Origin of the sequence: Kitasatospora sp. MAP12-44 (genome assembly GCF_029892095.1) — a bacterium.
Classification (GTDB): Bacteria; Actinomycetota; Actinomycetes; order Streptomycetales; family Streptomycetaceae; genus Kitasatospora.
In genome coordinates this window covers 4,174,714-4,290,056 of sequence record NZ_JARZAE010000004.1, presented here as the reverse complement: position 1 = coordinate 4,290,056, position 115,343 = coordinate 4,174,714, and the positions used below count along the sequence as shown (strand labels likewise).

Sequence of the window (115,343 nt, the reverse complement as noted above, 5' to 3'; positions counted from 1 at the left end):
ACAGCCCGCCGCGCGAGATCATGGACAAGGTCCCCGGTCTGCGCCAGCAGGAGATGCACCGCCACAAGGAGCGCGGTTTCTGCTGCGGCGCCGGTGGCGCGCGGATGTGGATGGAGGAGCGGATCGGCAAGCGGATCAACACCGAGCGGGTGGACGAGGCGCTGTCGCTCAACCCCGACATCGTCTCCACCGCCTGCCCGTTCTGCCTGGTGATGCTCTCCGACTCGGTCAACGGCAAGAAGAACGAGGGCGCGGCCAAGGAGCACCTGAAGGTGGTCGACGTCGCGCAGCTGCTGCTGGACTCGGTGAAGGCCCTGCCGGAGGCGCCGGCCGAGTCGGCGGAGGTCGTGGAGGTCTAGACATCAACGTCGCAGCTGCGCCGCATGCGTGAATGTGCCCGCGGCTTGGACGCTCACATATGATGCCTGCCCCGGGCGATATCGCCCGGGGCAGGCTGCTTGCACCGATACGTCGCGTATACCGTGTCGGGATAAGCCTGTGATACCTGGGACCCGTGGCCACCAGTACGTGGCGGCAGATCAAGCACCGAAGCGATGGCCCTGGCACCACTCCACAGGCCGGGTCGCTGACCGGAACGCAAGGGGAGAAAGCACACCATGACCGAAGCGATCATGCTGGTCGGTGGCCAGGGCACACGGCTGCGCCCGCTCACCACCCACACCCCGAAGCCGATGCTGCCGGTCGCCGGCGTGCCGTTCATCGCGCACCAGCTCGCCCGGGCCGCGGCCGCCGGGGTCACCCGCGTGGTGCTGGCCACCTCCTACCTGGCCGAGGTCTTCGAGGAGCACTTCGCCGACGGCACCCCGTACGGCATCGAGCTGGTCTACCTCACCGAGGTCGAGCCGCTCGGGACCGGCGGCGCGATCCGCAACGCCGCGGCCGGTCTGACCTGCGGTCCCGACGAGCCGGTGCTGATCTTCAACGGCGACATCCTGTCCGGCCTCGACATCGCGGCGCTGCGCGACGGCCACGTGGCTGCCGGCGCCGACGTCACGCTGCACCTCACCCGGGTCGAGGACCCACGGGCGTTCGGCCTGGTGCCCACCGACGCGGCCGGCCGGGTGCTGGAGTTCCTGGAGAAGCCGGAGACCCCCGAGCAGATCGTCACTGACCAGATCAACGCCGGGTGTTACGTGTTCACTCGTTCGGTGATCGATCGCATCCCGGCCGGTCGCCCGGTGTCGGTGGAGCGCGAGACCTTCCCCGAGCTGCTGCAGACCGGCGCGCTGGTGCGCGGCGTGGTCGACAGCTCGTACTGGCTGGACCTCGGCACCCCGGCCGCGTTCGTCCGCGGCTCCGCCGATCTGGTGCTCGGCAAGGTCGACTCCCCGGCGGTGCCCGGCCCGACCGGAGACGCGCTGCTGCTGGACGGCGCGACCGTGGACCCGGCCGCGGTGCTCAGCTGCGGCACGGTCGTCGCGGCCGGCGCGGTGGTCAGGGCCGGCGCGATCGTCGAGGGCAGCGTCGTGCTGCCGGGCGCGGTGATCGACGCGGACGCCTACGTGAAGGACTCGATCGTCGGCGCGTACGCGACCGTCGGCGCCCGCACCTCGCTGGACGGCGCCGTGATCGGTGACGGCGCGACCGTCGAGTCCGACAACGAGCTGCCGAACGGGATCCGGATCGCCTGCGGCGTCCTGCTGCCGGTCGGCGCGGTGCGGACCACGGCGGGCCCCGGCGGCTGCCCGGCCGGCCAGACCACGGCCGCGGCGGTGCACGGCTCGGTGCTGCAGCAGTAGTCGGCCGACCACCGCCGCATCGGCCTGTGCGTCACAGGCGTGCTGCAAAGTCCGCGTATTGCCTGATCGACCGGGCTCCGGCCCGCCTTTCCGGGTACCTTCGGAGGGTGGCTGGCAACGGATATGACAACGGGTGGGGCGGCGGCGAGCCCGAGTACTTCGACGCACCGTCGCCGCACGACCCGTACCGCGGGGACGGCGGCTACGGCAGCGACAGCCCCGGCCACACCCGGGCCTTCCCGGTCGGCGACCAGGGGCAGGCCCCGTACCCGCCGTACGGCCCGCAGCCCGTCCTGCCGTACGGCTCGCAGTCCGTCCCGCCGTACGGCTCGCAGTCCGTCCCGCGGTCCGTCCCGCAGTCGGGGTACGGGCCCGAGCGCGGGCGCGACAACGTCGCCACCTACCGGGCCGGCGGTCGCACCTCGCCGCGGGCCGGCGGTCCGCGGCTGGCCTGGCGCCCGCTGCTGGCCGGCATCTACCGCTCGCCGTCCAGGACCTTCGACCAGATGCGCGACCACCAGGCCTGGCTGCCCGCCCTCACGGTCTCGCTCTGCTACGGCCTGCTGGCCGTGCTCGGCTTCGGCGACACCCACGACGAAGTGGTCAACTCGGCGTTCTCCATCGCCGCCTGGTCGCTCGCCGGCGCGGCGATCGGCTTCACGCTGGCCGGTCTGATGCTCGGCGCGGTGACGTACGCGCTGGCGAGGCAGTTGGGCGGCGACGGCCCCTGGCAGTCGACGATCGGCCTGGCGGTCCTGGTCGGCTGGACCACGGACGTGCCGCGCCTGCTGCTGGCGCTGGTGCTGCCGACCAGCAACGTCGTCGTGCAGGTCGTCGGCCTGGCCAGCTGGGTGCTCTGCGGGTTCCTGCTGACCAGCATGGTCCGCCGGATTCACGACCTGCCGTGGGGCAAGGCGCTCGGCGCGGCCTCGCTGCAGCTGCTGGCGCTGCTGGTGATGGTCAAGCTCCCGACCCTCGGCTGACCCTTTCCGCGTCCCCCTTTTTGCTGTTTTCCCCCTTCCCCCTTGCTGTTCTCCCCCTTGCATGGAGCCACCGAATGACCCTCCCCACCACCCAGGTCAGCTTCCCCGCCGGGGCGGTGACCGGCGAGTCGACCGTGCTCGCGGTCCACCCGCTTGCTGACGGCCGGTTCGGCGTCGTCACCGCCGCCACGCCCTTCCACCCGCTCGACCACACCTGGCCCGACCAGCCCGCCGACACCGGCACGCTGACCCTGGCCGGCGTCGAGCTGCCGGTGGTGGACTGCTTGACCGCCGCAGTGGGTCCGGAGAGCCCCGAGCTGCTCGTCGGCGCGGACATCCCGGTCCGTCGCGGTGACGAGGCGTGGTCGTGGCTGGTGCTGCACGTGCTGGCCGAGGCGCCCGGCGACGCGGCTCCCGGCCAGCCCGTCACGCTGGCGGTGGACGCCCACCGGCGGGCCGCCCTCAGCGCCGCGCACACCGGCTGCCACCTGCTGGCGCTGGCCCTGAACGCCGCGCTCGCACCGCGCTGGCGCAAGGACCCGGGGCGTTCCGACGCCTTCGGCAACCCCGACTTCGACAGCCTCGCGATGGCGTCCTCGGTGATGGACACCGAGGCCAGCACCGACGTCTACCGGCTCGGCAAGTCGCTGCGCAAGAAGGGCTTCACCGCCGAGGCCGCCGAGGAGCTCCCCTCACTGGCCGACGCGCTGCCCGCGATCGCCGCGGACGTCAACGCGCGGCTCGCGGCCTGGGTCGCGGCCGACGCGCCCGTCCGGATCGAGGTCCCGGGCCTGCAGCTGACCGCCCGGCGCCGCTGGCACTGCGAGCTCCCGGACGGCCCCGCCGAGATCGCCTGCGGCGGCACCCACCTGCACCGGCTGGGCCAGCTCGCCGAACTGCGAACGGAGTTGGCCCTCTCGCAGGACGGCAGCGAACTCACCGCCGTCACCCGCCCCAAGCGGGTCTGAGCCCGCTCTGAGCCTGCTCTGATCCTGCCCCGGCTCGTTACTTGACGTCGGTGCGGTGGAAGTTCAGGTACGAACGCGACGCTGTCGGCCCGCGCTGCCCCTGGTAGCGCGAGCCGTACCGCGCGGAACCGTACGGGTGCTCGGAGGGCGAGGACAGCCGGAACAGGCAGAGCTGCCCGATCTTCATCCCCGGGTACAGCTTGATCGGCAGCGTCGCGACATTCGACAGCTCCAGCGTCACGTGCCCGCTGAAGCCCGGGTCGATGAACCCGGCCGTCGAGTGCGTGAGCAGCCCGAGCCGCCCGAGGCTGGACTTGCCCTCCAGCCGGGACGCGACATCGTCGGGCAGGCTGATCACCTCGAGCGTCGAGGCCAGCACGAACTCGCCCGGATGCAGGATGAACGCCTCATCGCCCTCCGGCTCGACCAGCCGGGTGAGGTCCGGCTGCTCCTCGGAGGGGTCGATGTGCGGGTAGCGGTGGTTCTCGAACACCCGGAAGAAGCGGTCCAGCCGCACATCAATGCTGGACGGCTGAACCATGGAAGGGTCGAAGGGGTCGATAGCGACCCGACCCTTGTCGATCTCGGTACGAATGTCCTTATCAGAGAGCAGCACGCTTCGAGGTTACGTGCTGGTGAGCACGGACTCCCAATCGTGCCCACCCCCGCACCCGCGCCGCCGCCCCTCAGAACGACAGCTCAGCGGCCTCCAGCCGCAACGCCCGCTCCAACTGCGGCGCCGACAGCGTGCTCACATCAGCCGGCACCGAGCTGCGCATCCGTCCACATCTCGGACACCTGATCAACCGCCCGGGCCCGAGCCGCCCGGCCCCGAGATTCTGCAACGGCAACGAACCGGTACTGAACAGGTGCCCCTCGGCACAACGAACGACGGTGCGCTCCTCCATCGATCCCCTTCCCACGCCTTCCCCAACACCGCACCCCCGGCACAGCGGACCCCAACCGGCCACCGCCACCGCAGGCCACCGTCACATTAGGGGACCTTCCGGACACCCCCCACGACGGCTCGCCGCACCACCCCCACCTCTCCACAAGCGATGCCGGTTCCAGCCGCGGGATGGGGTAGCATGATGCATGATCGAGCGGTTACTGACGGCTCGTCACGCGGGCGTAGTTTAATGGTAGAACATGAGCTTCCCAAGCTTATAGCGCGAGTTCGATTCTCGTCGCCCGCTCAGCGCAAAGCCCCAGGCCAGTGGCCTGGGGCTTTCTTGTTGTCTTGACGTACCGGAAGGGGCCATCGAATCCGAGGCCGCGGTACATCTCCTCGAACGACTCCCAACAGGAAGAACGTCCCCGCGGCCGGCTCGGGCATCACCAACTCAGGTGTTATGACCAACGTGCAGAACCAGCCCGGCGCCACCAACTCCAGCCAGAGCCAGCAGATCGCTCCGGCGGACCCCCAGGCAGCCACAGCCATAGCCGATCAGCTGGGCCAGCTCCTGGAGCAGGAACGCGGCCGAATCTCCGCCATCGACCAGTGCGTCGGTTTTCTGGATGTAGCCGATCAGCAGAACCTGGACGAGCCGGACGGCCGCGTCCTCGCCAAGGGCATGCTGACCCGTATCGGGGAACTGTGCAGTGGCGCCCCCGCCGTCCTGCAACTGGTCACGTCAACACTCAACCTGATCGCCGCTCTCCACAAAGCCGTAGGTTGATCGGCCCCTCACAGGCGGGTTGCCGTCTCCCGTTCCACGGTGGCGCATGCCTTCAGCAGCAGTGCGTGGGAATTATCGACGCTGGTCGCATCGTCACCGTAGAGGTGATCTGCTTGCGCTGATCCCCGATGTCGGAGATCGCGCGATCCGATGGCGGTGTGCGAGCGAGGCTGGTGCCAGCTGGCCACGTTCTCGCCGCCCGACGCCGCTCAAGACCGATTCTCCAACGGCCCCGCACCGGTGTTACGTCTGCGCGTGGGCCTGAATGAGGCCGTACTTGCCGCTGGTGCGCCATGGCTCCCCTGTGGCGTCCAGCCTGGCGACCACCGGTCCGTTGAGGCCGACGATGACGTCTGACTTCAACGTACGCAGGGCAGCCACCGGGGACGGGAAGTGGTCGGCCCGCTCTGCGAACGGCGAAGTAGCGTCCCAGAGCTGGTCCCCGACGAGGCGGCGGTAGTTGAGGTCGCCCTTGACGATTGTCATCGTGGCACCGGAGAGCTCGGCCCTGAGGTCGGCGGGCATGTCGTGGAACGGCAGTGGCGCGCAGAAGAACTGGTGCGTGCGGACCACGAGCGTGCCGCTGTTCATCGCCTGCCAGAGCCGACGGCCGATCAGTTCCGCCTCCTGCTCGGGCGCGGTGCGAAGACGCTCGATGGTGGCGAGGACGTCGGCGGTGGTCGCGTCCGACACGTAGTAGGGGGAGGGCTTGACGTATAGGACGACCTCGGCGGCCAACCCGCTCGTGAGGAGGTGGTCGACCAGGACGAGGTCGGGCAGCAGCTCCCGCCCGGCGTTGTCTGCGATGACGCAGACCCTCGGGTTGCTCGCAGCGGCCAGGGTGGACCACAGGAGCGGGCTGTCGTCTGCGATCAGGGCGGAGGGCTGGGTGTCCCCGGCCGAGGTAGTGATCTGGAAGCTGAGGTCCGCCCGGTTGCCCCAGAGCGCTGATGAGAGCAGCACCTCGGCTCGCTTCTCGGTGGAAAGAGAGGACAGGTCGCTGAGAGCCGCCAGCTCGGAGTCGACGGCCGGGCCGGCCAGTTCGGCGTTCTTGAACGGCGCGAACGGGTCGATGCCCTGCCAGGCCCCGGGGCGGAAGTAGCCGGTGGCTTCGAGCAGCCTGCGGTAGAAGTAGCTCTCGGCCCACAGGAACGGCGCCTCGCCCCACGGCCGCCCGAACAGACCCTCGCCCCACCCCAACCACTGCTCGTGATCGTGGGCGCTCTCGTTGAGCGGCTCCAGTACGCCGCTGGTGCTCTCGGAGAGGAGCTGCTCGATCGCTGCCCGCTCGGTCGGCCCGTACGGCAGAGCGTCGAGCACCTGCTGGATGAGTTTCGGGTGCCGCTCGTAGAAGACACCCCAGGCGAAGGAACCGGGGGTGCCACTCAGGATCACGGGTGCGGTGGGCATGTTCAGGCTTGTCCTTCTCCTCGTCGGCCGTCGCCAGGATCCGCTAGCGGCACGGCATTGGCTTGGTCAACGGTGTGGCCGCCAGTGGCCGAGTGACCAGGGCCTGACCGTTCCATCGGCTGCTGCCGACATCAGACGATCAGGATCCTCGCAGAACGCCATCATGAGGACCCGCCCCGCGTGTCCGGCCAAATGTCCGATGAACTGCCCGATCTGGACGTCGCGGACGTGGATCTCTTCGGTGCCGAGTACCGGCCTGGGGCACCGCGACGCTCCACCTCAGGGGTTGGCCGGCTTCGGGCGCAGCGCGTAGTACGGAGCCGCCCGGGAGCCGTCCTCCACCAGGAAGGCCGAGGTCAGCGCCGTTGCCTCGGCCAGGGCTCGGCGCCAGTCCAGCTCGGCCAGCCGACCGGTCAGCAGGCAGCCGAACAGCACGTCGCCGGCTCCGACGGTGACCAGGCCGTGGCTGCCGACCGTGACCGCGGGCTGCCGGATCGGTTCGGTGCCGTCCGTGGCGACCAGGAGGGAGCCCTGGTGTCCCAGCGTCAGCAGGCAGTGTCCTCCGTCGGCCACCAGCTTGCCTGCCGCTGCGATCATCTGATCCTCGGTCAGTTCGCTTCCGGCCCAGCGGCAGAGTTCGCGCGCGTTGAGCGCGACGAAGTCGGCCGGCCGGCCCTGCGGCACCAGTTTGTGGACCTCGGTGGGGTCGGCCGACAGCAGCCAGAACGGCAGGCCGCGCTCCTGGGCGGCGGCGCAGAGCCAGCCCAGGGTGGCCGGGTGCGCGTCGGTGCCGGCGACCACGACCGAGGCCCGGTCCAGCAGCTCGCGATGCGCGGTGAGCAGCTCGGGCGTCAGCAGGTCGAGCGCCTCCTGCCCGACGAAGTGCTTGTCCACGACCGAGCCGTCCGCCAGCTCCGCCTCGAACACCGGCAGCGGCGCCTGGACGGGAAGGGGCAGCCATTCGACCCCGTGCTCCGCCAGGTGCGAGGCGACCGCTCGGCCCAGGTCACCGGTGTACTCGGCGGTGACGAAGAGCGGCCGGCCGCCGCGCGCCGCCGTCGCACAGGCGACGTTGTGGACCACGCCGCCCCAGCGCAGGATCGCGGGCGACACGGCCCGCCCGATCGCGCCCTCGTGCAGGTAGTCGAGGGTCACCGTGCCCACCAGCAGTGGTCGCCTGTCCTCGTCGGTCATCTGAGCCCCTCCCAGGGGAATGTCAATCGATGCCAGAGCGTGTCTCGTCATTCGCGGCGGCCAGCAGTTCCGCGAGGTGGACACCCTTCCGGCCGGTGAGCTGGTCGAGCTGCGTGCGGCAGGAGAACCCGTCGGTGAGCAGCGCGGTGTCCGGCCCGGCCGCTCGGACGGCCGGCAGCAGCGCGGTCTCGGCGACCAGGACGCTCGTCTCGTAGTGGCCGCGCTCCACCCCGAAGTTGCCCGCCAGCCCGCAGCAGCCTTCCACCGCGTGCACGGCCGCGCCGGCGCGGCCGAGCAGCTCGCGGTCGGCCGACCAGCCCATCACCGAGCGGTGGTGGCAGTGCGGCTGGGCCACGATCGGGGCCCCGCCGAGCGGTGGCGGTGTCCAGTCGGGCGTTTCGGTGAGCAGCTCGGCCAGCGTTCGGGCCGCCCCGGCCACTGACGTCACCTCGGGCGTGGCGCCCAGCAGTTCGGCGGCGTCGCCGCGGAACACCGCGGTGCAGGAGGGCTCCAGGCCGACGATCGGCAGGCCGGCCGCGGCGTGCGGGGCCAGGTCGGCGATGCTGCGCCGCAGCACCCGCCGGGCGGTGTCCAGTTGGCCGGTGGCGATCATGGTCAGCCCGCAGCAGAGCTTCCGGTCGGGGATCCGTACCGCGTAGCCGGCCTGCTCCAGCACCTGGACCGCGGCGACGCCCACCTGCGGGGTGAAGTGGTCGGTGAAGGTGTCCACCCAGAGCAGGACGGGCCGCCCGGCGGCCGGCGGGTGGCTTGCGAACCACTGGCGGAAGGTGCGCGGGGCGAACTGCGGCAGCTCCCGCCGCCGGTCCACGCCGGCCAGCAGCCTGCCGACCCGGCCCAGCGGTCCGGACAGCGCACGGTTGGCCAGCGCCGGGGCCGCCGAGGCGAGCCGGGCCCAGAACGGCAGCAGGCCCAGCGAGTAGTGGGTGACCGGGCGCAGCCGGCGCCGGTAGCGCTGGTAGAGGTACTCAGTCCGGTAGGCGGCCATGTCCACCCCGCTGGGGCAGTCCGAGGAGCACCCCTTGCAGCCCAGGCAGAGATCCAGCGCCTCGCCGACCTCCGGGGAGTGCCAGCCGTGCACCAGCGAGCCGTTGACCAGCTCCTGCAGCACCCGCGCCCGCCCCCGGGTGGAGTCCTTCTCGTCCCGGGTGGCCCGGTAGCTCGGGCACATCACGGTGTCCGGTGCAGGGGAGGGGGCACGGCAGGTGCCCACCCCCGTGCAGCGGTGCACGGCCCGGGTGAAGTCGCCGCCGTCCCGGTGGTGCCCGAGTCCGAGTCCGGAGCGCAGCGGCGCGGCGGCGGGCAGCCGCAGATCCGCGTCGAGCGGGCGGGGCCGCACCAATACCCCCGGATTGAGCAGATCGTCCGGATCGAAAACCGCCTTCACCGCGGCGAACGTCTCCAGCGCGGCGGCGGAGTACATGTACGGCAGCAGTTCGCCCCGGGCCCGTCCGTCGCCGTGCTCGCCGGACATCGATCCGCCGTGCCGGGCGACCAGCTGTGCCGCCTGTTGCAGGAAGCCGCGGAACAGCGCCGGGCCGCCGGGGCGTTCCAACGGGAAGTCGATCCGCACGTGCACGCAGCCGTCGCCGAAGTGGCCGTACGGGATGCCACTCAGGCCGTGCGAGGCCAGCAGCTTCTCGAACGCGCGCAGGTAGCCGCCGAGCCGCTCGGGCGGGACGGCGGCGTCCTCCCAACCTGGATGCGCGCGACCGGTGCGCGCCACCAGCGCCGCCCCGTCCTCGCGGATCCGCCACAGCGCCGCGGCCTCAGCGCTGTCGGTGATCACCCGGGCCTCCCGGGTGCCGGCCGCTGCCACGACGGCGGCCGCGCGGGCGCCGGACTCGGCCGCGCCGGCCCCCGGGGACCTCGACCAGCAGCCAGCCGCCGCCGCGCGGCAGTACCGGCAGCGCCGCCGAGCCGCGCAGGCCGCGCACGACGTCCACGATGCGCCGGTCCAGGCCCTCGACCGCGACCGGCTCGCAGGCCAGCAACGGCGGGACGTCGTCGGCGGCGCTCGCCATGTCCCGGTAGCCCAGCACCACCAGCGCAGTGCTGGCCGGAACTGCGGTGAGCCGCAGCCTGGCCCCGAGCAGCACCCCGAGCGTGCCCTCGGAGCCGGCCAGCGCGGCCGGCACGTCGAACCCCTTCTCCGGCAGCAGGTGTTCCAGCGAGTAGCCGGACACCTGCCGGCCGAACCGGCCCAGTTCGGTGCGGATCACCGCGAGGCGCCCGCGCACCACCGCGTCCAGCGCGGCCAGCGTCGGGGAGGTGGCGGGATCCGCGCCGCCGCGGGCGCGCAGGCGTTCCCCCGACCCGGTCACCAGATCCAGCTCGACCAGGTTGTCGGCGGTCCGCCCGTACCCGAGCGCGCGCGAGCCGCACGCGTTGTTCCCCACCATCCCGCCGATCGTGCACCGGCTGTGGGTGGACGGGTCCGGGCCGAACCGCAGGCCGTGGGCGGCGGCCGCCCGCTGCAGGTCGTCGAGGACCACCCCGGGATCCACCAGCGCGGTCCCGGTCTCCGGGTCGATCTCGTGTACCCGGTTCAGGTGGCGGGAGAAGTCCAGGACGACGCCGGGGCCGACCGCGTTGCCGGCGATCGACGTCCCGGCGCCCCGCGCGGTGAGCGGGACGCCGAGCCGGCGGCAGACCTCCAGTGTCGCCACCGCCTCGTCGGCCGTGCGCGGGAACACCACCGCTGCCGGGACCACCCGGTAGAGCGAGGCGTCGCTGGAGTACTCCGCTCGCCGGCGCACGGAGTCGTCCGCCTCGACCCCGGCTCGGCGCAGCGCGGCCGCCACCGGGGCACTCGAGCTGCCTGCCACAGCCGTCACCCGGTCTGCTGCGGTGCTACCGCCTGCTCGAGACCGATCCGGTCCAGCAGCTCGGGCACGGGCAGGGCGGCATGGAACTCCTTGACGGCCGTGGCCAGGTGCTTGTCCTGGCGGACCGCATCGGCCGGATCGGCCGTCCACAGCGCGGCGAGCGCCCGGTACACCTCGGCGGTGGCGCCCACCAGCTCCCCGCCGAGCGGCTCGGGCCGGGGCCAGGTGGCGCGGGGCGTGCCGTTGCGGACCAACTCCTGGACCAGGTCGCGCAGTCCCGGGTGCAGCAGCCGCAGCAGCTCCTTGCAGACCGGAGTGCCGCCGAAGTAGAAGCGGTTCTCGTCGGGGGTGCCGACATGGTCGATCAGCAGTGGCCTGCGGTCCTCGTCGAAGCCGTACTCGGCCTTGCCGTCCGCCAGCCGTAGCCCGATCCGACCCGCGTGCGCGGTCAGCACGCCGGCGACGGTGCGGGTCAGCTCGGCGATGCCCGCCAGGTCGGCGGCGCCGACGCGGCCGACCACGGCCGCCTCCTCGGCGGTGACGAAGCGGTCGGTCTCCTCGAACTTGCTGGTGAACTCCACCATCGGCGAGACCAGCCAGGGCGCCCCGGCCGCAGTGAACGGCGGCACCAGGGCCGGGTCCAACTGTCCGGCGGCGAGTCGGAGATGGACCGACGACTCGCGCGGCAGCGCGTTGCGGTACACCACCTGCAGCGGGATCATCCCGCCCGGACCGGTGGCGGCGGACCGACCCTCGAAGTCGATGTCCAGCAGCCGGATGCGCAGCGACCGTTCGGAGAGCTGCTCCACAAAGTGCGTCCGGATGCCGGCCTCGGCCAGCAGCCCGAAGGAGTGCACGGCCATCCGGCAGGAGGCCGCGCCCTTGCCGGGAATCTCGTCCGGCATCACGCCGAAGTCGTAGACCGAGTAGCGGTCGGTGAACGTCAGGATCCCGTCGCCGGGCCTGCCGTCGGCCGGCGGCCGCAGGATTTCCATGTCCTTGGTGGACCAGCGCTTCACAAGAACTCCAATCGGCCCGGGGTCGGCTCAGGCGGAGACGGGGGACAGGACGGAACGGCCGTCGAGTGCGACGGAGAACTGATCGGTCACGTGGGCCAGGGCGGCGGCGGTCTGCTCGGCGACCGCCACGGTGCCGTCCTCGTGCACGGTGATCTCCCGGTCGAGGGTGAACCAGCCCGGGGTGATCTGTGCCGCGCCCATGGAGGTGAGCACCGGGCGCAGCGCGTAGTCGATGGCCAGCACGTGCGCGGGGCTGCCGCCGGTGGCCAGCGGCAGCACCACCTTGCCCGCCAGGGCGTACTGCGGCAGCAGGTCGAGCAGCGACTTCAACAGGCCGGAGTAGGCGGCCTTGTAGATGGGCGTGCCGACCACGATCCCGTCGGCCTGCGCGAAGAGTGCCGCGGCGGCCACGATCGCCGGGTGCCGCGGGTCGGCGCCCAGCAGCGCCTCGGCCGGCATCGAGCGCACGTCCAGCGGCGTCACCCGGTGCCCCTGGGTGGTGAGCCGGGCGTCCAGGTGGCGCAGCAGCGCGGCGGTGCGGGAGGTCGCGGACGGACTTCCCGAGACGGACAGCACTTGGGCCATGGCAGGTCCCTTCGTCTGAGCGGCAGGTAGCGGCAGGTACGGCCGCCCGCGCGGCGGCCGCCTCACCCAGGACCCGTCAGGACACCGTGTCGCGCCAGTCCGTGTCGGCCGGGACCACGACCGCGGCCGACCGCACCTTGCCGTAGTCGGCCTCGGCGCCGAGACCCGACGGAGTACGGCCGCCCAGGTGGGCGTCGAGCGCGTCCAGCAGGAAGCGCCGGGCCCGGACGATGCCCCGGTCGCTCCTGCCCGGGTTCTCCAAGCTCCGGTCCACGATCGGCCCCATGCTCTCCTGGACGGCCACGTCCTGGAGGACCAGGCCGCGGATGCCGGAGAAGCTGCGGCCCTCGCGCATCGCGCTCCGGTCCTGGCCCCAGGCGTTCTCGCGGGTGTAGCCCTCGCGGATGTTGTCGGGGTTGAGCCGGTCGAGGTCGAGCCCGAACTGCTCGCTGAAGTACGCGGGGTCCACCGGCTTCTCGTCGTTCCACCACAGGTACCACATGATGGTCTGGTGGTCGTTGACCGGAACCCAGGCGTGCCACAGCCGGTCGCCGTTGGGCAGCTCGGGCACCACGGTGTACCAGGGCATGGCGAAGGGCTTGACCCGGACCAGGGTGTCGCCCGACGACAGCGAGCGCAGTGCCGCGTAGCGCAGCCCGTACGGCTGTTCGTCGATCTCGTCGCGGGGCGCGGTGTCGTCCAGCAGGTCGCGCAGCGGGCCGTTGCGGGCCTCGGTCTCGTGCAGCAGCGAGACGTGCGCCGAGTCGATGTCGGCCTCCAGCCCCTGCAGCCAGTTGCAGTCCACCAGCGCGATGGTGGCGAAGACGTTCTCGGCAGGCACCTTGGTGAACGGGAACTGCGGGAACGGGTTCGGCTCGCGGTCGGTGCCGCCCAGCCAGACCCAGATGATGCCGCCGGCCTCCACCACCGGGTGGTGCAGCAGCTTCACCCGGCTCGCGAACCGGCCGCCGTCCTCGGGTTCCGACGGTGTCGCGAGCACCTTGCCGGAGACGTCGAACTTCCAGCCGTGATAGATGCACCGCAGCGCGCAGTCCTCGTTCCTGGCCAGCGTCAGCGAGGCGCCCCGGTGCGGACAGGCCTCGGCGAAGCAGCCGAGCGAGCCGTCCTCCCCGCGAAAGAGCACGTACTTCTCCCCGAGCAGCTCCACCGGGACCGGGGAGCCGCCGCGCTCCGCGAGGCGCTCGCTGCGCATCACGGGGAGCCAGTACTCGCGGAGCAGACCGCCCATGGGCGTGCCCGGCCCAACCCGGGTCAGGGATTCGTTGACCTTCGGCGTGGCCACTGCCTGCCTCCGTTTCGCTGTGTCGGGACCGCGAGCGGTCCGGACGTTGAGGGACCCGATGAACGCCTTCCACCTGTGAAGACGAATCGGGGCCCGCGGATGTGACAGCGGGCCCGCGCAACAGTTGTTTGTAGAGCGACGATTGACGCTGCGTCGAAAACCGGTCCAAGATTGGTGCGCCGCGAGGGCCCGCAGTCGAGATCCGGGTGCCTCGTCCGAGCCGTGCCGCCTGCTGCCCTGTCGACGACCGGGGTTGAGCCGGGCAGTGTGCGCGTGCCCGGTCCACCCCGACCCTGGTTCCGCGAACGGACGCTGCCCGTGCGGCGAGCCCGATCCGCGACCTTGACCGTGACCGATGATCGACCAGAGGGGATTCCCATGGCATTCCACTCGTCCGACGGACCCAAGGCTGTCCGGGTGTCGGCGCCGGCCCGGCTGAGCTTCACCCTGATCAGCCTCGATGGCACCTCGATGCGCCGCAACGGCATCGCCGCCATGGCCGTGGACCGGCCCGGGCTGACCGCCGAAGTGCGCCGGGCCGAGGACGGGGTGGTCCGGGTGACCGGCGCCGCCGAGGAGACCGCCCGCGAGCTGACCGCCGCGCTGGGCACCCTGCGCGAGCTGTGGGGCGGCCCGCCCGCCCGGCTGGACGTGGTCGAAGCCCTGCCCCAGCACAGCGGTTTCGGCTCCAAGACCACCACGCTGCTGGCCGTCGGCCACGCGTACGCCCGGCTCTGCGGCGTACGGGTGGAGCTGCGGGAGCTGGCGCAGACCCTCGGGCGCGGCCGGACCTCGGGAGCGAGCACCGGGCTGGCCGAGCTCGGCGGCTTCCTGGTGGACGGCGGCCACGTCAACCCGCCGGACTTCGCTGCGGCGCCGCAGACCTATCTGCGCCCGAGCCGCTTCGCCCAGCAGGTCGCGCCGCCCCGGCCGGTGGTCCGGCTCGACTTCCCCGACTGGCCGATCCTGGTGCTGCTCACGCATGGGCGCCATCTGGGCGGCCAGGAGGAGCTGGCGTGGTTCCACTCGGTCACGCCGATTCCTCCGCAGGAGTCCTGGCGCACCTCCCACCTGGTCTTCATGGGGCTGGCTCCGGCCGTCCTGGAGGAGGACTTCGACGCGTTCTGCGCGGCCGTGAACGCGATCACTTTCACCGGCCACTTCAAGCAGGCGCAGATCGCCTTCCAGGGCGAGTCGGTGACCGGCGTGCTCGACGCAGGGCGCGCCGAGCCCTCGGTGGACGCGATCGCGCTCAGCGTCACCGGCCCGGCCTGCTTCGCCTTCACCCGGCGCCCGGCCGAAGCCGCGCTGTGGGCCGAGGAGTTGCGCGTCCGGGGGCTGATCCGGGACTTCTGGTTCACCAAGGCGAACAACCAGGGCATCAGCAGCACCGTCGTCTCCTGAAACGCGGCCGACGCCACCGGCGGTCGGCGGCCACCAACCGAAAGCAGGGCCATGAAGACGGACATCCCCGACGTCCTGGCAGCGCGCTACGCCTCGCCGGAACTGGTCGAGCTCTGGTCACTGAAGCACAAGATCATCCTGGAGCGCCGGCTCTGGCTGGCCGTGCTGAGCGCACAGCGCGAGCTCGGCATCGCCGTTCCGGACGGGGTCGTCGCCGACTACGAACGGGTCCTGGAGCAGATCGACCCGGACTCCATCGAGGCGCGGGAGCGGATCACCCGGCACGATGTGAAGGCCCGGATCGAGGAGTTCAACGCCCTCGCCGGGCACGAGCACATCCACAAGGGGATGACCTCCCGCGACCTGACGGAGAACGTCGAACAGCTCCAGATCCGGGAGAGCCTGGTCCTGGTGCGCGGGCGCTGCGTCGCCCTGCTGAGCCGGCTGGGCCGGCTGGCCGCCGAGCATGCCGAGCTGGTGATGGCCGGGCGCTCGCACAACGTCGTCGCCCAGGCCACCACGCTGGGCAAGCGCTTCGCGACGGTGGCGGACGAGGTGCTGGTGGCCGTCCAGCGCCTGGAGGAGCTGATCGAGCGCTACCCGATGCGCGGCGTCAAGGGCCCGATGGGGACGGCGCAGGACATGCTCGACCTGCTCGGCGGGGACCAGGGGCGGCTGACGGAGCTGGAGGACCGGATAGCCGGCCACCTCGGTTTCGCCCACCGCCTCACCAGCGTGGGCCAGGTCTACCCGCGCTCGCTGGACCACGAGGTGCTGAGCCTGTTGGTGCAGCTCGCCGCCGGTCCGTCGTCGCTGGCCAAGTCGATCCGGCTGATGGCCGGCGACGAACTGGTCACCGAGGGCTTCGCGGAGGGGCAGGTCGGCTCCTCGGCCATGCCGCACAAGATGAACTCCCGCTCCTGCGAGCGGATCAACGGCCTGATGATCGTCCTGCGCGGCTTCGCGTCGATGGCCGCCGAGCTCTCCGGAGACCAGTGGAACGAAGGCGACGTCTCCTGCTCGGTGGTGCGCCGGGTCGCGCTGCCGGACGCCTTCTTCACCTTCGACGGGATGGTGGAGACCCTATTGACCGTGCTGGACGAGTTCGGCGCGTTCCCCTCGATGATCGGCGCGGAGCTGGAGCGCTACCTGCCGTTCCTGGCCACCACCAAGATCCTCATGGCGGCGGTCCGCGCGGGGGTCGGCCGGGAGACCGCGCACGAGATCATCAAGGAGCACGCGGTCGCCTCGGCGCTGGCCATGCGCGCGCAGGGCGCGGACAACCAGCTGATCGACCGGCTCGCCGCCGACGACCGCCTGCCGCTCGACCGCGCGCAGCTCGACGGCCTGCTGGCCGACCGGATCGGCTTCACCGGCGCCGCCACTGAGCAGGTCGCGACTGTGCTGGCGCGGATCGAGAAGGTCACCGCCCGCTACCCCGAGTGCGTCGGCTACCGGCCCGCCCCACTCCTTTAGACCGACCCTTCAGCCCGACCCTTCTGCCTGCCCTCTGCACCCATCGAGAGATTGGACTGCCGTGCGACACGAGGAAACCGACTCCGTGGTGATCGGCTCCGGAGGTGCCGGACTGCTGGCGGCCTGCCGGGCCGCCGACGCCGGGCAACGCGTCACCGTCCTCGAACGCACCGGCGTCCTGGGCGGGACGACCGCCGTCTCCGGCGGCATGGTCTGGGTCCCCAACAGCGCGGTGATGCGCGAGCACGGCATGCCCGACTCCGCCGAGGACGCGCTGTGCTACCTGGAGCGCGTCACCGAGGGCCGGACCGAGCGGTGGCGACTGGAGCAGTACGTCGAGGTGGCGGCGGAGACGGTCGATTACCTGCACGCCGAGACCCCCGTGCGGCTCTTCCCGATCGACCGGCCCGACTACCACTCGGCCTGGCCGGGCGCCCGGGACGTCGGACGCACCCTGGACAACGTCCCGTTCCCGACCGCCGACCGCCCGGGGTTGCTGGAGCGGATCCGCCACGGCAGCCACTTCGACGCCGTCACCTACGACGAGCGCCACCGCTGGAGCCTGCCCGGGCTCTACGACCACGAGCTGGTCGCCCGCCGCAGGGCCGAGGGCGTGCTGACCGTCGGCGCCGCGCTGGTGGCCGCGCTGGTGGCGGCCTGCGACGAGCGCGGGGTCGTCTTCGCCACCGGCGTGCGGGCCGGCGGCCTGCTGATCGAGGACGGCCGGGTGGTCGGCGTCCGGGCCGAGAGCGCCGAGGGGCCGGTGGCCTACCGGGCGCGGGCCGGCGTGGTGCTCGCCAGCGGCGGCTACGAATGGGACGAGCGCCTCAAGCAGAGCCACCTCGGGCTGGCCGGGACCCGCCCGGTCAGCCCGCCCTGGAACCAGGGCGACGGCCTGCGGATGGCGATGGGCGCGGGGGCCGCGCTCGACGGCATGTCGCAGGCCTGGTGGGTCCCGGCGGTGTCCGTCCCGGGGGAGGAGTACGACGGCGCTCCGCTCTTCCGCCACCTGGTCGCCGAACGCTGCCTACCCGGTTCGATCATGGTCAACCGGCACGGCCGGCGCTTCGTCAACGAGGCCGTCAACTACAACGACATCACCAAGGCATTCCTGGACTTCGACCCCACCCGGCACGAGCGCCCGAACCTGCCCGGCTGGCTGGTCTTCGACGAGGCCTTCCGCCGCAGCTACCCGATCGCCGGCGCGCAGCCGGGCGGTGCGGCGCCGAGCTGGTACGCCAGCGCCGACACGCCCACCGAGCTGGCGCGGCTGATCGACGTGGACGAGGAGGGACTGGCCGCCACCCTCGCGACGTTCAACCGCGATGCGGAACAGGGGGTCGACACGGCCTTCGGCCGTGGCGGCACCAGCCACGACCGCTACTACGGCGACCCCCGGCGCGAGCCCAACCCCTGCCTCGGGCCGTTGACCCGGGCGCCGTTCCACGCGATCAGGGTCGAGCCGGGCATGCTCGGCACCAAGGGCGGTGTCGTCACCGACGCGCGCGGCCGAGTGCTGCGCCACGACGACACCCCGATCCCGGGGCTGTACGCCTGCGGCAACGTGGCGGCCACCGTGATGGGCCCCGGCTATCCCGGCTCCGGTGGCACGCTGGGCCCCGCGCTGGTGGGCGGCTACCTGTGCGGGACCGCGCTCGGCAAGGAGGAGGAGCGGTGATGCGGGTCGTCGTGGTCGGCGCCGGGGCGATCGGCAGCTGCGTGGCACTCTGCCTGGCCGAGCGGGGGGCGTCCGTCTTCCTGGTGGACGCGCAGCAGCCCGGCAGCGGGCTCTCCGCGCACGGCTTCGGCTGGGTGAACGCGGTGGACAACGGGTTCGACCCGTACTTCGCGCTCTCCGCCGAGGGTCTGCGGGCGCACGACCGGCTGGCCGCCCGGACCGAGGGCCCGCCCTGGTTCTTCCGGCACGGGAACCTGCACTGGGCCGACACCGCTGAGGGCGCCGCGCAGTTGGCCGCGACCGCCGACGGATACCGGGCCAAGGACTATCCGGTCCAGGAGGTCGACGCCGAGCGGGCGCAGCGGGAGCTCCAGCCGGGACTGTCACTGCGCGGCCTGTGCGGGCCGCTGGTGTACTACCCGGCGGACGCACACGTGGTCGCCGACCGCTTCGTGGCCGCGGTGCAGGAGCGCTGCCGCCGCTCGGGCGTGCTGGTGCGCACTGGTGACGCGGTCACCGGTCTGCTCGGCGCGGACCCGGTGCGCGGCGTCACGCTGGCCTCGGGGGAGCGGATCGAGGCGGACGCCGTGGTCAGCTGCGCCGGGCGCGGCACCAGGGAGCTGCTGGGCCGGGTGGGCGCCGACGTGCCGCTGGTGGAGCCGGGCGACCCGGCGGTGACCACCCTGGGGCTGCTGGTGCGCACCTCGCCGGTGCCGGTGCGGGTGGAGCGCATCCTGCACGCGCCGCACCTGAGCATTCGTCCGCACAGCGGCGGCCGGCTCGTCCTGCACTGCCACGATGTGGACGAGGAGCTGCTCCCCGATCAGCCGGACGCGGCCGAGCAGGCGCGCGCCGCCGGGCAGCGGGTGCTGCGGCGGCTGGCCGAGGTGCTGCCCGGTGCGGCGGCCGGGGAGGTCGTGGTGGAGGACGCCTACGTAGGGGTCCGCCCGATGCCGGCGGACGGCATGAGCGTGCTCGGCTGGGTGCCCGGGACCGGTGCGCTCTACGTGGTGGTCACCCACAGCGGACTCACCCTCGCACCGGTGCTCGGCGAGCTCGCCGCCCAGGAACTGCTGGGCGAACCCTCGGCGTTGGCGGCCGCGTTCCGGCCCGAACGCTTCGCTGCCGCGCCCTGAGCACGCAGTGCACGGTTGTCAGCACGACGCGACACGACACTTCACTTCACGATCCAACCGAAAGGCGACAGCGTGGGCACCTTGGCAGTCACGGGGGCAGGATGCCTGCTCTCGGGGGAGCTGTCGGCTCCCCTGATCGACGGCGCGGACACCGTCCTCTGCACGGACGGCGTCATCACGGCGGTCGGCCGGGCCGCGGACCTGGCCGACCGGATCGCCTCGGCTGACCAGGTCCTGGACGCCGCCGGGGCCACCGTGGCGCCCGGGCTGATCGACTCGCACGTGCACGTCACCTTCGGGGACTACTCCCCCCGCCAGAAGGCCGTGGACTACCTGGAGGGGTACCTGCACGGCGGTGTCACCCGGGTGATCTCCGCCGGGGAGGTGCACGTCCCCGGCCGGCCGCGCGACCGCGACGGCGTCAAGGCGCTGGCGGTGGCGGCCCGCGCCTCCTTCGACAACTTCCGGCCAGGCGGCATGCGGGTGCACGCCGGCAACGTACTGCTCGAACCCTCCTTGGAGGAGAGCGACTTCGACGATCTCGCGCGCTGCGGGGTGTGGCTGGCCAAGTTCGGCTTCGGCGCCTATGAGAAGGCGGCGGACGGCGTCGAGCAGATCCGCTGGGCCAAGGAGCGTGGCCTGGTGGTGATGTGCCATGCCGGCGGCGCCAGCGCGGCGGGGTCCGCCTCGCTGCGCGCGGACGACCTGCTGGCCCTGGACCCGCACGTCTGCGGGCACGCCAACGGCGGCCCCACCGCGCTGCCCGACGCCGATGTGGACCGGCTGCTGGCGGAGAGCGGGATGGCTCTGCAGATCGTCCAGGCCGGCAACCTCCGGGCGGCGCTGCGGATCGTGCGGCGGGCCGTGGAGAGCGACGCGCTGTCCCGGATCGTGCTGGGCTCCGACACTCCCTCGGGGTTCGGCGTGATCCCGCTGGCCGTGCTGAAGACGGCGGTGGAGCTGTCCGCGCTCTCTCCCGTCGGCCCGGCCCAGGCCTGGGCGCTGGCCACCGGCAACGTCGCGGACGTCTGGCGGCTGCCGGTGGGCCGGCTGCGGGTCGGCGACGAGGCGGACGTGGTGGTCCTGGACGCTCCCAGCGGCTCGGCGGCCTCGACCGCGCTGGAGGCCATGGAGATCGGCGACCTCCCCGGCATCTCCGCGGTCGTCACCCAGGGCGTCCCGCGCTTCCTGGCCAGCCGCAACACGCCCCGGGCCACCCGCCCGGCCGTACTGGTCAGATGACGAACCGTCAGTCGATAGGGTGGGCGGACCCGATGGAGCGAGGAGTGTTGAGCATGGGGAGCGCGGGCGTGACGGAGAGCCTCGGACTGGCTGAACTGCTGGGCCGGTACCAGCCGCAGGGACCGGTGGAGGCCGCGGACCACGCGCGGGTGCTCGGCCTGGTCGGGGCGGCGGACGCCTGGGACCGGAAGACGCCGCTGCACTTCACGGCCTCCGCCCTGATCGTCCACCCCACGACGCAGCGAGTGCTGCTGCGCTGGCACGTGCGCCAGCAGGCCTGGTTGCAGGTCGGTGGGCACGGCGACCCAGGTGAGACGCTGCCTCTTGAGATCGCCCTGCGCGAGGGCCGGGAGGAGACCGGCCTGCGGGACCTGGTGCCCTGGCCGGACGCCTCGCTGGTGCACCTCGCCGTGGTCCCGGTCCCGGGCTCTCCCAAGGAGCCGGCCCACGAGCACGCGGACCTGAGATTCCTGCTGGCCACCCAGTCCCCGGACCTGGCGCGGCCGGAGAACCCGGAGTCCCCGCTGGTCTGGCTGCCGCAGGCTGAGGCGCGGCAGCGGACGACCGAGGAGAACTTCCGGGAGACCCTTGACCGGGCCGGCCGACTGCTGGGCGCGGCCGGCTGACCTCCCGCCGGCTCTCAGCACGTTCAGCAGTCCAGCGCCGCCCGGTAGAGCGCGAGTTCGGCCTCCAGGCAGCGCACGACAGTGTCCTGCCGGCGGAAACCATGACGCTCCCCGTCGAAGAGCAGGTGGCTGTGCCGGATCCCGCCCCGGCGCAGCCGGTCCACCAGCAGGTCCGCCTGAGCCGGCGGGCAGATCGTGTCCAGCGCGCCCTGGAACAGCGCCACGGGCACCCGCAGCCGTTCCGCGTGCCGTACCGGGGACCGCTCCTCGTACCGCACGCGCTGCTCCGGCCACGGGCCGATCAGCGCGTCGGCGTAGCGCGCCTCGAAGTCGTGGGTCCCGCCGGCCCGCCAGGTGACCGGGTCGAGCACCGGGAAGTAGAGGCAGGCCGCCCGGTAGAGCTCCGGGTCCGCGAGGACCGCTGAGATCGCGGTCCACCCCCCGGCGCTGGCACCGCGGACGGCCAGCCGGGCGGGGTCGGCCAGACCCTCGGCGACCAGCGCGCGTACGACGGTGGCGCAGTCCTCCACGTCCACCTGCCCCCAGCGCCCGCGCAGCCGCTCCCGGTACGCGCGTCCGAAGCCGCTGGAGCCGCCGTACTGGACGTCCACCACTCCGAAGCCCCGGCTGGTGAAGTAGCTGATCTCCTGGCTGCGCACCGGCTGGCTGCGGCTGTTCGGTCCGCCGTGGACGAAGACCAGGAACGGGGGCAACTCGTCGGCGGGGCCGACCGTTTCGGGGTGATACGGCAAGTGCACGTAGGCGTGGACGGACCGGTCGGGACCGTGGAAGGTGCGGGGGAGCGGTCGGGAGGCGAACTCCGCGTGCGCCACGAGCGGCGCCCGGACCACCTCGATCGAGCCGGCGGCCGGGTCGACCAGCACCACGGCGCGTCCATGCTCCGGCCCGGCGGCCACGGCCACGATCCGCCGACCGTCGGTGGCCAGGGCGGACCACTCGGTGTACGGGCTGTCGAGGTCGGCCAGGGCGCCGTCCGGCGCGAGGATACCGAGCCTGCGCTGCCCAGTGCCGTGCACGGCGGCCAGGCTGCCGTCGCGCAGCGGCAGGCACCAGCGCAGACCGATCCGCCAGAGGGCCTCGCCGAACTCCTCCTCGCGCGGGCAGAGGTTGCGGGCGGTGCGGTCCGGCGCGATCTCGTGGACGTTCCACCACCCGTCGGGATCGCTGACCGCGTAGAGCCGACCTGAGCCGTCGGCTGCCCAGTCCGCCTGGACCACGGACTCGCGGGGCCCGCCCAGCAGCTGGACCGGCTTGTCCAGCGTGCCGTCCGGCAGGATCCCGGCGACCAGCAGCTCGGTGCCATCCCAGGGCATGTTCGGGTGGTCCCAGCCAAGCCAGCAGACCCGGCTGCCGTCGGGCGAGATCCGCGGGCCGGTCAGAAAGTGGTGACTCGACGTCAGTTCCCTTGCGGCCGACGGATCGGCGGCTGCCGTGCCGTCGAGCGGCAGGGCCACCAGGTGGCGGTCCACCAGGGTGCCCGCCTCGTCCAGCACCTGCTCGCGCAGGCACCAGACCTCGCCGCCGCGCACGGTGAAGTCGCAGTAGCGCAGCTGCGTCCCGTCCGGCGCGACCGGGCTCAGTGGCACCGGCTCGCGGCCGGGGGACCACAGGTGGACGCGGTGGTCCGCCCGGTGGCTGAACACCACGCCGTCCTCGGCCCGTTCGGACACGGCGGTCCACGGCCGGCCGCCGTACTCGATGACACCGCTGCGCACGTCCCACCCCGGGGGCAGGACCTGGGAGATCCGCCCGTCCGGTCCCCGGCGCATCAGCGCGTTGCGGCCGCCGTCCTCCGGGAGCGCCTCGGTCCAGCAGGGTTCGGCGCCCAGGAAGCCGGCCCATTCGAGCAGGACTCCGCTGCGGACGACGTCGGTCGCGGTGATGGGGGTGTGCCAGCTGCCGTAGCGGGAGGTCCGGACACGGTCATCCATGCGTTCTCCTCAAGGGGGCCTTCGGCCGGGCTACTTGGACCCTGGGTCCGTCGGTACGCGGCCGGGTCGTTGTCACGGCCCGCGTAGGTACCTCATCCTGCCAGATTCGGGTCGGGGGCAGCAGGGGGCGAGCCGATTGCCGCTGGTAGCAGCCGATTTCGGTCGACGAGCTGACCGGAACTCATCGGTTGACATGGTTGGGCATACGAATCATGCTGGTGGTGACCCGGAGAACAGAGCGCCTGGCGGTGCGTGTGTTCTCCCTGTGGTTTGAACCATGTTGAGACAAGGTCCGGGGTTTGCGGGGGTCTCTTCCGTGCGTGGCCGCGTGATCCGCGGTCCCCGAGGGCCTTTTGAACCATCACCTCGAAGAGTTCGGCAGGCCGTTCCAGCTGCCTCCAACCAGTCGCTGTCGCTCAATCTCTGATGATCCGTCGGGACCACAGCGCGCCCGGTACGTGCTCGGATCTGCTTCGGCTTTTATCCTGCAACTGTGGAGGGCCTGTGGCGAAGCGCCATGTTCTTTTCGTGAACCTGCGGAGGATTCCCCGGGAGGGCCTGGAGTCCCTGCTGGCTGCCCGCCGCCTCGGCTACGGGGTGGTCCTTCTCGGGCGTGCCGTCCCGGAGTTCGCCAAGCCGCTGGTGGACGAATTCCGGCAGGTCGACACCTACGACCGGGAGGCCTCGCTGGCCGCCGCCCGGGAGATCGCGAAGACCTACGACCTGGCCGGTGTCGCGAACTTCACCGAGGTCGACATCCAGCTGGTCGCGGCGATCGCGGCCGACCTCGGACTGCGCGGGATGTCCGACACCGCCGCCCTGCGGGCGCGCAACAAGTACGCCATGAAGGAGGCGCTGCGTCACCTCGGCGGTGTGCTCCCGCGCTACGCCCGGGTCACCGGCCTCGACGAGCTGAAGGCCGCGATCGGCGAGGTCGGGCTGCCCGCGGTCGTGAAGCCCACCGGCGCCTCGGGGTCCAAGGGCATCTTCGAGCTGCGCGACCCGCAGGACCTGGCGCCGGCGATGGAGAAGCTCGCGGCCATCGCCCGGCCGGACTTCGACCCGGTGTTCCGTCAGTTCGGTGCGGAGTTCATCGTCGAGGAGTTCCTGGAGGGCGACGAACTGAGCGTCGAGGGGTTCGTCTCGGCAGGGGAGACCCATGTCGTCACCATCACGGACAAGGTGACCAGCGTCCCCTACCACCTGGAGCTCTCGCACCGGGTGCCCAGCGCGCTGCCCGCCGAGGCCTGGGCCGAGATCACCGCCACCACCAAGGACATCCTGGCGGCGCTGGAGTTCGACAACTGCGCCTTCCACCTGGAGGCCAAGTGGGGTGCGCAGGGGCTGCGGTTCATCGAGATCGCCGCGCGGCCCGCAGGTGACTACATCGGGTCGCACCTGGTGCCGGCGGCGACCGGGGTGGACTACTTCGAGAACGTGATCCGGGTCGCCACCGGGGATCCGCTCCGGCTGGAGCACCGCCGGCAGGTCGCGGCGGGCCTGCGCTTCGTCCTGGCCGAGCAGGAGGGGCGGTTCGAGGAGGTCGGGGGCCTGGCGGGGATCTGCGAGGACCCGGGCTTCGACCACGTCTTCTACGAGGTCCCGGCCGGCGCCGAGTTGGCCCTGCCGCCGAAGAACTTCGGCCAGCAGCGGGTCGCCGCGGTGCTCGCCCGGCACGTCGAACGGGCCGGGCTGGATGCCCTGCTGGATCGGGTGACCGTCGAGGCGGTGGCCCGGGTGGTGCCGACCGCGGACCGCAGCGCGTAGGCGTGGCGAGCCGAGAGCGGGGGTGGCGTGCGTGAAGGCCACCCTGGTGGGCTGCGGACAGATGGGCCGCGCGGCTGCTTACGCGCTGGCCACCGACCCGGACACGACCGAGCTGACGCTGGTCGACCGGGACCACGAGCGGGCCGCCGAACTGGCCGGCTGGCTCGCCGAGCACAGCAGCTGCGCGCTGCGGACCACGTCGGGCCTGGACGGCAGTCTGGCCGGGCGGGACGCGGTCGCGACGGCGCTTCCCTGGGCGGCCACCCGCGCCGTGATCCGGGCGGCCGGCCCGGTTCCGGTGGCCGGCATCACCCGGCCGCCGACCGATGAACTGCATTGTCTGGACAGCGCGTTCAAGGATTCCGGGGCAACCGTCCTGCTGCCGCTCGGCCTCGAACCGGGCCTCACCGAGCTGCTCGCGGTGGACGTGGCCCAGCGGCTGGACCAGGTCGAGGCGCTGGAGATCTGCTGCGGCGGGGTGCCCGAGCAGCCGCGCGAGCCGCTGGGCTACTCCGCCTTCTTCGGCGGCGAGAACGACCACCATCTGCCGATCGCCCAGCGCGAGGCGCTCGCCCTGAGCAGCGGCCGGCCGGTGCGGCACGCCCGCTTCTCCGGGGTGGAGACGCGCGAGGTGGACGGGGTCGGCCGGTTGGAGGCCTACCACGACGGGATGGCTCCCTGGCTCGGCGAGCACCCTGTCCTGCGCGGCGTCGACTGCACCCAGAAGACCCTGCGCTGGCCCGGCTTCGCGCAGGCGGTGACCGACCTGGCCCGGCTCGGCCTGCTGGCCGAGGAGCTGGTGGATGTCGACGGCGTCCGGGTGCCGCCCAAGCGCGTGGTCGAACGGGTGCTGGCGCCGCAGGTGCGCGCTCGCCCCGGCGACCGGGACCTGGTGGTGCTGGAGGTGACCGCGCACGGCCGACTGGCCGGCCGCCCGGCGACCCTGCGCAGCACCGTGCTGGACATCGCGGACGAGACGACCGGCTTGTCGGCGATGGCCCGCACCACGGGATTCGCTCTGGCCGGGGCCACCCGGCTGCTGGGGGAGCGGGCCGTCACGGGGGTCGGCTGGCGCAAACCCCACGCCGCGCTGTCGCAGGCACTGTTCCAAGAGCTGATGAGAGCACTGATCGAGCGTGGCGTCGCCTGGACCCCGGCACACGAGATCAGGTGACAAACCGCGCGCCCTTATCGACAACGGGAGATAGTCATGAGTGAGATGCCGAAGACTTTCGATCTCGTGGGTGTTGGCATAGGTCCGTCGAACCTGAGTCTTGCGGCATTGACGTCACGGGAACCGAACCTGTCAGCCGTGTTCATCGACCACAAGGACGCGTTCGAGTGGCATCCCGGTCTGATGCTGCCGGACGCGCAGATGCAGGTCCACTTCCTGAAGGACCTGGTCACTCCGGTCGACCCGACCAATCCGTACTCGTTCCTCTCCTTCCTGGTGGACACCAAGCGGCTCTACCGCATGCTGGTGACCGGCCGCTCCAAGGTGCCGCGCCGGGAGTTCGAGCAGTACTGCCAGTGGGCGGTCGCCCGGATGGACAACCTCCGCTTCGGGACCCGGGTGGAGAACGTCGAGTGGGACGGCAGCGCCTTTGCGGTGCACACCGACCAGGGCATGCTGCGGGCCCGCAACGTCGTGGTCGGCACCGGTCTGGCGCCGCGGCTGCCGCAGAGCGTCTGGGGCCACGATCCCGAGCAGGTCTTCCACACCGACCAACTCCTGCGCCACAAACGTGACTTTGCCGGAAAGCGGGTGGCCGTCGTCGGCGGCGGGCAGAGCGGCGCCGAGGTTGTGCACTATCTGCTGAACTCCGGGACGCAGCGCCCGGCGCAGATCTTCTGGGGCACTCGGCGGAGCAACCTGCTCCCGTTGGACGACAGTCCGTTCATCGACGAGCTCTACCTGCCCGACTACAGCCACCACTTCTACGGCCGCCCGGAGCGCGAACGGGAGGACATCGTGCAGCGGCTGCGGCTCAGCAGCGACGGCATCTCCATCCCGCTGCTGGAGGAGCTCTACCAGCGGCTGTACGACCTGGAGCTCCTGGAGGGCGGGGGGCGCAGCTGCCGCATCCTGCTCAACCACTCGCTGCGCGACCTGACCCGCACGCCGGACGGCCTGGTCGTCTCCTGGCAGTCGGCGTATGGCGCGGAGCCGGTGCGGCAGACCGTGGACATCGTCATCTGCGCCACCGGCTACGAGCACAGCATGCCCGACCTGCTGCTGGGCCTGAAGGACCAGCTCGCCATCAGCGACGGAATGCCGGTGGTACGACCGGACTTCAGTCTCGAATGGGACGGCCCGGCCGGCCACCGGATCTTCGTCCAGAACGCTGCGCAGCGGGAGTACGGGGTGGCCGACCCCAACCTCAGCCTGCTCGCCTGGCGCAGCGCCGTGATCACCAACAGCCTGATCGGCCAGGAGCGTTACGACACCGGATCGGTGAGCACCGCGCTGGACTGGGACACCGCCGATCCGCAGCCGGCGGACGAGGTATCCGACGAACTGATCCTCAATACCCACCACTGATCGTCCCATCGGCATCACGAGAGGAGCAGGGGGTCCGCGCTCGGCGGATGGCAGGACAACCCCCGTACCCACGATGGACATTGAGACCATCTCACGCACTGTCGACGAACTCGCCCGGCCGGACTTCGTGAGAAGCGCGCAGCCGGCCTGGGCACAGGACTCCGAACTCCCCGTCAACGTCCGACGGGTCACCCTTCGGCCGGGCGAGACGACAGCCCCGCACAACCATCACGACGTCGAGGCTTGGGTGATCCTGGACGGTCAGGGCGAGGTCACCTCGGACGGCGCGAGGGCGCGGGTGGCGGCGGGCGACACGGTCCGCCTCCCGCCGCTGGGCGTGCACACTCTGCACAACCCCGCCGAGGACCGGCCGCTGACCTTCCTGACCTTCTGGTGGGAGGACCTGGCGGCGCTGGACGCGGAGCACGACCGGCGCGCCGGGGCGGCGCGCGGGTCCGAGCGCCCGGTCCTGCTGCTGCCCTCCTTCCCCACGCCCAACGGCGAGTTGCACCTGGGGCACCTGGCCGGCCCGTTCCTCAACGCGGACGTGGTCCGGCGCGGCCTGCTCGCGCGCGGCACTCCGGCCCGTCTGCTTCTGGGCACGGTCGGGCACCAGAGCCAGGTGGCGGCCGCAGCCATCGAGCAGGGGCTGAGCTTCTACCAGCTCGCGGAGCGCAACACCGACGCGATCCAGGAGGCGCTGCGGGCTGCGGACATCCAGTGGGACGTGTTCGTCCGGCCGTCCTCGCCGCGCTACCCGCAGGTGGCGCTGGAGGTCTTCGACCGGCTGCGCTCGAACGGCACCGTGATCACCAAGACTGTCCAGTCCAACTACTGTGTCCCGTGCGGTGGTTTCCGCTTCGAGGCCTTCGTGGCGGGGGCCTGCCCGCACTGCGGCTCGCACGACACCGCGGGCATCGAGTGCGAGGCGTGCGCGCTTCCGTTCGCCGACGAGGAGCTGCTCGAACCGAGCTGCCGGGTCTGTGGCACGCCCACCGAGCGGCGCGAACTGACGCGCTACTACCTGCCGCTGGAGCCGATGCGGGAGAAGCTCACGGGCTATCTGCGCACGGTCGCGATGAGCGCCCGGCTGCGCTCCTACGTGGACCGGGTGCTGGCTGCCCCGCTGCCCGACCTCCCGGTGAGCACGGTCGCGCCGGACGGCCTGCTGCTGCCGGTCGACCCGTCCGGTGCGACCGAGGGCCAGCGGATGTACTCGGCCTTCGAGCTGGCCGCCCGCTTCGTCACGGCGGTGGACGCGCTGGCGCAGGAACAGGGCCTGGCCGGCTGGGAGGACTACGCGGAGGCCGAACAGCCGCGCACTGTCCTGTTCTTCGGCTTCGACAACGCCTTCCTGCGCGCCGTCGTCTTCCCCGCCGTGCTCGGCTCCTTCACCGACAAGCTGGAGCCGGCCGACACCATGGTGTGCAACGAGTTCTACCTGCTGGACGGCAGGAAGTTCTCAACCGGCCGCAAGCACGCCATCTGGGGCCGGGACGCCTTCCGCGAGGAGACCCGCGACCAGCTGCGGCTCTACCTGGCGGCCACCAGCCCCGACATCCGGCGCCGGGACTTCGTCGTCGCCGACTACGAGCGCTTTGTGCGCACCGAGCTCGTCGGGCAGTGGCAGGACTGGCTCGCCTCGGTGGACGACCGGTTGCGCAAGTACTTCGACGGGCTGGCACCGGAGGCGGGCAGTTGGAACGCCGAGGCCGAGCAGTTCTACGGCCGGATCCGCACCTTCGCCTCCCGACTGAGCGGCGCGCTGGAGCCGGAGCGGTACTCGGCCCGGACCGCCGCCGAGCTGGTGAGCGGCTTCGTGGCCGAGGCCGGCCGGTTCGCCGAGGTCTGTGAGGACGTGCTGGCAGCGGGAGTCGCCACCGCTACGGCCCGAACCTGCATGGCCCTGGAGCTGATGGCCGTGCACACCCTGGCGACGGTGGCCGAGCCGCTGCTGCCGGTGCTGGCCGCCCGCCTGGCCGGGCAGCTGGGGGTGGCCGCCCCCGAGGCCGGTGAGAGCCCGATCCAGTGGGTCGCGCCGGGTACTCCCGTCGCTCTGGCCGGCCCGTACTTTCCGTCCGACGTATCGATCAAGAGCGCCGGCTGACAACGCGCGCGCCCCATACACCTCCCCCGGCCGTTGAGGCCTGTCACGAAGGAGCACCGGTGATCACGGAGAAGTCCGCCGAACTCTACGCCCGCGCAGTCCAGGTCATGCCGGGCGGCAACAGCCGCACCGCGGTCTACAGTGCCCCCTACCCCGTCTACGTCAAGTCGGGCAGCGGTGCCCGGGTCACCGACGTCGACGGCGTCGAGCGCATCGATTTCCTCAACAACAGCACCACGCTGATCCACGGCCACGCGCACCCCGAGATGGTCCGGGCGATCACCGAGGCGGTGTCGCGCGGGACCAGCTTCGGCATGCCGACGCCGGCGGAGGTGGAGTACGCCGAGGCGCTCTCGGCGCGCAACGACACCTTCGAGCACGTGCGCTTCACCAGCTCCGGCACCGAGGCCGTGATGATGGCGGTCCAGGCCGCCCGCGCCCACACCCGGCGTCCGAAGATCGCCAAGATCGCCGGCGCCTACCACGGCGCCTACGACGCGGTCGCGGTCAACAACGACGGCTCCGGCTCGCTCATCAGCCACGCCACCACCGGGAACCCGGAGGGCGTGGTCAACAACACCGTGATCATCCCGTTCAACGACCCCGAGGGGGCGCTGGCCGTCCTGCGCCGGCACGCGGACGAGCTGGCCTGTGTGCTGATCGACCCGGTCCCGTGGCGGATCGGCCTGGTTCCCGCCGACAAGCAGTACCTGGAGGCGCTGCGGGAGTTCTGCGACACGAGCGGGGCGCTGCTGATCTCCGACGAGGTGGGTTCTTACCGGGTCGGGTTCCACGGTGCCATGCCGCTGCTCGGCGTCGAGGCGGACCTCACCGTGCTGGGCAAGGTCATCGCCGCGGGGATGCCGATCGGCGCTGTCGCCGGGCGGGGCCGGTTCATGAGCGTGTTCGACCCCAGCAAGGGCGCGCCGGCCCTGCCGCACTCGGGCTCCTACAACGCCAACCCGGTCAGCATGAGCTCCGGCATCGCCTCGCTGCGCCTGCTGACGCCCGAGGCGCACGAGCGGATCGGCGTGCTCGGCGAGCAGGCCCGTCAGGCGATGCGCGCCACCGTCGCGTCCGCCGGGCTGGACTGGCAGGTCAACGGTCTCGGCTCACTGTTCCGGGTGGTCGCCACCAGCACCCCCGCGGGGTACGACAGCGCCGCGGCCGCGATGAAGCGCTTCTACTGGGCGCTGCTGGACAACGGTATCCACCTCGGGGACAGCGGCCTGGGCTGTGTCTCCACCCCCATGGGGGAGGCGGAGATCACCGAGTACGCCGCGGCCTTCGCCAAGAGCCTGGACCAGGTGCTGGCCGAGGGCCAGGCCTGAGGATACGAGTGAGTCTGCTTGCGGTGCGGGGTCGCGGACACGTCCGCGACCCCGCACCGGAACAGCCTTGGGAGGCAGTACCGTTGTTCGTCGCCGAGCAAGAACAGCAAGAGCAGGAAGAGCAGTTCGAGAGCCAGCGGCCGCGCCTGCTGGCGCTCGCCTACCGGTGGGTCGGATCCGCCGAGGAGGCCGAGGACATCGTCTCCGAGGCGTGGCTGCGCTGGGTCTCCACCAGCAATGTCGAGAACCACCGCGCCTTCCTGGCGACGGTGGTGACCCGGCTGTGCGTCGACCACCTGAAGTCCGCGCACAGTCGGCGGGTCTGCTACGTCGGCGCCTTGGTCCCGGAGGAGGCGCTGCCGGCCGGCGGCTACGTCGAGCCGTCCCAACGGGTCGGTGACGAGGACGAGTTGCGCTCCGCGGTGACCTGGATGCTGGAACGCCTGGGCCCGGCGGAGCGGGCCGTCCTGATGCTGCGCCGCGCCTTCGACTACAGCCACCGGGAGATCGCCGAGGTGCTCGGCATCAGTGAGGCCTACAGCCGCAAGCTGTACGGCCGGGCCTGCGACCGCCTGGCCGCCGACCGCTCCCGGTTCACCGCCGTCCCCACCGAACGCATCGAGCTGACCCGGCGGCTGCTGGCCGCCAGCCGGGGTGGAGAGCTCAAGCCGCTGGAGCACCTGCTCGCCGCGGCCATGGCCGCCTGACAGTCGATCAGCAGTCCCCCCGTACTACCGCCAACCTCACCCCTGCCGTAGGAGGCCTTGCCATGCGACCCACCGTGGTCCTGATCGGCGCCATGTACGCGTCCGAAGCCGAAGAACTGCTGGAGCAGCACGCCGACGTCCGCCGGGTGGACGACCAGGACCGGGCGGCCGTCCTCGCGGCGGTGGCCGACGCGCACGGCATCGTCGCCCGCTACCCCACCCGGATCGACGCCGAACTCCTGTCCGCCGCACCCCGATTGGTCGCCGTGCTCTCCAGCGGCCGCGGCGTGGACAACATCGACATCGACGCGGCCGGCGAGGCCGGGGTGGTGGTGGTCAACAACCCTGGGCTCGGCGGCAAGCCGGTCTCCGAGCACGCCCTGGGCCTGCTGTTGATGGCGACCCGCGGCCTGCAGGCCATCACCCGCGACGGCCTGGAGAAGGCCTGGGACGACCGGCTCAGCACCACCCGGGTGGAGCTCACCGGCAAGGTGCTGGGGATCGTCGGCCTGGGCAACGTCGGCGGCTGGATGGCCCGTCGGGCCCACGGCGGCTTCCTGATGCGCGTGCTGGCCTACGACCCGTACGTCTCGGCGGAGAAGATGGCCGAGGCGGGCGCCGTCAAGGTCGACTCGCTGGAGGACCTGCTGGCCCAGGCCGACTTCGTCACCTGCCACCCCGAGCTCAACGACGAGACGGAGGGCATGTTCAACGACAAGACCTTCGCGCAGATGAAGCCGGGCGCGTACTTCATGAACACCTCGCGCGGCCGGGTCGTCGACACCGCGTCGCTGGTGCGGGCGCTGCGCAGCGGCCACCTGGGCGGCGCGGCGCTCGACGTCTACGAGGACGAGCCACTGGCGGCCGACAGCCCGCTGCTGGAGATCGAGAACCTGGTGCTCAGCGCGCACATCGCCGACTTCACCGTTGAGACCAAGCGCGCGCTGGCGCTCTCCGCGGCGACCCAGCTGATCAGTGCGCTGGACGGCAGGCAGCCCCCGGCCGTGCTCAATCCGGACGTCTGGGGCCGGGCCGCCGCGCGCCGCCGCGAGCAGCTGGCCTGATCGGCGTCGAGGCGGAGGAGGTAGCTCGTGCTGAAGGCAATTGTCGGTCTCAACTGGGGCGACGAGGGCAAGGGAAGGATGGTCGACAATCTCTCCGCGGACGCGGACTTCACAGTCCGGTACCACGGAGGGAGCAACGCCGGTCACACCATCCACACGGACCAGGGCGTGTTCAAGCTGCACAGCCTGCCCAGCAGCGTGCTGCGCCCCGAGGTGGTCAGCGTGCTGGGCGTCGGCATGACGGTCGACCTCGACGGCTTCCTGGCGGAGTTCGCGGCGCTGCGGGACTACGGGGTGACGGCGCAGACGCTCCTGGTCTCCGACGGGGCGTCGGTCTGCTTCCCCTTCCACCGGGACTTGGACAGCGCCGAGGAGGAGCGGCTCTCGGACGGCCGCTACGGCTCGACCCGCCGGGGCATCTCGCCCGCTTACGGCGACCGGGTGATGAAGAAGACCTTGCTGGTGCGGGAGCTCTTCGACCGGGAGAACCTGCCTGCCCGCCTCGCCTCCGTCCTGGACTGGGCGAACGCGCGGATCGAGCGGATCTACGGCGGAGCCGCGCTCTCGCTCGACGAGGTGACGCGCTGGGCGGCGGACGTCGCCGAGCAGCTGGAGCCGCACGTGATCGACGCGACCGGCCTGCTGGCGAAGGCGCTGGACGACGGCGCCACCGTCATCGCCGAGGGCCAACTGGGGGCCCTGCGCGACCTGTACTACGGCATCTACCCCTTCACCACCTCGTCCACCTGCCTGGCCGGGCACGCGCCGGTCGGCATCGGTGTCCCGTGGGCGAAGGTGGACCGGACCGTCGGCGTCACCAAGGCGTTCTCCTCCTGCGTCGGCGCCGGCCCCTTCGTGACGGAGTTCGACGAGGAGCGCGCCGACCGGCTGCGGCGCCAGTGGGGGGAGTACGGCTCGACCACCAACCGGCCGCGCCGGCTCGGAGCCTTCGACGCGGTGGCGACCCGCTACGGCGTGCGCATCCAGGGCGCCGACGAGGTCGCCATCACCAACCTGGACCAGCTGACCGGCATCGGCGACCTCCAGCTGTGCGCGGCCTATGAGCGGGACGGCCGGACCGTGCGCGACTTCAGCCGCAGCCCGGCCGAACTGGCCCGCACCTCGCCGGTCCTGGAGACCCTGGCCGGCTGGGACGACGACATCTCGGGCATCACCGATTACGCACAACTCCCGGACGCCGCACGGGCGTACGTCGCGGCCATCGAGGAACTCCTCGGGGTGCCGGTGCGCTATGTGTCGGTCGGCTCGCACCGGGACGCGCTGATCGAGACCAAGTGACGCCGGGACCAAGTGACGCCGGGTCAGAGTGACACACACGAGGAAGGGAACCGCCGACATGCTGGCCGTACTCGCGGTGAGTGACAAGCGGAACATCGAGCCGTTGGCCGCAGGACTGCTCCGCCTCGGCTGGCAGGTCGCGGCCACCGAGGGCACGCACCGGCTGCTGCGCGACGCCGGCCACCAGGTGGAGCGGATCGCCGACCTCGCCGGCGTGCCGACGCTGCTGGGCGGCCGGGTCAAGACGCTGACCGTCTCGGTGATGGGCGGCATCCTGGCGCGCGAGACCGAGTCCGATCTGCGCGAGATGGCCGAGTACGGGATCCCGCGGATCGACCTGGTCTGCTGCAACTACTACCTGCTGCCGGAGCCGGGCCCGGATCCGGCGCAGTTCCGTGAGCGGGTGGACGTCGGCGGGCCCGCGATGCTGCGCGGCGCGGCGAAGAACTTCGAGCACGTCATCCCGCTCAGCGACCCTGACGACTACGACGAGGTGGTCGGGCTGCTGGAGCAGGGCGGCGGCCTGCCGTCCTCGGTGCCGACGGACCGCCGACTGGCCCTGGCTGGGAAGGCGTTCCGGATCAGCAGCGCCTACGACGCCCGCGTGGCGGAGCTCTTCGGGGCGCAGGGGGCCCGGGCATGACGGGCGGGACCGCCGCGCCGGGCATCCTGCTGGGCTACCAACTGCCCGAGGCGCTGCTCGGCGGGCCGACCGCCGAGCTCGTCACCGCGGCCGAGCGGGCCGAGGCAGCCGGGGTGCACCTGCTGCTCCTCGGCGACCGTCCGGCCGCCCCGCCGGACGCGGCCGGTCCGCCGGCTGCGATCCTCACCGCCTCGGTGCTCGCGGTGCGGACCCGGCGGATCGGCCTGGTGGTCGGTGCCGCGCCGGCCTACCACGAGCCGTACAACCTCGCCCGGATGGTCGCCTCGCTCGACCACATCAGCGCCGGCCGGGCGGGCTGGCTGGTGGTGACCGGCCCGGACCCGGCGGCGGACGCCAACCACCGTCGTGAGGGCGCCGATCCGGAGGTCGGCCGACAGGCCAGGGCCGCCGAGTTCGTCCCGCTGCTGCGCGACCTCTGGGACACCTGGGAAGACGGCGGCTTCGTGCACGAGAAGGAGACCGGGCGGTTCATCGACCCCGCGCGGGTCCATGTGCTCGACCATGTGGGCCCCGCGCTCCAGGTGCGCGGTCCGCTCAACCTGATCCGCCCGCCGCAGGGGCATCCGGTGGTCCTCGCCCCGGCCGCCGAACCGCTGGTCGCGGCCGAGGCGGACGTGCTGACGGTGGGGAGCCCGGACGGCGCGCGGGCGGCGCGGGCGGCGGCCGGCTCCCGGCCGCTGCTGGGTACCGTCACGCCGTTCGTCGCGCCGAGCGAGGAGGCGGCCCGCGACCTGCACGCGCGCGCCGGCGCCCCGGCCTCCGACCAGGAGCATGCGGTCCTGGTCGGGGACCCCGGGGCCGTCGCTCAGCGCCTCGTCGACTGGGTCGAGCGCGGCGCGGTCGACGGCTTCACCGTGCGGTTCCCGTCACCCGACGCGATGGCGGCCTTCACCGGCCTGGTGCTGCCGCACCTGCGCGGCGCCGGCCGGTTCCGCGGCGCGTACCGGGCCGCGACGCTGCGCGGAAACCTAGGGCTGGCCAGGCCCGCGAACCGGCTGGTCGAGCGGCTGGCACTCGCCGCAGACCGGGGAAGGAGTTGATCAGGCGTGTCCACTGAGCGAGAGCTGCACCTGGGGTTGATGTTCTGGGCGACCGGGACGCACGCCGCGGGGTGGCGCCACCCCGACGCGGTGGCCGATGCCGCCTACGACATCGGCCTCATCCAGGAGGTCAGCCGGACCGCCGAGCGGGCCAAGTTCGACTTCGTCTTCCTGGGCGACCGGCTGGCCACCGACCCGGCCCTGCAGCACAGCAACCCCGCGCAGATCTCCCGGCTGGAGCCCTACAGCACCGCCGCGGCGATCGCCGCCGCCACCTCGCACATCGGGGTGGTGGTCACCGCCAACCCCACCTACTCGGACCCGTACAGCATCGCCCGGTTGCTGGCCTCGCTGGACCGGGTGAGCGAGGGCCGCGCGGCCTGGAACCTGGTCACCGGCGCCGACGCGGCCGCCGCGTTCAACTTCGGCCGGGACGCCCACTGGGACACCGACAAGCGCTACGACTGGGCGGAGGAGACCCTCCAGGTGGTGCGCGACCTCTGGGACAGCGGCGCCGGTCCGGACGGGACGGGTGCCCGCCGGATCGTTCACCGCGGCCGGTACTTCTCGGTGGACGGACCACTGGACGTCGGCCGGCCGCCGCAGGGCCACGTCGTGGTGCTCAACGCCGGCACCTCGGACCGCTCGCGCGAACTCGGGGCCCGGGGCGCCGACATCGTCTTCGCCGGCCCGCAGCCGACCCTGCTGCGGCGCAAGGAGTACTACGCGGACATCAAGGCCCGGGCGGCCCGGTACGGCCGTGAGCAGCAGGTCGCCGTCATGCCGGGCCTCACCCCGATCGTCGCCGCCACGACCGAGGAGGCGGTGGCGCTGTACGACCGCCTCAACGCGCTCCTGGTGCTCGATCCCGACCAGGAGGTCGGGGAGCTGGTGCGCGCCGGCGGCATCGGCGAGGGGCACCGGCTCAACCTCGGCTCCGCGTCCAAGGTGTTCGGGGTGGACCTGCGGGGCTGCGACCTGGCGGCCGAGGTCCCGGCCGAGACCCTGGCCCGGGCCGGAACCTCCGAGGAGGGTGCCCGCCGGCTCGCCGAAATCACCCGGCTGACCCGGCGCACGGTCGACGGCCCGTGCCGGATCACCTACGCGGACCTGGTGCACATCACGCCCGCCCCCCTCTCGCACACCGTGGTCGGCAACCCGGAGGAGGTCGCTGACATGATCCAGGAGTGGTTCGAGGAGGGCGCGGCGGACGGGTTCAACATCTACCCGGCCTATGTGCCGGGAGCCGTCACGGCCTTCACGGAGCTGGTCGTGCCGGTGTTGCAGCGGCGCGGGCTGTACCGCAAGGAGTACGCGGGGCGGACGCTCCGCGAGCACCTGCGGCTGCCGGTCCCGCCGCGCGGCACAGCCGGCTGACGGAGCATCAGTGCGTGCCCGAGTCCGCCGTGTCGCGGGCCGCCGCGGCCACCGGGGTGCGGGCGGTGAGCCCTCGGTGGCCCAGGGCCAGGATCGCCAGCGTGACCAGGACGCCCGCGGTGCCGCAGGAGGCGGCCCAGTGCTCGTTGGTGTGCGCCAGCACGTTCCCGACGGCCGCGGCGCCCAGCGACGAGCCGCAGGCGAACAGCGTGACCAGCCAGGCGAACGCCTCGGCGGTGGTGCCCGGCGGCGCCAGCTCGCCCACCAGCACGAAGGTGACGGTGAGCAGCGGTGCCAGGAACATGCCGGTGAGCAGCATGATGACGGCCATGAACGCCGGCGACGGTACCAGGACCAGCAGCCCGTACCCGACCACCAGGCCGCAGGCGAACAGCAATCCGCGGGTGGCGAGGGTGCCCGGCCAGCTGCGCGAGCCGTAGACCAGTACGCCGCAGAGTGAGCCGAGGGCATTGAGGGCGAGCAGCGTGGGCGCACCGCCGGGCACGTGCCACCGCTCGGCGTACGAGATCACCAGGACGTTCAGCGTGCCGATCGCGAAGCCCACGCCGACCAGCGAGCCGAGCAGGGTGACCAGGCTGCGGCTGCGCAGCGGGCCCAGCCAGTCGCGCGAGCGGGCCTGGGCGCGCCAGTTGCGCGAGGGCGCGGCGGTGGCGACGACCGCGACCCCGAACAGGCCGAGCAGGGCCTGGACGTACAGGGCGAGCGTGGGGGAACCGATGGCGACGCTCAGGGTCACCACCAACGGCCCGGCCACGAAGACGAGTTCCTGGGCACTGGAGTCCAGCGCGTAGGCCGACTCCAGCCGATCCTCGGGGGCGATGGCGGGCCAGAGTACCCGTAGGCAGGGCTCCAGCGGCGGTGTCATCGAACCGGCGAGAACGGCGCCGACGACGACCAGGGCGTGGTGCCGCGGAGCCAGCGCGATGATGACGAAGCCGGCGGCGGCGAGCAGGGCGGTCGGCACCAGGATCCGGGTCTGTCCCCAGCGGTCGACCAGGCGGCCCAGCAGCGGGGAGCCGACCGCTGCGGCGATCGCATAGCAGCCGGCCGTGACGCCGACGAAGGCGTATCCGGCGCCCGCGTGCCGCAGCGCCAGCGGGATCGTCAGCGCCGCCATCGCGGACGGTAGCCGACCGACCCAACTGCCCAGCAGGAGCCGGGCGATGAAGGGGGAGCGGAGTAAGGTCAGAAAGCTCATGCGGACCACCTTAGGAGCTGCGAGGATCGTGTACGTGCCAATTTTCGGTGACGGGGCCGGAGGTACGGGTTCAGGGCGAGGGGTCTGTCCGCGCGGGTGCTGACCTCGATGTCCGCCGTGGCGGCCACCCGGTGGTGCGCCATGCCGGGCCGGCCGCTGGTCGAGGCATCGTCAGGGGGCCACCGGCAGGCGGGATCCCGGTCGGTCTGCGGAGCGGCGCTGCGGCGGGGAGCCGGCTGCGCTATGGACGGCTTTCCAGGATGGTTCGTATGAAGCGATCATGTCAAGCGCCCGCGCTCCAGGTCGACCTGGAACGCGGCGACCAGGTCGGCCGCCAGCGCGGGGATCTCCGCCGGGTCCAGCGAGGAGACGGTCAATCGCAACCCGGGCCCCGACTGCAATCGGAACCGCGCGCCGGGCGCGACGGCCCAGCCGCGCTGCAGCAGCGCCACCACGGCGGCGGTCTCGTCCCGCACCGGGATCCACACGTTGAAGCCGCTGCGCCCCTGCGCGGGGATGCCGGCCGCCCGCAGCGCGTGGATCAGCGCGGTGCGCAGTGCGGTGTAGTGGGCGCCCACCCCCGCGCGATCCAGCGACTCGTCCTCCAGGAGCCGGGCCACCGCCCGCTGGAGGAGGTGGCTGACCCAGCCGGCGCCCAGCCGCTGGCGGCCGCGCAGCCGGTCCATGGTGTCGGGGTCGCCGGTCAGCACGGCCAACCGCATGTCGGGGCCCAGGAGTTTGGTGACCGACCGGATCACCGTCCAGCGCGTGGTGACCGCCCTGCCGTCCTCGGCGCAGACCGGGTGGTACGGCGCGTCCCCGATGGCGTGGCCGAAGTCGTCCTCGATCAGCAGCACGTCGGGGCGCCCGGCGAGCACCGCCCGTAACTCGGCCGCGCGGCGCTGACCGACCGCCCCACCGGTGGGGTTCTGCGCGCGCGAGGTGACGACCAGGGCGGTGGCGCCGGCGGCCAGCGCGGCCGCGACGTCCTTCGCGAGGGGCCCCTCGTCGTCGATGCCGACGCCGGTCTTGCGCAGACCGAGCACCGGGAGCAGGTCGAACAGGCCGGCCCAGCCCGGGTCCTCCACGGCGACCAGGTCGCCGGGACGCAGCCAGGCCTGCAGCACCCGCTCGATGGCGTCCAGTGATCCGGAGGTGACGGCGATCGGCCCGACCGGCACCCCGTCGGCGGCGAACCCGCGCTGGGCGATGGCCATCAGTCGGGCGTCCACGGTCGGGCGGCCGTAGAGCACCGGATCGCTCTGCTGTTCGGCGGCCGCGTACCGCAGGGCGTCGGCCAACGGCGGCAGCAGCGCCGCGCAGGGATTACCATCCGTCAGATCCCGTGTATGGGCCGGGATTTCCAGTCGTCCGTGGTCGTCCGGGGTGTGCGACGGGCGTGGCAGCACCCGGGTGCCGCGCCGTCCGCCGGTCTCGATCACACCCCGGTCGCGCAGCAGCCGGTAGGCGGCCGCAGTCGTGTTGGGATTCACGCCCAACTCGGTGGCCAGGGCCCGCAGCGGGGGCAGTCTGCTGCCGGGAGCGAGGTGGCCGGCCGCCACGGCCTGCTCGATGTCGGCGGCGATCTCGGTGGCCCGGCGCCCGCGAATCCGGTGCTGCTCTGGCATGATGACCATTCTGCACTACTGCACCCCAGCGCGTTCCAAGTCCGGTAGCGCCAGAGCCGCGAGGCGGGGTCATCGGCTCATACCCGAGGTGATCAGATGCACAAGGACCAGATACTCATCTTCGACGCTGATGACACGCTCTGGGAGAACAACGTTCTCTTCGAGCGGGTCATCGACGGCTTTCTGGACTGGGTCTCCACGCCCGCCGAGCGGGCCGCGACCCGGGCCGCTCTGGATGCGATCGAGGCCGAGAACGCGGTGACCCTGGGGTACGGCGCCGAGATGTTCCGGCAGAGCCTCGGCGACTGCCTGCAGAGCCTGACCGGACGTGCCCCGGCGGCTGCGGAGAGTGCTCGAATCGAGGAGCTGCTGCGCCCACTGACGGATCGTCATATCGAGCTCATCGACGGGGTCGCCGATGCGCTCGCGGTGCTCGCCGAGCGCCATGAACTACTGCTGCTCACCAAGGGCAACCTGGTGGAGCAGCAACGCAAGGTGGACGCCTCCGGAATTGCCCACCGATTCCGCAGTATCCACATCGTCGCCGAGAAGACGGTGGACACCTATCGGCAGCTCAGCGCGGAGCTGGGGCTGGAAGCGGATCGGACATGGATGGTCGGAAACTCGCCCAAGTCCGACATGCATCCGGCGCGCGAAGCTGGACTGAAGACGGTTTTCATCCCGCACGAGCACACCTGGGTGCTGGAGTACGAGGAGCAGCGTTCAGAGGAACCGACTCTTAAACTCCTGTGCTTCAGTGAGTTGTTGGAGCACTTCTGATTGATGACCCCTTCCCAATCGGTCGTAGACTGCCTAGACTTGACGCACCGCCAATCGCCAAGTCCTGGCATCTTCGTGCCCGAACGCGTGAGAGGGTCAAGTGGCTTCAATAGACGCGGCTTCTGCGACGTCCCGGACTCCGGACATCGAGGGCCACAGCAAGCGGTTGTGGCATCTCGAATCAGACCTCTGCGTGATCGAGATGATCCCCTCGCTCCGCAGCTTCACCTATGACCGAGACGAACTCATCGACGGCACGGCCGAGTTGCGTCTCGACTTCTTCGAGTACGTCTCGGCCCGACTGGCCGAACGCGGTGTGCACACCGTCTTTCGTGAACGGGTCGGCCCAGCCAGCTACTTGGCGGACTATCGGCCGGCGCCGCCCTTCGAGGTCATCGTCAAGAACCGGGCCACGGGTTCGACGATGCGCAAGTACCCCGGACTCTTCACCGAGGGCCAGGTGTTCGACCGCCCGGTGGTGAAGTTCGACTACCGGATCGACCCGGAGGACCAGCCGATCGGCGAGGACTACCTCCGCCTGCTCGGTGTCGACGTCGAGCACTACCGCCGGGTCGCCCTGGACTGCAACACAGTCCTGCGCGAGCTCCTCGCCCCGCTCGACCTGTGGGACTTCTGTGTGGTGATTGCGCCGGACGAAGAGCACGGCCTGGTGGTCAACTCCGAGATCTCCCCCGACTGCATGCGCCTCAAGTCCGCCGACGGGCTGCCCTACGACAAGGACATGTTCCGCCAGGGCGCGAATCGCGAGCAGATCCTCGACCGCTGGACCGAGCTGATCACGATGGTCTCCGGTGGCTGAGCAGTAGCTGAGCAGGCCGGGTGGCCACTGGCTGCTCGGCTGCGAGCGAGGGGGGCGCACCGGCATTCGGACAGAGCGGATCAGTCGTCAACAGTCAAGGTCATGGGCAGGCGCCGCCACTTCGCCTCGCCGTGCTCAGGTGTCGCCCGTCCCGAGCGCTGCCTGACGGCCGGTTGGACGCCCCGCCGGCCGCACTAGAGAGGTGACCCCATTCACCAGGAAACGGCGCACGGTGTGGACAGTCCTGCCCGCACCGTTGCGACAACAGCCACGGAGTACGTGCCCCTCGGATTACTTCGGCCGGGGCATTCGCCCCGGCTCGCGGGCGAGGACGAGGCCCATGTCCGCCTGCTTGCGGAGTGCGGCGGGCAGCTGCCGCCGATTCTCGTGCAGCAGAGCACCATGCGGGTGGTCGACGGTATGCACCGGCTGCGTGCGGCCGAGTTCCGCGGCGATGCCGAGATCGAGGTGGCCTATGTCGAGGGCCCCGACGACGAGATCTTTGTTCGCGCGGTCCGGGAGAACATCGCACACGGCCTTCCGCTGTCGCTGAGCGACCGCAAGGCCGCCGCGGCCCGGATCCTGACGGTGCATCCGGAGTGGTCGGACCGGATGATCGCCAAGATCGTGGGGCTCTCCCCGAAGACAGCGGGCGCGGTGCGGCGGCGTGCAGCTGAGGAGATTCCCCAGTTGCACACTCGGATCGGCCAGGACGGGCGGAGCCATCCGCTGTGCTCGGCCGAGCACAGGCGCGCGGCGGTCGAGCTGATCACCAACCATCCCGAGACCTCACTGCGCGAGGTGGCCCGGCTGAGCGGCGTCTCGGTGGGGACGGCCCGCCGGGTGCGCCAGGAGGTGGCCGGCTCCCGGCAGTCGTCGCCGCCCGCGCGCGCATCCGCCCGGGACGAGCGGATGGTGATCCAGGCGCTGGCCAGCGATCCCTCCCTGAAGTTCTCCGAGGTCGGCCGGGGGCTGCTCCGCAGACTCTCCGCCAACGCGATCGAGCCCGCCGAATGGCAGGAGCTGCTGGCCGCGGTCCCCCCGCACTGCGTCGACCTGGTATTGGAAATCGCCATTTCCTACAGCCGCTCCTGGGACCAGTTCGCCAAGAGCCTGAAAAGTATCGCCGGGCAGTCGAGAATCGGTGCTTGATCCGGGGAACATCTGCCGGTCCGGTGCCGAGGTCGATAGATTATTCAAATCGACGAGGCGGGCGTCGGATCATCCGAACCGAGGGTGTTCTGTTCGTCTGCCATCTGTGAAATGGGGTGCAGGAAAATGGGTATCAAGCTCGCGATGGTCAAGGTCAAGGCTGCTCACGGCGTCAGCTGACGTTGTGCCGCACAGGGCGGGCGTGGTGGCTGGACTACCGCGCCCGCCGGTATGCCGGCATTGCGGAATTCTGCCTGGACAAGGAGGGCGCGAGATGACGACGAAATACCTTCCCCGATTCCCCGAAGAGCTCGATCGGGCGCGCGGGGCCGTTCTCTCCCTGGCCCGGGCGGAAGGGGTGACGGCAGCCTACATAGGCGGCGCGCTCGCAGCCGGACTCGGGACCCCGATGTCCGATGTGGACGTCTACTTCGTGGTCGCCGACGGCACGCCGTCCGCGGCCCGGCAGATATTCGTCGACGGGCGCCGGTACGATATCGGGTACCAGAGCGTCGGCTCGCTCCGGGCGCTGCTCGCCGAACTCTCCGACTATCGTGCGGACCGCGACGACCTCGGAATTCTCACGGCGGTCGGGCGGAAGTCGCTGGACCCCTTGGTGCGTTTCCTGCTGGGTGCGACCGTCGTGGACGACGGCTCCCTCAAGGCGTTGGAGGACCTCGCCGAGGAGTCGATCTCCGAGATCGTCAGGACCATGGTCGGCGTCATGTCCTTCGAGATCCACAACGCCCTGGAGGACGCGCACGGCTTCCACGCCGTCGGCGATCTGGATGCCGCGTCCTGGGCCGTGCGGGCCGCCTCGCTCTCCGCCGCCGAGGCCCTCCTGGCGTCGCGCGGGGACCTCTATCTCGGGCACAAGTGGGTCTGGGCCCGGTGGGCGCGGACCTTCGGGTCGCCGATTCCGCTGCCGTCCCCTGAGGCGGCGCCGGGCGACCCGGTGGTCTTCGGGGAGTCCCTCGCGGTCTGCCAGGACCTGCTGATCCAGGCGATCACCGGCGCGGCGTACCCGCTGCGGCGCAGCGTCGCCCCGGGCGCGCTGTCCCGTGAGCCGATAGCCTGCGCTGTCCCGCTGCGGGACTCCGTCCTGGTCTACGTCGGTGTCGGCGACGCGGCCGAGATCAGCCGGGAAGGCCTGCTGCTGCTCGGGCTGGCCCACGGCCGAACCCGCGCCGAGGCCGTCTCCCTGACGGTCGATCAGCTGCGCTCGGGCGGCGCGGAGGTCACCGAGGCCGAGGTGGCCGCCTATCTCGACGACTTCGTCGGGGCCGGCCTGCTCACGGTCAAGGCCTAGGCGACCCGGTGCCCCAGACGGCCACTCACGTCCGGCAGTCCGCGGCGGAGCAGCGCGCGGCCTTTCGGCCCCTGTGGATCGCGACCTTCGTCTCCGCGGTCGGCACGGGACTCGTCTACCCGGTCACCGCGATCCACATCGCGACGGACCTGCGGCTCGGGGTCCCGGCGGTGGCGCTCTTCTACGGGACGTTCGCCGTGGCCGCCGGCGTCTTCGGACCGCTCGGGGGCTCGCTGGCCAGCCGCTTCGGAGCGCGGCTGACGGCCGTGGTCGGCGGTTCCTGCCAGATCGCCGCCTGGACGACCATGGCGTGCGTCTGGGGCCTGCCCCAAGTCATGGTCGTCGCCGCGCTCTCCGGTCTCGGCAGCTCGCTCTTCTTCCCCGCGCTGTTCAGCACGATCCTGAGTGGCGTTCCGGAGGAGCTGCGCAAGCGCACCTTCGGGTTCCGGTACACCGTGATCAACCTCGGCATCGCCGCGGGGGCGGGCCTGTCGGGCCTACTGGTCGTGCGGGTGGCGCCGTCCATCCTCTTCCTGGCGAACGCGGTGAGCTTCGTCCCGGTGATCCTCTGGGTGTGGCGGCACGGCGACAGCGGGGAGGCCGCGGAGCCCTCGGCAGCCTCCGAGGAGAGCGCCGGACGGTCGTCCGTCTGGTCGCGTGCGTTCGGGATCGCACTGGCCGTGACGTTCCTGATGTCGGCCTTTGGCGCGGTGCAGTTGGAGTCCACCGTCCCGCTCATCCTGCGGCGGCTGGCTCACGAGAGCCTGTCCATGGTCACCGTCGTGACGGTGGTGAACGCCGTCGCGGTCGTCCTGCTGCAGCGCCTCCTGCGGGCGCGGGTGGACCGGTTCGGCAACGCCGGGGCGGTGGCGCTGGGCGCCGGGCTCTGGGTGGCCGCGTACGCGCTCGGTCTGCTGGCGACCGGCCTGTCCGACAGCCAGTTCTGGTGCAGCAAGGGCCTGTTGATGTGTTTCGCGGTGGTCTTCGCCGCAGGGGAGGTGGTGGTGGCCTCGTCCCTGACCCCGTTGATCGTCGGCCTGGTCGCACCGGGTGCGGCCGCGCGGGCGACCGGGACCTCCGGTTCGGCATGGAGTCTGGGAACGCTGGCCGGTCCGGCGGTCGGCAGTACGGCAGTGGCGCTGGCGGGGCCGATGGGCAGTTGGGGAGTCCTCGCGGCCGGCGGGGCCGGTGCGCTGCTGCTCGGGCTGTGGCTGCGCGCGCACGAGACCGGACGACGACGACACGAAGGGAAGCGGCATGGGTGTTGAGAGAGAGCGCAAGTTTCTGGTGCCCGGCGACGAGTGGCGGGCCGAGGTCGTCTCGGTGCACCGTATCCGCCAGGGTTTCCTGTCGAGGGACCTCGAGCGGGTGGTCCGGGTCCGCGTGGTCGACGACAGCGCCGGCTACCTGACGGTGAAGGGCGCCCGGCGCGGAATCTGCCGCGCGGAGTACGAGTACCCCGTCCCGGTGGCCGACGCGGTTGAGATGCTGGAGCAGCTCTGTCTGTCGGGCCGGATCGACAAGCTACGCCATGTCTGCGGATCCGAGCACTACCAGCTGATCGTCGACGAGTTCGGCGGCGACCACCAGGGGCTCGTCCTCGCGGAGGTCGAGTACCACGGCGAGTCCACCGAGGCCGACCTTCCCGGCTGGCTCGGCGCCGAGGTCACCGGCGACGACCGTTACGCCAACGCGGCGCTGGCCGCACGTCCGCAGCCGGCGTCCGCCGGAACCGACCAAGGGAGCAGGCCGTGAGGGAGCAGGCCGTGAGTGAGCAGCGCGTCGCCCTGGTGACCGGCACGAACCGCGGAGCGGGAAACGGCATCGCCCGGGCGCTCCATGCGGCGGGCTACCGCGTCATCTCGCTGAACCGCACACCCGGTGGTGCCCCGGAACTCGGCGAGATCATCTGTGATCTCTCCGACCCGGCCGCGCTCGTCGAGGCGCTGGCCGAGGTGCGCCGACGCACCGACCGGCTGGACGTGTGCATCTGGAACGCGGCGGTTCGCCGGCTGGGGACCATGGCGGAGCTGGACGAGGAGTCGTGGGCGGCCAGCGTGTCCACCAACCTCGTCTCCCCGGCGCTGCTGACCCGCGGCACGCTCCCGATGCTGCGCGAGTCCGGCGGCATGTACGTCTTCATCGGCAGCCACGCGGCGACCCGGTACTTCGAGGGCGGCGCCGCCTACAGCGCGACGAAGGCCGGCCTCAAGGCGCTGGTGGAGGTCCTGCTGCTGGAGGAGCGCGGGAACGGCGTGCGCGCCGTGCTCGTCTCGCCGGGGGCGATCGCCAACCGCTCGTGGGACGACTCGCCGACCAAGATCTCCACCGACTCGTTCGGCTCGCTCGTCGTCGGCCTGGTCGACCGGATGCCGGCCGATCTCGCGGTCGGCGAGATCGAGGTGCGGCCCGCCGTACTGGAGCAGGGGCAGGAGCACGGGATCGCTCGCCTGCAGCGGGTCTGACCGGGCAACACCGATGGGGTTGTTGCCGAAACGAAGGAGACAGAGATGATCACGGAACGCCGGTACGCGGCTCTGGACGGACACGACGGTTGCGGGAAGTCGACCCTGGCACGCGCGGTGGCCGACCGGGTCGGCGCGCAGGTCGTCAAGCCCTACCCCGACAGCCTGGGGGACCACATCGCGTGGCTGTGGGGCAGCAAGCGCTTCGAGGAAGCCGATGTGCTGGCCCGCTCCAGCATCGAACGCGTGCTGGAGCGGACCGACCCGGAGCACCCGGTGCTGTTCGACCGGTGCTGGAGCACGATGTTCACGGTGCTTCCCGAGAGCCACTGGCAGGCCTGGTACCCGCTGTGCCCGACCGTGCTCTGCCACGCCGACACCCGGGTGGTCATGGAGCGTCTCGCGGAGCGCGGCGAGGATCCGGGCGACTTCGAGGAGCACGAGTACTACCAGAAGCTGTACAGGTCCCATGTGGAGCTCTCGCCCGACACGCTCCTGCTCGACACGACCGATCGTCCGATGGCCGACTGCGTGACGGACATCCTGGACTTCCTGTCGTGGTAGCGGGCAGCATCGCCGTGACCGCGCCGGTGCACTGGGATCCCCGGGAACGCTCCCTCGTGGTGGGCGAGCCCTGCGACGAACATGCGGACGGCGTCGCCCTGCTGAGCTTCACAGGGCTGGTCTGGCTCACCTTCGACAGCGACGGGCGCCCCATGTCGGTCGATCTCCATGATGTGCCCGACGAGCTGGCGGTGGTCGTTCCCCGTGCCCTGCGCCCGCGTTTCTCGTGGAACAGCACGGAGCGCGACAACGGGAGCTCCTGGCTGCTCGACACCGACAGCGGCTGGGTCTGGATCCGGCTCACCTCGGGCATGGCCCACCGTCGGCTGATCGGGGCGGCGGATGTCCTGGTGTGGCTGCGGGACGGTGCCGTGGTGGCGCTGCGGCTGGCGCTCGACGATGACCCCGCCGCAGGAGGGGCGCCGTCGGCGACCCTGCGGCAAGGCTGACAGAACAGGCTCCGGAGGGCGGTGGCTTCGGCCGCCGCCCTCTCGCCACGAGCACTGAGCACCCTTGAGCTCTACGCGCGTGGATCCTAGGCTCTCGTCATGTCACTTACGAACTCAGCTGTGGGCACGTCGATTTCGTCGCAGATCCGTCGCGCACCGAAGGTGCTGCTGCACGACCATCTGGACGGCGGGCTGAGGCCGCTGACCGTGGTCGAACTGGCGCGGGAGTGCGGATACGGCGATTTGCCGACGACCGATGCCGAGGAGCTGGGTACCTGGTTCCAGGCCGCAGCCGACTCCGGGTCGCTGGAGCGCTACCTGGAGACCTTCCGGCACACGGTGGGCGTCACCCAGACCCGCGAGGCCCTGTTCCGGGTCGCGGCGGAGTGCGCCGAGGACTTGGCGGCCGACGGCGTCGTCTACGCCGAGGTCAGGTTCGCCCCGGAGCTGCACGTCGAGCACGGCCTGACCCTCGGTCAGGTGGTGGAGGCGGTGCTGGACGGGTTCCGCGAGGGGGAGCGCCGGGCCGCCGCCGCCGGGCACAGCATCCGGGTGGGCGCCCTGCTCGCCGCCATGCGGCACGCCGACCGCGCCCGGGAGGTCGCCGAACTGGTCGTGCTGAACCGGCACGCGGGCGTCGTCGGATTCGACATCGCGGGTGCCGAGGCCGGGTTCCGGCCGTCCCGGCAGCTCTCCTCGTTCGAGTACCTGAAGCGGGAGAACGCGCACTTCACCATCCACGCGGGCGAGGCGTTCGGCCTGCCATCCATCTGGGAGGCGCTGCAGCTGTGCGGCGCTGAGCGGCTCGGCCACGGTGTGCGCATCATCGACGACATCAAGGTGGCCGATGACGGCACCGCGACGCTCGGGGAGCTCGCCGCCTACGTGCGCGACCGGCGGATCCCGCTGGAGCTGTGCCCGACGTCCAACCTGCAGACCGGCGCGGCCCCCTCGTACGCCGAACACCCCGTCGGGGTGCTGCGCGAGCTCGGCTTCCGGGTGACCGTCAACACCGACAATCGGCTGATGAGCAGGACGAGCGTGAGCCGTGAGTTCGAGGAGCTGCACGCGGCCTTCGGTTACACCCTCGACGATGTGCAGTGGTTCACCATCAACGCGATGAAGTCCTCGTTCCTGCCGTTCGACGAGCGGCTGGCCATGATCAACGACGTGATCAAGCCGGGCTTCGCCGAGCTGAAGGCGCAGGCCGCGGCGGCCCAGGAGCAGCCGGCGCTGCCCGAGCCTGCCGACGATGTCCGGGGCGCCCCGGACATCGTCGGGCGCAGCAAGCGACTGTGGCGCCGGGACGACGGCACCTGCGAGATCGAGATCATCCCCAGCCTGCGCAGCTTCACCTACGACCGCGACGAGCTGATCCCGGCGACCGCCAAGCTGCGGCTGGACTTCTACCAGGCGGCGGCCGCCCGGCTGGCAGAGCGGGGGATCAGGACGGTCTTCCGGGAGCGCCTGAGCGACAACTCCTACCTCGCCGACTACGTGCCTGGGCCGCCGTTCGAGGTCATCGTCAAGAACATCGCGACCGGGTCCACCACCATCAAGTACCCCGGCCTGTTCGCCGAGGGGTACCGCTTCGAGCCGCCGGTGGTGAAGTTCGACTTCCGGGTGGACCCGGAGGACCAGCCGATCGGCGAGGACTACCTCAAGGCCCTGGGCGTCGACACCGACGCGTACCGTCGCACGGCGCTGGCCTGCAACGAGGCGCTGCGCGACTGGCTCGCCCCGCTCGACCTGTGGGACTTCTGCCTGGTCATCGGCGACGGCCAGGACGGGCAGCCGGTGATCAACTCGGAGATCTCCCCCGACTGCATGCGCCTGCGCGACCCCCAGGGCAGGCCACTGGACAAGGACTTGTTCCGCCAGGGTGCCTCCGCACACGAGATAGTGGCGGCCTGGACCGACCTGGTGCAAAGGATCACCGGATGACCTCATCCCGGTGACGCCACGTCGGCCTCCACAGTGACGAGGTGCTCGACCGTTCGGCCGAGCAGAGGGACGGGAGTGTTCGTGAACCTGGTTCAGCTCATCTGCACGGATCTGGACGGCACGCTGCTCGACTCCCGGGGCGAGCTGAGCCCAGGGAGTCTTGAGGCCATCGCGACGGCGCAGCGGTCGGGGATCGCCGTTGTCTGCGTCACCGGCCGACCGGTGCGCGACGCCCTGAAACTCACCCGCCGCTACGGACTGACCGGGCCCGTGGTGTGCAGCAACGGCGCCGTGGCCGTCGACGCCGAGACCGGCTCGCCGCTGCTGTGCCGGGGCTTCGACCCGGCGGAGTGCGCCTCGGTGGTCTCTGTGCTGCAGGCCGCGATGCCCGGCCTGGTCATGGGGGTCGAGTCGATCGGAGGCCTCTACCTGGAGAAGGAGTTCGCCGACCTCGTCCAGGACTGCTGGCCGCACCAACCGGTGAGCTCGGCGCGGGCGGCGATCCACCCCGACGATCCGGTGGTCAAGCTCCTGGCGATCCACGGCGAGCTGACGACGGAGGCGCTCGAACGCGCCATTGTCGACCTGGTCGGCGACCGGCTGGAGGTCACCCGCTCCACCGGTCGCTTCGTGGAGCTCTCCGCCCGGGGGGTGGACAAGGGGCAGGCCCTGCACTGGCTCACCGAGCACCTGTCCGTGCCCGTCGCCAGGACCGCCGCGGTGGGGGACATGCCCAATGACATACCGATGCTCCACGCGGCGGGGCTCGCCGCCGCTGTGGCCAACGCACATCCCCTGGTACGGGATGCCGCGCAGGTCGTGCTGCCGAGCAACGACGACGACGGGGTCGCCGCGCTGATCCGCCGCTCACTGCGCTGAGCGGACACACCGAAGGAGACCACCAGCCATGCCCTACCTCGCCCTCCTGGGCCGGCCTCATGTCGTCAGACTGCTCTCCAGCTCGCTGGTCGGACGGTTGCCCGGGGCGATGGCCGCCCTCGGCATCGCCCTGACGCTCCGCCATGCGGGGTACGGCTACCAGCTGGTGGGCCTGACCACCGGAGTGTTCGCCGCAGCGGGCGCGATCGGCGGCCCGATGCTGGGCCGGCTGGTGGACCGTACCGGGCAGCCCCGGACGCTGCTGTTCTCCTCCTGTCTGGCGGCGGCCGGGTTCGCCCTGCTGGCGGCCGCCCCCGGCACCCCGTGGGCGGCCGTGGCCGGGGCGGCGGTGGCCGGGGCTGCCGCACCGCCGCTGGAGCCCTGCCTGCGCACCCTGTGGCCCGAGCTGGTTGAGCCGGACGACGTCGAGTCGGCCTATGCCGTCGACGCCGGCGCGCAGGAACTGCTCTTCATCGCAGGCCCGTTGGTTGTCGCGGGGATCGTCGTACTCGCCCCGGCCCGGGACACCCTGTGGGCTGCCGCTGTCCTCGGCTTGGTCGGCTCCGCCGGGATGGCCACCGCCGCCCCCTCGCGCGCCTGGGCACCGGCCGCCAAGCCCGTCGCACCGCACTGGCTGGGCCCGCTGCGCAGCACCGGACTGCTGCTCCTGCTGGTGGCCCTGGTCGGCTCCGGAGTGGCCGTCGGGACCTTCAACGTCTTCACCGTGGCGTACGCCGAAAAGCACCACCTGGTGGGCGGCGCGGGCACCCTGCTGGCCCTGTCGGCTCTCGGGGCACTCGTCGGAGCGCTGACCTACGGCGCGGTCGGCACGAGCGGGTGGAAGGCGTCGGCCCCGAGCAAGGCTGTCCTTCTGGCGGCGGGCATGGCAGGGTCGTACTGGCTGGTGGCGCTGGTTCCCGGTCCGGCCGGCAACTGCCTGCTGGCCCTGCTGACCGGGGTCTTCTTCGCCCCACTGCTGACGGTGTCCTTCGGCCTCGTCGGCGAGTTGGCGCCGGCGGGGGCCGTCACCGAGGCCTTCGCCTGGCTGGTGACCTTCATCGGCGTCGGCATCGCGCTGGGCGCGGCCGTCGGCGGGGTCGTCCTCTCCGACGGGACGCTGCGCATCGCGGCGGCCTGCGGCGCCCTCGGCGCCACCCTCGGCGCGGCGACCCTGCTCGCCGCCAGGACCCGGCTGACCCCGGTGCACGCGGACGCACCGTCAGCGGCGGCCGAGACGCCCCGGCACAGCACCGTGTGACGGCCGCACCAGCACGGGAGGAGGTGTTCATCCCCGACGATGGATCTCTGGTCGCCGCCGCCCCACTCGGCGCAGCGGCGCCCGTGAGCGCACGACTAGCGCACGAGTACGGCCGGTATGCAGAGGTCAGCAGGGGTCAAGGATCTATGACCATCGGTCACTTGGCACTGTCCGAGATTCCCAAGCCTATAGCGCGAGTTCGATTCTCGTCGCCCGCTCTGTAGTAAAGCCCCAGGCCAGCGACCTGATGTTTTCTTGTTGTCTGGACCAATTCGGGGCTGTCGTGCCAGATTCGTGCCTGATCCACACCACCGGCAAACACAACGCAGAGGCACGGGCCCGCAACGGGCCCGTGCCTCTGCGCCTCACAGCCTCGCTGATGGTGGTGGGTCAGATGCCCAGGTGGCTGCGGGTTTCCTGGCCCACCACGCCGTCGACCTGGAGGGACTGGTCGTGCTGGAAGGCGCGGACCGCCTTGTCGGTGCAGGGGCCGAAGTCGCCGTCTGCGCCGGCGGGGTGGAGGTAGTTGCCGTAGCCGTGGTTGATCAGGGCCTGCTGCAGTTGCTGGACGTCCGGGCCGTGGTCGCCCGTGCGCAGGAGTGGGCGGGCCGGGCCGGTCGAGGGTGTGTACTGCGGGCGGCCGAAGCCGAGCACGCAGGTGCGCGGGCGCTGGCGCCGGTAGCAGCCGCCGCCGTTGCCCTGGGCGCCGGCCTGGCCCGAGGTGGTGTTGCCCTCCACCGTGGCGAGCTCGGCGCCGGCGGCGCTGTGCTGGACGACCAGGCCGATGTGGTCGGCCACGCCGTCGCCGTCCCAGTCGTAGAAGACCAGGTCGCCCGCCTGGGCGTCCTCGTGTGCCGCGATCCAGCGGCCCTGCCCGTGGAACCACTTCACATGGTCCGGGCAGTAGGCGAAGCGGCCCACCGCGTTGTTGTTGCCGCTCTGCGCGCCCCAGTACGAGACCGCCATGTCACACCATGGTTCGCCGTTCATCCCGTACCACCGGCCGAACTTGGTGTCCTTGCCCGGGCCCTCGCGGTAGCCGACGTCGGCCTGCGCGGCTTGGATCATCGTGTCGACAGTTCCCATTGCTCCCCTCCGTGCCGTCCGTTCCTCGATCGCCTGGGGCCGTTCACATCGGGAGGGCCAGCACCATCGACCAGTACGGGGTCTGGTCGGCGGCGTAGGTGCGGGCGGCGCCCATGTCGGAGTAGTTGCCGCGCAGGATGGCGTCATGGGCGGGCTCGTCGACCCAGGCCTGGAAGATCGAGTCGGCGGTGGCCCAGAAGCCGGGGGCTCCGCCGGCCACCTCGCCCCAGGCGCGGCCGTTGTACCCGGCGGTCTTCGCGACGTCGCCCACCGGCACGAAGTGGCCCTGCTGGTGGCGGCGGGCCTGCTCCTGGCTGCTCGCGGTGGAGGCCGGGGTGAGCCGGCCGTCCAGCCGGATCGAGCCCAGGCCCTTGCTCGCCCGGTAGTTGTTGAGCAGGGTCAGCAGGCTGCCCTGGATGTCGCTGCCGGAGGGCTGCTGCGGCTGCGCCGGCGGCGCGGCCTGCTGGGCGCCGCTGCCGACCGCGCCGACCGGCACCAGCTGCCAGCGCTGCCCGCTGCCGCTCTCGTCCAGCTTCCACACGCCGAGGTTATTGCCGACCCGGTCCGCGGTCAGGTAGGCGGGGCCCTCGTCGGTACGGGCGTTGCGGAACCGCACCCAGCCGTCGCCGGTGTCCTCCAGCGACCAGCGCTGGTTGGGGTCGCCGGACTCGTTGAACAGGTGGGTGTTGTACGCGGTGTAGTCGTAGTCCATGACCATGGCCTGGCCCGGTGCGTGGGTGCCGTTGGTCAGGCCGGTCTCCAGGAGCCAGGTGTTGTCCGCCTTGGCCCAGAAGACCCAGGTCTGCGCCTTGGTGCCGTTCGGCTCCCAGGCCTGGATCTTGTTGCCGTTCGCGGTGTCGGAGGAGCTGACGTCGGCGACGGTGCCGTTGGCCGACTTGAGGGTGAAGACCTGGCCGTTCTGGGGTGTGACGCTCATCTGCGTGGTGCCTTTCGCGCTCTGTGCCGTCCGTCCGGTCGGCCGCTGCCGTCCGGTGGACTCAGACTCGCGAGCGGCGATCTACCGGTGATCGGCGGCGAGTTGCCGCGCTCCGGTCGGGACAGACGGCTGCCGCTCGGGGCGGCGGGGTGCCGGACGGGCCCGCGCGGGGAGGCGGTGGGTCCGTCCGGCGGCGGCGCGGGTCAGCTCTGCGACGAAGCGTCCAGCGGCTCGTCCTCGGCGACGATGGTGTGCTGTTCACCCTGCGACGGGCCCAGGCGCAGCGGCACCTCGAACTCGGCCAGGTCGGTGGCGGGGGCGGTCTGCTGGTTGTCGGTCATGGCGGTTTTCTCCTGCGGTCGGTGGTCGAACGAGCGCCATTCTGGCCACCGCGGATCTACAAGCGATTAACGCCGGTGCCTCCGGTCCTCCTGGACGGGCGTAGCGCGGGGCTGGGATAAGGTGTGCGCGCCGTCGGCGGGGGCCGGCGGTTCGTGGTCCGGGGGGACCAGCCACGCAGGGGGCGGCATGACTGACGCTGAAGCGCCGGGGCACGGCGAATTCCGGTTCCGGCTGCTCGGGCCGCCGGACGGGCGGCTCGACGGAGAGCCGCTGGAGCTGGGGGCACCGCAGCAGCAGGCGATGTTGGCGATGCTGCTGCTGCGCGCCGGTACGCCGGTCCGCGCCCGCGACCTGATCGACGCGCTCTGGGACGAGCAGCCGCCCGCCCGCGCGGTCGGGGTGCTGCGACAGTACGCGTGGCGTCTTCGCGCGGTACTCGAGCCTGACCGGATGCCGCGCGCGGCCGGCGCCCTTCTGGTGTCGGTGGGGGACGGCTACACCTTGCGCCTGCCGCCGAGCACCCTGGACGTCCACCACTTCGAGCAGGACCTGCGGGTCGCCGCGCGGGCCCGGGAGAGCGGTGAGCCGCACGCGGCGCACGCTCGGCTCACCCGCGCGCTGGACCGCTGGACCGGCGGCCTGGCGCTCAGCGGCCTGCCCGGACCGTACGCTCGCAGCCAGCGCGACCGGCTCGCCGAACTCCGGCTCGACGCCCAGGAGGACCTGCTGGACAACGCGCTGCAGCTGGGCCGGCACGGTGAGGTGGCCGACGAGCTCGGCGTGCTGCTCGCCCAGCATCCGCTGCGCGAGCGGTTCGCCGCCCAGCTGATGCTCGCTCAGTACCGCTGCGGCCGACAGGCGCAGGCCCTCGCCGTCTACACCGACACCCGGCGCCGGCTGGCCGAGGAGCTGGGCGTCGAGCCGGGGGAGGAGCTGCGTCTGCTGCGCACCAGGATCCTGGCCGCCGACCCCGAGCTCTCCCGCCGGGCGGTACTCGCGCCCGCGCCCGCGCGGGCCACCGGGCGTCCGATCGCCGCGCCCCCGGCGCCCACGGCCGGCCTGCCGCCGCAGCAACTGCCCGCGGATGTCGCGGACTTCACCGGCCGAGCCCAGCTGGTCGAACAGGTCGTCGGCGCACTCGACCGGCCGGATCGCACGGCGGTGGCGGTCTCGGTCTTCTCCGGGATCGGCGGGGTCGGCAAGACGGCGCTCGCCGTGCACGTCGCGCATCTGGTCCGCCCCCGGTTCCCGGACGGTCAGCTCTACGCCGACCTGCGCGGCCCGGGCCCGGCCCCGACCCAGACCGGCACGGTGCTCGCCCGCTTCCTCGAGGCGCTCGGCACCGCGCCGGATGCGATCCCGGAGGACGACGAGCAGCGGGCCGTCCACTACCGCTCCCTGCTGGCCGACCGCCGCGTGCTGGTGGTCCTCGACAACGCGCACGACACCGCCCAGGTCCGCCTGCTGCTGCCCGGCGGACCGGGCTGCGCGGTGCTGGTGACCACCCGCTCGCGCACCGTGCTGCTGCCCGGGGCCCGGCAGGTCGACCTGGAGCCGCTGGGCACGGCGGAGTCGCTCGACCTGCTCGGCTCCGTCGTCGGTCCCGAGCGGATCGCGCAGGACCCGGCGGCGGCGCTGGAGTTGGTGAGCGTCTGCGGCCGCCTCCCGCTGGCCCTGCGGATCGTGGCGGCCCGGCTGACCGCTCGCCCGAACCGGCCGCTCGCCGCTCTGCTCACCCGGCTCGCCGACACCCGGCGCCGGCTGGACGAACTCCGGGTCGGTGACCTCGCAGTGGCGGCGACCTTTGAACTTGGCTACAGCGCCCTGGCCCCCGAGCATGCCCGCGCCTTCCGCCTGCTCGCCGTCCCGGACGCCGAGGAGCTGCCGCTGCACGCCGCCGCTGCCGTGCTCGGCGACGACCCGGACACCGCCGAGTCGCTCGCGGAGGAGCTGGTCGACGCGGGCCTGCTGGAGGCGCACGGGACCGCCCGCTATCGCTTCCACGACCTGCTGAAGCTCTACGCCCGCCAGCAGGCAGGAGGCGTCGCGGCCGCAGCCGGGCCGGTCGCCGCGGCCGGTGCGGCTGTCGGGGCCGTCGGGGCCGTCGGGGCCCGCGAACCGGAGCAGGCCGTGCTCCGCCTGCTGCACCACCTGCTGGCCACCGTCCGCAACGCCTCCTGCCTGCTGGAACCCGGGCACGGCCTGCACACCAGCCTGCAAGCCGCGCAGACCCCGGGGCTGGCGTTCGCCGACGAGGCGGCCGCCCGGCACTGGCTGCGCACCGATCACGTGCTGCTCGCCGCCACCGCCGAGCAGGCGCTCGCGCTGCCGCTCGGGCTGGCGGCCGCCGTCGACCTGCTGCTGCTCTGGTTCGGCCTGACCGAGGGCCCGGCGCACCGCTGGGAGTTCCGGCGGCTGGTCGCGCTGGCCGTCACGGCCGCCGAGCGCGCGGGCCGGCCCGGCTGCGAGGCCCGCGCCCGCTACATCTCCGGGACCCTGCACTACATGACCGACGCCTACCCGCTCGCCGAGGACGAGCTGCGGTACAGCATGGCTCTCGCCGAACAGGCCGAGGACACCGTCTGCCGCCAGCTCACCGCCAACACCCTGGGCATCCTGAACTACGCAACCGGCCGCCCGGCCGCCGCGCTGCAACTGCTCCGCCAGGCCGAGGAACTCTGCGAACACACCGCCGACCTGGGCAGCCGGTCCCGGATCCTGTCGACCCTCTCCCGGGTCCACCTCGCCCTTGACCGGCCCGCCGAGGCCACCGAGGCGGTGGACGAGGCGGTCCGGCTGGCCCGGATCTGCTCGCACCCCGCCGACCTGTCGCGGGTGCTCTACCAGTACGGCTGCGTGCTGCGCCGCACCGGTCGTACCGCGCTCGCCGTCAGCGGACTGCGCGAGGCGCTCGGCCACTTCCGAGCGCAGCAGCAACGCGACTTGCAGGCGCTCTGTCTGGCCCGGTTGGCGGAGTGCCGGCTGGACCTCGGCGACCACCAGGACGCGGCAGACTGCGCGGGCCGATCCCTGGAGCTCGCCCGGGAACTGGGCAAGGCCTACTGCCAGGGCCTGGCCCACGCCGTCCTCGGGCAGGCGTTGCCCGCGCTCGGCCGGCCTGCCGAGGGCCTCGCACAGCTGCGCGAGGCCCTGGTGGTGTTCCGCCGGCTCGGGGTACCGGAGGCCGATGCGGTGGTGGTCCTGCTCCAGCAGAGCGAGAGCCGCACCGCGTGAGGACAGCTCCGCGGATCGGTGCTCGGGCGCCGGCAGCGGGAGGCCCTCGGCAGGGGGTGGGTCGGTGGCGCCGGGTGGCGTCATGTGGTGCCACGTGGTGCCAGTCCGTGGCTCCAGGGGTGGCGTGCGTGTGCATGGTGCCATGGTGGCTCGGGGTGTTTTCTTCGCATTTTCGCAGGTGGCAAAGGGTGTGATGGAGGTCGGGCCAGAAAGGGCGCTGGGTGGGCTTGCGGGTGGTGCCATCGTGGTGTCACTATGGCGTCATGGACCTTGCACCGTATGTCGACAACCTCCGCCGCGAACTCGCGGTGGCCGCCGAAGCCGGCGGTGACGAAGCCCGCGAGTTGGCCGAGCGGCTGATCGCTCCGCTGGAGTCGGCGACCCGGCTGACCATGCTCAATGTGCTCTCCGCCGCGATGGACGAGATCACCCGCGAGCTTGCCCCCGGTTCGGTCGACGTGCGGCTGCGTGGACTGGACCCCGACTTCGTGGTGACGCGGCCGCCCGTCGAGGGTGGCGGCCCCGCGGAGCCGGCCGCCGCGCCCGTTGAGTCGTTCACGACTGCGGCCCCGGCCGAGGGTGACGAGGGCGGCACCGCCCGCGTCAATCTGCGGCTGCCGGCCCATCTCAAGGCGCGCGCCGAGGAGGCCGCGAGTCGCGAGGGCCTGTCGGTCAACGCGTGGCTGGTGCGGGCCGTGTCGGCCGCGGTCGACGGCGGCAGCGCGCCGCGTACGGCGGGGAAGGCCCAGACCGTCGGACAGAGCATCACGGGCTGGGTGCGCTGACTGCGCTCCCGCCCGCATCACTTCACCCACACCACGTCCCAGCAGCGGGGACGCCCTGAAGACCCAAGAGGACGGGACAGCCATGCCTTCTTTCGACACCCCCGAACCGATCTCGGCCACGGCGCACGTGGAGGCCGGTTCCATCCAGTTCATCGCGGGCGACCGCCTCGACACCGTCGTCGAGGTGCGGCCCCGCGACCCGAAGAAGGACCGGGATGTGCGGACGGCCGACCAGACCGAGGTCAGGTACGCGAACGGCGTACTGACCGTCAGGACGCCCAAGTCCAATCTGCTCGGCCTCGGCCGCACCGGCACCGTCGATGTGACGGTCGAACTGCCCACGGGCTCGCGCGTCGACATGACCGGCGCCTGGGCCCAGGTGCTGGGCGAGGGCCGGCTCGGCGAGGTGCGGGTGAAGACCTCGTCGGGTGACGTCCGCCTCGACACGACCGGCCCGCTGAAGCTGACCGCCTCGCACGGCTCGATCACGGTCGACCGGGTCGAGGGCATGGCCGAGATCACCACCAGCTCCGGCAGCCTGCGCGTCGGCCTCCTCGACGGCCCGGCCGTCCTGAAGAACTCGCACGGCAGCACGACCGTCGGCGCCGCGACCGGCGAGCTCCGGGTGAGCGGCGCCAACGGCGACATCGACATCGCGCGCGCCGAGGACTCGGTCATCGCCACCACCGCCAACGGAACCCTGCGGGTGGGCGAAGTGGCCTGCGGCAACGTCCAGTTGGAGACCTCCTACGGCGCCATCGAGGTCGGCGTCCGGGAGGGCACGGCCGCCTGGCTCGACGTCAGCTCGGGCGCCGGCCAGGTGCGCAACACGCTCACCGCCTCCGAGGCCCCGGGGCAGACCGAGGACACCGTCAAGGTCCGCGCCCGCACCCGGTACGGCAACATCGACATCCGCCGCGCCAAGGTCTGAGCGCCTCCCCGCCCCGCATCGCCCTCAACTCGCGCACCCCTCGGCACACTTCATCCTTCGAACGGGAGGGTCCCATGTCTTCTTCTGTCATGCCCATGCCCATGCCCATGCCCAGGCGGGCGGACGGTCAGCCGTCGCCGGTCGCCGTCTCCACCGTCGGTCTGCGCAAGTCGTACGGCGACAAGACCGTCCTCGATGGCATCGATCTGCGGATCCCGGCCGGGTCGGTCTTCGCCCTGCTCGGGCCCAACGGCGCCGGCAAGACCACCGTCGTGAAGATCCTCTCCACGCTGATCGCCGCCGACGGTGGGCAGGCCCAGGTCGCGGGCCACAACATCGCCACCGACCCGCAGGCCGTCCGCGCCGCGATCGGCGTCACCGGGCAGTTCTCCGCCGTCGACGGCCTGATCACCGGCGAGGAGAACATGCTCCTGATGGCGGACCTGCACCACCTCTCCCGCAGCGAGGGCCGCCGCACCGCCGCCGAGCTGCTGCAGCGCTTCGACCTCGTCGAGGCCGCGAAGAAGCCCGCCTCCACCTACTCCGGCGGCATGAAGCGCCGCCTCGACATCGCCATGACCCTGGTCGGCAACCCGCGGATCATCTTCCTCGACGAGCCGACCACCGGCCTCGACCCGCGCAGCCGCCACACCATGTGGCAGATCATCCGCGAGCTCGTCTCCGACGGCGTCACCGTCTTCCTCACCACGCAGTACCTGGAGGAGGCCGACGAACTCGCCGACCGCATCGCGGTGCTCAACGACGGCAGGATCGCCGCCGAGGGCACCGCCGAGGAGCTCAAGCGGCTCATCCCCGGCGGGCACGTCCGCCTCCGCTTCGCCGACCCGGCCGCGTACCGGTCGGCTGCCTCCGCACTGGGTGAGGTGACCCGGGACGACGAGGCACTGGCGCTGCAGCTCCCCAGCGACGGCAGCCAGCGCGAGCTGCGCTCGATCCTCGACCGGCTGGACTCGGCCGGCATCGAGGCCGACGAGCTGACCGTGCACACCCCCGACCTCGACGACGTGTTCTTCGCCCTGACCGGCGGCGCCGGCCTCCCCGACCAGTCCAAGGAGACTGTCCGATGAGCTCCCTCTCCCTCGCCGTGCGCGACTCGTCCACGATGCTGCGCCGCAACCTCCTGCACGCGCGCCGCTACCCGTCCCTCACCCTGAACCTGCTGCTCACCCCGATCATCCTGCTGCTGCTGTTCGTCTACATCTTCGGCAACACGATGAGCCTGGGCGTCGGCGGTGGCGCTCCGAACCGCTCCGCGTACATCGCGTACATCGTCCCGGGCCTGCTGCTGATGACCATCGGCAGCACCGTGGTCGGAACCGCGGTGTCCGTCTCCAACGACATGACCGAGGGCATCATCGCCCGCTTCCGCACGATGGCGATCCACCGTCCTTCGGTGCTCGTCGGGCACGTGGTCGGCAGCGTGCTGCAGTCGATCATGAGCGTGGTCCTGGTGGGCGCCGTCGGCGTGGCCATCGGTTTCCGGTCCAGGGACGCCGGCGTCCTGCAGTGGCTGGCGGCGTTCGGGCTGCTCGTGCTCTTCGCGGTGGCTCTCACCTGGATCGCGGTCGGGATGGGCCTGATCAGCCCGAACGCCGAGGCCGCCAGCAACAACGCGATGCCGATGGTCCTGCTGCCGCTGCTCTCCAGCGCCTTCGTTCCGGTCCACACCATGCCCGGCTGGTTCCAGCCGATCGCCGAGTACCAGCCGTTCACGCCCGCCATCGAAACCCTGCGCGGGCTGCTGCTCGGCAGCGAGATCGGCGACAACGGGTGGCTCGCGGTCGCCTGGTGCGTCGGTCTCGCGGTGCTCGGCTACTTCTGGTCGACCTCGAAGTTCAACCGCGACCCGAAGTAACCGCCAGGACGGCGAAGTAACCGCCAGGACGGAAGGGGCGGCGTGATCAACGCGCTGCCTCTTCTTGCTGGTGTGAGCCGCCCATATGCTGGGCAGTCAGGATCCGTTACATATCGATAACTTGTCGTACTTGTCGTGTGGAGGCAGCCTTGAGCGTGTGTGTGATAGGTGCGGGTCTGTCGGGGCTGGCAGCCGCCCATGCGCTCACGGGGAGGGGCATCGACTTCGTCTGCCTGGAGAAGGCGCCGGACGTCGGGGGCATCTGGCGGATGCCGGGGGCGGGTGAGCCGTGGCCGGCCTATCAGGCGCTGCATCTGAACACTGCGAAGCAGCTGACCGGGTTCGCCGACTTCCCGATGGGGTCTGAGCTGCCGCTCTACCCTCGGCACAGCGATGTCGCCGCCTACCTGCGGTCCTTCGCGGAGTGGGCCGGGCTGCTGCCCCACATCGAGCTGCGCACCGAGGTGCTCTCCGTCCGGCAGGAGGCCGACGGGGTGTGGACGGTGACCAGCCGGGACGCGGCCGGAGTCGAGGCGGTCCGCGGGTTCGACCAGGTGATCGTCGCCTCCGGGCACCACTCGGAGCCGGCCCTGCCGAACCCCCTGCCGCCGGGCGCCGATTCCTTCGCCGGAACGATCCTGCACTCCATGGACTACCTGGACGGCAGCGACTTCGCCGGGCAGCGCGTGGTCGTGGTGGGGCTCGGGGCGTCGGGGGTGGACATCGCCGCCGACCTGTCACGGCACGCCGCGCGGACCGTGCTCTCGGTCCGCCGGGGGCTTCACATCATGCCGAAGCAGCTCTACGGCATGTCGGTGGACCTGATCGTCGAGGCCTCCTGGTTCACCGACAAGTCCTTCAAGCAGCAGCGGACTTTCGTCGAGAAGGCGCTGCTGGTGGCGCGCGGCAGGATGTCGGACTACGGCCTGCCCGAGCCCGACCACCCGATTCTCTCCTCGGCCGTGACCATCTCGGACGAGATTCTCAGCCGGATCCGGCACGGCGCGGTGCTCCCGAAGCCCGCGATCGCCTCGCTGGACGGCGGCTCGGTGTCCTTCACCGACGGAACCTCGGTCGAGGCGGACGCGATCGTCTACTGCACCGGCTTCCGGATGGCCTTCCCCTTCCTGCCCGCCGGCTGTCCGGCAGGTCCGCAGGGGCCGGTCGAGCTGTACCGGCGGATCGTCGCACCGGATCGGCCCGGCCTGTTCTTCGTCGGCCTGATCCGCCCGGTGGGCTCGATCACGCGCCTGGTGGAAGCGCAGGCGCGGTGGGTGGCGCGGCTCGTCGACGGCGAGGTCGCGCTGCCGTCCACGGACGTCATGCGCAAGGAGATCGACGGGTACCTGAGCGGCATCGCGAAGCGCTACGGACTGAGCGAGGGCTCCTCCGTGCAGGTCGACGTCGGCCCGTACCTGCGCGAGCTGCAGGAGGCGTAGTAGGCGGCAGGCCCCCGACCTGCCGCATATCTCAGCGAGCGGCCGAGGCTGACAGCGCCAGCACTGCCGGTGGCCGCACCTGGTAGGCCTCCGAGGAGATGTACACGGTCACCCGCGGCGGACGGCCCTGCTGGTGGGCGAGCGCCAGGTAGGCGATGAGTCCCGCACCGTCCTCCAGTCGCCGCGAGGTGACGGCGGCCAGCGAGTCCAGCAGCTGGGCCGAGCCGATGCCGTAGCGGCGCAGCAGGACCAGCGCCCGGTCCAGGGCGTCGCCGTCGTGCCGGGCGTAGTCGCGCACCGGGACATGGAGGGTGAAGCCGGTCGGCAGGCCGGCCGCTGACTCCGTGAAGGCATGGCAGGCCAGGGCGGGGCGCCGGTCGAGCAGGGTGTCCTGCCCCTCCTCGAGCCCGGACGCCGCGCGGAAGAACGCCTCGATCTCAGCGCGATCGGGCCCACCCCTCATCCGGGACAGGTCCCCTGCCGCCGCAGCCGACACGTCGGGATGCGCGGTGTACACCTTCACCCGGGGGACGTCCCAGTCGCCCAGGTCCAGGGCGAAGAACGGGATGTGGTCGGCCGCCGGCAGCGCCGTGAACGCCTGCCGGTGGCCGAGTCGGCGCAGCGCCTCCCGCACGGTTTCGGTGGCGCGCGCCGCTCCGGACGCCGCGGGATTCAGGTACACCTTGACCCTGGGGACACCGCCGGGACGCAGCTCCAGCGCGCACCACAGGGCCAGCGGACCCTGCGGGGACGGCGGGAAGAAGAGGTCCTCCAGCTCGTCGAGCCGGTCGGTGGAGAAGTCCAAGCGTCGCGCGAGCTCGCGGACGACGCTGAGCCCGGCCCGCCCGCTCTGTGCCAGGTCGCCGACGCCGCTCCCCGGTTCCAGCAGCACGCGCAGGGTCGGGGCCGCGCCCGCTTCGCAGGAGAGCGAGAACTCCACCGGCGTGTGGTCGTCGGAGAGGAAGGAGTTGCCGGCCGGCAGACCCAGGGGCCGTTCGGCGACCGGGCCCAGCGCCGTGGTCAGGGTCTGCGCGTAGCCGGCGGCGTCGGCGGCGCCCAGTCCCGCGACCTCGCACAGCCGCAGCAGCTGGCGGCTCGTGTGAGCGCCGAGCGTGTCCGTGGCGAGAGCCCCCGGGGACGTGGTGAGAGCCGCGGCGGCTCTGGGTCGAACGGCGATCACCGGCGCCCCTGCCGCAGAACGGAGGCCACAAGGAGATACCCGCCCCTGGGGGCGGGTATCTCGGGTGTCCCGGCTGTCGCAGGGGGCGATGCGGCGGGGTGTCGGCTGAAAGCGGCGTCGGTGGAAACGTGCTCCATGACAGCCTCCTGTCCTAGATCAAGAGTGCGGACCCCCCGTCGCGCTGCTGAATACCCCTGATGTTGAACCTTCATGCAGCAGGGTAGGGACAGGACATGTCATGTACGTCACTTCGTCAGCCAGTTGAGGAACTGGCTCCAACGCCCGGTTCGTTCGGACGTGGACGTGCGATTCGCCTGGCTCGCCTGGGTGGCCTGGTCGGTGCGCACGGTCGGCTCCGGGCGGGCCTGCGGGACGGGCCGGTGGGCCGACTCGACCGGGGTGAACCGGGTGGGCAGCGCGGCGAGACCACGGGTGAACGGGCCGGGCCGCCAGGCCAGGCTGTCATGCGGCACGGTGAGTTCGACGTCGGGGAGCTTGTTCAGCAGGTTCTCGATGGCGGTCACCGTGATCTGCCGCGCGGGCTCCTTGGACGGGCAGGCGTGCGGGCCGGCGCTCCAGGCCAGGTGGGCCCGACTGCCCGCCTGCCGGGCCGTCTCCAGGGCCGGTCCGGTGTTGGCGGCGGCAAAACTGACGAGCACGAGCTCGCCTGCCTCCAGCCATTGCCCGGCGAACTCCATGTCGGCGGCCGGGTAGTGCGGAGCCAGGTTCGGCACGGGCGGGTTCTCCCACAGCGTGTCGTCGATGGCCTCGTCGATCAGCCCGCCCTGGCGGGCATACGCGTCGTGGGTGAGCAACCGGTGCAGGGTGTTTCCGATGAGGTTCCGCAGCGGCTCCGCGCCGGCCCCCAGCAGCAGGGCCAGCTGGTGCACCATCTCCTCGTCCGTCAGCTTCGCCTGGTGCTCCATCAGCCACGAGGTGACGTCGTCGCCTGGACGGCTCCGCTTGAGCGCCACCAGCTCGCCTACCGCGCCGAACAGCACCTCGGCCGCCTTCTCGGCATTGACGCCGTCGAAGATCCCGGAGATGCCGAACAGCACTCGGTCGCCGATGTCGGCGGGGCAGCCGAAGAGTTCGTTGAACACGAACAGCGGCAGCTGTTTGGCGTAGTCACCGAGCACGTCGGCCGAACCGCGGGGGCCGAACTGGGCGATGAGGTAATCGGAGATCTGCTCGGTGCTGCGGGCCAGTCGGCGCGCGTCGATCCGGGCCATGCTGTCCGTGACCGCCTGGCGCAGCCTCAGATGCTCGGCGCCGTCGCTGAACATGCAGTTGGGCCGGTACGCCAGCATGGGCACCACCGGGCTGTCCGGAGCGACCTCCCCCTCGTTGAAGGCCCGCCAGCGGCGCGCGTCCTTGCGGAACGAGGCGGAGTCCTGCAGCAGTTGCAGGGCGGCCGAGTAGTCGGTGACGAGCGTGGCCTCCACCCCGGGAGCGAGCTCGACGGGCGCGGTCGGCCCGTAGCTGCGCAGGTAGGAGTAGTACGCGTGCGGGTCGGCCGCGAACTCCGGCCCGTACAGCGGCACTCGGCCGCCGCTGCCGTGGGCCGGGCATCCGGGCGGGGGCACCGGGGCGGAAAGTCGAGCGTCCATATGTGCTTGTTGCTCCTAGCTGGCACGGTCCAGCAGATACCGGACCAGTGTGGTCAGTGCGGCGGCCGACGACTGCTCGTCGCGCGCGTCGCAGGTGACGACGGGGGTGTCGTCGAGGAGGTCGAGCGCCTCCCGCAGGGCCGCCTCGGCGCGCAGCGGATTGCCGTCGAAGTGGTTCACCGCGATCGCGTAGTCGAGGCCGTACTGCTCGATGAGGTCGATGACGGCGAAGGAGTCGGCGAGCCGCTCGGGGTCGACGAGGATCAGCGCCCCGAGGGCGCCGCGGGCCATGTCCTCCCACATCTGCACGAAGCGCAGTTGGCCGGGAGTGCCGAACAGGTAGAGCACCACGCGGTCGCTGACGGTCAGCCGGCCGAAGTCCATGGCGACCGTGGTGGTGGTCTTGCCCTTGACCCCCTTGAGGTCGTCGACCTCCTCCGCCACCTGGGTCATCGTCTCCTCGGTGGACAGCGGTTCGATCTCGGAGATCGAGCCGATGAACGTGGTCTTGCCCACCGCGAAGTGGCCGACCACGAGGATCTTCACAGCCGTCTGCGTCGCTCCGCCGTGGACGTAGTCCTGCCGGTCCAGGCTCTGCGCGTCAGCCGAACGTCCGTCAGTCGAGCGTCCGTCAGTCGAACTTCGGTCAGCCGAACTTGGTCTGAAGACCATGGAGCACCTCCTCCAGGAGCTTCCGGTCGGCATCGCGCGCCCGGGGCACCGGCGCGCGGGTGATGAGGTGGCCGCCTTCGGTGAGTCCGGCCAGGACGATCCTCACCACGCCCAGCGGCAGCCTGGTGTGCCCCGCGATCTCGGCCACCGAGAGGTAGCCGGCGGAGCAGATGTCCAGCAGCCGCTGCTCCTCCGGCGACAGGCTCAGGGGCCGCTGTCCCTGCTCGGGCGCCGCCGTCACCAGCGTGATCAGGGACAGCTGCTGCTCGTCGGGCAGCCCGCGCCCCTTGGTGATGACGTACGCCCGGACTAACCCGGTGGCTTCGAGCTCGAACTCCTCGGGAGTGGTCACTGGAGCGCCCCGAGGTTCTCGCGCGGCGGCGCTGCCAGGACTTTGCCCAGCTGGCCGACGAGCTGCTGCATCCGGAAGGTGATGTCCTGCATGTCGATGTCCAGCGAGGCGGAGACGCCGAGGTACGCGCCCTCACCGGCGGAGATCAGGAACACCCAGCCGCCGTCGAACTCGACCAGGGTCTGCTGCCAGCGCTGGCCGGGGTTGCCGCAGAAGAAGCCGAGCGAGCGGCTGAGCGACTGCACTCCGCTCATCGCGGCGGCGACCCGGTCCGCGTTGTCCTTGTCGAACTCCTTCGTTCGGGCCATCAACAGACCGTCGGCGGAGATCAGGACCGCGTGCAGCGCCCCGGGTATCTCCAGGGCGCTGTCGAGCATCCAAGACAGATCGTCGTTCACGAGACCTCATGCCCTTCACTGCTTGCACCAGGTGTGCTGATGGCTTGGTCCGTGTCGTCCGCGGGCGCGACCCGGCCGGACCGGGTGCCCCGCTGGAAGGCACCCATGATCGCCGCGGTCTCCGCACCCGAGCGGGCCGAGGCGACCGGGACGGCCGCAGTGGGCGGCACGATCGCCATCGGACGCTTGCGCCGCCGCAGGGGCAGTCCGTCGGCGGTCGAGCCGATGGCCTGCTCGGGCTCGGACCCGACCGGTGCCGGTGCCGCTGCGGGCGCCGGTGCCGGCACCGGTGCGGCGGGCATGGCCGGGGCGGGAGTCCTCTTCTCGGGCATGCCGGTGAGCAGTTCATGCGGCAGCAGGACCACGGCGCGCACCCCTCCGTAGGGGGAGGAGGAGTCCACCGACACCTCGAAGTTGAATCGCTCGCAGAGGACGCCGATCACCGCCATGCCGAACTGCGGCGGATTGCCGAGCCCCGCGACACCCGAGACCCGCTCGGTGCTCAGCAGCTTCTCGGCGCGGGCCCGCTCCTCGTCGTTCATGCCGACGCCGGCGTCGTCCACCACGATGACGACGCCCTTGGGCACCGTCCGGATGTTGATCTCGACGACGGTGTCCGGGCTGGAGTAGCTGGTCGCGTTGTCGAGCAGCTCCGCCAGGGCCAGCGCCACCGGCTCGACGGCCCGGCTGGAGATGCCGAAGTCCACCTGGGAGAGGATCTCCACGCGCCGGAAGTGCCGGACGCGGCCCTGCGCGCTGCGCACCACGTCGTAGATCGAGGCGGCGTCGCGGTGCCGGCCCAGCCAGCCGCCGCAGAGCACGGCGATGGACTGCGCGCGTCGACCGAACTGCGAGTTGGTGTGGTCGACCTCCAGCAGGTCCTGGAGGATGGCCGACTCGCCGTACTTGCTCTGCAGTCGGGAGAGGATCAGCTGCTGCTCGGCCGCAAGGCCCTGCAGGGTCCGCATAGCGGACTTCAGCACCGTCTTTGTCGCCTCGTCAGCTTGTTCCTGGGCTGCTTCGACGGACTGCGTATAGTGATGCTCCAGGTCGGAGTAGTGCTCCCTGAGCCCGTCGATCTCCTGCCGCGACGCCTGGGCCGCCTTGCGTTGGCGGACGACAAGGGCTAGCACGGCGGCAAGGACGAGGACAAGAGCCCAAACCACTGGGTTCGCTGTGTATTTCGTCATAAGACTCTCTTCAGGCGACGGACGACAGACTGCTGTATCCCCGTCACTGCAGGGTGAACCCGCCGCTCCGCAAGCGCGATGATCGTACCATCGGCCTGACAGGTCTCCGGCGAGTCGTCCAGATATGAGGATGCGTCTCCTGTAAGGAGGACAACCGGAGTTGGTGCTGCCCGCGACGCCGCTCGGACCCTTGTCGGCCCCTTAATAGAGAGGGCCTTCTCCGGGTGGCCACCAGGCGAAGTCGCCCAGGTCGGCGCCCTGGAACAGCGCCCTGGAACAGCGCCGGCCCGCATGCCGTCTCCCTCTGACGCTCAGGCAACTCCCAGCCGACGAGGACGATCGTCCAGGATCGCCCAGTCCGTCGTATCAGGATTCCCGGTCATCCGGTCGGATTACCGGAGGATCCACGGCAGAACTGCCCCTGAACAGGCGGGAATCCCTTCTGGCGGCCCGTCCCTGCTGGCTAGGCTCGACGGTGTGAAGATCGGAGTGAACGTATCCCGGTGTGGGTCGGCGGCAACAGCGACGCCGGGCTGCGCCGGGCCGTGCAACTCGGCGACGCCTGGCATCCGTTGCGCTGCACCATGCCGTTTCTGCACGAGGCCGTGGTCAGGCTGGAGGCGTTCGCCGGCGAGGCCCGGCTCCCGGTGCCCGCGCTGGCTCCGCGGATCGCCCTGCGGCCCACCGCGGCGCGGGTCGACGGACCGCAACGCCTGGCGGGCGAGGGCACGATCGACCAGATCATGGCGGACCTCGACGAACTGCGGCTGCTGGGCGCCGACACCGTCGTCCTCGACCACTACAACGGCGACCCCCGCGAGACGTGCCGTCCGCAGGCGGGCCGGCAGGCACTCGCCACGGTGGCCGCGCACTTCCACCCACCCCGCATCCACCCACCCCGCACCGATTCGGAGCAGTCATGACCACCACCGACGACCACACTCTCCTGCGGCGGGCCATCGCGCTCGCGGCCAAGGCACGGACGGGTGGTGACCCACCGTTCGGGTCGCTGCTGGTGGGACCGGACGGGGCGGTGCTGGCGGAGGAGCACAACACGACGCTCACCGACAACGACATCACCGCGCATCCGGAACTGAAGCTGGCGCGCTGGCCGCGCGGGAGTTGGACGCGGCCACGGCTGCGGGAACCACGATGTACACCAGCTGCCAGCCGTGCGGGATGTGCGAGGCGGTCATCCAGCGGGCGGGGCTGCGGCGGGTGGTGTTCGCGCTGTCCGGCGAACAGCTCCTGGACATCAGGCCGGGCAGCGGTCAGCCGCCCGTACCGCAGGACGGCCCCGCGCTGCTCGACGAGGTGCGGGCCGTCGTCGCGGGCTATTACTAGTCGGCTACTGGTCGGCGAAGAGGGTGCGCTCGACGTGCTGGGTGTCGGTGAACTCGCGGACCGAGGTGATCCGGCCGTCCCGGACCGTGAAGATCCCGACGCACCGGTTGTCGTAGCGGTGTCCGTGGACGGTGGTGCCCTTCGAGGTCCACTCCGCCACCACCTGGTCGCCCTCGGCGATCACCTGGGTGAGGGCGACCTCGGGGGTGCCGCCGGGGGCGAAGAGGGTGCCGGCCGAGCCGAGGAAGTCGTTGATGATGGCGTCCCGGCCGCGCCACACCCCGGTGAGCGGCAGGTCGCCCGGGTAGGTCCAGGTGGCGTCCTCGGCGAAGCTGGCGACGATCGTCTCCAGGTCGCCCTCGGCCACGGCGTTGACGTACGTGACGACGACGGTCCGGGGGTCGGTGCTGGTCATGGTGAAGTCTCCTTGGCGTCAGGGGGTCAGGGGGTCAGGGGTGTTCAGGACAGCGTGAGGACGGCGTTGCCGCGGATGCGGCGGCCGCGGAGCTCGGTGAGGACGTCGTCGGTGCGGCTCCAGTCCTCGACCAGGCCGATCTCCGGGTGCAGCCGGCCCTCGGCGACGAGCCGGACCAGCGTCTGCAGGTCCGCGGCGTACGGCTGGTCGGCATCGGCGTAGCTGAAGTGCCTGATGGTCGCGGAGACCGGGCCGTACAGCAGGTCGAAGAAGCTCAGCGTCGCCGGCTCCCGGCTCGCCTGGCCGAACCAGATGAGCTCGCCGCGCGGGACCAGGCGGCCGAGGGCGAGCGCGAGATTGGCGCCGCCGGTCGACTCCAGGACCAGGTCGAACGGTCCTTCCGCGTCCTCGACCCGCTGGACCACCGTGGCCCCGAGCTCGGCCAGCCGGCTGCCGCGCTCCGGCGAACCGCTGACCGCCGTGACCAGCGCCCCTGCGGCGGTGGCGAGTTCCACGAAGTAGTGCCCGACACCGCCGGAGGCTCCGGTGAGCAGCACCCGCTTTCCGGCGACGCCGCCCGCCGCGCGCAGCAGCCGCAGCGCCGTCAGGCCGGCCAGTGGCAGCGCCGCCGCGCAGACCGCCGTCACCTGCTCGGGCAGCCGGGCCACCGAGCCGGTCGGCACCGCGACGTACTCGGCCCAGCCGGACGCGGGCGGGTGGGCCACCACGCGCTGCCCGACGGCGGGCCCGCTGCCGTCGGCGGCGGCCTGGACGACCAGGCCCGCGACGTCCTTGCCGGGCCGCCAGCCGGGCCGCGGGCTCTCCAGCAGGAAGGTCTCACCCCGGTTGACGGAGTAGGCGTCGACCTTGACCAGGACCTCGTCCGGGCGCGGTTCGGGCTGCGGTACGTCGCTGATCTGCACGGTCCGGTCCGGGCGGCCGGTGGCTGTGAACGCCTTCATCGCTGCTCCCTCGTCGCTCTTGGTGGGAACAGCAAACCGCCGGGGCGGCAGAGCGGTCCAACAACTCCAAAAGGGCTGTGACAACCGCCGGTTGTCGGAGAGGATGGCTTCCGTGGATCTTGATCTGGCGCAGTTGCGCGCTTTCGTCGCGGTCGCCGAGCAGCTGAACTTCCGGCGGGCCGCCGAGGGGCTCTCGATCAGCCAGCAGGGCCTGTCCAAGCGGATCGTCCGGCTGGAGGAGGCGCTCGGCACCCGGCTCCTGGAGCGGGACCGGACCGGGGTCGAACTCACCGCCGCCGGGCGGCGCCTGCTCGAACCGGCCCGCGCCGCGCTGGCCGCGGGGGCCGCCGCGGTGGCGGCGGTGGGCCAGGACGGCCGTCCGGTCCGGGTCGACGTGTGGGGGCACCTCTTCCAGCCGCTGCGGACGGTGCGGGAGGCGCTGGAGGCTTTGGAGGCCGGTGCGGTGCAGGTCGAGGTCGGGCCTGGGCGCGACCTGCCCGGCATCGGGGCGGCCCTGGTGCGCGGCGAGATCGGCGCCGGGTTCGGCCGCTTCCACCCCCTGGGCGACGGCCTCGACCTGGCACTCGCCCACCGGCTGGTCCGGCTGGAGCCGGTGGACGCCGTGATCGCCGCCGACCACCCGCTGGCCGCTGCCGAGCAGCTGCGCCCGGACCAGCTCGGCGGGCTGCGGCTGGTCCTGCCCACGACGGCCGGGCGGCTGGACTTCCTCGGCCGGTTCGCCGAGCAGTTCGACGTGCCCATGCTGGCGGGCGAGGTCAACCTCGGGCTCGACCACTTGCTGGAGCGGGTGCGCGCCACGCCGGGCGGCTTCACCCTGCTGCCCGCCGAGCTACCGCTGGCGCCCGGCTCGGGCCTCGCGGTGGTGCCGCTGGTCGAGCCCACCCCGCTCTACGCGTGGTCACTGGTGTGGCACCGGGACCGCCCGGACCCGGGCGTCCCCGCCCTGCTCCAGGCGTTCTCCAGGGCCGGCGGCCGCCGTCGCTGGCTGGAGTACCGCCCCGGCCACGACTGGCTCCCGGAGGCCGACCACCGGGACGTCCTGGCGGAGCGGTAGCGCGGTGGCGCGGTAGCGCGCGGTGGCGCGCGGCGGCGTTTCAGGCGGCCAGGGCCGGGAGCTTGGCCTTGGCGGTGCGGGCCCGCAGCCGGATGGTGACCAGGCGGGCGACGGCCTCGCACAGCGCCATCAGGACGAAGCCGGCGACCCAGGCCTGCTGGCCGTCGATGTGCTGGGTGCGGCTGAAGTCGGCGACGGTGGTGGCGAAGCCGGTGTGCTCGGTGGCGAGGACGAAGGCGATGCGGGCGCCGATGCCGCCGACCCACAGCGCGGCCGCCGCGACGCCGGCCTTGGCGTGGACGCCCTCGTCGCTGGTGGCCCAGACCCGGGTGGTGGCGCCGGCCGCGATGCCGAGCACGGTGCCGAGGGAGGCCAGGCCCAGTTCGAGGCCGAGGTCGCCCCCCGCGGTGGGGACGGACCGCAGGTAGTAGGCGGCGGTGCCGGCGATCAGGGCGATCGGCAGGATCAGGCCGACCAGGTCGAGCCGGCCCCCCTTGATCTGGCGCACGACGAGGAGGACCAGGACCAGCTGCACGCAGTACTCGGTGGTGTTCATGGGTAAAGCGTGCCGCGCACCCCCCGGACGGGGCGTCAGCCCGCGGGTGGGTGGACGGGTTGACCGCCCGCCTCAACCCGAGGGTTGATCGGTGGAGTTCAGCGCGACGGGAGTTCGCTGGGGCCGACGTGCTGGTCCAGCCAGTCCTTCAGCGGCTGGGCCACGTGCAGGAAGGCGATGATCCGGCGCAGGGGCTCGGCGGTGGCCAGCCAGGGCGCCGGCTCCCACTCCTGCCAGGCGACCAGACCCTTGTTGCGCAGCAGGCCGATCCGCGGGTGGTCCTTGGGGTAGCCGCGCGGGGCGGTCTTCAGCGGGTCGCGCCCGGAGACCACCGGGCCGGCCTTGGTGATCCGGGCGATCACCCGCTCCAGCTCGGCGCCGCTCAGGTCCTCGGCGACGGCGGCGCGGTAGCGCTCCAGCTGGTCGGAGGCCAGGTGGTACATGCCCTGGCCGCAGGCCAGGCCGTCGGCGGAGAACTGGATGTAGCCGCCGGCGTCCAGGAAGCCGCCGATGTGGGTCTTGTACGGCGTCTTGTCGGCGCTGAACCGGACGTCCCGGTTGGGGCGGAAGATCTTGCCGGGCCCGAACTCGGGCTCCAGCTCGTCCAGTAGCTCCGCCATCGGCTCGCGCACGGCACGCTCGTAGCGCTCCTTGTGCTCGGTCCAGAAGCTCTTCGAGTTGTCGGACTCCAGGCGCTCGTAGAACTCGAGCGCCTCGTCCTGCCAGCCTTCGAAAGTCACTTTCTCAGGCTATCGGTCACCCCGGTGCTCGGCGATCGCTTGCCACACCTTGTCGCGCAGGAAGGGGGCCTCGGTGAAGCGGATGCCGGTGGCGTCGCGCAGCGCGTTGGCGAAGGCGGGCGGGACGGGGTTGAAGGGGCTCTCGCTCATCGACTTGGCGCCCAGCGGGCCGATCGAGTCGGAGGTCTCGGTGAAGTGCACCTCGGTGCGCGGCACGTCGGCGTAGGCGGGCAGCCGGTAGCGGCGGAAGGCCGCGGTGGTGACCTGGCCGGCCTCGTCCACCAGGACCTGTTCGAAGAGGGTCGCGCCGAGCGCCTGGGCGACGCCGCCCTCGACCTGGCCGCGGCACTGCATCGGGTTCATCACCTTGCCGGCGTCGGCCCCGTGCACGCTGCGCAGGATCTTGATCTCGCCGCTGTCCGGGTCGACGGCGATCCGGAACCACTGGGAGTTGAAGGCCACCGAGCGCGGTGAGCCGCCCCAGTGCCCGTCGGCGGAGAGCTCGACGCCCTTGCCGCGGGCGGCCTCGAAGACCTCCTTGAGCGAGACCGGGCGCCCGTCGCACTCGACCGCGTCGGCGGTGAGCCGCAGCAGACTGCGCGGCGTACGGGCGTACTCGGCGGTGAAGGAGACGATCTGCTCGGCGAGGGCGTTGGCGGCCTTCATCACGGCCTTGCCCGCCACCACCGTGCCCGCCGAGCCGAACGCGCCGGTGTCGTGCTTGACCACGTCGGTGTCGGACTGGCGGATGGCGATCCGGTCCACCGTGGTGCCCAGGGCGCCGGCGGTGATCTGTTTGTGGACGGTGGTGGTGCCGTTGCCGAACTCCGCCGTGCCGACCGCGATGTCGTAGGTGCCGTCCTCCAGCAGCTTGACGGTGGCGTCGGCGAAGTGGCCGCCGGGCGGGCCGGTGGCGATCGCGGACATCGCGAAGCCCTGCCCCACCAGCCAGCCCTCGGGGGCCAGTTCGGCGCTGCGGTCGTCGGCGAGGGCGCCCCGGACCACTTGGAGGCACTGGTCGAGGCCGTAGCTGGCGATGTGCAGGTCCTCCTCCTCGCCGCAGGGGCCTTCCATGTGGTCGCCGGGGCCGATGACGTTGCGCTCGCGCAGGACGAGCGGATCGATGTCGAGCAGCCGGGCCAGTTCGTCCATCGCCGACTCCAGGGCGAAGGTCACCTGGCCGAGCCCGTAGCCGCGGAACGCCCCGGCGGGCACGCCGTTGGTGTAGACCGAGTACGCGTTCACCTTCTTGTTCGGCGCCTTGTAGACGCCCATCGACTCGCCGACGCTGTGGAACATCACCGCGGGCCCGTGGTTGCCGTACGCGCCGGGGTTGGCGACCACCCGGAACTGCAGGGCGGTCAGGGTGCCGTCGCTCTTCGCCCCGACCTTCACCGTGACCTTGAACGGGTGCCGGGTGGTGGCGCCGTAGAACTGCTCGGGGCGGGTGAACTCCAGCTTGACCGGCCGGTGCAGCTTCAGCGCGGCCAGCACGGCGATGTCCTCGGTGAGCATCTCCTGCTTGCCGCCGAACCCGCCGCCGACCCGGCCGGCGACCACCCGGACCTTCTCCATCGGCAGGTCGTAGAGGTCGCAGAGCGCGCGCCTGGTCAGGAACGGCACCTGGGTGCTGGAGCGCACCACGATCCGCTCCTCGCCGCCCTCCTCACCACCCTCGTCGGTGGTCTCGAAATAGGCGACGCAGCCGTGCGTCTCCAGGCTCGCGTGCTGCACCCGCTGGGTCTGGAAGGTCTCCTCGTAGACGACGTCGGCCTCGGCGAAGCCCTGCTCGACGCTGCCCATTTCGCCGTGCACCTCGCCGCACACGTTGTTCTCGGCGCGGAAGATGCGCGACTCCGTCCCCTTCGGGTGGATCACCGGCGCGCCGGGCAGCATCGCGAGCTCCGGGTCGATGACGTACGGGAGTTGCTCGTACTCCACGACGATCTGCCGGCAGCCCTCCTCGGCGGCCCCCTCGGTGTCGGCGACCACGGCCGCCACCCGCTGGCCGACGAAGCGGACCACGTCGTCCAGCACCCGGGTGTCGTCCGGGTCCTCGGTGGGGTGTTCGTGCCGGGCCGAGGAGTACAGCTTGTCGGGGGCGTCGTGGTGGGTGAACACCGCGTGCACGCCGGGCACGCGCAGCGCGCGCGAGGTGTCGATGGAGACGATCCGGGCGTGCGGGTGCGGGGAGCGCAGCAGCTTCATGTGCAGCAGCCCCTCGACCTCGATGTCGAAGGTGTAGCGGGCGGTGCCGGTGACCACCAGCGGCCCGGCCGGCGCGCCCAGGCTGCGGCCGACCGCCTGCCCGGCGCACGGCTCCTCGGCGTGCTTGACCCCGCGCACCGCGTCCTCGATCGCCCGGTAGCCCGTGCAGCGGCACAGGTTGCCCTTCAATGACCTTGGCAGGTCGGTGAGTTGCTCCTCATTGAGGGCGGAGGTGGTCATCAGGAAGCCGGCCGTGCAGAAGCCGCACTGGAAGCCCTGGGCGTCCAGGAACCGCTGCTGCATCGGGTGGAGTTCGCCGTCCTTGGCCAGGCCCTCGACGGTGGTCACCGAGCGGCCCTCGGCGCGGACCGCCGGGTACAGGCAGCTGTGCACCGGCTCGCCGTCCACGTGCACCGTGCAGGCGCCGCAGTCCCCGGCGTCGCAGCCCTTCTTGACCCCGAACCAGCCGCGGTCGCGCAAATACGTCCGCAGGCACTGCCCGGGGCGTGGCTCGGCGTCGAAGGGCTGGTCGTTGACGCGGATCGCGAAGCTCATCTGCTGTCCTCCTCGAGCAGTTCGCGGCGGATCTCCTCAGCGAACCGGAAGGTCATGTGCCGCCGCCAGGCGGGCAGCCCGTGGATGTCGTCGAAGTACTCGCCCGGCTCGATCGCGTACTCGACCGCCTCGCGCAGCGCCGCCGCGTTCGGCGGCAGCGGGAACCAGAGCTGGATCGGCCGCACGGTGGAGGCGGTGACGGTGATGGTCAGCGCGCCGTCGAGAGGGTCGAGGCGGCCGATCAGCAGCGCGCCCGAGCGGCCGAGACCGTACAGCGACGCCTGCCGGAACGCCGTACGGGCGGCCAGCGCCCGGGCCGGCAGGGTGATCGAGCGCAGCAGCTCGCCGCGCTGCAGGACGTTGCGGCCGGCGCCCGTGACGAAGTCCGCGACCGGCACCTCGCGCAGCGCGCCGGTCTGCGAGCGCAGCAGGCAGACGCCGTCCAGGGCGGCGGTGAGCGAGATCATCGGGCCGGCGGGCAGCGAGTTGCACAGGTTGCCGCCGACGGTGGCCATGTTCCAGATCTTCCAGGAGGCCAGGAAGGCCCGGCAGCACTGCTCGAAGAGCGGCGCCGCCGACCAGTGCGCGGGCTTGCGCAGCCGGGTGAGCTGGGCGATCGTGCAGGTCGCGGCGATCTCCAACTCCCCGTCGACGGTCACCCGCAGCGGCTCCCAGCCGGTGCGGCTCAGGTCGATCAGCCGGCGGAGGTGCGGCTGCGGCTCGGAGAACAGGTACGTCCCGCCGCCCAGCCAGGCGTCACCCGGCTGCCACACGTCGCGACGGCGGGCATCGCGCACCTCCAGCACCGTGTTCAGATCCACGTTCGTTCCACCGTCCCCAAGTTTTCGTGCGGCCCGCAGCAGCTCGATAGGGCGATTGAAGCAACCCCTGACCTGCGAGGACGAGTGGTGGCGCACACCGGGCATCCAGGCCGGGATTGGAGGATCGACCAGTCGGGACGGTGGGCGCCTGCTGTCAGCCGCGCCCTAGATCAACAACCCGCCGCGCCGCCGGATACGCTGGCGCGTCACATTCCAAGGGTGGGAGAAGAGCGCGGATGGCCACGGCCTGGGCGGAGCTGCTGGGCGAGGTCGCCCGCAGCGGGCGGCGGCTGCGCCGCGACGAACTGGACGCGCTGCGCGCCTGCGGGGAGCGCGCCGCCGACGAGGGTGTGCCGCTGACCGAGCTGATAGACGAGCACCTGGCGGTGACCGCCACGCTCTGGGAGGGTCGGACGGTGCGGGCCTGCTCGCTGCTGGCGCTGCGCAGCGCGGTCGCCGCGCTGGGCGAGGGGCACAGCCGGGCCAACCACCAGCGGCTGCGCCAGGAGGACGCCGGGCGCCGGGAGTTCCTCGCCGACCTGCTCAGCAACCGCAGCGATGTCGGCCGACTCGCCGAGCACGCCGAGCGGTTCGGGCTCAACCTGGCCTGCTCGCACGTGGTCGCGGTGGCCGAGGGCGACGGCTATGACGTCGAGGACCCGGTGGTGCGCCGGGTGGAGCAGCAGCTGGTGGGACGCTTCGGCGACCTCGACGTGCTGCTCGCCGTCAAGCACGGCCGACTGGTCTGCATCGCGCCCAGCGCCCCCGGCGGTGCCAACGCCGACGCGCCGCACGGAGACGCGGTGATCGCCCGCTTCGCTGCTCTGACCGCCGGGCGCCGGGTGGCGGTCGGTCGGGCGCACAGCGGGCCCGGCGGGGTGGTGCGCAGCTACGAGGAGGCCACCGCCGCGCTGGAGCAGGCGTCCCGGCTCGGTCTGCCCGGGCCGCTGCTGCGCGCCGCGGACCTGCTGGTGCTCCCGGTGCTGCTGCGCGACCGGGCCGCGATGGCGGACCTGGTGAACAGCGTGCTCGGCCCGCTGGAGACGGCCCGCGGTGGCGCGCGCCCGTTGCTCGACACCCTGGCGGCGTATGCCGAGAGCCGCTATGTGGCGGCCGAGGCCGCGCGCCGGCTGGGCCTGAGTGTGCGGGCGCTCTCCTACCGCCTGGAGCGGGTCGCCCAGTTGACCGGCTTCGACCCGGACGAGGCGCTGCAGCGCTACACCCTGGAGACGGCCGCGCTCGGCGCCCGGCTGCTGGACTGGCCCAACCAGCCGCTCTGAGCGGGTTGTTGGCGGACGACACCCCTCCGTTCAGGCTCCCCCGAGCCCCCGGCCGCCCGCCAACCTCCCGCTTCCCCCGCTTCCCCCCGTTCCCCCCGCTTCCCCCGTCCCCCCCTCTCGGCCGCGTGCCCCCGTGCTCGCTGCCTTGATCATCGTGGCGTTCCGCCCGCCGCGCCGCACTGCCAGATCCCGGCAGTCTTGGCGCCGTCTTAACGTCCGTCATGCGGAACTCCAGCGCGCTCGAAGCCCGCCCCGGCCGCTTGGAGGGACCGTCAGTTCGCCCGGCCGGGGCGGCCCGCGCGGTAGCATCGACAGCTTGGCGACGTGCGGTCCACCGGTCTCCGAGGCTTGGTCCGCAACCGTGTGGGTATGGTGCAGCGCGCTATGGCCAACCCGTTCTCCCAGAGAGGTCTCCGCAGGTGATCAAGTTCGGCTACAAGGCATCCGCCGAGCAGTTCGCACCGCGTGAGCTGCTGGATTTCTCCGTGCAGGCGGAGCAGTCCGGCTTCGACTCGGTCTTCATCAGCGACCATCTGCAACCCTGGCGGCACACCGGCGGACACGCCCCGGCCGCGCTGCCCTGGCTCGGCGCGCTGCTGGCCAGCACCGAGCGGGTGATCGTCGGCACCAGCGTGCTCACCCCGTCGTTCCGCTACAACCCGGTCGTGGTCGCGCAGGCCTTCGCCACGCTCGGCTGCCTGGCGCCGGGCCGCGTGGTGCTCGGCCTCGGTTCGGGTGAGTCGCTCAACGAGGTTCCCGCCGGGACGGTCTGGCCCGAGCCGAAGGAGCGCTTCGCGCGGCTCAAGGAGTCGATCGAGCTGATCAAGCGGTTGTGGACCGAGGAGCGGGTCACCTTCGAGGGCAAGTACTACCGCTGCGACCGCGCCACCATCTACGACCTGCCCGAGATCCCGGTCGGCTTGTACGTCGCCGGGGCCGGCCCCGCCACCACCCGGATGGCCGGCCGGCTCGCCGACGGCCACATCTGCACCAGCGGCAAGGGGCGCGAGCTCTACGCCGACGTGCTGCTGCCCGCGCTGGCCGAGGGCGCGGCCAAGGCCGGCCGCTCGTCGGCGGACCTCGACCGGATGATCGAGGTCAAGGTCTCCTTCGACCACGACCGGCAGCGCGCGCTGGACAACACCCACTACTGGGGCGCGCTCGCCCTCACCCCGGACGAGAAGACCGGCGTGGACGACCCGATCGAGATGGAGCGCCGCGCCGACGCCCTGCCGATCGAGCGCACCGCCAGCCGCTGGATCGTCTCCAGCGACGTGGACGAGCACGTCGCCCGGATCACCGAGTACCTGGACCTGGGCTTCACCCACCTGGTCTTCCACGCGCCCGGCCCCGACCAGAGCCGGTTCCTGGACCTCTACGGCAAGGAGATCCTGCCCCGGCTGCGCGCCTCGGTCGGCCGCTGAGCCCCGCTGGCGCGGGCGACGCCCTCGGCGTCGCCCGCCAGGGGTGGCTAACGCGGACCGTAGTTCGGCTGGGACATGGCGACATGCATGCGGGCCCTTCCCCAGTGGATCAACGCGGCAGCGCATCATGCCAGCCTCGGGGGCCGCAGGCCAAGGGTGCTGCGGATCGCCTAGCGTGGCCGCCATGACAGAGCGACGCGTGATCCTCAGCGGTTCCACCTTCGAGGAGCAGATCGGCTACGCCCGGGCCGTGGTCGACGGCGACCGGGTGTACGTCTCGGGGACGACCGGGTTCGACTACCTGACGATGACCATCTCGGACGACGTGGTCGAGCAGGCCGAGCAGTGCCTGCGCAATATCGAGGCGGCGCTGGCCGAGGCGGGCTGCTCGTTCGCCGACGTCGTCCGGGTCAGGTACCTGCTGCCCGAGCGGGCCGACTTCGAGCCCTGCTGGCCGGTGCTGCGCCGGGCCTTCGGTGAGGTCCGGCCGGCCGCGACCATGCTGGTCTGCGGCCTGGCCGACCCGCGGATGAAGCTGGAGATCGAGGTGGACGCCCGTCGGGTCGGCGGTCCGGCCGACTGACCGGCCTGCTCGGCGGGCGCAAATCCGTTTGCCGCCCGCTGATCAGCGCCTCTACGCTCGCCGGATGAGTGATGCGCAACCGATCGACCGGCCCACCTTCGAGCTGGTCCTCACCGAGCGTCTCGAACTCCGGGCGGTGACGCCGGACGATCTCGACGAGCTCTATGCGATCAACTCCGACCCCGGCACCTGGCGCCACCAGCCGGAGGGCCGGCACGCCGCTCCCGTGACCACCAAGGAGTGGATCGAGCGCGCGGTCGCCCGCTGGGACGAGGGACTGAGCTACTGGACGGCCCGGCTGCGCAGCGACGGCACGGTGGTCGGCGTCGGCGGCGTCCAGCACATCCCCGCCTTTGGCGGATGGAACCTCTACTACCGCCTGGCGACCGCCCATTGGGGTCGCGGCTACGCGACAGAGCTGTCCCGGGCGGCCATCGAGGCGGCCCGGCTGCACACTCCGCAGCTCCCGGTGGTCGCCTGGATCCACGCCCACAACGAGGGCTCCCGCGCGGTCGCCGCCCGGCTGGACCTGATCGACCACGGGCTGCTGCCGCACCCGTTCTACCGTCAGGACCTGCACCTGTTCACGGATCGCGAGACGCCCGGCTGTTAGTCCTCGGTCATGTCGCATACTCACGGCACTCTGACGGCAAGAGCTCCTCAGAAGCGGCGGTAGGCGGCTTTTAAGCTCATCAGTTTGTCCGGTACTGTCGCTCAAACTCCCAGCTGGGCCGGACGCTCGGGCACAGCTGTCCGCTGTACGCCCCAACCATCGCGCTCCGCCGGGTCCCAGCCCCAGCGAGCACATCTCCGTGAGGTGCTCACCCCATGCGTCGCAGAATCGCTCTCGCGGCTGTCACCACCCTCGCCTCCACCGCGGTCCTCGCCGGTGCGCAGCTGGCCTCCGCCGAGGCGTCGCCGGGTTCCACCAGCCCCAGCCCGTCCGCCTCCGCCTCCGCCTCCGTCTCGGCCTCCGCTTCCGCTTCCGCGGACAAGGCGGACAAGGCGGGCAGCGCGGACGACAGCAAGCCGGACGCCTCCGCGCCGCAGCTCCAGGTCAAGGGCCTCCCTGACAAGGTCGAGGCCGGCGGCACCGCGGAGTTCACGGTCCAGCTGACCAACAAGACCGCGTCGAACGTGTTCTACTACCCGCTCGTCGAGATCAGCAACGGCACCAAGAACCCCAACGGGGTGCTGACGAACTCCGGCTTCGGCCTGGACTTCCGGCGGCCGAAGGACACGGCCTGGGAGCACACCGGCATTCCCCAGAACATCCCGGACTTCCTGAACAACGTGCGGCTGCTCGGCACGGTGGACGACCAGGGCAACTTCGGGGACGACGCGCTGCACTTCCTGCAGAGCGGCAAGTCGGTCTCCTTCAGAATGCGGCTCACCCTGCCGGACGACGCGCCGCTCGGCGAGGCGCAGGCGACCTTCCTCGCCCTCTGGGCGCCGGCCTCGGACGGCGACCAGCCGCCGACCGTCGCCGAGGACTTCGCCTACAGCGACGCGTCCTACTTCTGCATCGTGAAGCCGAAGCCGCACCCGACGGGCTCGCCCTCCCCGACCGGCTCCAGCCCGGCGCCCTCGCCGTCCTCCTCGAAGAGCGGCAGCTCCGCGCCGGTCAGCACGCCGACCCCCACGGGCACGCCCACCACCTTCCCGGTGACGCCGCCGAAGCCGGTCGCCGTGCCGATCGCCCCCGGTGCCGCGAAGGCGGCGGCGGCCGCGCCGGACACCGACGCGAAGAGCCTCGCCTTCACCGGTGGCGGCAGCGACGCGACCCCGATCGCGCTCGGCGGCGCCGCCGCCGTGGCGCTCGGCGTCGGCACCCTGGTGGCGCTGCGCCGCCGCAGGTCAGGCGGCTCGCACGCCTGACCGTCGCAGGCCGCCCGCGCCCGCACCGAAGCCCGTCCGCGCTCTGCCGGACGGGCTTCGGCCGTGTCCGCGCCTGGAGCAGCTTCGCGGTGCCCGGTAGTGTGGCCGACCTTCGGCGGGGTCTGCTGTTCTCGTAGATCGCATAGGATGTCCGGCCGGGGGGAGCCGGTGCGGGGAAGAGGGACAGGTGCGCCAAGACAGCGCGGCAGACGGCACCACCGATTACGGTGCGGACACCGGCCGGATCTCCAGCCTGCCCGTTCGCAGACACCACGCCCTGCTGGTGGCCTGGACCGTCATCTGGTTCCTGATCGTGGAGCCGAGCGGCGGCGTCTCCTGGCACTACCTGCGCCAGGGCGAGCAGCTGCTCTTCGCCAGCGGCGGTGAGGGCGGCGGCCTGTCGCTCTACGCCCACCACCCGGAGCTCCAGATCGGCCCGGTCAGCCTGGCCGCGGCCAGACTCTTCGCGCCGTTCCCGGAGCGCATCGGGCAGATTCTCGCCGAGGGGACGATGTCCGCGCTCGGCCTGGTCATGCTGGTGCTGGTCGGCCGTACGGCGGCCTGGTACTACCGCGGCACCGGCACCAACCACCGCCGCCTGCAGCAGCGGATCCTGATCGCCGGGCTGGCCTTCATCCCGATGTGGGTCGAGGTCTCCGTCCGGTTCGGGCACCTGGACGATGTGCTGGCGCTCTTCTTCACCATGCTGGCCGTCTCGGCCCTGGTCCGGAACAGGCCGGCCGCGGTGGGCATCTTCCTCGCCCTGGCCGTGGACTCCAAGCCCTGGGCGATCTCCTTCATCCCGCTGGTGTTCGCACTGCCCCGGTCGGCCTGGCTGCGCACCTTCGCCTGGCTCGGCGGGCTGGTGGCCATCGCCTGGCTGCCGTTCTACCTGGGCAACCTGGGGTCGCTGGCGGCGGCCAAGTTCACCATCCCCAACCAGCCCGCCTCCTCGCTGCGCTGGCTCGGCGTCTCCGACCCGGCCACGCCCTGGTGGGACCGGCCGGCCCAGTTCGCGGTGGGGCTCGGGCTCGGCACGCTCGCCGTGCGGCGCGGGCGCTGGCCGGCCGTGGTGCTGCTCGGCGCGAATGCGCGGATCCTGCTCGATCCGAGCGTCTACACCTACTACACGGCGTCCATCCTGCTCGGCACGCTGCTCTGGGACGCGATCGGCCAGCGCCGGCTGGTGCCCTGGTGGAGCTGGATCGCGCTGGCCTCGCTGTACGGCGGGACGCTGCTGATCCCGTCCGACTCCGCGCGCGGGCTGGTCCGGCTCGCCTTTGTGGTGATCTCCACGGCGTACGTGCTGCTCTGGCCGACCAAGCAGCCGCGCGGCCGGGGGCGCTCCGGGTCGGGGCGCGGCGGGGGCGGTCGGCGCGGGCGAGGCCGCGGAGCCGTGCCCGGGCAGCGCTCGGAAGACCGCTCGCTGGCCGCTACGCGCGGCTGAACCCGGTCCACCACACCCCGCCCTCCATTTGCCGGTCGGTCTTAGGCCCGGCTGGGCAGCCACCCCCGCTGAACCGCCCGCACGCCGGCCTCGAACCGGCTGCGCGCGCCCAGGCGTTCCATCAGCTCGGTCGCCAACCGGCGCGCGGTGCGCGGCGAGACGCCCAGCCGCTTGGCGATCGCCTCGTCCGTGAGCCCCTCGGCGAGCAGCCGCACGGCGGTCGCCTCCTGCCCGCTGAGCCCCCGCGCGTCCGGCGCCGCGGCTTCGCCGAGCGGCTGCGCGCCGGCCCAGACGCTCTCGAAGAGCGCACACAGCGCGCTGAGCGTGCCGTGCCCGGTGAGCACGACGGCGCCGGCGGCGGTGTCGTCGCTGCTGACCGGGATCACGGCGGTGTTCCGGTCGGTGACGATCATGCGGGTCGGCAGCACGGGTACGGTGCGCACCTCGCCGCCGCGCTCGGCGAGCCAGTTGGCGTGCGCGATGGTGGGCGGGTTGTTGCGCAGGCTGTCCAGGTAGACGGTGCGCATCCGCACGCCGCGACGGAGCAGGTCCTCGTTGAGCGGCCGGGAGGACTTCATGTTGTCCTCGGTCTGCGCGCCGTCGGGCGCGAACGCCAGCACCTCGCTGCGGACCTCCCGGGTCAGCGTGGTCAGCCGGTCCCGGATCGCGTCCAGGCCGATCAGCTGCTCGACGCCGGCCTGACTGCCGGTGGGACGCAGGTCGGAGTACTCGGCGATCAGCTGTGCCGCAGCCGCCCGGGACGCCTCGATCCGCAGCTGCTGGGCTGCCAGGTCATGCTGCTGGCGGGCCATCAGCAGTTCCATGCCGACGTCGGGGGAGACCGCGCGCAGCTCACCCTGGCGCTCGTGCGAGGGTCGCAGCAGGGAGAGCTCGCTGAGCGAGTCCAGCGCCTCCCGGATCTCGCTTTCACTGAGCCCCAAGCGTTGGACCAGCGCGGCCACACCATCCCCCGGGTGGGCCAGCATCGAGCGGTAGACGGCTTCCGAAGCTTCGCTCAGGCCAAGCGTTGCCAGCATGTACTTCTCCCCCGTAGCTGTCCGAAGACCTATACGCACGTGATCATCGCATAGTCATTTTTGGCGGGCCAGGCTCTTCTCGTGGCCGCTTTGGGCCTGGGACGGAAGCGTCCAGGATGATTCCCTATGCGCGGCATGCCCGGTTTGGGAGGGTCGACGCCATGTACCTCATCCACGTGCAGCTGCGGCCGCCGGCGCCCGGCGTCTGCCTCCCGCCCCGGCTCGCCCCCCTGCTGCGGGCGATGTCCCACCCCGACGACCGTGTCGAGCACATCGCCGTGCACGCTGACGCCTCCCCGCTCCCGACCCTCGGCGTCTACCTGCTGGCGGACTCCCTGGCGGACGCCGAAGAGCGTGCGAAGCAGCTGAGCCGACGCTGGGTCACGAGCATGCCGCTGCTTCAGGGTTGGTGCCCGATGCGCGCCGAGGCCCCGCTCGTCGTGCCCTTCTACGAGCGGCTGCTGTCCCTTTCCGGCCGCGCTGGACTGAACGGGCCAGGGACGTTTCCGTCCACCTGATCTCTCTTCCGCAGGCCTTGAGCTGCGACGAAGCTGGTACTCGCCAGCAGGGAGCAACACCCGGCGGGCACTACCGGAGGACGCGCCACCGCGGGACGCGACAACCGGACCCCACTTCGTCGGATCCCCAGAACAGGACCAAGAACATGACCAGCACCCGTATCGCCAAGGCCGCCGCGGTCCTCGTCCTCGCCCTCACCGTCGGCGGTCTGCTCCCCGCCGCTGCCCAGGCCGACACCGCCCAGCCCACCGCGGCCTCGGCCACCGTCGCCCCCGCCGGCGACATGGGCTGGCAGTAACACCCTCCGCACCCGCCACCGGGTCCCCGACCGCTGCACCTGCAGGGCAGCCGTCCAAGCGGGACCAGTGAGCCTGCGCCCTCGGCCGCCCGAACAGCCTCTCCGATGTGGCAAACGCGCCGGGCCGCACCCACCGCACCACGACGCCGGGGCCTTCCGCGCCCGCAAGAAGGGGGAACTCCACCGTGAACGTCAAGAAGTCCACGCTCGTCCGTGCCGCGATCGCCCTGTCCGCGCTCACCACCGGTGTGCTGGCCACCGTGACACTCAGCGGTGGCGCGCAGGCCTCCGATGTCGCACCGGTGGGCGCCCCGGCGGCTCTCAGTGCACCGCCCGCAGCCGGCCCGGCGAGTGCCGCACCCTCGTCGGCCCCAACGGCGGTTGCTTCCAGGGCTGTTGGTGGCAGGACGGCCTCCGCCGGCGGCCCCACCACCTCCCGCCCCGCACCCGCCGCTCCGGCCGCACCGGCCGCTCGCGGCGTATCCGCGCCGCCCGCCCCGCTGGCTCCCGCCCAGCTGCCGGACAGTGTGACGGCCGGCTGGAAGCCGATCGCCGCACCGCACACCCAGGCCGTCTCGCACCGGATCGGCCTCAACGAGTGCGCGGGAGTGGACGGCGCGGCGAGCTGGCAACAGCAGGGCTACGTCAGCTCGTTCAACACCCCGGCGATCCAGGACTCCTTCAGCTTCGCTGATCCCACCGCCGCGCAGAGCGCCTACACGGCCGTGCTGAGCGCGATGGACGGCTGCCAGCAGCAGTCCCGGGCCCTCCAGACCTCCTCGAAGATCAGCGCCGACGCCCAGGTCACCAAGACCGCCGCGGCCACCGACGCCACCGCCTACGCACGCCAATGGAACGCCGTCGCCGGGATGTCCGCGCCCGGCCCGCAGACCGACCACATCTACGTGGTGCGGAGCGGATCCGTGCTGACCGTCCTCCAGTTCGCCGTCCCCGCCGGGGCGAGCGGCGGTAACAGCACCACGGCCGCCGACGACCAGGCGACCCTGACCACCATCGCCGCCCAGCTGACGAGCACCGCAGCGGCCGGCTGACAAGCATTCAGCAGCAATCAGCAGTACGCGTGACCAACCACCCTGCTCGGCAACGGAAAAGAGAATCCGCGATGTCCCGCATCACCCGCACCACCGTGCGTTCACTGGCCGCGTTCGTCGCCGTCGGCCTCGGTGCCACCCTGTTCGCCGCCGCTCCGGCCGCCCAGGCCGCGTCCAGCACCGGCGGTCAGATCACCCGCAGCGAGGTGCTGGCCCGGGCGCAGAGCTGGGTCGACGAGGGCGTCCCGTACAACCAGGGCGGTTGGAAGAGCGACAACAACGGCACCTACCGCGAGGACTGTTCGGGCTTCGTCTCGATGGCCTGGCACCTGAGCTCCAGCCTGGTGACCAGCACCCTGCCGAGCGTCTCCAGCCAGATCAGCTTCAACCAGCTCAAGTCCGGCGACATCCTCGACTACACCGCCGAGCACACCTTCCTCTTCGCGAACTGGACCAACCAGTCCAACGGCGACTTCACGTACTACGCCGAGAGCAACACCAACGACCCGACGCACGGCCCGACTTCGGCCAACATCAACAACTCCAGCATGGAGGGATGGCCGACCAGCTACTACGGCGCCTACCGCTACAACAACATCGTCGACGACCCGACCACGGCGCCGCTTCCGGCGCGTACGACGGTCGGTGACTTCAACGGTGACGGCAAGTTGGATGTCGCGGGGATCGACGCGAACAACAACATGATGCTGTACACGGGCGACGGCGCGGGTCATGTCAGCGGTGGCACACCGATGTTGGGGACCACGGGTCTGTGGGCCAACTTCAAGGCGATCGCGGCCGGTGACTTCCTCGGCAACGGCAAGATGGACATCGCGGGGATCGACGCCAACAACAACATGATGCTGTACACGGGCGACGGTGCGGGTCATCTCAGTGGTGGTACGCCGATGTTGGGGACCACGGGTCTGTGGGCTGGGTTCAAGGCGATCACCGCCGGCGACTTCACCGGCGACGGCAAGGTCGACATCGCGGGTATCGACGCGAACAACAACCTGATGCTCTACACGGGCGACGGTGCGGGTCATCTGAACGCCGGTACGCCGATGTTGGGGACCACGGGTCTGTGGGCCAACTTCAAGGCGATCACCGCTGGTGACTTCCTGGGCAACGGCAAGATGGACATCGCGGGCATCGACGCCAACAACAACCTCAAGCTCTACACGGGCGACGGCGCGGGCCACGTGAGTGGTGGCAGCGACATGCTCGGCAGCACCGGTCTGTGGGCCGGCTTCCACTCGGTGATGGCCGGCGACTTCAACAGCGACGGCAAGGTCGACATCGCGGGCATCGACGCCAACAACAACCTCAAGCTCTACACGGGCGACGGTGCGGGCAACGTCGGTGGCGGCAGCGCCATGCTCGGCGGCAACGGCCTCTGGGCCGGCTTCTAGCCGGATCGGCCGCCAGGGCTGACCGGCCCTGGCGGCCCGCCCCTCGGTACCACCAACTCCCTTTCGCCCCTTGCCATTTGTCATGCCAATCAGGAGGAATCCCGTGCGCCGGTCCATCGCTGTCAAGGCAACCCGAAAGACGGCCGTGTTCTCCGCAGTGCTGTCCGGAGCCCTGCTCTGCGCGGTGGCGCCCGCGGCCCACGCCGCCTCGGTCTCCACCTGGGAGAAGGTCGCCCAGTGCGAGAGCAGCGGCGACTGGAGCATCAACACCGGTAACGGCTACTACGGCGGTCTGCAGTTCTCCAGCCAGACCTGGGCCGCGTACGGCGGTACGTCGTATGCCCCGCAGGCCAACCAGGCCACCGAGCAGCAGCAGATCCTGATAGCCGAGAAGGTCCTCGCCTCGCAGGGCCAGAACGCCTGGCCGGTCTGCGGCCCGCAGGCGGGCCTCGGCGCCGACACCGCCAACCCGTACCCGTCCAACCCGACCCCGCCGCCGGCCGTGCCGCTTCCGGCGCGTACGACGGTCGGTGACTTCAACGGTGACGGCAAGTTGGATGTCGCGGGTATCGACGCGAATAACAACATGATGCTGTACACGGGTGATGGCAATGGTCATCTCAACGCCGGTACGCCGATGTTGGGGACCACGGGTCTGTGGGCGGGGTTCAAGGCGATCACCGCCGGTGACTTCCTCGGCAACGGCAAGGTCGACATCGCGGGGATCGATGCCAACAACAACCTCAAGCTCTACACCGGTGACGGCGCAGGCCACGTCAGTGGTGGCAGCGACATGCTCGGCAGCACCGGTCTGTGGGCGGGCTTCCACTCGGTGATGGCCGGCGACTTCAACAGCGACGGCAAGGTCGACATCGCCGGTATCGACGCCAACAACAACCTCAAGCTCTACACGGGCGACGGTGCGGGCCACGTCGGTGGTGGCAGCGACATGCTCGGCGGCAACGGCCTCTGGGCCGGCTTCTAGCCGGTCAGCCGGTCCAAATCCCCGCGCAATCCCACTTCCCATTTCCCACTTCCCACCGACTCTGGACGAACAACCATGAAGCGCACCGCCGCCCTTGCCGCCGCGACCATCGCCGGCCTGATATGCCTCCCCCTCGTCCCGACCACCGCGTCGGCCGCCACGTCGGCTGCCACACCGGTGCCGCCGCAGCTCAAGGTCATGCCGCTGGGTGACTCGATAACCGCCGGCTACCAGAGCTCGACGGGCAACGGCTACCGCGGCCCGCTGATGCAGCAGGTGACCCAGCAGTCCCGCTACACCGTGAACTTCGTCGGTTCGATGAACAGCGGGACGATGGCCGACAACGCCAACGAGGGCCACAGCGGATACGAGATCCAGGGAATCAGCAACGGCATCGACGGCTGGCTCGCCGCCGCCCACCCGGACGTCGTCCTGCTGCACCTCGGCATCAACGATCTCAACAACAGCGACGACGACAAGACCACCGCCGCGAACCGCGTCGAAGCCCTGATCGACCGCATCTTCACCGATCAGCCCGGGGTCACCGTCATCATGCAGGGCCTGATCCCGACGACGCCGGGTATCCCGGCCAACCCGGCCATGCAGAGCCTGGTCGCGAACTACAACGACCAGGTGAGCGCCTGGGCCCCCAGCGAGCTGCAGGCGGGCAAGCACTTCCGCTTCGTCGACGCCCCCGCGCTGACCTCGCAGCAGATGGCCGACGGCCTGCACCCCAACGACGCGGGCTACGCCCAGCTGGCGCAGAACTTCTACGCCCCGCTCGACCAGGCGTTCACCGACGGCTGGGTGGTGGGCGGCCCGCCCGCTCCGCCCACCACGCCGCGCCCGGCGCGTACGACGGTCGGTGACTTCCTGGGCAACGGCAAGTTGGATGTCGCGGGTATCGACGCGAACAACAACATGATGCTGTACACGGGTGATGGCGCGGGTCATGTCAGCGGTGGTACGCCGATGTTGGGCACCAGCGGCCTGTGGGCCAACTTCAAGGCGATCGCGGCCGGTGACTTCCTGGGCAACGGCAAGGTCGACATCGCGGGGATCGACGCCAACAACAACATGATGCTGTACACGGGCGACGGCGCGGGTCATCTCAGCGGTGGTACGCCGATGTTGGGGACCACGGGTCTGTGGGCTGGGTTCAAGGCGATCACCGCAGGTGACTTCACCGGCGACGGCAAGATGGACATCGCGGGGATCGACGCGAACAACAACCTGATGCTCTACACGGGCGATGGCAACGGTCATCTCAGCGGTGGTACGCCGATGTTGGGCACCAGCGGCCTGTGGGCGGGGTTCAAGGCGATCACCGCAGGTGACTTCACCGGCGACGGCAAGATGGACATCGCGGGCATCGACGCGAACAACAACCTCAAGCTCTACACCGGTGACGGCGCAGGCCACGTCAGTGGCGGCACCGACATGCTCGGCAGCACCGGTCTGTGGGTCGGCTTCCACTCGGTGATGGCCGGCGACTTCAACAGCGACGGCAAGGTCGACATCGCGGGTATCGACGCGAACAACAACCTCAAGCTCTACACCGGTGACGGCGCAGGCCACGTCAGTGGTGGCACCGACATGCTCGGCGGCAACGGCCTCTGGGCCGGCTTCTGAGCGCCGCCTGAAAGGGCCGCACCGCCGAAGCGCCGACCGATCCTCGTGGATCGGGCCGGCGCTTCGGCGCGTTCAGGACGCGGCGCGGCCGAAGGTGCGCCGGTAGGCCGTCGGCGACGTCCGCATGGTGCGGCCGAAGTGGTGGCGGTAGGTCGCGGCGCTCTCGAAGCCGACCGCCGCCGCGATCTCCTCGACGGTGCCGTCCAGCGATTCCAGCAGCGGGAGGCTGGCGGCGATCCGCTGGGTGATCACCCAGCGCATCGGGCTGGTGCCGTTGCGGGCGGTGAAGTGCCGCAGGTAGGAGCGGTCGGACATCTGCGCGGCGCGCGCCAGCAGCGAGATGGTGAGCGGCGAGGAGAGCTGCTCAAGGGCCCACTGCATGCTGCGGGTGATCCCGTCGTCCTCCTGGTCGACCGGTTTGACCGAGGCCTCGATGAACTGGGCCTGCCCGCCGTCCCGGTGCGGGGGGACGACGAAGCGGCGAGCGACCGTGTTGGCCACCTTGGCGCCGTGGTCGCGCCGCACCAGGTGCAGGCAGAGGTCGATGCCGGCGGCGCTGCCCGCACTGGTCAGCAGGTCGTCGTCGTCCACGTACAGCACATCGGGGTTGACCCGCACCTGCGGGTAGCGCTGCTGCAGCAGGTCGGCGTACCGCCAATGGGTTGTCGCCTCCCTGCCGTCCAGCAGGCCGGCGGCGGCCAGCGCGAAGGCGCCGGAGCAGATCGAGACGATCCGGGCGCCGCGCTCGTGGGCCGTCCGCAGCGCGGCGACCAGGCCGGGGGAGACCTCGCCGGTGAAGGTGTTGGGGACGGCGACGACGATGACGGTGTCGGCGGCGGCGAGTTCGTCCAGGCCGTGATGGGCGATCAGGGAGAAGCCGCCGACCGCGTTGAGTGCCGTGCCGGGCTGGTCGGCGCAGACCTTGAGGCCGTACCAGGGGGTGGCGAGCAGGCCGGCCAGCTCGGGGCGGGCGAGGCCGAACACCTCGACGACCACGCCGAGTTCGAACGGCGCCATGCCGTCGAAGGCGTACACAGCGATGGTGTGGACGGGCTCCGGGCGGCGCCCGATCGACACGGAGACCGGCTGCGAGCTGCGCTGTTCGGCCATCGGGGACCCCCTGCTGTGCTTGGCGAGATATTGGCGAGTGTAGTCGTTAGCGCCACTGTCGGGAGGTGGCCTGTCCGGCGGAAGATCGACTCATCGCCAGGACGTACCCGCAAATGCCCGTCAGGAGACCGAAGATGACCACCTCTGCTGCTCTCTCGCCCGTGACCGCGATCCCGGCCGCCTCCCCCGAGCGGGCCTTCGCCTTCTTCGCCGAGCGCCTCGGCTGCCAGGCCGACCCGGCGGACGTCTGGTACGCGATGCGCGACGCCGCGCAGCACGGCACCGCGCAGGACTTCACCCTGTTGGACGTCCGGATCGAGGGCGCCCACCGCAAGACCCACCTGCCCGGCGCGATCAGCCTGCCGCTGGCCGAGATCACCCCGGAGCGGGTCGCCGAACTGCCGGCCGGTCTGCTGGTCGTCTACTGCTGGGGCCCGGCCTGCAACGGCTCCACCAAGGGCGCGATGAAGCTCGCCGCGCTGGGCCGCGAGGTCAAGGAGATGATCGGCGGCCTGGAGTACTGGATCCGCGAGGGCTGGCCGACCGAGGGCCGCCGCCCGGTGGACCCCGCCACCGCCACCCCGGCCGATCTCGGCCTGGTGTGCTGATGCCCGGCTCCCCGCGGGGCCCGGGCATCAGCAGGCGCGCTGCGTGGGGTGGGTCAGCCGGTCAGGCCGGCCATCCACGCCTCGACCTCGGCGGACCGGCGCGGGAGCGCGGCCGAGAGGTTCTCGTTGCCGTCGGCGGTGACCAGGATGTCGTCCTCGATCCGCACACCGATGCCGCGGTACTCCTCGGGGACCGTCAGGTCGTCCAGCTGGAAGTACAGGCCGGGCTCGACGGTGAGGCACATGCCGGGCACCAGCTCGGTCTCCACGTAGGACTCGCGGCGCGCGTGGGCGCAGTCGTGGACGTCCAGGCCGAGCATGTGGCCGGTGCCGTGCAGGGTCCAGCGGCGCTGCAGACCGAGTTCGAGCACCTTCTCGACGTCGTACACCTGCGGGTCCAGCAGACCCCAGGCCAGCAGGTGCTCGGCCAGCACGCGCTGGGCGGCGTCGTGGAAGTCGCGGAACCGGCCGCCCGGCTTGACGGCCGCGATGCCGGCCTCCTGGGCCTCGTACACGGCGTCGTAGATCTTGCGCTGCAGCGGCGTGAACGTGCCGTTGATCGGCAGCGTGCGGGTGACGTCGGCGGTGTAGAGGGTGTGCGTCTCCACGCCGGCGTCCAGCAGCAGCAGCTCGCCGGGGCGCACGTCGCCGTCGTTGCGGACCCAGTGCAGGGTGGTGGCGTGCGGGCCGGCGGCGCAGATCGAGCCGTAGCCGATGTCGTTGCCCTCGACCCGGGCGCGGCGCCAGAAGGTGCCCTCGATCCAGCGCTCGGAGGTGGCCACAGCCTGGCCCAACTCCCGTACCACGTCGGTGAATCCGTTGACCGTGGCGTCACAGGCGGCGCGCAGCTCGCCGATCTCCCAGTCGTCCTTGACCAGCCGCAGGCCGCTCAGGAAGACCTTCAGCTCGTCGTCCCGCTCGGCGTTCGAGACGTCCGCGAGGGCGGCTTCGAGGCCGGCGTCGTAGCCGCGCACGATCCGGGTGGGGACGGCGCTGTCCGCGGCCTTGAGCTCCTCGGCGGCCTTGCGCACGTCGCGGGTCGGCAGTCCGAGCAGCTGCTCGGCCTCGGTCAGGCTGTTGCGGCGCCCGACCCACAGCTCGCCCTGGCCGTCCAGCCAGAACTCGCCGTTCTCGCGGTTGGAGCGGGGCAGCAGGTACACCGTCGCCTGGTGGCCGCCGGCCGCGAGCGGCTCCAGCACCAGCACCGCGTCCTCGCTCTGGTTGCCGGTGAGGTGCACGTACTCGCTGGCGGCACGGAAGGAGTACTCGGTGTCGTTGGAGCGGGTGCGCAGGTTGCCGGCCGGCACCACGATCCGCTCGCCGGGGTACTCGGCGCTCAGCGCGGCGCGGCGCGCGGCGGCGTAGGAGGCCTGCGGGATCGGCTGCAGGCCGCGCAGCTCGGTGTCGGCCCAACCGGACTTCATCGACGCGGCGAGCTCGTCGGACACCTCGGGGTACAGGCCGTTCTTGCGGCCCTTGATGGGCTGCTCGGCCTCGGTCTGCTCGATGCCGGCCCCCTCGGGGTTCTCGGCCGCTGCCGGGGTACGGTCCTCGGTCACGTACGTCGCCTCCTTGCGATTCTTGCCGCCTCGGACGCATCGGATCGCGACGCGGTGGGGCGGCCGTGCGTCCCATGGTACGGACGCCAGGCCGATCATCCGTTCGGCAGGTCCTGGTCCTCCCGGCGGCTACTCGAAGCGCGCGGCGAGCAGCACCAGGTCGTCGGTCGCGCCGCAGGCGGCCTCGTCACCGCTGCCGACGCAGCTGGTCAGCAGGTGTGCGCAGAGCCGGTCCGGGTCCTGCCGGACCTCGCGCGGGGCGTCCGCGGCGGCCTTGCGCAGGTTGGCCTGGCCCGCGTGCAGGGTGCTGCCGCAGCGCCGGGCCAGACCCTCGGTGTAGAGCAGCAGCAGGTCGCCGCGCTCGGCGTTCAGCTCGACGCCGGGCGCCTCCCAGCAGGCCAGCATGCCGAGCGGGGCGGAGAGCGAGGTCTCGACGAACTCGGCGCCGTAGCGGGTGACCAGCAGCGGCGGGCAGTGGCCCGCGCCGGCCAGCGCGATCCGCCGCTCGGCGGGCTCCACGCAGGCGTAGACGGCGGTCGCGGTGCGGGCCGGTTCGGTGGTCTTGAGCAGCAGCTCCAGGTCGCCGAGGACGGAGACCGGGTCCTCGCCCTCCAGCACCGCGTACGCCCGCAGCGCGGCCCGGACCCGGCCCATCGCGGTCGCCGCGCCGGGCGCCGAGCCCGGCCCGGCCCCCGGGCCGTCACCGGAGACGCTGCCGACACTCAGCCCGACCGAACCGTCCGGCAGCGCGATCGCGTCGTACCAGTCGCTGCCCGCCGAGAGGTCCAGACCGGCCGGCACCCAGCGGGCGGCCAGCCGCAGCCCGGGCACATACGGCAGGTGGTCGGGCAGCAGGCCGCGGCGCAGCGCCTCGGTGGAGCGCCGGCGGCGGTCCGCGTCGAGGCGGCCGGCCAGCAGCGGGGCGGCGAAGGCGCAGTAGCGGCGGGCCAGCTCCTGCTGCTCGCGGCCGGGCACGGTGGGCTGCTCGTAGAACCAGACGGCCGCGCCGAGCGGGCCGTCCTCCTCGGTGGCCAGCGGCAGCGCGAAGCAGGCGCCGATGCCCAGGCTCGCGGCGACCTCGCGAAAGCGCGGGCCGAGCGTCGGGTCGGCGAGGTCGTCATCGAGGTCGGCGGAGAGGTCAGCAGTGAGATCAGCGGTGAGATCTGGATGCAGCAGCTGCTCGGGGCGGTCGAACGCGCGCAGCAGGCCGGCGAACGGGCCCTGCTCGGTCGGGACGGTCTCCAGGGCGCCGAGCGCCGCCCGGTCCAGGGCCAGGCCGACCATGGTGCCGTGGGTCGGCTGCGGGCGTCCGGCGTCGGCGCAGTCGCGCGCGATCGGGACCAGCAGGGCGCGCCCGGCGCCCAGCAGGCTGGCACCGGAGTCCAGCAGAGTGGTCAGGGTGGCGTCGAGGCCGCGCGCCCCGGCCAGCCGCTCGGTGTGCCGGGCCAGCCAGTCGAGGGCGGCGAGCCGGCCGTCGAGCCGCTCGTCGATTCCGCCGTCGAGCGTGCCGACCCGCCCGCTGCCGATCCCGCCGTCGGACGGGGCGTCAGCCGGCTCGGCCGCCCGGCCGGTGGTGGGCTGCTCGGTCGGTCGGTGGACGGCGGGGGAGTGCGGCGGCGGACCGAGCAGCGGGGCGCCGGAGTCCAGCAGGGTGGTCAGTGTGGCGGCGGTCAGGTCCGGAGCGCCGCTGCCCGCACCACCGCCGCCACCACCGGCGGCGGACGGATGGTTGTCACTCATGCCGCAACTCCCAGCGCTGTGGTACCTGTCACCCGGACAACCCCGAGGGGTGAGACCTGCCAAACCACTCGTAGTGCCCCACTTCTACACAGGACGGTTGGCGCGTGTCCAGGATCGGACCCCCGCCGGATGGCTGGTTCTGCGCCGGGCGCCGGGCCGACCGTGCGGAGTTGTGCGGAATGGAGCACCCGGGATGCGGGCACAAGCCAACGAGAGGCTGCCGGACCCTGCCCGGATCGTAGGGGTCCCCCGCCCGGCAACGCTGTTGACCAGAAGTCACTCACTCGTACGGTGGAACCGGAGGGTGCCGGAAGGCGTCCATTCGGTCGCATGAGGGATTCTCGTTCCAGGGGCGCGTCCGCGGCATGGCAGGCCGCCCGGCGCGCGTCCGTCGCGGTGCGGTGCCACATGAGCAAACCTGCGGTTCCCCGGCCGCGTCAGGTCAGGTCTCGACAGTCGTGCTCCCCCGATGGTCCCGGAAAGGAACGAGCGCTCATGCGTGAGATGTCCGAGATGTCCGGAAGACACCGCAGGAACCGGCAGGCGCTGCTCCAGGCGGCGTTGACCTGCGTCGAGCGGTGGCGCTGGCCGGTGGTCCCCGGGGCGGTCGTGGTGGAGCGCGAGCCGGACGGTGCGCAGTGCGCGCTCTCCTGCTCGTGCGGCAACCCGGTCTGCGCCGTGCCCGGCGCGCACCCGGACGAGCACCCGCTGCTGGCGGCCACCACCGAGGCACGGATGGTGCGTTGGTGGTGGGAGCGGCTGAGCCCGCAGGCGTCGCTGATCGTCGCCACCGGCGGCGCGGTGGCGGCCGTCAGCCTGCCGGCCGTGGCGGGTGCCCGGGTGCTCGACTACCTGGACGCACTGCGGGTGCCGTCCGGTCCGGTGCTGGCGACGGCGAGCCGCTACGCGCTGCTGGTCGCGCCGTACTCCTACCCCGAGTTGGCGGAGCTGCTGGTGGCGCAGGAGGAGACCCTGCTGCCCGGTGGCGGGCCGGGGCGGGTGCCGAGCTCGGTGCGGTACCACGGGCCCGGCGGCTATCTGGTGCTGCCGCCCTCGCGCCTGGGGGAGGGCGGCCGGGAGGCGGTGCGCTGGGTGCGGCGGCCGGTGGCGCTGCCGGGCGGGGGTGTGCGGCTGCCGGCCGTGACGGCCTTGCTGGAGCCCTTGCTCGCGGCCGGAACGGCGGCGCCGGACGGGACTCGACTGGCGTACTGAGGGCCTGGCGGCGGCCTGCCGGCCGGTGTCCGGCGGGGTCTTCGGCGCGTTCTCCGATGGGCACGGCCCCGGAAATTGAAGATCCGGCCGCTGGCGACGGGGGATGCACCAGCGACCGGACTGTTTAAACAGTAACAAGGATTGGCGCCGTAGCCAATTTCCCCGCGCGGCCCGGCGCCCGAGATTTCGGGCCCGCCGGGCCAGGTGTGACCGGTATCACGTCGGATGACCGATGTCGATCACACTGCGCCAGGTTCCGTCAGTTGAGCGTGACCTGACGGTTCACCAGGTTGGCGCGCGCCTTGCGCTCGTCCGCCGTCAGCGGTGCGGGAGCCGCCAGCGTGGCGGCCAGGCGCTCGGCGAAGGCCGCCGCCGGCTTCTCGCAGTCGGCGGCCGACATCGCCACCGGCAGGTCCCAGACCGGCACCAGCAGGCCGTGCGCGCGGAACGAGCCGACCAGCTTGGTGCCCTCGCCCAGCGAGGACTCGCCGGCCGCCGAGAGCCGCGCCAGCGCGTCCAGCAGCTGCTCCTCGGGGACAGTCATCACCCAGCGCAGGTGGTTCTTCTCCGGGGTGCTGCACCAGTACGAGGACTCCACGCCGGTGAGCTTCTCGGTGGGGATCGCCGAGGCGTTGGCGCGCTCCAGGGAGGCGGCCACCTCGCCGGTGGCGGACTCCGCGTCCTCCAGCCAGAACTCGAACCCGGTGTGCACGGCCGGGACGAACTCGGCCTCCAGGTCCAGCAGTTCCTGCAGGCGCGGGCCCTCGGCGGAGGCCCGGCGGGTCGGCACCGGCGTGCCGGGGGCGGTCACCAGGGCCTCCACCAGGGCGTCGGCCAGGTCGCGGCTGAGGTCGCCGGAGGAGGACTGGGTCTGCAGGCCGAGCAGGATCGACCCGTCGGGGCGGCGCAGCGCCGGCCAGGCCAGCGGCAGCACGGTCGCCAGTGCCACGGACGGGACGTCGCCGTCGGCACCCGCGAGCGCGGCGGCCGTCAGCTTCAGCGGCACGGTGGCGGCCGGCACCAGCTCGCGCAACGCCACCCAGTCGGCCTCACCCGGGAGTCCCTCGAACGGACGGTGCACCAGCTCCTGGACGGCGTGCGCGGCTTCGCGGCCGTGGCAGGCCTTGTAGCGGCGGCCGGAGCCGCAGGGGCAGTCCTCGCGGGCCCCGACGACGGGGACGGTGCCGGTCGGCGCGGCGGTGCGGCTCTGCTGGGGCGACTTCTTGGCGGCCTTCTTGGCCATGGTGCGGCTCTCCCGGGACGGTGGTCTCTGTCTCCGGGGCAGCCTACTGAGATTTGCCCCTCGGCCCGATTCGCGCCGACCCGCCCCGACCCCGACCCGCCCCGACCCGCCCCGACCCCGACCCGCCCCGACCCGCCCCGACCCGCCCCGACCCGCTCCGACCCGTGCCCAGGCGCTAAGCCGAGCGTGCGTGCTCGGCGTCGTGCTCCGCGCCCGCCGCGGCGCTGTGCCCGGTGTAGGCGGGGAGCGCCGCCCAGACCGTCACCTCGCCCGGCGCGTCCCGGACTCCCCAGTCGGCCGCCAGCTCGCCGACGATGCTCAGCCCGCGGCCGCCCTTGGCGGTGAGCGAGGGGCTGGCCGGCAGCGGTCTGGTCGGCGCGCCGCCGTCGGTGACCTCCAGGGTCAGCAGGCCGTCGGTGTGCATCTGCCAGCGCACCAGCACGCCGCCCGGGTCGTCCGGTTCGGTGTGCTCGCCGCGGTTGTCGTCGCGGTCGGTGTGCTCGCGCGGGAGGTCGTCGGAACTCTCCGCACGGCTGTCCGTCGCCACGGCCGAGCGGGCGGCCGCTACCGGATTCACCGCGCGCGCGCCGCGGGAGGAGCGCGCGCCGTGCGCGGGGCGCGCGGCGGCGTTCGCGGAGTTCACCGCGTTCGGCGAGTTCACCCCGTTCGGCAAATCGTGCCGCAGCTCGCCGAATTCGACTGACGCCCCCCCGTCGAGATCGAGCAAAGGGCCCAGCGGCCGCGCATAGCGGCATGAATTACTGAGTAGTTCGGAAAGGATCAGAACCGCGTCATCGATGACGGTATCGGGCACCTCGTGGTCGCCCAGATCTCGCCGCAGTCGGCGCCGTGCGGCCCCGACACTGGCCGGACCGTGCGGCACCGCCATGGTCGATGAAGTCGGCACTTCGCGCGCCACCATCAACGCCACCCCCGGACCTCCTTCAGCGCTTGCCGAGGGATGGATGCCCCGGGGGAATGCGCCGGAAACAGGCTGAACTCGATCGTGGCGCGTCAATTGTGGAACGCTTGCGGAGCAGCAACACGCTGTGTGCAAAAGGTGATTCACTGCTTACCCTGCGTCAATCGGGGGGAGCGGGAATCCGTACGCCGGGCCGCTCGCGCCACCCCTGCCCGCGCCCGCGTACGCCAACTCGCGCGCCGGTCAGCGCGCTCCGGGCCCGCCGCCCGCCCCACCGACTGCCTGCCGCCTGCCTGCCGCCGTCAGCGGCCCAACTGCTCCAGCACATCGCGTGGGCGGTTGGTGATGATCGCCTCCACACCGAGCTCCAGGCAGAGTTCGACGTCCTCGGGCCGGTCCACCGTCCAGACGTGCACCCGGTGCCCCGCGGCGCGCAGCCTGGTCACCAACTCCGGCTGCTTGCGGATGAGTTCGATGCCCGGCCCGGCGATCACCGCGCCGCCCGGCAGGCCCTGGCCGCGCCACAGCCGCGGCAGCAGCGCGTGCTCGAAGAGGAACACTCGGGGGAAGTCCGGCGCGGCCGCCCGCACCCGGCCCAGCGCCAGGCCGGAGAAGCTCATGATCCGCGCGTGCGCCCGGTCGGGGGCCTCGTCCGGATTGCCGACGATCTTGAAGCGGTCCAGCATCCGGAGCAGCTCGGCCTCCACCCGGCCGCGGTAGCGCACCGGGTGCTTGGTCTCGATGGCCAGGTCCACCCGGCGGCCGCAGTCGGCCACCAGCTCCAGCAGGCTCTCCAGACGCAGCACCCGGGCGCCGTCCGCCTCGGGGCCGGCCTGCTTCCAGGAGCCGAAGTCGTGGCTCTCCAGCTCCGCCAGGGTGAGCGTGGAGACCACGCCCCGCCCGTCCGAGACCCGGCTGATGCCGCGGTCGTGGACGCAGACCAGCTGCCCGTCCGCGGTCAGCCGGACGTCGCACTCGACGGCGTCCGCGCCCTCCTCCAGCGCCCGGCCGTAGGCCACCAGAGTGTGTTCGGGGAGCGCCGCCGAGGAGCCGCGGTGGGCGACCACCTGCACCGGCCGCGCGCTGCGGCCGGGGGTGGGGGCGGAGAGGTCGGGAGTGGTCACGTTCCAACCCTAGGACGTGGAGGTGACGCGGACGCGACCACACCCCCAACTCCGGGGGGCGCAGCTACTCCGCAGGCGCGGCCGGCGCGGCCGGGGTGAGCCTGGTCAGACCCCAGGTGACCAGCGCCGCGACCAGGAAGGAGAAGAGCGAGGCCGAGGACCACTGCTGCGGAGTGAAGTGCACCAGCGACTGCACGCTCGTCCAGAAGTGCGTCCACCAACCGGCGATCGCGGTCGGCGCCAGGAACTGGTACATGGCGAAGCCCAGCGCCCACGGCAGCAGCATCAGCGGGCGGGCCGGGGAGTCCTGCGACATGTCCCAGCCCTGCCGGCCGCGGCCGAGGAAGAAGTCCACCGCGAGCACCGCGAGCAGCGGCACGAAGACTGAGCCGATCAGCCCCAGGAAGTTGTAGTACGAGGCGGTGAACTCCTTGATCAGCAGCGCCAGCACCGTCACCAGCACGCCGATTCCGCCGGTCAGCAGCCGCCGGTCCACCCGCGGGAACAGGTTGTGCACCGACATCGCGGTCGAGTACACGTTGGCGAACGACTGGTCCGCCTCGCGCAGTACCAGCACCAGCAGGAACGCCCAGCCGGCCGTCACCCCGGCGAAGGAGTCGAGCAGGTTGTCGACGTTGCCGTGCGACTGCAGCAGCGCGATCAGGCCCAGCAGGTAGCACCAGACCTGGGCGATCGTGTAGCCGGAGAAGGTGCCCCAGAACGAGGCGCCCGGGGTGCGCGAGTGCCGGGTGTAGTCGGCGGCCAGCGGCACGAAGGAGATCGAGACGGCGATGATCGCGTCCGTGGCGCCCAGGAAGCCCTTCCAGTTGCCCGCGCCCGGGTCGGGGAAGCCCTGGCGGGCCAGCTGGACGGTGAAGTAGACCATCGCGATGCCCACCGCGATCGCCACGTACTTGCGCAGCGCGGCGATCGAGCCGAGCGGCCAGATGGTCAGCGCCGTGGTCACCGCCCCCGCCCAGCACCACGAAGAGCCAGCGCCAGCCCTGGGTGTCGGCCACCGTCTGGGCGCCCCAGGCGATCACGATCAGCTCGTACACCCCCCAGCCGACGCACTGCAGGATGTTCAGCACGGTCGGCAGGTACGACAGCCTGGTGCCGAACAGCCCGCGCAGGACGGCCATCGCCGGCGCACCGGTACGGGCGCCGATCAGCGCGGCCACGCCGAGCATCGCCGTACCGATCACCGTGCCGACCACGATCGCCGTGACGGCGGCCGTGAAGGAGAGCTCACTGCCCGGCTGGCCGAGCACCGTGGCGGCGCTGGTGAAGCCGATCAGGCTGATCCCGAGGTTGGCCCAGAGCGCGAACTGGTCCTTGAAGCCCAGCGTGCGCGGCGGTGCGGTGTCCAGCGTCAGCGGGGCCTCGGGGCGAGCGCTCGGGGCACCCGGCGGCCGGTCCAGCAGCGCGGACGAAGATGGGGAAGGCGAAGCAGCCGTCATGGCGATACTCCCTACGCCGGCATTACCCGGTCAGGTTCCGGCGGTCAGCACTCCCTCGCCCGCATCGCCCGAGTGATCATGGCGTACGGTCGAACAGCGCACTCTCAGCCTGGTGGGTCCAAGCTCCCGCGTGTCAGATTTGGCAGCGCAAGGGTAGCCCGACCTGGTGATTCCGCCAAGGTGGAGGCAAGTGCGCCGTCCGCATCGCGGAACTCTGCTCGGGGGGATCCGGGAGAGGGTTCCGAACGGCGGGCGGGGGGCTGTTCGGCCTACCTAAGGATTCTTAGCGGTTCTTCAGGGGGCTCCTTACGGCAACCAGATCCGTCATGGGAAAAACTATGGGCCAAGGTCCTGTCAGCGATGGAGGTCGTCCGTGAGCACCGAGCACGAGAGTGAGCCCGCCGGGCCGCAGGGGGAGCAGCCCTCCAGCGGCCACGGGGAGCAGGGGGGCACGCCGCCGGTGGGTGAGTCGATGCCGACCCTCGCGTTCACCAAGCTCAACGCCCCGGAGCCGGAGGCAGCGGTGGCTTCCGAGGCGACTTCGGAGTCGGCTTCGGAGTCGGTTCCCGAGCCGACCGTTGTCATCCCGGTCGAACCGGCCGCCGCACCGACCCCGGCGCCGGCCGCGGCTCCCGCCTACCTGGACGCGCCGCCGCCCGTCGTGCCGGCCGCTCCGGCCGCGCCGACCCCGGCCACCCCGGCCGCACCGGCTCCCGCCTACCTGGACGCGCCGCCGCCCGTCGTGCCGGCCGTCCCGGTCGCCGCCGAGGCGCCCGAGAACCCGTACGCGGCGCCGACCGAGGACACCTCGGCCGGCACGCCGATCACGCCCGGCGTGCCCGCGGCGTCCGCGCCGCACGCCGAGCACCACCCCTTCGGCGCCGGCCAGCCGCTCGGCGGCTGGGGCAACCCGCCGGCCGGCCCCGGCGGCCCGGGCTACCCGGGCGACTACCCCGGCGGCTACGGCGAGCCCGCCGCACCGCGTAAGAAGCGCGGCGGCCTGGTCGCGCTGATCGCCGCCGTCGCGCTGGTCGCCGGCCTCGCGGGCGGTGTCGCCGGCGCCGCGATCAAGGACAACGGCAGCGGCACCATCGGCTTCACCTCCAGCAGCCACAGCAGCACGACCGTCACCGCCGGCGACAACACCAAGTCGCTCAACCGCGCCCCCGACTCGATCGCCGGCATCGCCGCCAAGGCGCTGCCCAGCACCGTCACCATCAAGGCGGACGGTGCCCAGGAGTCCGGCACCGGCACCGGCTTCGTCTTCGACACCCAGGGCCACATCCTCACCAACAACCACGTGGTCGCCCCGGCGGCCAACGGCGGCAAGCTGACCGTCAAGTTCTCCGACGGCTCGACCTACGCCGCCTCGGTGGTCGGCCAGGCCAAGGGCTACGACGTCGCGGTCATCAAGCTCGACAACCCGCCGACCAACAAGCTCGTCCCGCTCCCGCTGGGCGACTCGGACCAGGTCGCGGTCGGCGACGTCACCATCGCCATCGGCGCGCCGTACGACCTGGAGGGCACCGTCACCTCCGGCATCGTCAGCGCCAAGAACCGCCCGGTCGCCTCCGGCGACGAGAGCGGCGCGCAGGTCTCCTACATGAACGCCCTGCAGACCGACGCCTCGATCAACCCCGGCAACTCCGGTGGCCCGCTGCTCAACGCGAGCGGCGCCGTGATCGGCATCAACTCCGCCATCCAGTCGAACTCGACCGGCAGCAGCGGCGGCCAGGCCGGCAGCATCGGCCTCGGCTTCGCGATCCCGATCAACCAGGCCAAGCGGGTCGCCCAGATGCTGATCCAGACCGGCACCCCGGTCTACGCCATCCTCGGCGTGCTGCGCAACGACGACTACCAGGGCGACGGCGCGCAGATCCAGTCCGGCCCCGTCCAGGGCCAGCCCGCCATCACCCCCGGCGGCCCCGCCGACAAGGCCGGCCTCAAGGCCGGCGACGTCATCACCAAGTTCGGCGGCATCCCGATCGACAACGCCCCCGGCCTCGTCAGCGAGATCTGGACCCACCAGCCCGGCGACCAGGTCCAGCTCCAGTACACCCGCAACGGCCAGACCGCCACCACCACCGTCACCCTCGGCGCCAAGACCGGCGACAGCTGACCCCCACCAAAACCGAGTGCACCAATCCCCACCGGACCCGTTAGGCTGACCTCCGCCAGGAGGGTTGCCCGAGCGGCCTAAGGGAACAGTCTTGAAAACTGTCGTGGCGTGACCCGCCACCGTGGGTTCGAATCCCACATCCTCCGCAGGAGAACGGCCCCTGACCAGCAACGCTGGTCAGGGGCCACCTGCATTTCCCGTCCCTGGCAGTCCGTCAGCGCCCGCTGATGCCCGGCGGCGTCCCTTTCTTCGACTCCCGTCCCGGGGCCCGGGGGCGGCTCCCGACGGGGCGGCTTTCGTCCGGGCGGGCCGCACGGCAGAGTGCGGGGCGTGGGGTGTGTGTCCGGCGTGCCCCCTGGCGAGAGGAGGCGGTGCCGGTGAGTGGACTGGCCGAGCGGCTGATGAAGGGGCTCCCGCAGTCCGCGGTCGTGGTGGATCCGGCGGTGACGGCCGCGTACCGGCACGACATGGCCGGCTTCTGCGCGTCGGGGGCGCCGGCGGTGGTGGTGTTCCCGTCCACCGTCGAGGAGGTCCAGCACGTCCTGCGGACCGCGACCGAGCTGGGCGTGCCGGTGGTGCCGCAGGGCGCGCGGACGGGGCTGTCGGGCGCGGCGAACGCGGTGGAGGGGTGCATCGTCCTCTCCCTGGTGAAGATGGACCGGATCCTGGAGGTCGACCCGGTCAACCGGATCGCGGTGGTCGAGCCGGGCGTGGTCAACGCGGTGCTCTCGCGGGCGGCCGGTGAGTACGGGCTGTCCTATCCGCCGGACCCGTCGAGCTGGGAGTCGTGCACCATCGGCGGCAATATCGGCACCGGCGCGGGCGGCCTGTGCTGTGTGAAGTACGGGGTGACCAGCGAGTACGTGCTGGGCCTTGACGTGGTGCTGGCCGACGGCCGGCTGCTGCGTACCGGTCGGCAGACCGCCAAGGGGGTGGCCGGTTACGACCTGACCCGGCTGTTCGTCGGCTCGGAGGGGACGCTCGGTGTGGTGGTCCGCGCGGTGCTGGCCCTGCGGCCCGCGCCGGCACCGCAGTTGGCGATGGTGGCGGAGTTCGCCGACGCCGACGCGGCCTGCGCGGCGGTCTGCGCGGTGATGGCGGCGGGGTTCACCCCGTCGTTGATGGAGCTGATGGACGCGGTCAGTGTGCGGGCGGTCAACCAGCTGGCGCAGATGGGACTTCCGGAGTCCACCCAGGCGCTGTTGCTGGTCGCCTTCGACGGGGCTGACCCGGCGGGCGAGTTGGCCGCGGTCGGCGAGCTCTGCCGGGCGGCCGGCGCCACCGAGGTGGTCCCGGCCGAGGACCAGGCGGAGTCCGAACTCCTGCTCCAGGCACGTCGGTTGTCGTTGACGGCGATGGAGCAGCTGGGCACCACGATGGTCGACGATGTCGCGGTGCCGCGCTCGCGGCAGGGCGCGATGCTGAACGGGGTCGCCGAGATCGCCGAGCGCTACGGGCTGACCATCGGCGTGGTCTGCCACGCGGGTGACGGCAACACCCACCCGATCGTCGCCTTCGACGCGGACGACCCGGACGAGGTGGACCGGGCCCGGCAGTCCTTCGACGCGATCATGGCGCTCGGCCTGGAACTGGGCGGCACGATCACCGGCGAGCACGGCGTCGGACTGCTCAAGCGGGAGTGGTTGGCGAAGGAGTTGGGGCCGGTCGGACTGGAGCTGCAAAAGCAGATGAAAGGATTGTTTGACCCCCTGGGAATCCTCAATCCGGGCAAGCTGTTCTGAGCCATTTCGGCAGCCGTCCGGTGGCGAACGGGCGCCGAAAGTCAGGCGCAGCGGCCGCCCGGGGCTTTCGGATGACCGATATGTATCGGCTTTCTGTGAGTCAGGGTTTAGTGATCCGACTTCACGCGTTCGAGCTAAAACTCTTGGGGGGGGCTGGTGCTTTGTCGATTTGTTGCGGAAGTCTGTGTCTCGGCGTCGCAGCCCGCAGGGGTTCGTCTGGCCGCGAACTCCCGCACCAGTGAGACCAGTTCGTCCAGTTCAAGCTTCTTGGAGGATTCCATGGCTCGTTTCCGTACCGCTCGCGTGATCGTCGCCCTCGCCGCCGCTCCGCTCGCCGCAGGCCTGCTGCTGGCAGGGGCCGGCGCAGCCGCTGCCGACAACGGCGCTCTTGCCGGTGACCACTCCAACAGCAGCGTCGTCTCCAACGTGGGCAGCGGGAACGTCTTCGGATCGGTCGACGGAAACTACAACTGGACGCAGCAGACGGCCACCGGCTCGGGTGCTTCGAACCAGAACAACACCCTTGCGGTCAAGGGCAACTCGGGTCTGGTCTACGCCGACCAGTCCAACAAGAACGTGCACATCCACTTCGCGCCCGTCATCGGCTGAGTGCCGGCCTGACGGGGTGGTTCCAGGGCCTCGGCAGGATCGAGAACGACCGGCGGCGGAAAGGGTCACCGCATTCCGGTCCGTGGGCGGTGCCGGCAACGGCACCGCCCACCGGCGTTTCCCCCGCACACCGCTAAGGACGACGTCCCGTCAGGGTGGCCCCGGCGCTCGCGGCCACCACGCAGCCGATCCCCAGCAGCTGTTCCCAGCGCAGCAGTTGGCCGAGCACCAGGAGCCCGACCAAGGCGCTGACGGCCGGCTCCAGGCTGAGGATGATGCTGAACACCCGCTCCGGGATCCGGCGCAGCGCCGTCAGCTCCAGCATGTATGGGACGATCGGGAGCAGCAGCGCGACCCCGACCACCGAGAGCAGCAGCCGCCCGGGGTGTTCGGCGCCGGCCAGCCCGTGCCAGGCCTGGCCGAGGCCGAGCGGCGCGACCAGCACCGCGGCGACCGTGATCGACACCGCCTGCCCCTCGAAGCCCTGGAACGCCGCCCCCACCCGGTTGGTGAAGAGGATGTACCCGGCGTAGCAGGCGGCGGCCCCGGCACCCGCGGCGAGTCCGAGCGGGTCGAGCCCGCCGTGACCGCCCACCGCTCCCGAGCCGCCGACCGCTCCCGAGCCGGCCGCCACCCCCGCGCCGCCCCCGGCGGGCTGCCCGCCGATGACGGTCAGCAGCAGGACGCCGCCCGCCGCCAGCAGCGCCCAGGCCAGGTGGCTCGGCCGCCGCGCGAGGATCAGCGCCACGGCGAGCGGCCCGAGGAACTCCAGCGTCGCCGCCGTCCCCAGCGGCAGCCGATCGGAGGTCACCGCGAACAGCACGGCCATCCCGGCCGTGGCCAGGCCGAGCACGCCGGTCGCGGCCAGATCGCGACAGCTTCGACCGCGCAGCCGGGGCCGGGTCGCGCTCAGCATGATCACCGAGGCCGTGGTCAGCCGCAGGAAAGAGGCGCCGAGCACCCCGAGCGACCCGAACAGCGAGGTGGCGATCGCCAGTCCGGTCTGCGCGGTGACCATCGCCAGCACGCAGAGCAGCGGCGCCGGCGTCCGCCCGACAGCCCGGTGTGCCAGCTCCACCGGCCCCCGCGCCCCCAGCCGGACGGCGCCCGCACCCGGGCCGAGGCGGTCGGGCGCGGACGCGGGCAGGACGAGCGGCTCGCCGGGGTCGCCAGGAGGCATGCGGCCGAGTGTGACGTCAGCGCACCACCCTGGCAAGGTCCTGACGCACCCGGCGAGCGTTACGCCACACGGGTGCCGCCGGTCAGCCGCTGGAGGTCGCCACCGGGGAGGCGGAGGGGATACCGCCCGGCGACGCCCCGGTGGTGCGGACGGCACCGCTCCGCCCGGCCTCCCGGCTGCCGGCCCGGCTGCCCGCCGACTCGGTGTCGACCCGCCGGGCCGCGGCCACCGGCTGGGACGCCGGCTGGTCCGCCCCCTGCACCCGGTAGCCGGACCTCACCGCGTCCACCAGCCCGCCCCCCAGCCCGCTCTCCGGCCGGCCCACCCGCCCGCCCGCGTCGGCGCGGTCGATCCGGATCACCAGGTTGCGCTCCCGGTTGTCGCGGCCCGCCCAGTCATGGTCCTTGCTGCGGATCAGCTGGCTGCGCACGCCGTTCAGCTCCGTCCACTTGCCGAGCACCGCTCGCACGTTCGGCCGCCAGCTGCCCTCGTACTGGTGCTCGACGGCGAGGTCCCAGCCGTGGCCGATGCCGGTGTCGTCGATCAGCTCGCTGGCCCCGACCGTGCCGGGGACGACCACGGTGGCCCCGCGCCGGATGCTCACCACCACGCGCTGCGGCCAGTCCGCGTCCACCCCGACCACCGTGATCCTGCAGGGGCCTTCGTACCAGGGCATCAGGTACCTCCGTGCTCGCTTCGTCGGGGCCCGGAACCGGAGCCTCCCACCCAGAGACACGGCCGCCCGCGGGCGCCAGGTTCGGCGTTGAGCTCCTGGTCTCATCCGCCGCCAAGATGCTGACAACCGGCGCGGGCAGGCGACAGAATCAAACTGTGGCCCTTGCTACCCGCCGGTAGTGGTATCCCCAGGGGCGCACGCAGCCCGTCCGGTCAAGGAGGCCCCGTGTTCAGCACCATGCAGGACGTACCACTCACCGTCGCCCGGATCCTGGCGCACGGGTCGACCGTCCACGGGCGCGCCACGGTCACCACCTGGGACGGTACCGGCCCGGTGGCCCGCAGCTTCGCGGAGGTCGGCGCCCGCAGCGCCCAGCTCGCGTACGCGCTGCGCGACGAACTGGGTGTCACACCGGAGCACGTCGTGGGAACGCTGATGTGGAACAACGCCGAGCACATGGAGGCGTACCTGGCCGTCCCGGCGATGGGCTCGGTGCTGCACACGCTCAACCTCCGCCTGCCCGCCGCCCAGCTCTCCTTCATCATCAACCACGCCGCCGACCACGCGATCATCGTCAGCGGCAGCGTCCTGCCACTGCTGGCCGGGGTGCTGCCGCAGCTGGCGCTGACCCTCAAGCACATCGTGGTGAGCGGCCCCGGCGACCTCTCGCTGCTGGCCGGCTTCACCGGCACCGTGCACGAGTACGAGCAGCTGATCGCCGGCCGGCCCACCACGTACCCGTGGCAGGACGAGATCGACGAGCGCCGCCCGGCGATGATCTGCTACACCTCGGGGACCACCGGCGACCCCAAGGGCGTTGTCTACAGCCACCGTTCGATCTACCTGCACTGCATGCAGGTGAACTCCGCCGCCAGCTTCGCGCTCACCCCGTACGACATCGCACTGCCGGTGGTGCCGATGTTCCACGTCTGCGCCTGGGGCATCCCGTACGCCGCCTTCATGTCCGGCGCGAGCCTGCTGATGCCGGACCGCTTCCTCCAGCCGCAGCCGCTCGCCGCGATGATCGAGCAGGTCAGGCCGACCGTCACCGGGGCCGTCCCGACCATCTGGAACGGCCTGCTGGACGAACTCGACCACCCGACCGGCCGCGAAACCCGCTACGACACCTCCTCGTTGCGCACCGTGGTGATCGGCGGCTCGGCCTGCCCGCCCGCCCTGATGCGCGGCTTCGAGGACCGCCACGGCATCCGGGTGGTGCACGCCTGGGGCATGACGGAGACCTCCCCGCTGGGCACCTACGCCCTGCCGCCGGCCGGACTGACGCCCGAGGAGGAGTGGCCCTACCGGCTCACCCAGGGTGTCTTCCCCGCCTCCGTGGAGGCCCGGCTGACCGGCCCGGACGGCGAGCGGATGCCCCACGACGGCGTATCGGCAGGCGAGTTGGAGGTCCGCGGCCCGTGGATCGCCGGCGCCTACTACGGCGGCGCCGGCCAGGACCCGGAGCGCCCCGAGGACAAGTTCTCCGAGGACGGCTGGCTGCGCACCGGTGACGTCGGCACGATCACCCCGGACGGCTTCCTCACCCTCACCGACCGGGCCAAGGACGTCATCAAGTCCGGCGGCGAGTGGATCTCCTCGGTCGAGCTGGAGAACCACCTGATGGCCCATCAGGAAGTGGCCGAGGCAGCCGTGGTGGCGGTCCCGGACGAGAAGTGGGGCGAACGGCCCCTGGCCACCGTGGTGTTGCGCCCCGGCGCCACCGTCGGCCTGCCCGCCCTGCGCGCCTTCCTCGCCGAGCGGGTCGCCTCCTGGCAGCTCCCCGAGCGCTGGTCGATCGTCGACGCCGTCCCGAAGACCTCGGTCGGCAAGTTCGACAAGAAGGTCATCCGCGCCGACTACGCCGCCGGCCGCCTCACCGTGACCGTCCTCGGCAAGGAGTAACCGCCCGGCGCGCACGGCGACCTCCCCAATGAAGGGGAGGTCGCAAGCGCCTGTCTGCTACCCCGCCGAGCCCGCCGAACCAGGCTCGCCGAGCGCGCCGATGCGGCCCAGCAGGTCGACGATGCGGGACTGCACGTCGTTGCTGGTGGAGCGTTCGGCGAGGAAGAGGACGGTCTCGCCGGTGCGCAGCCGGGGGAGTTCGGCCGGGTCGAGGTCGACCGCGGTGTAGACGACCAGCGGCGTGCGGTGCAGGCGGTCGTTGGCGCGCAGCCAGTCGAGCAGACCCAGCCGGCGGCGGCGGATCTTCAGCAGGTTCATCACCACGAGGTTGGGCTGCACGCTGCTCGCCTTGGAGACCGCCTCGATCTCCGAGATGGCGTGTTCGACGTGCATACCGCGCCGCTCCAGGCTGCTGATCAGCGCGGCGGCGATGTCCGGGTCGGACTCCACCAGCAGCACCCGGGCGGCGTGGTTGGCGCTGTCCCGGGGGGCCAGCGCGCGCAGCAGGACGGCGGGGTCCGCGCCGTACGCGGCGTCCCGGGTGGCCTGGCCGAGGCCGGCCGTGACGAGCACCGGGACCCGGCTGTTCAGCGCGGCGGTGCGCAGCGACTGCAGGGCGGTCCGGGTGATCGGCCCGGTCAGCGGGTCGACGAAGAGCGCGGCGGGGAAGGCCGCGACCTGCGCGTCCACCTCTTCGCGAGAGCGGACTATCACCGGGCGGTAGCCGCGCTCCTGGAGCGCCTGCTTGGTGGACGCGTCGGGCTCCGGCCAGACCAGCAGCCGACGCGGCCGACCGTCGGCGGCGGGGCTCACCATCGTGGGGTAGTCGGGGTATTCGGGCACCCGGGGTGCGGCGTTCGGACCGGCGGCCGGCGCGGCATCGTCCTCGCCGGACAGCCGCGGCAGGTCGCGGTCGGCCTCGGCCTCGCGGGAAGCGGCATTGGCCGCGGCGGAGGTGTCCGAGGGGGCCGGGCCCAGCTCGGCCATCGGGCGCGCGGCCGGGCGCGGCTCGACGGACGCGGGCGCCTCCGGCGTGGGGCTCGGGAACGCTCCGGGGAACGCGCTGGCGAAGCCGCCGGCCGGGCGCGGCGGGGTCAGTTCGCCCAACCCGCTGCCCACCGGCACCTGCTGTGGCACGGGCAGCAGCGGCGCGCCGCCCGCCGGCGGAGCGCTCGGCATCGGCGGTGCGGGGGCCGCGGCGGAACCGGTGGCTTCGGTCAGGGCAAGCGCCGTCGAAGGCGCGCTGCCGTCCGACCCGGCCGGGTTCTCGCCGCCCGCTCCGGAGGGGATGCCCAGTCGGCGACGACGGCCGGTGGGCTGCACCGGCGCGGTCGGCCCAGCGGCCGGCAGCTCGGCGGGGACGGCCGGGAGGGCGTGCTCCAGGCCGGGGTAGAGCGGCATACCGGGGTCGGGGACACCCGGCAGCGAGAGCGCCGCCGGTTCGTCGGGTGCGGCACCGGGCGCGGGCAGCGCCCGCCGCCGCCGCGAGCCTGGCGCACCCTGAGCAGCGCCCTGACCAGCACCCGGACCAGTGCCCGCTGACGTGCTGCCCGGACCAGCGTCCGGCGCCGACTCGGCCTCACCCGGCACGCCGTCGCGGCCGACCGCACCCGTCGGGCCCGGTCCCAGCGCGAACGGGGTGCGCGGTTCGGGCGCGTGGGCCTGCGCCGGAATCATGGCCTGACCAGCTTCGGCGGCAGCAGCAGCCGGGACCGGCGCCGAGGCGTCGGCCGAAGGCCCGGGGCCGAGCGCGAGCGGCCCGAGCGAGGGCCCGTTCTGCGCCGCCCGCGACTGCGCGGCCCGCTTCAGCCGCGCGGCCCGCCCGCCGGACTGGGCCTCCTCGGCCGCCGCGTCCTCGGCCACCGGCGGGACGCCGTCCGCCGTCGCGGTCAGTTCGGGCACGCCGGGCAGGTCCGGCAGCACCGCCGTGTCCGTCTCGCGCGGGACGAGCCGGCCGGCCCCGGACGCCGCGCGGGCAGCCGCGGCCCGAGCCGCCGCCGGGTCGAGCGGGAGCTCCACCACATACGTCGTACCGGCGTGGTTCGGCAGCTCGTGCGGCTGCAGCACGCCGCCGTGCCGCTCGACCAGGCCGAGCGCGATCGGCAGGTGCACCCGGCTGCCGCCGCGACCGGGGCCGCGGACCTCGATCCGGGCCACCTCGCCACGCTGCGCCGCCGCCAGCACCACGGTGGGCGGGCCGGCCGGTCCGTCCGGGCCGGGCGGCGTGGCGGTGAGCGCGATGCCGCTCACGTCGGCGACCAGATGGGCCAGCGCCTGGGCCAGCCGCTCATGGTCGGCGGTCACCTCGACGGGCGCCGCGTGCACCGAGAACCGCAGCCGACCCGTGCCGACCAGCTGTCCGGCGAGTTCGACCGCGCGGTCGACCAGCTTGTCCAGGGTGGTGACCCCGCGGTTCAGCCCGTCCGCGTTCTCGCGCGGCTCGCGCACGTCCCGCCCCTCGGACGCGTCCGCCGAAGTGGCGGCGGCAGAACTAGCAGAAGTAGAGGAAGAGGAGGCAGCAGCAGTAGACGCGGGCGCGCCCGCGGCGGTGTCCGCGCCGCGCTCGAAGCGCTGGTGGGCCAGCACCCCGTCGATCAGCACGCCGAACCGCCGGCACTCGTCCGCCAGCGCGCGCAGCGTCCAGTTGGCCTCCGGCCAGAGCTGCCCGGCGGGGTCGGCGGCCAGCGTGTCGATCCGCCGCCGCAGAGCAGCCAGCGCGCCGCTGACCTCGGTCTCCAGTACGGCGGTGAGGTGCTCGTTGCGGGCGGTCAGGGCCAGTTCCCTGGTCCGGTCGGTGAACGTCATCACGGCGCCGACCAGCTGGTCGCCGTCCCGCACCGGCGCGGTGGTCAGGTCGACGGTGACCGCCCGGCCGTCCTTGCGCCAGAGCGTCGCGCCGCGCACCCGGTGCTTGCGGCCCGAGGTGAGGGTGTCGAGCAGCGCGGACTCCTCGGCGGCCAGCGGGGTGCCGTCCGCCCGGGAGTGCTGGATCAGCGGGTGCAGCTCGCGCCCGCCCAGCTCGCTGGCGCGGAAGTCCAGGATGTGCGCGGCGGCGGGGTTGACCAGCACCACCCGGCCTTCGAGGTCCACGCCGAGCACGCCCTCGGCGGCGGCCCGCAGGATCATCTCGGTCTGCTTGTGCTGGCGCCGCAGCTCCGCCTCCACGCCCAGCCGGCTGGAGAGGTCGCGGACCAGCAGGAGCAGCAGGTCGTCGGTGCCCGAGCGCGAGCCGGTGGCCCGGTAGAGGTCGTAGGGGACGAGCGGGGAGAGCGCGTAGCCGCGGCCCTCGCTGGAGTTCTCGTCCGCGAAGTCGTTGCCGGAGACCTCGACGGGGAAGGTGCTGCCGTCCGTGCGACGCGCGGTCATCCGGACCGGCAGGTCGGCCTCGTCCTGGTCGCGCGGGGCCGGGCGCATCGAGCCGGGGATCCGGCTGGGGTCGAACTCGGGCAGCAGGTCCAGGACACCCATCCCGACCAGCGAGGTCCCGGGGGTCTGCATGCTGCGGACCGCGGCGTTGTTGGCGTCCACGACCGTGCCGTTGCTGTTCACCAGCAGCAGCGCGTCGGGAAGGGCGTCGAGTATCGCGGCGAGGCGAGCAGCGCCTCGGGTCGGCCTGCTGCTCACGTCGACAGGTCTCCTCACCACTTACGACTTGCGGCTCGCCACTGCGGACCGGGCTGCTCCGGGGCTTGGAGTATCCCATTGTTTTTGCCGAGAGGACGACCTGCCTAGTAACGTTGTCAGCGGTTGGTGCTGAGCCCCTCGGCTGTGGCATCATCACATGCACACGGAGTGCGCCACCTGGTGGTGCGATCCGGGTGAATGGAGGCTTCGCCTAGTCCGGTCTATGGCGCCGCACTGCTAATGCGGTTTGGGTCTTAAAGCCCATCCGGGGTTCAAATCCCCGAGCCTCCGCTCCGAAGGGAGCCCCGTCGACCTCGGTCGACGGGGCTCTTCTCGTTCTCGATCGTTCTCGGGCGGCTCGCCGCCCTGCCGGGAACTAACCGATTTCACCCCAGGTCGACGGTCATGTAATGTTGTCCCCGCACCGCCCCGAAGGATCGAATCGCCGGGGCGAGCGCTCATAGCTCAACGGATAGAGCACTTGACTACGGATCAAGAGGTTGCAGGTTCGAATCCTGCTGAGCGCACCGCGATCACGAGGCTCCGGCTCCGGCCGGAGCCTCGTCGCTTGCGAAGCGCGAGGTCGCCCTCCCGGGATCGGGTAGGCTGGCCGAGCAGTAGCAGTACCGCAGGGTGGCTCCGGTCTCCCTGAGGCGCTCATAGCTCAACGGATAGAGCACTTGACTACGGATCAAGAGGTTGCAGGTTCGAATCCTGCTGAGCGCACCATCTCGAAGGCCCCCTCCGCGGAGGGGGCCTTCGGCGTTTCCGGATGATCCGCCGGATGAGTGGTTGCGGCGGCGCGGCGGGGATTTCCGGCGGTGACTTCACGTTAGATCGTGATTCCTTCTTGTCACATCGTGTGCACAGGAGGGTCCATGAGCCCGAGAACGTCCCGGCGCAGCCGCCGTCCGGTCGTCGTCGCCGTGGCGCTCGCCGCCGGTCTGGCGCTCGGTTGGCTCCCCTCCGTCTCCTCGGCGCAGCAGTCGCCGGACAGCTGGTCGGCCGACCACCAGGCGTTGCTGCACTCCGGGCTCGACGTCGGCATCGACTTCGAGGCCTCCCCGGGCGTCCGTGCCGAGGCCGCGCCCGGGACGCTGGACGGCACGGGCGGTTCGGGCAGCGCGCCGGCCGCGGCCTTTACCGACGGCGTCCGGCCCGGCGCGCCGACGCAGACCTTCCGGCTGAGCCAGGACCGGCCGCAGGCCGACGGCGCCTGGCGCACCCTGGGCGCCCTGCAGCTCACCTTCTCCCGCCCGGTCCGCAACCCCCGACTGCACGTCAGCGGCCTGGCCGCGGTCACCACCGGCCCGGACGGCAGTACCGCGACCGCCACCCGGCTGACCGTCATCGGCGGCACCCCGGCCGGGCCCGCGCTGACCGCGCGCACCCCGTGGTCCGGCTGGACGTCCGGCGACGGTGTCCTCGCGCCCGCCTCCGCCGACGGCTCGGGCGACGGTGCCGCCGACCGGGCCGGCACCATCGAGCTGGACGGCACCTTCGACACCGCGACGCTGCGGGTCGAGCAGCGCAACACCGCGTACGCGGGCAGCAGCACACCGCCCGCCGCGCTGCGCCAGGCCTACACCGTCACGCTGGACGAGTCGCTCGGCAGCGCGCCGCAGGGCTACGGGAACGCCTCGCATATGGTCTCCGACCTGTTCATGGGCAGTGACGCGGCCGGCTCGGCGCCCGACCACCGGCGCGCCACGGTGCCCGCGCCCGTGCCGCCCGAGCTCCAGCCGGGGCGGATCGAGCACCTGGCCAACGACCCCGCCGTGGTCTTCCCCGGCGAGGCCGCGATCGGCGGCTACTACCACCTGACCGTGCCGGTCAGCCCGGGCCAGAGCGCCGCCACCCTGGCGGGCTGGATCGACTTCGACCGCAACGGCCGCTTCGACCCCGTCGAACGCGCGCAGGCGGACATCCCGCCGGGCGCCACCAGCGCGACCCTGGAGTGGACGGTCCCGCCGGGCGTCTCCGCCGGCGACACCTGGGCCCGGCTGCGGATCGGCCGCGACCCGTCCCAGCTGGTCGCGGCGGCCGGCTTCGCCGACTCGGGGCAGGTGGAGGACCAACTCGTACGGCTCACGGTGGTCGCCGCCAAGCCGGAGCTCACCAGCCCGGCGGGCGGCGCGGCGGTCGGCGACGCCCGGCCGGAGTTCCACGGCGACAGCGGGGTGGCCGGCGCGACGGTACAGGTCCAGGAGGGAGCGCTGACGCTCTGCCAGGCCGTGGTGGACGGCGGCGGGAACTGGTCCTGCCGCCCGGACGCGCCACTCGCGCAGGGACCGCACACGGTGCTGCCCGCCGAGACCACCACCGGCGGGGTGGTGCTGCGCGGGGACCCGGTGCAGCTCACGGTCACCACCACACCGCCGCCGGCGCCGGTGCTCACGGTGCCGGAGTACACCAACGACCCCGGGCTGATGATCACCGGCACCGGCGGCCCCGGGACGACCGTCTCGGTCACCGACCAGGGCGGCGCCGAGCTGTGCCGGACGGCCGTGCGGCCGGATCGCTCGTGGTCCTGCCTGCCGGTGGAGGAGCTGGCCGAGGGGCCGCACACGCTGACGGCTACGGCGGTGGACCCGGCCGGCAATCGGACGACCGGCCGGGGCACCCCGCTGAT

General features: G+C 72.0%; 96 protein-coding genes, 5 tRNA genes, 6 pseudogenes and 1 riboswitch (2 of these 108 only partly in view). Of the genes and pseudogenes, 68 read left to right on the top strand and 39 right to left on the bottom strand.

What is annotated here, in order from left to right; translation table 11 throughout:
• The 4 genes and pseudogenes from P3T34_RS19985 to P3T34_RS19970 all read left to right on the top strand — a co-directional run.
• A pseudogene (locus P3T34_RS19985) lies at window positions 1–359 on the top strand ((Fe-S)-binding protein) (it extends 1,865 nt beyond the left edge of the window).
• 258 nt (window positions 360–617) lie between these two features.
• Window positions 618–1,691: pseudogene (locus P3T34_RS19980) on the top strand (NDP-sugar synthase); the annotation flags it as partial.
• Between the two features lie 176 nt (window positions 1,692–1,867).
• The gene (locus P3T34_RS19975) at window positions 1,868–2,743 is read left to right on the top strand and encodes a Yip1 family protein (RefSeq protein ID WP_280667393.1); all 876 of its coding nucleotides are present in this window, start codon (window positions 1,868–1,870) and stop codon (window positions 2,741–2,743) included.
• Window positions 2,744–2,817: 74 nt separating this feature from the next.
• Window positions 2,818–3,711: a metal-dependent hydrolase gene (locus tag P3T34_RS19970; RefSeq protein WP_280667392.1), complete on the top strand. Its 894-nt coding sequence runs from the start codon at window positions 2,818–2,820 to the stop codon at window positions 3,709–3,711.
• Window positions 3,712–3,748: 37 nt separating this feature from the next.
• On the opposite strand, the gene dcd is transcribed toward P3T34_RS19970, so the two are convergent.
• The gene (gene dcd / locus P3T34_RS19965) at window positions 3,749–4,327 is read right to left on the bottom strand and encodes a dCTP deaminase (protein WP_280667391.1); all 579 of its coding nucleotides are present in this window, start codon (window positions 4,325–4,327) and stop codon (window positions 3,749–3,751) included.
• Between the two features lie 70 nt (window positions 4,328–4,397).
• Complete coding sequence (locus P3T34_RS19960; protein WP_280667390.1) at window positions 4,398–4,619, bottom strand: hypothetical protein; 222 nt, start codon at window positions 4,617–4,619, stop codon at window positions 4,398–4,400.
• A gap of 217 nt (window positions 4,620–4,836) precedes the next feature.
• On the opposite strand from P3T34_RS19960, the gene P3T34_RS19955 reads away from it, so the two are divergent.
• Together P3T34_RS19955 and P3T34_RS19950 are read left to right on the top strand one after the other, a co-directional pair.
• Window positions 4,837–4,907, top strand: a tRNA-Gly gene (locus P3T34_RS19955).
• A 156-nt stretch (window positions 4,908–5,063) separates the two neighbouring features.
• A complete protein-coding gene (locus tag P3T34_RS19950) occupies window positions 5,064–5,390 on the top strand; it encodes a hypothetical protein (protein WP_280667389.1) in 327 nt (108 codons plus the stop codon).
• A 243-nt stretch (window positions 5,391–5,633) separates the two neighbouring features.
• On the opposite strand, the gene P3T34_RS19945 is transcribed toward P3T34_RS19950, so the two are convergent.
• The 7 genes from P3T34_RS19945 to P3T34_RS19920 form a co-directional block, all read right to left on the bottom strand.
• Window positions 5,634–6,800, bottom strand: coding sequence for a damage-control phosphatase ARMT1 family protein (locus tag P3T34_RS19945; RefSeq protein WP_280667388.1), 1,167 nt, complete (start codon window positions 6,798–6,800; stop codon window positions 5,634–5,636).
• Window positions 6,801–7,079: 279 nt separating this feature from the next.
• Window positions 7,080–7,994, bottom strand: a complete 915-nt coding sequence (locus P3T34_RS19940; protein WP_280667387.1) for a PfkB family carbohydrate kinase — start codon at window positions 7,992–7,994, stop codon at window positions 7,080–7,082.
• A 22-nt stretch (window positions 7,995–8,016) separates the two neighbouring features.
• Complete coding sequence (locus tag P3T34_RS39940; RefSeq protein WP_348534676.1) at window positions 8,017–9,801, bottom strand: FAD-linked oxidase C-terminal domain-containing protein; 1,785 nt, start codon at window positions 9,799–9,801, stop codon at window positions 8,017–8,019.
• Window positions 9,782–10,840, bottom strand: coding sequence for an FAD-binding oxidoreductase (locus P3T34_RS39935; RefSeq protein WP_348534675.1), 1,059 nt, complete (start codon window positions 10,838–10,840; stop codon window positions 9,782–9,784). The genes P3T34_RS39940 and P3T34_RS39935 overlap by 20 nt, the downstream gene beginning before the upstream one ends.
• A 5-nt stretch (window positions 10,841–10,845) precedes the next feature.
• Window positions 10,846–11,859, bottom strand: coding sequence for a phosphoribosylaminoimidazolesuccinocarboxamide synthase (locus P3T34_RS19930; protein WP_280667386.1), 1,014 nt, complete (start codon window positions 11,857–11,859; stop codon window positions 10,846–10,848).
• Window positions 11,860–11,886: 27 nt separating this feature from the next.
• Window positions 11,887–12,444 carry an NADPH-dependent FMN reductase gene (ssuE, locus tag P3T34_RS19925; protein WP_280667385.1) on the bottom strand — a complete coding sequence of 186 codons (558 nt, stop codon included), beginning with the start codon at window positions 12,442–12,444 and terminating at the stop codon, window positions 11,887–11,889.
• A gap of 76 nt (window positions 12,445–12,520) precedes the next feature.
• A complete protein-coding gene (locus P3T34_RS19920) occupies window positions 12,521–13,747 on the bottom strand; it encodes a Rieske 2Fe-2S domain-containing protein (RefSeq protein WP_280667384.1) in 1,227 nt (408 codons plus the stop codon).
• 378 nt (window positions 13,748–14,125) lie between these two features.
• On the opposite strand from P3T34_RS19920, the gene P3T34_RS19915 reads away from it, so the two are divergent.
• The 6 genes from P3T34_RS19915 to P3T34_RS19890 all read left to right on the top strand — a co-directional run bounded on the left by P3T34_RS19915 (window position 14,126) and on the right by P3T34_RS19890 (window position 21,309).
• A complete protein-coding gene (locus tag P3T34_RS19915) occupies window positions 14,126–15,151 on the top strand; it encodes a beta-ribofuranosylaminobenzene 5'-phosphate synthase family protein (RefSeq protein ID WP_280667383.1) in 1,026 nt (341 codons plus the stop codon).
• A gap of 51 nt (window positions 15,152–15,202) precedes the next feature.
• Window positions 15,203–16,627: an adenylosuccinate lyase gene (purB, locus tag P3T34_RS19910; protein ID WP_280667382.1), complete on the top strand. Its 1,425-nt coding sequence runs from the start codon at window positions 15,203–15,205 to the stop codon at window positions 16,625–16,627.
• Between the two features lie 61 nt (window positions 16,628–16,688).
• Complete coding sequence (locus P3T34_RS19905; RefSeq protein ID WP_280667381.1) at window positions 16,689–18,305, top strand: FAD-dependent oxidoreductase; 1,617 nt, start codon at window positions 16,689–16,691, stop codon at window positions 18,303–18,305.
• Entirely contained in the window at window positions 18,305–19,441 is a 1,137-nt protein-coding gene (locus P3T34_RS19900) for an FAD-binding oxidoreductase (RefSeq protein ID WP_280667380.1), read from the top strand. The genes P3T34_RS19905 and P3T34_RS19900 overlap by 1 nt, the downstream gene beginning before the upstream one ends.
• Before the next feature lie 72 nt (window positions 19,442–19,513).
• Window positions 19,514–20,683 (top strand): amidohydrolase family protein, encoded by a 1,170-nt coding sequence (locus P3T34_RS19895; protein WP_280667379.1) that lies wholly within the window; start codon window positions 19,514–19,516, stop codon window positions 20,681–20,683.
• Window positions 20,684–20,751: 68 nt separating this feature from the next.
• Complete coding sequence (locus P3T34_RS19890) at window positions 20,752–21,309, top strand: NUDIX domain-containing protein (RefSeq protein WP_280667378.1); 558 nt, start codon at window positions 20,752–20,754, stop codon at window positions 21,307–21,309.
• Window positions 21,310–21,332: 23 nt separating this feature from the next.
• On the opposite strand, the gene P3T34_RS19885 is transcribed toward P3T34_RS19890, so the two are convergent.
• Window positions 21,333–23,261, bottom strand: a complete 1,929-nt coding sequence (locus P3T34_RS19885; protein WP_280667377.1) for a prolyl oligopeptidase family serine peptidase — start codon at window positions 23,259–23,261, stop codon at window positions 21,333–21,335.
• Between the two features lie 528 nt (window positions 23,262–23,789).
• On the opposite strand from P3T34_RS19885, the gene P3T34_RS19880 reads away from it, so the two are divergent.
• The 11 genes from P3T34_RS19880 to P3T34_RS19830 all read left to right on the top strand — a co-directional run bounded on the left by P3T34_RS19880 (window position 23,790) and on the right by P3T34_RS19830 (window position 37,159).
• The gene (locus tag P3T34_RS19880; RefSeq protein WP_280667376.1) at window positions 23,790–25,028 is read left to right on the top strand and encodes an ATP-grasp domain-containing protein; all 1,239 of its coding nucleotides are present in this window, start codon (window positions 23,790–23,792) and stop codon (window positions 25,026–25,028) included.
• A 31-nt stretch (window positions 25,029–25,059) separates the two neighbouring features.
• Window positions 25,060–26,202, top strand: a complete 1,143-nt coding sequence (locus P3T34_RS19875; protein WP_280667375.1) for a saccharopine dehydrogenase C-terminal domain-containing protein — start codon at window positions 25,060–25,062, stop codon at window positions 26,200–26,202.
• A gap of 36 nt (window positions 26,203–26,238) precedes the next feature.
• Window positions 26,239–27,570: a SidA/IucD/PvdA family monooxygenase gene (locus tag P3T34_RS19870; protein WP_348534674.1), complete on the top strand. Its 1,332-nt coding sequence runs from the start codon at window positions 26,239–26,241 to the stop codon at window positions 27,568–27,570.
• A gap of 73 nt (window positions 27,571–27,643) precedes the next feature.
• Complete coding sequence (locus P3T34_RS19865) at window positions 27,644–29,677, top strand: class I tRNA ligase family protein (protein WP_280667374.1); 2,034 nt, start codon at window positions 27,644–27,646, stop codon at window positions 29,675–29,677.
• A 59-nt stretch (window positions 29,678–29,736) separates the two neighbouring features.
• A complete protein-coding gene (locus P3T34_RS19860; RefSeq protein WP_280667373.1) occupies window positions 29,737–31,008 on the top strand; it encodes an aspartate aminotransferase family protein in 1,272 nt (423 codons plus the stop codon).
• Between the two features lie 83 nt (window positions 31,009–31,091).
• Window positions 31,092–31,715, top strand: coding sequence for a sigma-70 family RNA polymerase sigma factor (locus tag P3T34_RS19855; RefSeq protein ID WP_280667372.1), 624 nt, complete (start codon window positions 31,092–31,094; stop codon window positions 31,713–31,715).
• Window positions 31,716–31,777: 62 nt separating this feature from the next.
• The gene (locus tag P3T34_RS19850; protein ID WP_280667371.1) at window positions 31,778–32,779 is read left to right on the top strand and encodes a hydroxyacid dehydrogenase; all 1,002 of its coding nucleotides are present in this window, start codon (window positions 31,778–31,780) and stop codon (window positions 32,777–32,779) included.
• Between the two features lie 27 nt (window positions 32,780–32,806).
• On the top strand, window positions 32,807–34,078 hold the full coding sequence (locus P3T34_RS19845; protein ID WP_280667370.1) for an adenylosuccinate synthase: 1,272 nt from the start codon (window positions 32,807–32,809) through the stop codon (window positions 34,076–34,078).
• A gap of 58 nt (window positions 34,079–34,136) precedes the next feature.
• Window positions 34,137–34,721, top strand: coding sequence for a hypothetical protein (locus P3T34_RS19840; RefSeq protein WP_280667369.1), 585 nt, complete (start codon window positions 34,137–34,139; stop codon window positions 34,719–34,721).
• The gene (locus P3T34_RS19835) at window positions 34,718–35,782 is read left to right on the top strand and encodes an LLM class flavin-dependent oxidoreductase (protein ID WP_280667368.1); all 1,065 of its coding nucleotides are present in this window, start codon (window positions 34,718–34,720) and stop codon (window positions 35,780–35,782) included. The genes P3T34_RS19840 and P3T34_RS19835 overlap by 4 nt, the downstream gene beginning before the upstream one ends.
• Window positions 35,783–35,788: 6 nt before the next feature.
• Window positions 35,789–37,159 carry an NtaA/DmoA family FMN-dependent monooxygenase gene (locus tag P3T34_RS19830; protein ID WP_280667367.1) on the top strand — a complete coding sequence of 457 codons (1,371 nt, stop codon included), beginning with the start codon at window positions 35,789–35,791 and terminating at the stop codon, window positions 37,157–37,159.
• Window positions 37,160–37,166: 7 nt separating this feature from the next.
• Here the strand turns inward: P3T34_RS19830 and P3T34_RS19825 are convergent, their stop codons facing one another.
• Together P3T34_RS19825 and P3T34_RS19820 are read right to left on the bottom strand one after the other, a co-directional pair.
• A complete protein-coding gene (locus P3T34_RS19825) occupies window positions 37,167–38,378 on the bottom strand; it encodes an MFS transporter (RefSeq protein WP_280667366.1) in 1,212 nt (403 codons plus the stop codon).
• Between the two features lie 278 nt (window positions 38,379–38,656).
• Window positions 38,657–40,006, bottom strand: a complete 1,350-nt coding sequence (locus P3T34_RS19820) for a GntR family transcriptional regulator (protein ID WP_280667365.1) — start codon at window positions 40,004–40,006, stop codon at window positions 38,657–38,659.
• 96 nt (window positions 40,007–40,102) lie between these two features.
• Here P3T34_RS19820 and P3T34_RS19815 point away from each other — a divergent pair, with 96 nt between their 5' ends.
• The 13 genes and pseudogenes from P3T34_RS19815 (at window position 40,103) to P3T34_RS19755 (ending at window position 51,626) form a co-directional block, all read left to right on the top strand.
• Window positions 40,103–40,786: an HAD family hydrolase gene (locus P3T34_RS19815; protein ID WP_280667364.1), complete on the top strand. Its 684-nt coding sequence runs from the start codon at window positions 40,103–40,105 to the stop codon at window positions 40,784–40,786.
• Between the two features lie 100 nt (window positions 40,787–40,886).
• Window positions 40,887–41,606, top strand: coding sequence for a phosphoribosylaminoimidazolesuccinocarboxamide synthase (locus tag P3T34_RS19810; protein ID WP_280667363.1), 720 nt, complete (start codon window positions 40,887–40,889; stop codon window positions 41,604–41,606).
• A 234-nt stretch (window positions 41,607–41,840) separates the two neighbouring features.
• Entirely contained in the window at window positions 41,841–42,758 is a 918-nt protein-coding gene (locus P3T34_RS19805) for a ParB N-terminal domain-containing protein (protein WP_280667362.1), read from the top strand.
• Between the two features lie 274 nt (window positions 42,759–43,032).
• Window positions 43,033–44,067: a hypothetical protein gene (locus P3T34_RS19800; RefSeq protein ID WP_280667361.1), complete on the top strand. Its 1,035-nt coding sequence runs from the start codon at window positions 43,033–43,035 to the stop codon at window positions 44,065–44,067.
• A gap of 8 nt (window positions 44,068–44,075) precedes the next feature.
• Window positions 44,076–45,335: an MFS transporter gene (locus P3T34_RS19795; protein ID WP_280667360.1), complete on the top strand. Its 1,260-nt coding sequence runs from the start codon at window positions 44,076–44,078 to the stop codon at window positions 45,333–45,335.
• Window positions 45,325–45,822, top strand: a complete 498-nt coding sequence (locus tag P3T34_RS19790; protein WP_280667359.1) for a CYTH domain-containing protein — start codon at window positions 45,325–45,327, stop codon at window positions 45,820–45,822. Before P3T34_RS19795 ends, P3T34_RS19790 begins: the two co-directional genes overlap by 11 nt.
• Window positions 45,823–45,833: 11 nt before the next feature.
• Window positions 45,834–46,532 carry an SDR family NAD(P)-dependent oxidoreductase gene (locus P3T34_RS19785; protein ID WP_280667358.1) on the top strand — a complete coding sequence of 233 codons (699 nt, stop codon included), beginning with the start codon at window positions 45,834–45,836 and terminating at the stop codon, window positions 46,530–46,532.
• A 45-nt stretch (window positions 46,533–46,577) separates the two neighbouring features.
• Entirely contained in the window at window positions 46,578–47,096 is a 519-nt protein-coding gene (locus P3T34_RS19780) for a hypothetical protein (protein ID WP_280667357.1), read from the top strand.
• On the top strand, window positions 47,090–47,545 hold the full coding sequence (locus P3T34_RS19775) for a hypothetical protein (RefSeq protein WP_280667356.1): 456 nt from the start codon (window positions 47,090–47,092) through the stop codon (window positions 47,543–47,545). Before P3T34_RS19780 ends, P3T34_RS19775 begins: the two co-directional genes overlap by 7 nt.
• Before the next feature lie 99 nt (window positions 47,546–47,644).
• Window positions 47,645–48,751 (top strand): annotated as a pseudogene (locus P3T34_RS19770) (adenosine deaminase); the annotation flags it as partial.
• Entirely contained in the window at window positions 48,740–49,489 is a 750-nt protein-coding gene (locus P3T34_RS19765; protein ID WP_280672237.1) for a phosphoribosylaminoimidazolesuccinocarboxamide synthase, read from the top strand. The pseudogene P3T34_RS19770 and the gene P3T34_RS19765, both read left to right, overlap by 12 nt.
• A gap of 81 nt (window positions 49,490–49,570) precedes the next feature.
• Complete coding sequence (locus tag P3T34_RS19760; protein WP_280667355.1) at window positions 49,571–50,368, top strand: HAD family hydrolase; 798 nt, start codon at window positions 49,571–49,573, stop codon at window positions 50,366–50,368.
• Between the two features lie 28 nt (window positions 50,369–50,396).
• Window positions 50,397–51,626, top strand: coding sequence for an MFS transporter (locus tag P3T34_RS19755; protein WP_280667354.1), 1,230 nt, complete (start codon window positions 50,397–50,399; stop codon window positions 51,624–51,626).
• A gap of 390 nt (window positions 51,627–52,016) precedes the next feature.
• Here P3T34_RS19755 and P3T34_RS19750 read toward each other — a convergent pair whose 3' ends face one another.
• The 3 genes from P3T34_RS19750 to P3T34_RS19740 all read right to left on the bottom strand — a co-directional run bounded on the left by P3T34_RS19750 (window position 52,017) and on the right by P3T34_RS19740 (window position 53,990).
• Entirely contained in the window at window positions 52,017–52,712 is a 696-nt protein-coding gene (locus P3T34_RS19750; RefSeq protein WP_280667353.1) for a peptidoglycan-binding domain-containing protein, read from the bottom strand.
• Window positions 52,713–52,755: 43 nt separating this feature from the next.
• Window positions 52,756–53,649: an RICIN domain-containing protein gene (locus P3T34_RS19745; protein WP_280667352.1), complete on the bottom strand. Its 894-nt coding sequence runs from the start codon at window positions 53,647–53,649 to the stop codon at window positions 52,756–52,758.
• A 203-nt stretch (window positions 53,650–53,852) separates the two neighbouring features.
• Window positions 53,853–53,990: a hypothetical protein gene (locus tag P3T34_RS19740; RefSeq protein WP_280667351.1), complete on the bottom strand. Its 138-nt coding sequence runs from the start codon at window positions 53,988–53,990 to the stop codon at window positions 53,853–53,855.
• A 187-nt stretch (window positions 53,991–54,177) separates the two neighbouring features.
• On the opposite strand from P3T34_RS19740, the gene P3T34_RS19735 reads away from it, so the two are divergent.
• From P3T34_RS19735 to P3T34_RS19710, 6 genes are all read left to right on the top strand, one after another.
• Complete coding sequence (locus tag P3T34_RS19735) at window positions 54,178–57,225, top strand: BTAD domain-containing putative transcriptional regulator (RefSeq protein WP_280667350.1); 3,048 nt, start codon at window positions 54,178–54,180, stop codon at window positions 57,223–57,225.
• A 263-nt stretch (window positions 57,226–57,488) separates the two neighbouring features.
• A complete protein-coding gene (locus P3T34_RS19730) occupies window positions 57,489–58,010 on the top strand; it encodes a toxin-antitoxin system HicB family antitoxin (protein ID WP_280667349.1) in 522 nt (173 codons plus the stop codon).
• An 82-nt stretch (window positions 58,011–58,092) separates the two neighbouring features.
• Window positions 58,093–58,941: a DUF4097 family beta strand repeat-containing protein gene (locus P3T34_RS19725; RefSeq protein ID WP_280667348.1), complete on the top strand. Its 849-nt coding sequence runs from the start codon at window positions 58,093–58,095 to the stop codon at window positions 58,939–58,941.
• A gap of 101 nt (window positions 58,942–59,042) precedes the next feature.
• Window positions 59,043–60,029 (top strand): ATP-binding cassette domain-containing protein, encoded by a 987-nt coding sequence (locus P3T34_RS19720; RefSeq protein WP_280672236.1) that lies wholly within the window; start codon window positions 59,043–59,045, stop codon window positions 60,027–60,029.
• Window positions 60,026–60,817, top strand: coding sequence for an ABC transporter permease (locus P3T34_RS19715; RefSeq protein WP_280667347.1), 792 nt, complete (start codon window positions 60,026–60,028; stop codon window positions 60,815–60,817). Before P3T34_RS19720 ends, P3T34_RS19715 begins: the two co-directional genes overlap by 4 nt.
• A 149-nt stretch (window positions 60,818–60,966) precedes the next feature.
• The gene (locus P3T34_RS19710; protein WP_280667346.1) at window positions 60,967–62,256 is read left to right on the top strand and encodes an NAD(P)-binding domain-containing protein; all 1,290 of its coding nucleotides are present in this window, start codon (window positions 60,967–60,969) and stop codon (window positions 62,254–62,256) included.
• Window positions 62,257–62,287: 31 nt separating this feature from the next.
• Here P3T34_RS19710 and P3T34_RS19705 read toward each other — a convergent pair whose 3' ends face one another.
• The 6 genes from P3T34_RS19705 to P3T34_RS19680 all read right to left on the bottom strand — a co-directional run bounded on the left by P3T34_RS19705 (window position 62,288) and on the right by P3T34_RS19680 (window position 67,658).
• On the bottom strand, window positions 62,288–63,436 hold the full coding sequence (locus P3T34_RS19705; protein ID WP_280667345.1) for a tryptophan dimethylallyltransferase family protein: 1,149 nt from the start codon (window positions 63,434–63,436) through the stop codon (window positions 62,288–62,290).
• A gap of 245 nt (window positions 63,437–63,681) precedes the next feature.
• Complete coding sequence (locus tag P3T34_RS19700; protein WP_280667344.1) at window positions 63,682–65,046, bottom strand: cytochrome P450; 1,365 nt, start codon at window positions 65,044–65,046, stop codon at window positions 63,682–63,684.
• Between the two features lie 15 nt (window positions 65,047–65,061).
• Window positions 65,062–65,637 (bottom strand): ATP/GTP-binding protein, encoded by a 576-nt coding sequence (locus tag P3T34_RS19695; RefSeq protein ID WP_280672234.1) that lies wholly within the window; start codon window positions 65,635–65,637, stop codon window positions 65,062–65,064.
• A gap of 55 nt (window positions 65,638–65,692) precedes the next feature.
• Window positions 65,693–66,070: a DUF742 domain-containing protein gene (locus tag P3T34_RS19690; protein WP_280667343.1), complete on the bottom strand. Its 378-nt coding sequence runs from the start codon at window positions 66,068–66,070 to the stop codon at window positions 65,693–65,695.
• Entirely contained in the window at window positions 66,067–66,468 is a 402-nt protein-coding gene (locus P3T34_RS19685) for a roadblock/LC7 domain-containing protein (protein WP_280667342.1), read from the bottom strand. Before P3T34_RS19685 ends, P3T34_RS19690 begins: the two co-directional genes overlap by 4 nt.
• Window positions 66,465–67,658, bottom strand: coding sequence for an ATP-binding protein (locus P3T34_RS19680; protein WP_280667341.1), 1,194 nt, complete (start codon window positions 67,656–67,658; stop codon window positions 66,465–66,467). The genes P3T34_RS19685 and P3T34_RS19680 overlap by 4 nt, the downstream gene beginning before the upstream one ends.
• A 494-nt stretch (window positions 67,659–68,152) precedes the next feature.
• Here P3T34_RS19680 and P3T34_RS19675 point away from each other — a divergent pair.
• Window positions 68,153–68,581 (top strand): annotated as a pseudogene (locus P3T34_RS19675) (LLM class F420-dependent oxidoreductase); the annotation flags it as partial.
• Window positions 68,578–69,002: pseudogene (locus P3T34_RS19670) on the top strand (nucleoside deaminase). The pseudogenes P3T34_RS19675 and P3T34_RS19670, both read left to right, overlap by 4 nt.
• A gap of 4 nt (window positions 69,003–69,006) precedes the next feature.
• Here P3T34_RS19670 and P3T34_RS19665 read toward each other — a convergent pair.
• Both P3T34_RS19665 and P3T34_RS19660 read right to left on the bottom strand, forming a co-directional pair.
• A complete protein-coding gene (locus tag P3T34_RS19665) occupies window positions 69,007–69,417 on the bottom strand; it encodes a nuclear transport factor 2 family protein (protein WP_280667340.1) in 411 nt (136 codons plus the stop codon).
• 44 nt (window positions 69,418–69,461) lie between these two features.
• Window positions 69,462–70,379: a zinc-binding dehydrogenase gene (locus P3T34_RS19660; protein ID WP_280667339.1), complete on the bottom strand. Its 918-nt coding sequence runs from the start codon at window positions 70,377–70,379 to the stop codon at window positions 69,462–69,464.
• Window positions 70,380–70,482: 103 nt separating this feature from the next.
• On the opposite strand from P3T34_RS19660, the gene P3T34_RS19655 reads away from it, so the two are divergent.
• Entirely contained in the window at window positions 70,483–71,454 is a 972-nt protein-coding gene (locus P3T34_RS19655) for a LysR family transcriptional regulator (protein ID WP_348534673.1), read from the top strand.
• A gap of 40 nt (window positions 71,455–71,494) precedes the next feature.
• Here the strand turns inward: P3T34_RS19655 and P3T34_RS19650 are convergent, their stop codons facing one another.
• The 4 genes from P3T34_RS19650 to P3T34_RS19635 all read right to left on the bottom strand — a co-directional run bounded on the left by P3T34_RS19650 (window position 71,495) and on the right by P3T34_RS19635 (window position 76,334).
• Entirely contained in the window at window positions 71,495–72,010 is a 516-nt protein-coding gene (locus P3T34_RS19650; protein ID WP_280667337.1) for a hypothetical protein, read from the bottom strand.
• Window positions 72,011–72,108: 98 nt separating this feature from the next.
• The gene (locus P3T34_RS19645; RefSeq protein WP_280667336.1) at window positions 72,109–72,750 is read right to left on the bottom strand and encodes a DUF2461 domain-containing protein; all 642 of its coding nucleotides are present in this window, start codon (window positions 72,748–72,750) and stop codon (window positions 72,109–72,111) included.
• Window positions 72,751–72,759: 9 nt separating this feature from the next.
• A complete protein-coding gene (locus P3T34_RS19640; protein ID WP_280667335.1) occupies window positions 72,760–75,513 on the bottom strand; it encodes a molybdopterin cofactor-binding domain-containing protein in 2,754 nt (917 codons plus the stop codon).
• Window positions 75,510–76,334, bottom strand: coding sequence for an FAD binding domain-containing protein (locus tag P3T34_RS19635; protein WP_280667334.1), 825 nt, complete (start codon window positions 76,332–76,334; stop codon window positions 75,510–75,512). Before P3T34_RS19635 ends, P3T34_RS19640 begins: the two co-directional genes overlap by 4 nt.
• 236 nt (window positions 76,335–76,570) lie before the next feature.
• Here P3T34_RS19635 and P3T34_RS19630 point away from each other — a divergent pair, with 236 nt between their 5' ends.
• The 6 genes from P3T34_RS19630 (at window position 76,571) to P3T34_RS19605 (ending at window position 82,946) form a co-directional block, all read left to right on the top strand.
• Entirely contained in the window at window positions 76,571–77,614 is a 1,044-nt protein-coding gene (locus P3T34_RS19630) for a helix-turn-helix domain-containing protein (protein WP_280667333.1), read from the top strand.
• 419 nt (window positions 77,615–78,033) lie between these two features.
• Complete coding sequence (fgd, locus tag P3T34_RS19625) at window positions 78,034–79,038, top strand: glucose-6-phosphate dehydrogenase (coenzyme-F420) (RefSeq protein WP_280667332.1); 1,005 nt, start codon at window positions 78,034–78,036, stop codon at window positions 79,036–79,038.
• A gap of 184 nt (window positions 79,039–79,222) precedes the next feature.
• Complete coding sequence (locus P3T34_RS19620; protein WP_280667331.1) at window positions 79,223–79,621, top strand: RidA family protein; 399 nt, start codon at window positions 79,223–79,225, stop codon at window positions 79,619–79,621.
• A gap of 64 nt (window positions 79,622–79,685) precedes the next feature.
• Complete coding sequence (locus P3T34_RS19615; RefSeq protein WP_280667330.1) at window positions 79,686–80,234, top strand: GNAT family N-acetyltransferase; 549 nt, start codon at window positions 79,686–79,688, stop codon at window positions 80,232–80,234.
• A 215-nt stretch (window positions 80,235–80,449) separates the two neighbouring features.
• The gene (locus P3T34_RS19610) at window positions 80,450–81,499 is read left to right on the top strand and encodes a hypothetical protein (RefSeq protein WP_280667329.1); all 1,050 of its coding nucleotides are present in this window, start codon (window positions 80,450–80,452) and stop codon (window positions 81,497–81,499) included.
• Between the two features lie 244 nt (window positions 81,500–81,743).
• Window positions 81,744–82,946, top strand: coding sequence for a hypothetical protein (locus tag P3T34_RS19605; RefSeq protein ID WP_280672231.1), 1,203 nt, complete (start codon window positions 81,744–81,746; stop codon window positions 82,944–82,946).
• Between the two features lie 41 nt (window positions 82,947–82,987).
• On the opposite strand, the gene P3T34_RS19600 is transcribed toward P3T34_RS19605, so the two are convergent.
• On the bottom strand, window positions 82,988–83,983 hold the full coding sequence (locus tag P3T34_RS19600) for a helix-turn-helix transcriptional regulator (protein ID WP_280667328.1): 996 nt from the start codon (window positions 83,981–83,983) through the stop codon (window positions 82,988–82,990).
• 161 nt (window positions 83,984–84,144) lie between these two features.
• Here P3T34_RS19600 and P3T34_RS19595 point away from each other — a divergent pair, with 161 nt between their 5' ends.
• The 6 genes from P3T34_RS19595 (at window position 84,145) to P3T34_RS19570 (ending at window position 89,881) form a co-directional block, all read left to right on the top strand.
• Window positions 84,145–84,501 carry a hypothetical protein gene (locus tag P3T34_RS19595; RefSeq protein ID WP_280667327.1) on the top strand — a complete coding sequence of 119 codons (357 nt, stop codon included), beginning with the start codon at window positions 84,145–84,147 and terminating at the stop codon, window positions 84,499–84,501.
• Between the two features lie 146 nt (window positions 84,502–84,647).
• Entirely contained in the window at window positions 84,648–84,800 is a 153-nt protein-coding gene (locus P3T34_RS19590; protein WP_280667326.1) for a hypothetical protein, read from the top strand.
• A 185-nt stretch (window positions 84,801–84,985) separates the two neighbouring features.
• Entirely contained in the window at window positions 84,986–85,852 is an 867-nt protein-coding gene (locus P3T34_RS19585; RefSeq protein ID WP_280667325.1) for a hypothetical protein, read from the top strand.
• Window positions 85,853–85,923: 71 nt separating this feature from the next.
• Window positions 85,924–87,264, top strand: coding sequence for a VCBS repeat-containing protein (locus P3T34_RS19580; protein ID WP_280667324.1), 1,341 nt, complete (start codon window positions 85,924–85,926; stop codon window positions 87,262–87,264).
• Window positions 87,265–87,367: 103 nt separating this feature from the next.
• Window positions 87,368–88,249 (top strand): transglycosylase family protein, encoded by an 882-nt coding sequence (locus P3T34_RS19575; protein ID WP_280667323.1) that lies wholly within the window; start codon window positions 87,368–87,370, stop codon window positions 88,247–88,249.
• A 75-nt stretch (window positions 88,250–88,324) separates the two neighbouring features.
• A complete protein-coding gene (locus P3T34_RS19570; RefSeq protein ID WP_280667322.1) occupies window positions 88,325–89,881 on the top strand; it encodes an FG-GAP-like repeat-containing protein in 1,557 nt (518 codons plus the stop codon).
• Window positions 89,882–89,953: 72 nt separating this feature from the next.
• Here P3T34_RS19570 and P3T34_RS19565 read toward each other — a convergent pair whose 3' ends face one another.
• Window positions 89,954–90,991, bottom strand: a complete 1,038-nt coding sequence (locus tag P3T34_RS19565; protein ID WP_280667321.1) for a helix-turn-helix domain-containing protein — start codon at window positions 90,989–90,991, stop codon at window positions 89,954–89,956.
• A 134-nt stretch (window positions 90,992–91,125) separates the two neighbouring features.
• Here P3T34_RS19565 and P3T34_RS19560 point away from each other — a divergent pair, with 134 nt between their 5' ends.
• Complete coding sequence (locus P3T34_RS19560) at window positions 91,126–91,599, top strand: rhodanese-like domain-containing protein (RefSeq protein ID WP_280667320.1); 474 nt, start codon at window positions 91,126–91,128, stop codon at window positions 91,597–91,599.
• A 53-nt stretch (window positions 91,600–91,652) separates the two neighbouring features.
• Here the strand turns inward: P3T34_RS19560 and P3T34_RS19555 are convergent, their stop codons facing one another.
• The gene (locus P3T34_RS19555) at window positions 91,653–93,158 is read right to left on the bottom strand and encodes an aminopeptidase P family protein (RefSeq protein WP_280667319.1); all 1,506 of its coding nucleotides are present in this window, start codon (window positions 93,156–93,158) and stop codon (window positions 91,653–91,655) included.
• 129 nt (window positions 93,159–93,287) lie between these two features.
• A complete protein-coding gene (locus P3T34_RS19550; protein WP_280667318.1) occupies window positions 93,288–94,898 on the bottom strand; it encodes a PP2C family protein-serine/threonine phosphatase in 1,611 nt (536 codons plus the stop codon).
• A gap of 504 nt (window positions 94,899–95,402) precedes the next feature.
• Here P3T34_RS19550 and P3T34_RS19545 point away from each other — a divergent pair.
• On the top strand, window positions 95,403–96,110 hold the full coding sequence (locus P3T34_RS19545) for a bifunctional DNA primase/polymerase (RefSeq protein WP_280672229.1): 708 nt from the start codon (window positions 95,403–95,405) through the stop codon (window positions 96,108–96,110).
• Window positions 96,111–96,369: 259 nt separating this feature from the next.
• On the opposite strand, the gene P3T34_RS19540 is transcribed toward P3T34_RS19545, so the two are convergent.
• From P3T34_RS19540 to P3T34_RS19520, 5 genes and pseudogenes are all read right to left on the bottom strand, one after another.
• Window positions 96,370–97,353, bottom strand: a complete 984-nt coding sequence (locus P3T34_RS19540; RefSeq protein ID WP_280667317.1) for a DUF5926 family protein — start codon at window positions 97,351–97,353, stop codon at window positions 96,370–96,372.
• Between the two features lie 175 nt (window positions 97,354–97,528).
• Window positions 97,529–98,284 carry an ATP-binding protein gene (locus P3T34_RS19535; RefSeq protein ID WP_348534672.1) on the bottom strand — a complete coding sequence of 252 codons (756 nt, stop codon included), beginning with the start codon at window positions 98,282–98,284 and terminating at the stop codon, window positions 97,529–97,531.
• A 293-nt stretch (window positions 98,285–98,577) separates the two neighbouring features.
• Window positions 98,578–99,399, bottom strand: coding sequence for a glycerophosphodiester phosphodiesterase family protein (locus P3T34_RS19530; protein WP_280667316.1), 822 nt, complete (start codon window positions 99,397–99,399; stop codon window positions 98,578–98,580).
• Between the two features lie 64 nt (window positions 99,400–99,463).
• Window positions 99,464–100,366 (bottom strand): cytosine permease, encoded by a 903-nt coding sequence (locus P3T34_RS19525; protein WP_280667315.1) that lies wholly within the window; start codon window positions 100,364–100,366, stop codon window positions 99,464–99,466.
• A gap of 136 nt (window positions 100,367–100,502) precedes the next feature.
• A pseudogene (locus P3T34_RS19520) lies at window positions 100,503–100,859 on the bottom strand (cytosine permease); the annotation flags it as partial.
• A riboswitch (TPP riboswitch) is annotated at window positions 100,851–100,999 on the bottom strand. (Overlaps the previous pseudogene by 9 nt.)
• A 233-nt stretch (window positions 101,000–101,232) precedes the next feature.
• Between P3T34_RS19520 and P3T34_RS19515 the strand changes: the two are divergent.
• From P3T34_RS19515 to P3T34_RS19500, 4 genes are all read left to right on the top strand, one after another.
• Window positions 101,233–102,978: a trypsin-like peptidase domain-containing protein gene (locus P3T34_RS19515; protein ID WP_280667314.1), complete on the top strand. Its 1,746-nt coding sequence runs from the start codon at window positions 101,233–101,235 to the stop codon at window positions 102,976–102,978.
• 58 nt (window positions 102,979–103,036) lie between these two features.
• Window positions 103,037–103,124 (top strand) — tRNA-Ser (locus P3T34_RS19510).
• A 255-nt stretch (window positions 103,125–103,379) separates the two neighbouring features.
• On the top strand, window positions 103,380–104,720 hold the full coding sequence (locus tag P3T34_RS19505) for an FAD-linked oxidase C-terminal domain-containing protein (protein WP_280672225.1): 1,341 nt from the start codon (window positions 103,380–103,382) through the stop codon (window positions 104,718–104,720).
• Between the two features lie 279 nt (window positions 104,721–104,999).
• Window positions 105,000–105,329, top strand: a complete 330-nt coding sequence (locus tag P3T34_RS19500) for a hypothetical protein (RefSeq protein ID WP_280667313.1) — start codon at window positions 105,000–105,002, stop codon at window positions 105,327–105,329.
• A 133-nt stretch (window positions 105,330–105,462) separates the two neighbouring features.
• Here P3T34_RS19500 and P3T34_RS19495 read toward each other — a convergent pair whose 3' ends face one another.
• Window positions 105,463–106,509 carry an EamA family transporter gene (locus P3T34_RS19495; RefSeq protein ID WP_280667312.1) on the bottom strand — a complete coding sequence of 349 codons (1,047 nt, stop codon included), beginning with the start codon at window positions 106,507–106,509 and terminating at the stop codon, window positions 105,463–105,465.
• An 82-nt stretch (window positions 106,510–106,591) separates the two neighbouring features.
• Window positions 106,592–107,185, bottom strand: coding sequence for a hypothetical protein (locus tag P3T34_RS19490; protein WP_280667311.1), 594 nt, complete (start codon window positions 107,183–107,185; stop codon window positions 106,592–106,594).
• 225 nt (window positions 107,186–107,410) lie between these two features.
• Between P3T34_RS19490 and P3T34_RS19485 the strand changes: the two genes are divergently transcribed.
• Window positions 107,411–109,087, top strand: coding sequence for a long-chain fatty acid--CoA ligase (locus P3T34_RS19485; protein ID WP_280667310.1), 1,677 nt, complete (start codon window positions 107,411–107,413; stop codon window positions 109,085–109,087).
• A gap of 57 nt (window positions 109,088–109,144) precedes the next feature.
• Here P3T34_RS19485 and P3T34_RS19480 read toward each other — a convergent pair whose 3' ends face one another.
• Window positions 109,145–112,711: a PAS domain-containing protein gene (locus P3T34_RS19480; RefSeq protein WP_280667309.1), complete on the bottom strand. Its 3,567-nt coding sequence runs from the start codon at window positions 112,709–112,711 to the stop codon at window positions 109,145–109,147.
• A gap of 200 nt (window positions 112,712–112,911) precedes the next feature.
• On the opposite strand from P3T34_RS19480, the gene P3T34_RS19475 reads away from it, so the two are divergent.
• The 4 genes from P3T34_RS19475 to P3T34_RS19460 all read left to right on the top strand — a co-directional run.
• A tRNA-Ser gene (locus P3T34_RS19475) sits at window positions 112,912–113,002 on the top strand.
• A gap of 163 nt (window positions 113,003–113,165) precedes the next feature.
• Window positions 113,166–113,238 (top strand) — tRNA-Arg (locus tag P3T34_RS19470).
• Between the two features lie 126 nt (window positions 113,239–113,364).
• Window positions 113,365–113,440: transfer RNA gene (locus tag P3T34_RS19465), tRNA-Arg, on the top strand.
• A 149-nt stretch (window positions 113,441–113,589) separates the two neighbouring features.
• Window positions 113,590–115,343 carry the 5' portion of an Ig-like domain-containing protein gene (locus tag P3T34_RS19460; protein WP_280667308.1) on the top strand. Its footprint extends 691 nt past the window's final position, so the window shows 1,754 of its 2,445 coding nt (coding positions 1–1,754); its start codon is at window positions 113,590–113,592; its stop codon lies off the right edge, out of view.

Coding starts and splice junctions, on each gene's coding strand:
- P3T34_RS19970 (WP_280667392.1), top strand. CDS start 2,818: ATGACCCTCCCCACCACCCAGGTCAGCTTCCCCGCCGGGGCGGTGACC.
- P3T34_RS19960 (WP_280667390.1), bottom strand. CDS start 4,619: ATGGAGGAGCGCACCGTCGTTCGTTGTGCCGAGGGGCACCTGTTCAGT.
- P3T34_RS19950 (WP_280667389.1), top strand. CDS start 5,064: ATGACCAACGTGCAGAACCAGCCCGGCGCCACCAACTCCAGCCAGAGC.
- P3T34_RS19945 (WP_280667388.1), bottom strand. CDS start 6,800: ATGCCCACCGCACCCGTGATCCTGAGTGGCACCCCCGGTTCCTTCGCC.
- P3T34_RS19940 (WP_280667387.1), bottom strand. CDS start 7,994: ATGACCGACGAGGACAGGCGACCACTGCTGGTGGGCACGGTGACCCTC.
- ssuE (WP_280667385.1), bottom strand. CDS start 12,444: ATGGCCCAAGTGCTGTCCGTCTCGGGAAGTCCGTCCGCGACCTCCCGC.
- P3T34_RS19915 (WP_280667383.1), top strand. CDS start 14,126: ATGGCATTCCACTCGTCCGACGGACCCAAGGCTGTCCGGGTGTCGGCG.
- purB (WP_280667382.1), top strand. CDS start 15,203: ATGAAGACGGACATCCCCGACGTCCTGGCAGCGCGCTACGCCTCGCCG.
- P3T34_RS19900 (WP_280667380.1), top strand. CDS start 18,305: ATGCGGGTCGTCGTGGTCGGCGCCGGGGCGATCGGCAGCTGCGTGGCA.
- P3T34_RS19885 (WP_280667377.1), bottom strand. CDS start 23,261: ATGGATGACCGTGTCCGGACCTCCCGCTACGGCAGCTGGCACACCCCC.
- P3T34_RS19870 (WP_348534674.1), top strand. CDS start 26,239: ATGAGTGAGATGCCGAAGACTTTCGATCTCGTGGGTGTTGGCATAGGT.
- P3T34_RS19865 (WP_280667374.1), top strand. CDS start 27,644: ATGGACATTGAGACCATCTCACGCACTGTCGACGAACTCGCCCGGCCG.
- P3T34_RS19850 (WP_280667371.1), top strand. CDS start 31,778: ATGCGACCCACCGTGGTCCTGATCGGCGCCATGTACGCGTCCGAAGCC.
- P3T34_RS19840 (WP_280667369.1), top strand. CDS start 34,137: ATGCTGGCCGTACTCGCGGTGAGTGACAAGCGGAACATCGAGCCGTTG.
- P3T34_RS19835 (WP_280667368.1), top strand. CDS start 34,718: ATGACGGGCGGGACCGCCGCGCCGGGCATCCTGCTGGGCTACCAACTG.
- P3T34_RS19825 (WP_280667366.1), bottom strand. CDS start 38,378: ATGAGCTTTCTGACCTTACTCCGCTCCCCCTTCATCGCCCGGCTCCTG.
- P3T34_RS19820 (WP_280667365.1), bottom strand. CDS start 40,006: ATGCCAGAGCAGCACCGGATTCGCGGGCGCCGGGCCACCGAGATCGCC.
- P3T34_RS19815 (WP_280667364.1), top strand. CDS start 40,103: ATGCACAAGGACCAGATACTCATCTTCGACGCTGATGACACGCTCTGG.
- P3T34_RS19800 (WP_280667361.1), top strand. CDS start 43,033: ATGACGACGAAATACCTTCCCCGATTCCCCGAAGAGCTCGATCGGGCG.
- P3T34_RS19790 (WP_280667359.1), top strand. CDS start 45,325: ATGGGTGTTGAGAGAGAGCGCAAGTTTCTGGTGCCCGGCGACGAGTGG.
- P3T34_RS19780 (WP_280667357.1), top strand. CDS start 46,578: ATGATCACGGAACGCCGGTACGCGGCTCTGGACGGACACGACGGTTGC.
- P3T34_RS19755 (WP_280667354.1), top strand. CDS start 50,397: ATGCCCTACCTCGCCCTCCTGGGCCGGCCTCATGTCGTCAGACTGCTC.
- P3T34_RS19750 (WP_280667353.1), bottom strand. CDS start 52,712: ATGGGAACTGTCGACACGATGATCCAAGCCGCGCAGGCCGACGTCGGC.
- P3T34_RS19745 (WP_280667352.1), bottom strand. CDS start 53,649: ATGAGCGTCACACCCCAGAACGGCCAGGTCTTCACCCTCAAGTCGGCC.
- P3T34_RS19740 (WP_280667351.1), bottom strand. CDS start 53,990: ATGACCGACAACCAGCAGACCGCCCCCGCCACCGACCTGGCCGAGTTC.
- P3T34_RS19735 (WP_280667350.1), top strand. CDS start 54,178: ATGACTGACGCTGAAGCGCCGGGGCACGGCGAATTCCGGTTCCGGCTG.
- P3T34_RS19730 (WP_280667349.1), top strand. CDS start 57,489: ATGGACCTTGCACCGTATGTCGACAACCTCCGCCGCGAACTCGCGGTG.
- P3T34_RS19725 (WP_280667348.1), top strand. CDS start 58,093: ATGCCTTCTTTCGACACCCCCGAACCGATCTCGGCCACGGCGCACGTG.
- P3T34_RS19720 (WP_280672236.1), top strand. CDS start 59,043: ATGCCCATGCCCAGGCGGGCGGACGGTCAGCCGTCGCCGGTCGCCGTC.
- P3T34_RS19715 (WP_280667347.1), top strand. CDS start 60,026: ATGAGCTCCCTCTCCCTCGCCGTGCGCGACTCGTCCACGATGCTGCGC.
- P3T34_RS19700 (WP_280667344.1), bottom strand. CDS start 65,046: ATGGACGCTCGACTTTCCGCCCCGGTGCCCCCGCCCGGATGCCCGGCC.
- P3T34_RS19680 (WP_280667341.1), bottom strand. CDS start 67,658: ATGACGAAATACACAGCGAACCCAGTGGTTTGGGCTCTTGTCCTCGTC.
- P3T34_RS19665 (WP_280667340.1), bottom strand. CDS start 69,417: ATGACCAGCACCGACCCCCGGACCGTCGTCGTCACGTACGTCAACGCC.
- P3T34_RS19660 (WP_280667339.1), bottom strand. CDS start 70,379: ATGAAGGCGTTCACAGCCACCGGCCGCCCGGACCGGACCGTGCAGATC.
- P3T34_RS19655 (WP_348534673.1), top strand. CDS start 70,483: ATGGCTTCCGTGGATCTTGATCTGGCGCAGTTGCGCGCTTTCGTCGCG.
- P3T34_RS19650 (WP_280667337.1), bottom strand. CDS start 72,010: ATGAACACCACCGAGTACTGCGTGCAGCTGGTCCTGGTCCTCCTCGTC.
- P3T34_RS19640 (WP_280667335.1), bottom strand. CDS start 75,513: ATGAGCTTCGCGATCCGCGTCAACGACCAGCCCTTCGACGCCGAGCCA.
- P3T34_RS19630 (WP_280667333.1), top strand. CDS start 76,571: ATGGCCACGGCCTGGGCGGAGCTGCTGGGCGAGGTCGCCCGCAGCGGG.
- P3T34_RS19620 (WP_280667331.1), top strand. CDS start 79,223: ATGACAGAGCGACGCGTGATCCTCAGCGGTTCCACCTTCGAGGAGCAG.
- P3T34_RS19615 (WP_280667330.1), top strand. CDS start 79,686: ATGAGTGATGCGCAACCGATCGACCGGCCCACCTTCGAGCTGGTCCTC.
- P3T34_RS19610 (WP_280667329.1), top strand. CDS start 80,450: ATGCGTCGCAGAATCGCTCTCGCGGCTGTCACCACCCTCGCCTCCACC.
- P3T34_RS19600 (WP_280667328.1), bottom strand. CDS start 83,983: ATGCTGGCAACGCTTGGCCTGAGCGAAGCTTCGGAAGCCGTCTACCGC.
- P3T34_RS19595 (WP_280667327.1), top strand. CDS start 84,145: ATGTACCTCATCCACGTGCAGCTGCGGCCGCCGGCGCCCGGCGTCTGC.
- P3T34_RS19590 (WP_280667326.1), top strand. CDS start 84,648: ATGACCAGCACCCGTATCGCCAAGGCCGCCGCGGTCCTCGTCCTCGCC.
- P3T34_RS19580 (WP_280667324.1), top strand. CDS start 85,924: ATGTCCCGCATCACCCGCACCACCGTGCGTTCACTGGCCGCGTTCGTC.
- P3T34_RS19570 (WP_280667322.1), top strand. CDS start 88,325: ATGAAGCGCACCGCCGCCCTTGCCGCCGCGACCATCGCCGGCCTGATA.
- P3T34_RS19565 (WP_280667321.1), bottom strand. CDS start 90,991: ATGGCCGAACAGCGCAGCTCGCAGCCGGTCTCCGTGTCGATCGGGCGC.
- P3T34_RS19560 (WP_280667320.1), top strand. CDS start 91,126: ATGACCACCTCTGCTGCTCTCTCGCCCGTGACCGCGATCCCGGCCGCC.
- P3T34_RS19550 (WP_280667318.1), bottom strand. CDS start 94,898: ATGAGTGACAACCATCCGTCCGCCGCCGGTGGTGGCGGCGGTGGTGCG.
- P3T34_RS19545 (WP_280672229.1), top strand. CDS start 95,403: ATGTCCGAGATGTCCGGAAGACACCGCAGGAACCGGCAGGCGCTGCTC.
- P3T34_RS19540 (WP_280667317.1), bottom strand. CDS start 97,353: ATGGCCAAGAAGGCCGCCAAGAAGTCGCCCCAGCAGAGCCGCACCGCC.
- P3T34_RS19505 (WP_280672225.1), top strand. CDS start 103,380: ATGAAGGGGCTCCCGCAGTCCGCGGTCGTGGTGGATCCGGCGGTGACG.
- P3T34_RS19500 (WP_280667313.1), top strand. CDS start 105,000: ATGGCTCGTTTCCGTACCGCTCGCGTGATCGTCGCCCTCGCCGCCGCT.
- P3T34_RS19495 (WP_280667312.1), bottom strand. CDS start 106,509: ATGCCTCCTGGCGACCCCGGCGAGCCGCTCGTCCTGCCCGCGTCCGCG.
- P3T34_RS19490 (WP_280667311.1), bottom strand. CDS start 107,185: ATGCCCTGGTACGAAGGCCCCTGCAGGATCACGGTGGTCGGGGTGGAC.